The organism is Pseudomonas sp. 05N432 (assembly GCF_056396945.1).
In genome coordinates this window covers 113,984-221,338 of the sequence record NZ_JBFTMM010000022.1, presented here as the reverse complement: position 1 = coordinate 221,338, position 107,355 = coordinate 113,984, and the positions used below count along the sequence as shown (strand labels likewise).

Annotated in this window: 89 protein-coding genes and 1 pseudogene (1 of these 90 running past the window's edge); 48 read left to right on the top strand and 42 right to left on the bottom strand. The window is 59.1% G+C overall.

Annotation, left to right across the window (positions count from 1 at the left end):
* The 4 genes from AC1DHT_RS25575 to AC1DHT_RS25560 form a co-directional block, all read left to right on the top strand.
* A partial coding sequence (locus AC1DHT_RS25575) for a bacteriophage T4 gp5 trimerisation domain-containing protein (RefSeq protein WP_477761518.1) occupies nucleotides 1–626 on the top strand: 626 nt, incomplete at its 5' end.
* Nucleotides 616–1,353, top strand: coding sequence for a DUF4123 domain-containing protein (locus AC1DHT_RS25570; RefSeq protein WP_477761517.1), 738 nt, complete (start codon nucleotides 616–618; stop codon nucleotides 1,351–1,353). The genes AC1DHT_RS25575 and AC1DHT_RS25570, both read left to right, overlap by 11 nt.
* Complete coding sequence (locus AC1DHT_RS25565; protein ID WP_477761516.1) at nucleotides 1,353–6,041, top strand: RHS repeat-associated core domain-containing protein; 4,689 nt, start codon at nucleotides 1,353–1,355, stop codon at nucleotides 6,039–6,041. The genes AC1DHT_RS25570 and AC1DHT_RS25565 overlap by 1 nt, the downstream gene beginning before the upstream one ends.
* Nucleotides 6,038–6,376 (top strand): DUF7668 domain-containing protein, encoded by a 339-nt coding sequence (locus tag AC1DHT_RS25560; RefSeq protein WP_477761515.1) that lies wholly within the window; start codon nucleotides 6,038–6,040, stop codon nucleotides 6,374–6,376. The genes AC1DHT_RS25565 and AC1DHT_RS25560 overlap by 4 nt, the downstream gene beginning before the upstream one ends.
* A gap of 1,642 nt (nucleotides 6,377–8,018) precedes the next feature.
* On the opposite strand, the gene AC1DHT_RS25555 is transcribed toward AC1DHT_RS25560, so the two are convergent.
* Entirely contained in the window at nucleotides 8,019–8,648 is a 630-nt protein-coding gene (locus AC1DHT_RS25555; RefSeq protein WP_477761514.1) for a recombinase family protein, read from the bottom strand.
* A 79-nt stretch (nucleotides 8,649–8,727) separates the two neighbouring features.
* Nucleotides 8,728–9,357, bottom strand: coding sequence for a recombinase family protein (locus AC1DHT_RS25550; RefSeq protein ID WP_477761513.1), 630 nt, complete (start codon nucleotides 9,355–9,357; stop codon nucleotides 8,728–8,730).
* Between the two features lie 943 nt (nucleotides 9,358–10,300).
* Here AC1DHT_RS25550 and AC1DHT_RS25545 point away from each other — a divergent pair.
* The 4 genes from AC1DHT_RS25545 to AC1DHT_RS25530 all read left to right on the top strand — a co-directional run bounded on the left by AC1DHT_RS25545 (nucleotide 10,301) and on the right by AC1DHT_RS25530 (nucleotide 14,696).
* Nucleotides 10,301–10,831 (top strand): hypothetical protein, encoded by a 531-nt coding sequence (locus tag AC1DHT_RS25545; protein WP_477761512.1) that lies wholly within the window; start codon nucleotides 10,301–10,303, stop codon nucleotides 10,829–10,831.
* 414 nt (nucleotides 10,832–11,245) lie between these two features.
* A complete protein-coding gene (locus AC1DHT_RS25540; RefSeq protein WP_477761511.1) occupies nucleotides 11,246–14,047 on the top strand; it encodes a hypothetical protein in 2,802 nt (933 codons plus the stop codon).
* A 2-nt stretch (nucleotides 14,048–14,049) separates the two neighbouring features.
* Nucleotides 14,050–14,418, top strand: a complete 369-nt coding sequence (locus AC1DHT_RS25535; protein WP_477761510.1) for a hypothetical protein — start codon at nucleotides 14,050–14,052, stop codon at nucleotides 14,416–14,418.
* Nucleotides 14,415–14,696, top strand: a complete 282-nt coding sequence (locus AC1DHT_RS25530; protein WP_477761509.1) for a pyocin activator PrtN family protein — start codon at nucleotides 14,415–14,417, stop codon at nucleotides 14,694–14,696. The genes AC1DHT_RS25535 and AC1DHT_RS25530 overlap by 4 nt, the downstream gene beginning before the upstream one ends.
* On the opposite strand, the gene AC1DHT_RS25525 is transcribed toward AC1DHT_RS25530, so the two are convergent.
* A complete protein-coding gene (locus tag AC1DHT_RS25525) occupies nucleotides 14,693–15,805 on the bottom strand; it encodes a tyrosine-type recombinase/integrase (protein ID WP_477761508.1) in 1,113 nt (370 codons plus the stop codon). The two genes, AC1DHT_RS25530 and AC1DHT_RS25525, sit on opposite strands and share 4 nt — an antisense overlap.
* 101 nt (nucleotides 15,806–15,906) lie before the next feature.
* On the opposite strand from AC1DHT_RS25525, the gene dusA reads away from it, so the two are divergent.
* From dusA to tal, 3 genes are all read left to right on the top strand, one after another.
* Nucleotides 15,907–16,917, top strand: a complete 1,011-nt coding sequence (gene dusA / locus AC1DHT_RS25520; RefSeq protein ID WP_477761507.1) for a tRNA dihydrouridine(20/20a) synthase DusA — start codon at nucleotides 15,907–15,909, stop codon at nucleotides 16,915–16,917.
* Nucleotides 16,918–17,096: 179 nt separating this feature from the next.
* Nucleotides 17,097–17,471 (top strand): DUF2388 domain-containing protein, encoded by a 375-nt coding sequence (locus AC1DHT_RS25515; RefSeq protein ID WP_427544195.1) that lies wholly within the window; start codon nucleotides 17,097–17,099, stop codon nucleotides 17,469–17,471.
* A gap of 199 nt (nucleotides 17,472–17,670) precedes the next feature.
* Nucleotides 17,671–18,597 carry a transaldolase gene (tal, locus tag AC1DHT_RS25510; RefSeq protein ID WP_427530925.1) on the top strand — a complete coding sequence of 309 codons (927 nt, stop codon included), beginning with the start codon at nucleotides 17,671–17,673 and terminating at the stop codon, nucleotides 18,595–18,597.
* Between the two features lie 223 nt (nucleotides 18,598–18,820).
* Here tal and rssC read toward each other — a convergent pair whose 3' ends face one another.
* On the bottom strand, nucleotides 18,821–19,303 hold the full coding sequence (gene rssC / locus AC1DHT_RS25505; protein WP_427530924.1) for an anti-sigma factor antagonist RssC: 483 nt from the start codon (nucleotides 19,301–19,303) through the stop codon (nucleotides 18,821–18,823).
* Nucleotides 19,303–20,484, bottom strand: coding sequence for a two-component system response regulator RssB (gene rssB / locus AC1DHT_RS25500; protein WP_427544220.1), 1,182 nt, complete (start codon nucleotides 20,482–20,484; stop codon nucleotides 19,303–19,305). Before rssB ends, rssC begins: the two co-directional genes overlap by 1 nt.
* A 276-nt stretch (nucleotides 20,485–20,760) precedes the next feature.
* Between rssB and AC1DHT_RS25495 the strand changes: the two genes are divergently transcribed.
* Nucleotides 20,761–21,060 (top strand): PilZ domain-containing protein, encoded by a 300-nt coding sequence (locus AC1DHT_RS25495; RefSeq protein ID WP_427544198.1) that lies wholly within the window; start codon nucleotides 20,761–20,763, stop codon nucleotides 21,058–21,060.
* Between the two features lie 63 nt (nucleotides 21,061–21,123).
* Here AC1DHT_RS25495 and AC1DHT_RS25490 read toward each other — a convergent pair whose 3' ends face one another.
* A complete protein-coding gene (locus AC1DHT_RS25490; RefSeq protein WP_054593161.1) occupies nucleotides 21,124–21,813 on the bottom strand; it encodes an MlaA family lipoprotein in 690 nt (229 codons plus the stop codon).
* A 203-nt stretch (nucleotides 21,814–22,016) separates the two neighbouring features.
* Between AC1DHT_RS25490 and AC1DHT_RS25485 the strand changes: the two genes are divergently transcribed.
* The gene (locus tag AC1DHT_RS25485; RefSeq protein ID WP_427544201.1) at nucleotides 22,017–22,637 is read left to right on the top strand and encodes an HAD superfamily inactivated hydrolase PcrP; all 621 of its coding nucleotides are present in this window, start codon (nucleotides 22,017–22,019) and stop codon (nucleotides 22,635–22,637) included.
* A 123-nt stretch (nucleotides 22,638–22,760) separates the two neighbouring features.
* The gene (locus AC1DHT_RS25480) at nucleotides 22,761–23,024 is read left to right on the top strand and encodes a DUF4404 family protein (RefSeq protein ID WP_054593163.1); all 264 of its coding nucleotides are present in this window, start codon (nucleotides 22,761–22,763) and stop codon (nucleotides 23,022–23,024) included.
* 170 nt (nucleotides 23,025–23,194) lie between these two features.
* On the opposite strand, the gene queF is transcribed toward AC1DHT_RS25480, so the two are convergent.
* Complete coding sequence (gene queF, locus AC1DHT_RS25475; RefSeq protein WP_427530914.1) at nucleotides 23,195–24,025, bottom strand: NADPH-dependent 7-cyano-7-deazaguanine reductase QueF; 831 nt, start codon at nucleotides 24,023–24,025, stop codon at nucleotides 23,195–23,197.
* Nucleotides 24,026–24,086: 61 nt separating this feature from the next.
* Nucleotides 24,087–24,644 carry a copper-resistant cuproprotein CopI gene (gene copI / locus AC1DHT_RS25470; protein ID WP_442114658.1) on the bottom strand — a complete coding sequence of 186 codons (558 nt, stop codon included), beginning with the start codon at nucleotides 24,642–24,644 and terminating at the stop codon, nucleotides 24,087–24,089.
* A 155-nt stretch (nucleotides 24,645–24,799) separates the two neighbouring features.
* Here copI and AC1DHT_RS25465 point away from each other — a divergent pair, with 155 nt between their 5' ends.
* Nucleotides 24,800–25,480, top strand: a complete 681-nt coding sequence (locus AC1DHT_RS25465; protein ID WP_427544207.1) for a heavy metal response regulator transcription factor — start codon at nucleotides 24,800–24,802, stop codon at nucleotides 25,478–25,480.
* A complete protein-coding gene (locus AC1DHT_RS25460; protein ID WP_427544210.1) occupies nucleotides 25,480–26,841 on the top strand; it encodes a heavy metal sensor histidine kinase in 1,362 nt (453 codons plus the stop codon). The genes AC1DHT_RS25465 and AC1DHT_RS25460 overlap by 1 nt, the downstream gene beginning before the upstream one ends.
* A gap of 139 nt (nucleotides 26,842–26,980) precedes the next feature.
* Here the strand turns inward: AC1DHT_RS25460 and AC1DHT_RS25455 are convergent, their stop codons facing one another.
* The 3 genes from AC1DHT_RS25455 to AC1DHT_RS25445 all read right to left on the bottom strand — a co-directional run bounded on the left by AC1DHT_RS25455 (nucleotide 26,981) and on the right by AC1DHT_RS25445 (nucleotide 30,233).
* Nucleotides 26,981–28,225 (bottom strand): lipoprotein-releasing ABC transporter permease subunit, encoded by a 1,245-nt coding sequence (locus AC1DHT_RS25455; RefSeq protein ID WP_427544213.1) that lies wholly within the window; start codon nucleotides 28,223–28,225, stop codon nucleotides 26,981–26,983.
* Between the two features lie 66 nt (nucleotides 28,226–28,291).
* Nucleotides 28,292–28,975 (bottom strand): lipoprotein-releasing ABC transporter ATP-binding protein LolD, encoded by a 684-nt coding sequence (lolD, locus tag AC1DHT_RS25450; RefSeq protein WP_173859959.1) that lies wholly within the window; start codon nucleotides 28,973–28,975, stop codon nucleotides 28,292–28,294.
* 7 nt (nucleotides 28,976–28,982) lie between these two features.
* Nucleotides 28,983–30,233, bottom strand: a complete 1,251-nt coding sequence (locus tag AC1DHT_RS25445) for a lipoprotein-releasing ABC transporter permease subunit (protein ID WP_054593170.1) — start codon at nucleotides 30,231–30,233, stop codon at nucleotides 28,983–28,985.
* 94 nt (nucleotides 30,234–30,327) lie between these two features.
* Here AC1DHT_RS25445 and AC1DHT_RS25440 point away from each other — a divergent pair, with 94 nt between their 5' ends.
* Together AC1DHT_RS25440 and AC1DHT_RS25435 are read left to right on the top strand one after the other, a co-directional pair.
* Nucleotides 30,328–30,912 (top strand): PilZ domain-containing protein, encoded by a 585-nt coding sequence (locus AC1DHT_RS25440; RefSeq protein WP_427544789.1) that lies wholly within the window; start codon nucleotides 30,328–30,330, stop codon nucleotides 30,910–30,912.
* 13 nt (nucleotides 30,913–30,925) lie between these two features.
* A complete protein-coding gene (locus AC1DHT_RS25435; protein WP_427544787.1) occupies nucleotides 30,926–31,648 on the top strand; it encodes a glycerophosphodiester phosphodiesterase in 723 nt (240 codons plus the stop codon).
* A 42-nt stretch (nucleotides 31,649–31,690) separates the two neighbouring features.
* Here AC1DHT_RS25435 and sthA read toward each other — a convergent pair whose 3' ends face one another.
* Together sthA and AC1DHT_RS25425 are read right to left on the bottom strand one after the other, a co-directional pair.
* Nucleotides 31,691–33,085, bottom strand: coding sequence for a Si-specific NAD(P)(+) transhydrogenase (gene sthA, locus AC1DHT_RS25430; RefSeq protein ID WP_103315322.1), 1,395 nt, complete (start codon nucleotides 33,083–33,085; stop codon nucleotides 31,691–31,693).
* 210 nt (nucleotides 33,086–33,295) lie between these two features.
* Entirely contained in the window at nucleotides 33,296–34,285 is a 990-nt protein-coding gene (locus tag AC1DHT_RS25425; protein ID WP_427544793.1) for an FAD:protein FMN transferase, read from the bottom strand.
* 274 nt (nucleotides 34,286–34,559) lie between these two features.
* Between AC1DHT_RS25425 and tcuC the strand changes: the two genes are divergently transcribed.
* A complete protein-coding gene (gene tcuC / locus AC1DHT_RS25420) occupies nucleotides 34,560–35,861 on the top strand; it encodes an MFS transporter (protein ID WP_427544785.1) in 1,302 nt (433 codons plus the stop codon).
* Nucleotides 35,862–35,982: 121 nt separating this feature from the next.
* Here tcuC and AC1DHT_RS25415 read toward each other — a convergent pair whose 3' ends face one another.
* The 6 genes from AC1DHT_RS25415 to AC1DHT_RS25390 all read right to left on the bottom strand — a co-directional run bounded on the left by AC1DHT_RS25415 (nucleotide 35,983) and on the right by AC1DHT_RS25390 (nucleotide 45,632).
* Nucleotides 35,983–37,422, bottom strand: a complete 1,440-nt coding sequence (locus AC1DHT_RS25415; protein ID WP_427544783.1) for an efflux transporter outer membrane subunit — start codon at nucleotides 37,420–37,422, stop codon at nucleotides 35,983–35,985.
* A gap of 9 nt (nucleotides 37,423–37,431) precedes the next feature.
* Nucleotides 37,432–39,582 (bottom strand): glycosyltransferase family 2 protein, encoded by a 2,151-nt coding sequence (locus tag AC1DHT_RS25410; protein WP_477761506.1) that lies wholly within the window; start codon nucleotides 39,580–39,582, stop codon nucleotides 37,432–37,434.
* 1 nt (nucleotide 39,583) lies between these two features.
* Nucleotides 39,584–40,849, bottom strand: coding sequence for a hypothetical protein (locus tag AC1DHT_RS25405; RefSeq protein ID WP_427544779.1), 1,266 nt, complete (start codon nucleotides 40,847–40,849; stop codon nucleotides 39,584–39,586).
* Entirely contained in the window at nucleotides 40,849–42,057 is a 1,209-nt protein-coding gene (locus AC1DHT_RS25400) for an HlyD family secretion protein (RefSeq protein ID WP_347929455.1), read from the bottom strand. The genes AC1DHT_RS25405 and AC1DHT_RS25400 overlap by 1 nt, the downstream gene beginning before the upstream one ends.
* Before the next feature lie 782 nt (nucleotides 42,058–42,839).
* Complete coding sequence (gene ampC, locus AC1DHT_RS25395; RefSeq protein ID WP_427544776.1) at nucleotides 42,840–44,000, bottom strand: class C beta-lactamase; 1,161 nt, start codon at nucleotides 43,998–44,000, stop codon at nucleotides 42,840–42,842.
* 168 nt (nucleotides 44,001–44,168) lie between these two features.
* The gene (locus tag AC1DHT_RS25390) at nucleotides 44,169–45,632 is read right to left on the bottom strand and encodes a glyceraldehyde-3-phosphate dehydrogenase (RefSeq protein WP_054593180.1); all 1,464 of its coding nucleotides are present in this window, start codon (nucleotides 45,630–45,632) and stop codon (nucleotides 44,169–44,171) included.
* A gap of 168 nt (nucleotides 45,633–45,800) precedes the next feature.
* Here AC1DHT_RS25390 and mfd point away from each other — a divergent pair, with 168 nt between their 5' ends.
* Genes mfd through AC1DHT_RS25375 form a run of 3 tightly spaced genes read left to right on the top strand, consistent with a single transcriptional unit; the run spans nucleotide 45,801 to nucleotide 52,529 of the window.
* The gene (gene mfd / locus AC1DHT_RS25385) at nucleotides 45,801–49,250 is read left to right on the top strand and encodes a transcription-repair coupling factor (protein WP_442114659.1); all 3,450 of its coding nucleotides are present in this window, start codon (nucleotides 45,801–45,803) and stop codon (nucleotides 49,248–49,250) included.
* A 10-nt stretch (nucleotides 49,251–49,260) separates the two neighbouring features.
* Entirely contained in the window at nucleotides 49,261–49,827 is a 567-nt protein-coding gene (locus tag AC1DHT_RS25380) for a CsiV family protein (protein WP_427544772.1), read from the top strand.
* An 11-nt stretch (nucleotides 49,828–49,838) separates the two neighbouring features.
* Nucleotides 49,839–52,529, top strand: a complete 2,691-nt coding sequence (locus tag AC1DHT_RS25375) for a DEAD/DEAH box helicase (protein ID WP_427544770.1) — start codon at nucleotides 49,839–49,841, stop codon at nucleotides 52,527–52,529.
* A 137-nt stretch (nucleotides 52,530–52,666) separates the two neighbouring features.
* On the opposite strand, the gene AC1DHT_RS25370 is transcribed toward AC1DHT_RS25375, so the two are convergent.
* Genes AC1DHT_RS25370 through AC1DHT_RS25355 form a run of 4 tightly spaced genes read right to left on the bottom strand, consistent with a single transcriptional unit; the run spans nucleotide 52,667 to nucleotide 55,332 of the window.
* Entirely contained in the window at nucleotides 52,667–53,404 is a 738-nt protein-coding gene (locus tag AC1DHT_RS25370) for an S-methyl-5'-thioinosine phosphorylase (RefSeq protein ID WP_427544768.1), read from the bottom strand.
* Nucleotides 53,405–53,416: 12 nt separating this feature from the next.
* Nucleotides 53,417–54,415 carry a beta-N-acetylhexosaminidase gene (nagZ, locus tag AC1DHT_RS25365; RefSeq protein ID WP_427544791.1) on the bottom strand — a complete coding sequence of 333 codons (999 nt, stop codon included), beginning with the start codon at nucleotides 54,413–54,415 and terminating at the stop codon, nucleotides 53,417–53,419.
* A gap of 8 nt (nucleotides 54,416–54,423) precedes the next feature.
* Nucleotides 54,424–54,576: a hypothetical protein gene (locus tag AC1DHT_RS25360; RefSeq protein WP_427544766.1), complete on the bottom strand. Its 153-nt coding sequence runs from the start codon at nucleotides 54,574–54,576 to the stop codon at nucleotides 54,424–54,426.
* Between the two features lie 48 nt (nucleotides 54,577–54,624).
* On the bottom strand, nucleotides 54,625–55,332 hold the full coding sequence (locus tag AC1DHT_RS25355) for a TetR/AcrR family transcriptional regulator (RefSeq protein ID WP_427544764.1): 708 nt from the start codon (nucleotides 55,330–55,332) through the stop codon (nucleotides 54,625–54,627).
* A 252-nt stretch (nucleotides 55,333–55,584) separates the two neighbouring features.
* On the opposite strand from AC1DHT_RS25355, the gene lexA reads away from it, so the two are divergent.
* A complete protein-coding gene (gene lexA, locus AC1DHT_RS25350) occupies nucleotides 55,585–56,193 on the top strand; it encodes a transcriptional repressor LexA (RefSeq protein WP_427544762.1) in 609 nt (202 codons plus the stop codon).
* A 10-nt stretch (nucleotides 56,194–56,203) separates the two neighbouring features.
* Nucleotides 56,204–56,677 carry an SOS-induced cell division inhibitor SulA gene (sulA, locus tag AC1DHT_RS25345; protein WP_427544760.1) on the top strand — a complete coding sequence of 158 codons (474 nt, stop codon included), beginning with the start codon at nucleotides 56,204–56,206 and terminating at the stop codon, nucleotides 56,675–56,677.
* A 106-nt stretch (nucleotides 56,678–56,783) separates the two neighbouring features.
* On the opposite strand, the gene AC1DHT_RS25340 is transcribed toward sulA, so the two are convergent.
* The 7 genes from AC1DHT_RS25340 to AC1DHT_RS25310 form a co-directional block, all read right to left on the bottom strand.
* Entirely contained in the window at nucleotides 56,784–57,017 is a 234-nt protein-coding gene (locus AC1DHT_RS25340) for a hypothetical protein (protein WP_019692745.1), read from the bottom strand.
* A gap of 151 nt (nucleotides 57,018–57,168) precedes the next feature.
* The gene (locus AC1DHT_RS25335) at nucleotides 57,169–57,693 is read right to left on the bottom strand and encodes a DUF6586 family protein (RefSeq protein WP_427533742.1); all 525 of its coding nucleotides are present in this window, start codon (nucleotides 57,691–57,693) and stop codon (nucleotides 57,169–57,171) included.
* A 143-nt stretch (nucleotides 57,694–57,836) separates the two neighbouring features.
* Nucleotides 57,837–60,458, bottom strand: coding sequence for a type I DNA topoisomerase (topA, locus tag AC1DHT_RS25330; RefSeq protein ID WP_427544758.1), 2,622 nt, complete (start codon nucleotides 60,456–60,458; stop codon nucleotides 57,837–57,839).
* A gap of 114 nt (nucleotides 60,459–60,572) precedes the next feature.
* Nucleotides 60,573–60,809 (bottom strand): DUF1653 domain-containing protein, encoded by a 237-nt coding sequence (locus AC1DHT_RS25325; RefSeq protein ID WP_019692748.1) that lies wholly within the window; start codon nucleotides 60,807–60,809, stop codon nucleotides 60,573–60,575.
* Nucleotides 60,810–60,908: 99 nt separating this feature from the next.
* Nucleotides 60,909–62,084 (bottom strand): acetyl-CoA C-acyltransferase FadA, encoded by a 1,176-nt coding sequence (gene fadA / locus AC1DHT_RS25320; RefSeq protein WP_019692749.1) that lies wholly within the window; start codon nucleotides 62,082–62,084, stop codon nucleotides 60,909–60,911.
* Nucleotides 62,085–62,114: 30 nt separating this feature from the next.
* On the bottom strand, nucleotides 62,115–64,262 hold the full coding sequence (gene fadB, locus AC1DHT_RS25315; RefSeq protein WP_427544756.1) for a fatty acid oxidation complex subunit alpha FadB: 2,148 nt from the start codon (nucleotides 64,260–64,262) through the stop codon (nucleotides 62,115–62,117).
* Between the two features lie 524 nt (nucleotides 64,263–64,786).
* Nucleotides 64,787–65,224 (bottom strand): hypothetical protein, encoded by a 438-nt coding sequence (locus tag AC1DHT_RS25310; protein ID WP_427544754.1) that lies wholly within the window; start codon nucleotides 65,222–65,224, stop codon nucleotides 64,787–64,789.
* 104 nt (nucleotides 65,225–65,328) lie between these two features.
* Between AC1DHT_RS25310 and AC1DHT_RS25305 the strand changes: the two genes are divergently transcribed.
* The gene (locus tag AC1DHT_RS25305) at nucleotides 65,329–65,766 is read left to right on the top strand and encodes a universal stress protein (RefSeq protein ID WP_427544752.1); all 438 of its coding nucleotides are present in this window, start codon (nucleotides 65,329–65,331) and stop codon (nucleotides 65,764–65,766) included.
* 195 nt (nucleotides 65,767–65,961) lie between these two features.
* Here AC1DHT_RS25305 and AC1DHT_RS25300 read toward each other — a convergent pair whose 3' ends face one another.
* The gene (locus tag AC1DHT_RS25300) at nucleotides 65,962–67,878 is read right to left on the bottom strand and encodes an ATP-binding cassette domain-containing protein (RefSeq protein WP_427544750.1); all 1,917 of its coding nucleotides are present in this window, start codon (nucleotides 67,876–67,878) and stop codon (nucleotides 65,962–65,964) included.
* 213 nt (nucleotides 67,879–68,091) lie between these two features.
* Between AC1DHT_RS25300 and AC1DHT_RS25295 the strand changes: the two genes are divergently transcribed.
* Nucleotides 68,092–70,020 (top strand): transglycosylase SLT domain-containing protein, encoded by a 1,929-nt coding sequence (locus AC1DHT_RS25295; RefSeq protein ID WP_427544748.1) that lies wholly within the window; start codon nucleotides 68,092–68,094, stop codon nucleotides 70,018–70,020.
* 13 nt (nucleotides 70,021–70,033) lie between these two features.
* Here AC1DHT_RS25295 and AC1DHT_RS25290 read toward each other — a convergent pair whose 3' ends face one another.
* Nucleotides 70,034–71,830 carry an ABC transporter transmembrane domain-containing protein gene (locus AC1DHT_RS25290; protein ID WP_427544746.1) on the bottom strand — a complete coding sequence of 599 codons (1,797 nt, stop codon included), beginning with the start codon at nucleotides 71,828–71,830 and terminating at the stop codon, nucleotides 70,034–70,036.
* 258 nt (nucleotides 71,831–72,088) lie between these two features.
* Here AC1DHT_RS25290 and AC1DHT_RS25285 point away from each other — a divergent pair, with 258 nt between their 5' ends.
* Nucleotides 72,089–72,268 (top strand): PA1571 family protein, encoded by a 180-nt coding sequence (locus tag AC1DHT_RS25285; protein WP_427544744.1) that lies wholly within the window; start codon nucleotides 72,089–72,091, stop codon nucleotides 72,266–72,268.
* Between the two features lie 174 nt (nucleotides 72,269–72,442).
* Here the strand turns inward: AC1DHT_RS25285 and pdxB are convergent.
* A pseudogene (gene pdxB, locus AC1DHT_RS25280) lies at nucleotides 72,443–73,450 on the bottom strand (4-phosphoerythronate dehydrogenase PdxB); the annotation flags it as partial.
* Between the two features lie 191 nt (nucleotides 73,451–73,641).
* Between pdxB and AC1DHT_RS25275 the strand changes: the two are divergent.
* Complete coding sequence (locus AC1DHT_RS25275) at nucleotides 73,642–75,057, top strand: MATE family efflux transporter (RefSeq protein WP_427544740.1); 1,416 nt, start codon at nucleotides 73,642–73,644, stop codon at nucleotides 75,055–75,057.
* Between the two features lie 40 nt (nucleotides 75,058–75,097).
* Here AC1DHT_RS25275 and tusA read toward each other — a convergent pair whose 3' ends face one another.
* Together tusA and rlmM are read right to left on the bottom strand one after the other, a co-directional pair.
* The gene (tusA, locus tag AC1DHT_RS25270; protein WP_054593199.1) at nucleotides 75,098–75,349 is read right to left on the bottom strand and encodes a sulfurtransferase TusA; all 252 of its coding nucleotides are present in this window, start codon (nucleotides 75,347–75,349) and stop codon (nucleotides 75,098–75,100) included.
* 168 nt (nucleotides 75,350–75,517) lie between these two features.
* On the bottom strand, nucleotides 75,518–76,591 hold the full coding sequence (rlmM, locus tag AC1DHT_RS25265) for a 23S rRNA (cytidine(2498)-2'-O)-methyltransferase RlmM (protein ID WP_427544738.1): 1,074 nt from the start codon (nucleotides 76,589–76,591) through the stop codon (nucleotides 75,518–75,520).
* Nucleotides 76,592–76,813: 222 nt separating this feature from the next.
* Here rlmM and acnA point away from each other — a divergent pair, with 222 nt between their 5' ends.
* From acnA to AC1DHT_RS25250, 3 genes are all read left to right on the top strand, one after another.
* Nucleotides 76,814–79,564, top strand: a complete 2,751-nt coding sequence (acnA, locus tag AC1DHT_RS25260; protein WP_477761505.1) for an aconitate hydratase AcnA — start codon at nucleotides 76,814–76,816, stop codon at nucleotides 79,562–79,564.
* A 253-nt stretch (nucleotides 79,565–79,817) separates the two neighbouring features.
* A complete protein-coding gene (locus tag AC1DHT_RS25255) occupies nucleotides 79,818–80,609 on the top strand; it encodes a CPBP family intramembrane glutamic endopeptidase (protein WP_427544734.1) in 792 nt (263 codons plus the stop codon).
* A 100-nt stretch (nucleotides 80,610–80,709) separates the two neighbouring features.
* Nucleotides 80,710–82,275 (top strand): methyl-accepting chemotaxis protein, encoded by a 1,566-nt coding sequence (locus tag AC1DHT_RS25250; RefSeq protein WP_427544732.1) that lies wholly within the window; start codon nucleotides 80,710–80,712, stop codon nucleotides 82,273–82,275.
* A gap of 186 nt (nucleotides 82,276–82,461) precedes the next feature.
* Here the strand turns inward: AC1DHT_RS25250 and AC1DHT_RS25245 are convergent, their stop codons facing one another.
* Nucleotides 82,462–83,139, bottom strand: coding sequence for an alpha/beta family hydrolase (locus AC1DHT_RS25245; RefSeq protein ID WP_427544730.1), 678 nt, complete (start codon nucleotides 83,137–83,139; stop codon nucleotides 82,462–82,464).
* A 98-nt stretch (nucleotides 83,140–83,237) separates the two neighbouring features.
* On the opposite strand from AC1DHT_RS25245, the gene ccoN (AC1DHT_RS25240) reads away from it, so the two are divergent.
* From ccoN (AC1DHT_RS25240) to ccoP (AC1DHT_RS25205), 8 genes are all read left to right on the top strand, one after another.
* Nucleotides 83,238–84,662 (top strand): cytochrome-c oxidase, cbb3-type subunit I, encoded by a 1,425-nt coding sequence (gene ccoN, locus AC1DHT_RS25240; RefSeq protein ID WP_429538364.1) that lies wholly within the window; start codon nucleotides 83,238–83,240, stop codon nucleotides 84,660–84,662.
* Nucleotides 84,663–84,672: 10 nt separating this feature from the next.
* A complete protein-coding gene (gene ccoO, locus AC1DHT_RS25235; protein WP_427534677.1) occupies nucleotides 84,673–85,281 on the top strand; it encodes a cytochrome-c oxidase, cbb3-type subunit II in 609 nt (202 codons plus the stop codon).
* 9 nt (nucleotides 85,282–85,290) lie between these two features.
* Nucleotides 85,291–85,497 (top strand): cbb3-type cytochrome oxidase subunit 3, encoded by a 207-nt coding sequence (locus tag AC1DHT_RS25230; RefSeq protein ID WP_427545984.1) that lies wholly within the window; start codon nucleotides 85,291–85,293, stop codon nucleotides 85,495–85,497.
* Nucleotides 85,494–86,447 carry a cytochrome-c oxidase, cbb3-type subunit III gene (ccoP, locus tag AC1DHT_RS25225; RefSeq protein ID WP_427545982.1) on the top strand — a complete coding sequence of 318 codons (954 nt, stop codon included), beginning with the start codon at nucleotides 85,494–85,496 and terminating at the stop codon, nucleotides 86,445–86,447. Before AC1DHT_RS25230 ends, ccoP (AC1DHT_RS25225) begins: the two co-directional genes overlap by 4 nt.
* Nucleotides 86,448–86,930: 483 nt before the next feature.
* A complete protein-coding gene (gene ccoN / locus AC1DHT_RS25220; protein ID WP_054593208.1) occupies nucleotides 86,931–88,373 on the top strand; it encodes a cytochrome-c oxidase, cbb3-type subunit I in 1,443 nt (480 codons plus the stop codon).
* Complete coding sequence (gene ccoO / locus AC1DHT_RS25215; protein WP_054593209.1) at nucleotides 88,373–88,981, top strand: cytochrome-c oxidase, cbb3-type subunit II; 609 nt, start codon at nucleotides 88,373–88,375, stop codon at nucleotides 88,979–88,981. Before ccoN (AC1DHT_RS25220) ends, ccoO (AC1DHT_RS25215) begins: the two co-directional genes overlap by 1 nt.
* A gap of 5 nt (nucleotides 88,982–88,986) precedes the next feature.
* Nucleotides 88,987–89,172: a CcoQ/FixQ family Cbb3-type cytochrome c oxidase assembly chaperone gene (locus AC1DHT_RS25210; protein ID WP_003175465.1), complete on the top strand. Its 186-nt coding sequence runs from the start codon at nucleotides 88,987–88,989 to the stop codon at nucleotides 89,170–89,172.
* Nucleotides 89,169–90,146, top strand: a complete 978-nt coding sequence (gene ccoP / locus AC1DHT_RS25205) for a cytochrome-c oxidase, cbb3-type subunit III (protein ID WP_427545980.1) — start codon at nucleotides 89,169–89,171, stop codon at nucleotides 90,144–90,146. The genes AC1DHT_RS25210 and ccoP (AC1DHT_RS25205) overlap by 4 nt, the downstream gene beginning before the upstream one ends.
* A gap of 78 nt (nucleotides 90,147–90,224) precedes the next feature.
* On the opposite strand, the gene AC1DHT_RS25200 is transcribed toward ccoP (AC1DHT_RS25205), so the two are convergent.
* Entirely contained in the window at nucleotides 90,225–91,235 is a 1,011-nt protein-coding gene (locus AC1DHT_RS25200; protein WP_442114661.1) for a metallophosphoesterase family protein, read from the bottom strand.
* Between the two features lie 472 nt (nucleotides 91,236–91,707).
* Between AC1DHT_RS25200 and ccoG the strand changes: the two genes are divergently transcribed.
* The 8 genes from ccoG (at nucleotide 91,708) to AC1DHT_RS25160 (ending at nucleotide 100,278) form a co-directional block, all read left to right on the top strand.
* Nucleotides 91,708–93,123, top strand: coding sequence for a cytochrome c oxidase accessory protein CcoG (gene ccoG / locus AC1DHT_RS25195; RefSeq protein WP_427545976.1), 1,416 nt, complete (start codon nucleotides 91,708–91,710; stop codon nucleotides 93,121–93,123).
* Nucleotides 93,124–93,134: 11 nt separating this feature from the next.
* Nucleotides 93,135–93,668: a FixH family protein gene (locus AC1DHT_RS25190; RefSeq protein WP_427545974.1), complete on the top strand. Its 534-nt coding sequence runs from the start codon at nucleotides 93,135–93,137 to the stop codon at nucleotides 93,666–93,668.
* 148 nt (nucleotides 93,669–93,816) lie between these two features.
* The gene (locus AC1DHT_RS25185) at nucleotides 93,817–96,267 is read left to right on the top strand and encodes a heavy metal translocating P-type ATPase (RefSeq protein WP_427545972.1); all 2,451 of its coding nucleotides are present in this window, start codon (nucleotides 93,817–93,819) and stop codon (nucleotides 96,265–96,267) included.
* 22 nt (nucleotides 96,268–96,289) lie between these two features.
* Nucleotides 96,290–96,520: a cbb3-type cytochrome oxidase assembly protein CcoS gene (gene ccoS / locus AC1DHT_RS25180; protein WP_427545970.1), complete on the top strand. Its 231-nt coding sequence runs from the start codon at nucleotides 96,290–96,292 to the stop codon at nucleotides 96,518–96,520.
* Nucleotides 96,513–97,196 (top strand): sulfite exporter TauE/SafE family protein, encoded by a 684-nt coding sequence (locus AC1DHT_RS25175; protein ID WP_019689546.1) that lies wholly within the window; start codon nucleotides 96,513–96,515, stop codon nucleotides 97,194–97,196. Before ccoS ends, AC1DHT_RS25175 begins: the two co-directional genes overlap by 8 nt.
* Nucleotides 97,197–97,454: 258 nt before the next feature.
* Complete coding sequence (hemN, locus tag AC1DHT_RS25170; protein WP_427545968.1) at nucleotides 97,455–98,837, top strand: oxygen-independent coproporphyrinogen III oxidase; 1,383 nt, start codon at nucleotides 97,455–97,457, stop codon at nucleotides 98,835–98,837.
* Nucleotides 98,838–98,916: 79 nt separating this feature from the next.
* Complete coding sequence (fnr, locus tag AC1DHT_RS25165) at nucleotides 98,917–99,651, top strand: fumarate/nitrate reduction transcriptional regulator Fnr (protein ID WP_427532922.1); 735 nt, start codon at nucleotides 98,917–98,919, stop codon at nucleotides 99,649–99,651.
* Between the two features lie 78 nt (nucleotides 99,652–99,729).
* Nucleotides 99,730–100,278, top strand: coding sequence for an adenine phosphoribosyltransferase (locus AC1DHT_RS25160; protein ID WP_427532921.1), 549 nt, complete (start codon nucleotides 99,730–99,732; stop codon nucleotides 100,276–100,278).
* A gap of 120 nt (nucleotides 100,279–100,398) precedes the next feature.
* Here the strand turns inward: AC1DHT_RS25160 and AC1DHT_RS25155 are convergent, their stop codons facing one another.
* From AC1DHT_RS25155 to dnaX, 4 genes are all read right to left on the bottom strand, one after another.
* Nucleotides 100,399–101,547 carry an acyl-CoA dehydrogenase family protein gene (locus AC1DHT_RS25155; protein WP_427545966.1) on the bottom strand — a complete coding sequence of 383 codons (1,149 nt, stop codon included), beginning with the start codon at nucleotides 101,545–101,547 and terminating at the stop codon, nucleotides 100,399–100,401.
* A gap of 188 nt (nucleotides 101,548–101,735) precedes the next feature.
* Nucleotides 101,736–102,338, bottom strand: coding sequence for a recombination mediator RecR (gene recR / locus AC1DHT_RS25150; RefSeq protein WP_054593221.1), 603 nt, complete (start codon nucleotides 102,336–102,338; stop codon nucleotides 101,736–101,738).
* Nucleotides 102,339–102,644: 306 nt separating this feature from the next.
* Entirely contained in the window at nucleotides 102,645–102,983 is a 339-nt protein-coding gene (locus AC1DHT_RS25145; protein WP_008028561.1) for a YbaB/EbfC family nucleoid-associated protein, read from the bottom strand.
* A gap of 67 nt (nucleotides 102,984–103,050) precedes the next feature.
* Nucleotides 103,051–105,162, bottom strand: coding sequence for a DNA polymerase III subunit gamma/tau (dnaX, locus tag AC1DHT_RS25140; protein WP_427545964.1), 2,112 nt, complete (start codon nucleotides 105,160–105,162; stop codon nucleotides 103,051–103,053).
* A gap of 146 nt (nucleotides 105,163–105,308) precedes the next feature.
* Between dnaX and AC1DHT_RS25135 the strand changes: the two genes are divergently transcribed.
* Nucleotides 105,309–106,067 carry a substrate-binding periplasmic protein gene (locus AC1DHT_RS25135; RefSeq protein ID WP_427545962.1) on the top strand — a complete coding sequence of 253 codons (759 nt, stop codon included), beginning with the start codon at nucleotides 105,309–105,311 and terminating at the stop codon, nucleotides 106,065–106,067.
* Between the two features lie 3 nt (nucleotides 106,068–106,070).
* On the opposite strand, the gene AC1DHT_RS25130 is transcribed toward AC1DHT_RS25135, so the two are convergent.
* Nucleotides 106,071–107,355, bottom strand: the 3' portion of a protein-coding gene (locus AC1DHT_RS25130; protein ID WP_477761504.1) for a putative bifunctional diguanylate cyclase/phosphodiesterase. The gene runs 416 nt beyond the window's last position; 1,285 of the gene's 1,701 nt are visible here — the last part of the coding sequence; its start codon lies off the right edge, out of view; the stop codon is at nucleotides 106,071–106,073.

The window sequence follows — 107,355 nt, the reverse complement described above, 5'->3', positions numbered from 1 at the left end:
CCTTCAAGAGCCTCAGCTCGCCCGGTGGCGGTGGCTACAACGAACTGCGCATCGAAGACAAGAAAGGCCAGGAACAGATCTTCCTGCACGCCCAACGCGACTGGGACGAAAACATCGAGCACGACCAGAAGATCCGCGTCGGCAACGAACGCCACGACACCGTCGAGGCCAACAGCTACAGCGAGTTCAAGGCCGAAGAACACCACACCGTCTACGCCGACCGAAAAGTCGAAACCCGCGCCAACGACCACCTGACTGTCGGCGTGAACCAGCACATCAAAATCGGCACCAGCCAGTTCATCGAAGCCGGCCAGGAAATCCACCTGAGCAGCGGCCTGAAAGTGGTGCTCGAAGCCGGCAGCGAACTGACCCTCAAGGGCGGCGGCAGCTTCATCAAGATCGACGCCGGCGGCGTGACCCTCAGCGGTCCGGCGATCAACATGAACTCCGGCGGCAGTCCGGGCAGCGGAACCGCAGYGGCGCCGTTGATGCCCGGCATCCTCAAGCAGGCCGACGCCGACAAGGCCGGTGCCGTGCTGACCCCGGCGCAGATCAACACCCTCAAACGCAACGCGCCGTTCTGTGAAGAGTGCGAAAAGTGCAAGGCAGGTGCCTGTGCCATCTGATCGCCTGACACCCCAAAACTGGCTCGCCAACCGCCCGCTGCAAACCGGCGAGCGCCTGTACCTGATCATCAGCAACGCCAGCGATGCGGCGCCGCTCAACGCGTTTTACCAGCAAGAAGCGACCACCGAACTGATCCCGATCTGGGGCGGCACACCTTATGCCGACTGGCAGCCGGTGATGCCCTACCTCGCCGAGCTGAAACCCCGCTCGGCGTTCCTTGAGTGGATTGCCGAAACCGACGCCGAAGACTGGGGCTGGCTGGCGGTGTCCAGCAGCTCGCCGGACGTCGTGTTCGAACACCTGCGCAGCCTGACCCAAGTGCACATGCCGGACGGGACTGAAGTGTTTTTTCGGTTTTGGGATGGGCGGCATATCTACCCGATTCTTGAAGGCCTCGGCGCTGGGGCTGGTGAAATTCTGCCGGTGTTCGAGCGCTACTTGATCAATGGCCAAAGCCTGGAAGTCGGCGCACGCGGCGTACCGCCGGCCAAGGCGTGGCCGTGGTGGGAGGTGCCGCAGACGTTGCTGGATCGCCTCGCGACCGAAGACCCGTCGACTCTGATCGACAACCTGATGCAATGGCTGAGCGAGGAACGCCCAGACATCTACGCCGCTTATCCCGAGAGCAACCTGAGGCTCAAAGTCGCCCATTTCGTGCGCCGCCCCGATGCTCCGAAACCCCTTAATGAAGCACTGCTAAACCACCTGATTCTGGAGCAAGGCTGATGGATCGCGTTGCCTTTGTTGATGACCAACTGACCACCTTCAAGGACAGTTTGAGCCTTTACCGTGAACTGACCGAAAGCAGTTTTGCCCAGTGGCTGGACAAAGGTCCTCAGTTCTTCGATAAACCAGCCTTTTTCGGCATGAACCGGACCGTCAAGCTCGGCAGTGCAAGCACGACCGTCAGCACCAACGATAGCGACTTCTCATCCACGGTTGCCGTGTGCCCAAAAGACGGCCGGCTGCTGATTGAGAGCAAATTCGTATCGCTGTACGACATCCCGGTGGGCAACATCACCGTCGATATCACACCGCAGGCCGGTGGTGCTTCCAGTCCTGTCACGCTGGATGAGCAAGGCAAAGGTGTCTACAAGGGAATACCCGGAAAAAAATACTACGTCCGCGTCCAGAGCCAGGTCACCAAGGCCCAGATCAGCGACCTATTTGACTCCTATGACGGCCTGACCCAGCAGCTGCAAACCTGGCTGGATGGCGAATGGAAAACCTATAAGCCATTGTGGCCGACCCAGACCCTGTCCACCACTTACCTCGCTTACCTTAATGGCATTGCCTTGGGTAGCTGGGACGCCGTCAAAGGCGCGTTTGATGGCATAAAACGCGTATTCGAGATATTGAAGGACCCTGCAAAATTCGCAGGTGAGCTGGGTCAGAGTGCTACCGATCTGATCAAACTGGCCAAAGAAACACCGGCTGCCATGGAAAAAGTTATGCTCCTGGCCAGTGACCAGGCTGCCCTTTTTCTGCTGCTGAAAACGGCGGCCATCTGGCTCCTGGAGCTGCCACCGAGCCTGATTGCTGGCAAATTCTCCGAGCAGATGTCCAACATTGTGGTATCGATCCTCATCGATATCGTGTTGGCCGTGGTGCTGACATTTGCCGCCGAAGGGTCCGGTATTGCCTACCTGGGCGTTCGCCTGGCGAACTACGGCGCTAAAATTCTCGAAGCCGTCACCGGGTTCATCAAGGCCGTCTTCAAAATCCTGAAAGCCTTCATGGAATCCATTGATAAATACAAGAAGGTCGCTACCCGCGCAGCCGCTGGCGCCTTTGAAAAAGGCAAAGTGAAAATTGGCTGGGGCCGACAAGATCACGCAAAAATGCGCGAGCATGAACACGTCGACGACCATTCCAAACAGTCAAAAAACCCCGACGAACAAAGCGCTACCTGCGCGAAGAAAACCTGCACCAACGGCTGCCCGGTCTCGATGGTCACCGGTGAAGAACTGCTGACCCTGACCGATGGCCAGCTCAACGGCCTGATGCCCTTCGAGTGGACTCGCCTCTACCGCACCAGCGCCGCAGAAATCGATTGCGGCCTCGGTTATGGCTGGAGCCACGCGCTGGCACAGCGGGTCGATATCGCGGACGACGAGGTGGTCTGGACCGACCATGAAAACCGCGTCACGACGTTCCCACTCCCGAGCGTGCAACGTCCGGCCATTACCAACAGCCTGTCGGAAGCGGCGATTTTCCTCGGTGACGATCCATCGGAACTGATCCTCACCCAGGCCGGTGAACGCGTTCAGTTCTTCCACTTCCGCTACAACAGCAAGGGCGCAACGCTGATCGCCATCAGCGACAATTACGGTAACCGCCTGCACATCACCCGCGATATTCACGGACGCATCAAACGCGTCGACAACGGAGCCGGTCGCGCCCTGCTCGTGCGTTACGACCGCAAGCACATTATCGCCGTCGACTATCAGCAGTTCCGCCCGGCGGACAACCTGGAAGAGGCCTGGAGCACGGTCCAGACGCTGGTCACTTATGGCTACGACGCGCAGTGGCGGCTGATCGAGGCGAAGAACGCTGCCGGCGAAGCCGAGCGCTATGCCTACAACGATCAGAACGTGATTCTTGAGCGGCAACTGGCCGGTGGCGCGAGCTTCTTCTGGGAATGGGAAAAGGAAGGCAAGTCGGCGCGCTGCATCCATCACTGGGCGAGCTTCTCGCAGATGGACGCGCACTACGTCTGGGATGACAAGGGCAGCGTCACCGTTACCAACGCGGACGGCAGCGAAGAGGTCTACACCCACGACGATCAGGCACGGTTGGTCAGCAAGGTCGACCCGGATGGTGCCGAACACCTCAAGGCCTATGACGACAAGGGGCGTTTGATCGCGGAAAAAGACCCGTTGGGGGCGGTGACTGAGTACCACTACAACGAAGCCGGCCGCATGACCGCCGTCGTTCCGCCAGAAGACGAACCGACCTCCTACGAGTACAGCAACGGTTTCGTCAGTGAAGTCCAGCGCGGCGATTCGGTCTGGCAGTACCAACGCAACAACCAGGGCGACATTACCCAGCAGATCGATCCAGATAGCAACGCAACGTCCTACAGCTACGACCGCCAAGGCCGTCTACTGGAAATCCGTCACCCGGACGGCAGCCGCCATCAACTGGGCTGGAACAACCTCGGTCAACTGCTCGAAGAACGCCTGCCGGACGGTGGCCAGCGCAAATACCGCTACGACGCCCTCGGCCGGCAGACTGTGCGTCAGGACGAAAGCGGCGCCATCACCCAATACCAATGGGACAACGCCAACCGCCTCGCGCAAATCACCCTGCCCGGCGGCGCCACCCGCGCTTTCAGCTACAACCCTTATGGCCGGGTCACCGCCGAACGCGATGAACTGGGCCGCGTCACCCGCTACGAATACGCCGATGGTTTGCATTTGGTCAGCCGCCGCATCAACCCGGACGGCAGCCAACTGCGTTATCGCTACGACAACTCGCGGCTGTTGCTCAGCGAGATCGAAAACGAACGCGGCGAGCACTACCACCTTGATTACTACCCGAATGGCCTGATCCAGCAGGAAACTGGCTTCGACGGGCGTCGTACGGCCTACGAGTACGACCTCAACGGCCAGTTGCTGAAGAAAACCGAATTCGGCGATGACGGCAGCGAACTGGTCACCGAATACCAACGCGACGCCGCTGGCCGACTGCTGGTGAAAACTCTCGCCGACGGTGAAGAAATTCACTACAGCTACGACGCCTTGGGTCGCCTGGTGAACGTTGACGACGGTCACTGGCCGCTCGCCTACGAATACGACCTGCAAGACCGCCTGATCACCGAACACCAGGGCTGGGGCACCCTGCGATACGAGTACGATACGCTCGGCCAGTTGAGCCATTGCCGCCTCCCCGACGGCAGCAAGCTCGACTACCGCCACCAAACCGGCGGCCGCCTGAGCAGCATCGACCTCAACGGTTCGCGCCTGACCACGCACCAGTTCAGCGCTGGCCGCGAACAGCAGCGCCAGCAAGGCCTGCTGCTCAGCCAATACCAATACGACGAACAAGGCCGGTTGCAGGCGCACAGCGTCAGCCAACAAGATCGCAATCTGTTCCAGCGCCGCTACGCCTACGACGCCAACGGCAACCTCGCCGGCATCGATGACAGCCGCAAAGGCAATCGCAGCTACCACTACGACCCGCTCGACCGCCTGATCAACGTGCGCGGCAGCACCCCGGAAAGCTTCGCCCACGACCCGGCCGGCAACCTGCTGGGCCAGGGCGACCGGCCCGCCGCCAACCTGGCCAACGTCAAAGGCAACCGCCTGCTGATGCAGGGCGACCGCCATTACGACTACGACGCCTACGGCAACCTGACCCGCGAACGTCGCGGCACCGGGCAAAAACTCGTCACCGAATACCGCTACGACTGCCAACACCGCCTGATCGGCGTCAGCCTGCCCGGCGGCAGTACCGCCACCTACAAGTACGACGCCTTCGGCCGCCGTATTGCCAAAACTGTCGACGGCCACACCACCGAGTTCCTCTGGCAAGGCGAACGGCTGATCGCCGAAAGCGCCAACAACCGCTACCGCAGCTACATTTACGAACCCGGCACCTTCCGCCCGCTGGCCATGCTCAACGGCGAAGGCCCGCTCAAGGCCGAACCGTTCTACTACCAACTCGACCACCTCGGCACCCCGCAGGAACTCACCGACTACAGCGGCGAAATCATGTGGTCCGCCAAGTACCGCGCCTACGGCAACCTGGCCACACTGGACGTCGCCGAAATCGACAACCCGCTGCGTTTCCAGGGTCAGTATTTTGATGCTGAGACGGGCTTACACTACAACCGTCATCGCTACTACAATCCGAGCACTGGACGGTTTTTGACGCCGGATCCGATCAAGCTTGCGGGTGGGTTGAACAACTACAAATACGTACACAACCCAACAGGATGGGTGGATCCGCTGGGTTTGGATGAGTGTCCTGGTGGGCCGAATTGCACTCCGGGAACAGTCGAGAACCCTGCGCCTAATGCGACAGTAAATGAGGGTGAACCGGGCCTTCCTGTAGTAAGCGGAAGCTACAAAGAGCTAACCGACGCGAAGGCAAAAGATGCACACCACATCATCCAAGATGCGGCCGTACGTGACTTACCTGGGTATGACCGAAAAGCAGCTCCTGCGGTGCAACTTCCGGGACCTTCTACACAGAAAGGCACTCCCCATTACGAGGCAACCCAAGCTCAGCGCCGTGCTGGCGGAGGTAACTATAGACTTGAACGTAAGATTGGTTACAGAGCCTTGCGCAAAGCCGGAATTAAGAAAGATGATGCAAAAACCTTGATCAGAAATGCTGACGAGCACTTCAAGGCTATTGATGTTCAGTCGGAGACTCCGACTCGCATACCAGGGAACAGACGAAAATGACGATTGACAAGAATCTCGAGCTAGAAATAATTGATCTGATTGAGGCACTAGTTAATGGCGACTTCGATAAAATCTCTGCCAAAAACTGGTATGGCAGACTCAACAAACCGGATATTGAGGCAAGAATTTCCGAGTACGGTAATACATTGGTATTACCTCCAGCCTCTTTCGTAGAAAAGATAGATACTTATGAATACAAGGACGGCTCTGGCTTAGCGCTCGACGTTCCACTGTGGACAGAGGAAGAGGGAATGAGCGACCTGACTCTTTCCCTTGAGTTGATATATGAAGAAGCCAAAGCAAAGCTTCAAATGACTGACCTTCATGTTCTATGAAAACCTGTAGCACATTTTTTCGAAAGCGGGGAGGCATCCAAAACACGGTGAATATCTTGAGACCCTGTAAAAGAGATCACAGAACGAGCGAGAATACGGTGAATGCACAACCTGAGCAGACACAAGTTCTTTCACACTACTTATTCAGCGACATTGTGCCCAGTCGTAGCCACTTTGAGATTTATGACATAGATGAGTATGTGTCCGGCAAAGTCATCTAGTTCCCTCCGCTAAGACTAGACATGGTACCCACTTAATTTGCACACCATGTCTAGACCTTTAAGCGGATCGTCCATGCAGTTGATGCGCCGTTCCTATTCAAAATCTTTCAGAACCCAAATCATATAAGAGTGCTCCCTGCCTGGCGCCTCGAGTGCCAACATTGCCCTGAGTCACAGCCTTAACGCTAGCCTCGTTCATAAATGGATTTGAGCGCAGTAAAAAGGTGACAGATCTATTTTCAGGTGGCAGTGCCAAACACCTGCTAGGTGGCCTTGCTTGAGACGGGCGTGGCAATAAAGCCCACTATTCGTACGGGCCATGTTCAAGCCCCGCCACAACGGCCGCTAGTGCACGGAAAACGAGACAACAAACATCGGTATCGACTACGTGACCGGATACCTAGTTTTGAGATTTTACGCTTACTTACTGACTACTTATCGGTTACCTGAATGATTATTCGCTTGCTACTTCTTCATTTACTTAAACGAGTAGTTAGAGTAGCGCTAATAGCAATACCTTTTCTCAAAAGCGATAGTCGGCTAAACCCCTCAAACCATTGATTATATTAGAAATTATCAAAACGACCGCAAACATACCCGCGAAGAATTTGCCTTACAAACAAGCCACCAAGTCAACCAAGAGTACTTAGCGCCTTAATTTTTGAAGGTTTTCGATACAAGTTATTCTCACTTAGAAAACTTCCGCCTTTTTCAGCCCTCCTTTCTTATATAAATAAATAACAATAAATAATATATATAAGAATGAGTAGCTAAAAGTAGCGGGAAAGGTTCTGCCCTGCGGGAGCAACTGAGCATTTCCTGTCGGTTCCTTTCAAGCAGCCGTAAACCTTCGGCCAGCTTTTCAGCCGGCCACGGTTTCGTTCGTGCTTCAGTCCTGCTGCTAGAGTTTCGTCACGCTCATCACTTACCTTCAAGGACAAGGAGCATCTACCCCTTCTGCACTGTGGACTTGGGCGCAGCCACACACCGTTGCTATTTTTCTGATCGGCATGCCCAGATTGAGGCACAGTTCGGCGTCAATCGGGTGGCCTTTGAACCTACCTTCGGCCCTCTTGATCCAGCCCGACAGTTGGAACTGACCCCCGCCCTGGACACTCAAACCGAGGAGATGCGTGGTACCTTCACTCTACTGGTCGTAGCAGAAGGAGGCCTGCTCTCAGCATCGTCAGGGAAAGAGACCATACACCCCTGAGGCTGTTAGCTGCGTGGTGGGTGCCTGATGGCCGGGGGCAATGGCACAGGTAAAGATGTCGACCCCGCCAAGGTATTTGCCAAACCGGGGGAAGAGTTCCCAACAATGAAGGGGAGCGCTCGCGCGCAGCCAAGCCGCGCCGACTGATGCCCGCAAGTTGGGGGAGGTTGAGGACGGGCGGCTTTTCCCGTCCTATGATTGACGCGGCCTACTGTTCGCCCTGGACGGCCGCATCCATGGCGCGTTTGGCCCGCGAGACCGTGGCTTTCGAGCAGCCGCAAACGGAAGCCGTCCCGCGCAGGGTCATGCCTTTTTCAAGGCAGGCCGCTACTCGGGCGTGCAGTTCCTTGTCGATCGGGCGACCTTTGTACTTGCCCAAACTGCGTGCCTTTTCCACACCTTCGCGGGTTCGGCGTACTCTGTTGTCATAGTCCTTGCGGGAGACCGCATCAAGTAATTCAAACAACAGCCTGTTGATCATCGCTTGCGGGCGGCCTGGGCAGCGTCCGTTTATGTAGGGCAAAGTCGCGGGCACATCAAGGGCGACGATGTACAGTTCTTTGAACTCAACCGCCACGCGTAATCGACGCCAATCCGTATCGCTCAACTGACCCAGACGGCAAACGCTCTCACAGATCAGCACGTCGCCGGCATTGGCCTCGGTCAGAAGACGGAACAACTCCGGGCGATCAAGCGGGGAACCAGCCTCCTTCTCGATATAACTCGCGGTGATTGATTGGCCGTGCTCTTCGACGAACGCGGTCAGCGCAGACGCGCTACGTTCAACGTCGTTCGCGCCAAGATACGCACGCACAGAGAATAGGATTGGGGTAGACATAAGACCTCCTGAATATAGGGGGCATTTGTATTTATCCGGCGAATACATTGCCCTCATAGCCCAGCGCGAGGCACACGACTTATATGTGTATCGCGCCGGAATGGGTGGTGTGTTCAAGGGAGTTTGCATGCGCCAAGTTGCCAGTATCTGAGCCCGAAGCTCGGGCACTGGCCAGTTCGCGGTAGACCGTTGCTTGCCCGACACCGAGTTGTTTGGCAATCGCCACCTTAGTTGTGCCTGCATCGGCCAGGCGCAAAATTGCAGCGCGCTTTTCATCTGGAATCGGCTTGCGCCCCTTGTACTTGCCTTCTTTCTTAGCCTTTGCAATCCCTTCGCGCTGGCGCTCCAACATCATCTCCCGCTCAAACTGGGCGATCCCCCCCAGCACGGTCAAAATCAATTTGCCAGTGGGTGTGCGAGTATCCAGCCCGAGATTAAGAATTTGGACTTCAACGTGCTTTTTCTCTAGCCGAGCGAAAATTTGCAGCAGGTCGGAAATTGATCGCGCCAGTCGGTCAAGCTTAGTGACCACAAAGGAATCCCCTTCGCGTACAAACTCAATTGCGGCATTTAGCTGATTGCGCTGTGCGACTGACGAAACTTGCTCTTGAAATACCTTTTCGCATCCGCACCGTGCTAATTCACGCAACTGGGCCTCAAATCCGGCTTCTTGCTCCACAGTCGATGTTCGGGCATAGCCAATAATCATGGTTTTCTCCCATATACATTCAAGACCCTGCGATAGCAGGTCTATCACAATCAAAACACCACTTCAGTGATGGGCCTTCATCGGGGTTCCAACTTTCCCGCAAGGGCCGGCTCTATTTGGAGATTGCATAGCGCTTATTGTCACACTGGTGGACTCTCGCCAATGCTTAGACAATCAACTCGCCCAGGCTGGCGCATTCCTTTGCGGCCGTTTTCGCCAGCAACCGCGCCTCGATGGACGCAACACACGAACGGGTCGTATTTGCCACTATTCGAACGCGGCGTTGTTTATTTTTTCGTGGACGGACCAATTAAAGCAGTCTTTTCTTGGACAATCCGGACTGCTGTCTCAGGCACTAATAAGAACGATTCACCATTGTGGTGTCGAGCTCTTTTCTAAGGATGCACCTTCACCTCGACATAACTGGCACATAACACAAAACCCAATCACATAGATATGTAAGCACAGCCAATAACAGCAAGAAATACATATTGCGCTACAAACTATATCATTTAGCAATACATTAAAATACCAACCTCAAAATATGATATATAACCAATTTAACGTTCCACCAGACACCCCACCCACGACTTTTTTCTATTATTTTTTTTAGCCTGATAGTACAGACCCACTCACCACCCTTAACTAATCCAAGTTCCCTATGGTACTCAGTACAAGTTTCAAAAAAATTTTCACTCAAAACGAAAAAAATATACCCATCACCATCAGTACCAAAAAGCACATAGCTTTCTCGATAAAAATCAATAGATTATAAAAACAAAACACCACCATACCACTCTGCAGCACACTAAAAACCAGCACACCGATGATGTGACACCCCATCCAAGAAGTGGCTACCTTTACGCAGCTACGTGAAATTATCGACTATTCTAAAAGAGTGTTAACTAACACACCAAACAGTAATAAATTGGGGGACACCAATATGACTACTCATAAGAAAATCACTACCAAACCCAGCTGGGATGCTAATGGCATGGTGATTAAAGCAATAAAACCCGGCTGCCTAGCCTTCGAGAATTTGACACAAGATCCTGCAACGCGGGGCACCCAATGTCAGGAATCTACCCTGATCTACGACTCCTTGGCATTGCGTTACAACAAGGCCGAACCGGGCGATCTGCTAATGGTAGAGCTGCCGAACAAGCCGAGTACCAGCAACTTACGCAAAACCTTCGAAAATCGCGATATGAAGGAAGGCGACTACCGCTTGTTCCGTCCGATGCGCGACGAACGCGGCAAACCCTTCCCAAAAAACATGCGTCCTTTGGTTTTGCAGCGCATCACCGACAAAATGATGCGGACGATACAGCCTTACCAGGCCATGGCTGCGAGGATGGCCGAAGAAGCCGAAGAACGAGGGGCCTCCTACAACTTCGCGCAAGATGAAAAACCAGCAAAACCGGGGTCTGCAGAGGAGATTTCGGCAGAAAATCAAGACCTGGTTAATACTTGAGAACGTAAGGATTGATTGCGGGTGACCGTCCCAACTGAGAGGACGGCACTCAAGTTTGATGCTCGGTTTGTCCGGCAATTTTGCCTCTCACTACGGTACTAGAGACGGAGCCCCTTGGTTTTCAAGGGTGCGACCAGGAAACCAAAATGACAAAAAATCCTCCCAGAACTACCGGGGAAAGGATGACTGCTGACGAACGCTTGGCGTTCATCCGCCGCATCGCCAAAACCCACTGCTTGTCCCACCAAGACCTCACAAAATACACCGGATATCTGCTTGACACCGTGTCTGGCTGGTTTACCTCATGCGACTCTCTCCGCCACCGACATGTCTCTGCCCGGGCAGTCGACCGTCTGCTGCTGGAACTGACCTTGGACCATGTCAAAAGCGGCAAGTCGGCGGGGGGACATTAGCATGTACTATTACTACCAACGCTCAGAACATGACGCCTGGTTTCTGCTTTCCTGCCAGGGTGAAGAAGATCCAGTGGCGCTGGCCAAGGCGCAAGGCGCGAAGAAGCTGACCATCCTTGCGCTGAACCAGATGATCAGCGACGGCACCGACGCGGAGATCCCGCGCAACCGCGACAAGGTCGGATACCGGGGGCCCCTGTACTTCGACATCGACTGCAAGGACGACCTTGACCAGGCCATCAGCAGCGGCCAGGAACTGGTCGGCAAGCTGGCCCGTATGGGCGTGCCCAAGGACTGTATTGCGATTTACCTGTCGGGCAGCAAAGGCCTGCACATTCTGGTCAATGAGACGTTGTTCACGGGCAAACGCTTCGTCCTGCGCCTGCCGGAAATCTACAAGGAACTGGCCCGCGACTTGTACGTGCGGGGCCTCGACTACTCGGTCTACAGCAGCGGTCGGGGCAACAGTTTCCGCATCGTCAACCTGCAGCGCCATGACGGCAACTACCGGGTGCCGGTGACGCCGGATGAACTGGCTGAACTGACCGTTGACCGCTACCGCGAGTGGGTAAAGGCACCGCGCACCGTCGAGGTCGAAGACCCGCAAGGACGGGTGGTGCATGAGCTGAAGGCCATGTTTGAAGAGGCCAAGAAACGCGTTAACGCCAAGCCCAAGCACGTGATCATCGCGTCATCAGCGGACATGGAAGCGATCCGCGAGCCGGTGCCGGCGTGTATTCAGATGCTCTGCGACAGCGACTCGCTGAAGCCGGATGCGTCGTATAACCATGCCGCGACCCAGCTAGCCACCTACATCGTGCGCGCCGGAGTGTCGCAGAGCGTAGCCGAAAGCCTCGCCGCGCGGTTGGCCGACAGCGCCAAGAGCAGCACATACAACACACCGAAGTTGCGCCGTGATCACATCGAAGCGCAGATCCACTACGTTGAGCACACGCCGACGTTCAGCTTTGGCTGCAACCCAATCCGCACCTTGCTCAGCAAGCGCCCCTGTGAGGGCTGCCCGATCGAGGCCGGGATCAATCGGGACGGAGACCCCGACGCTGGCTTGAGCGCGGTGGCCGAGTCGGACGGGTACTACATCCGACAGGGGGACGGGAAGCGGCGGATCAGCAACTTCATCCTGCAGCCGCTCGACGTGTTCATCAACGTGCCGCAGGACGGCACCAGTCCACGCCGCGTTGGCACCCGCATGAACGTGATGAAGGGCGGAGAAGTGGTAGGCAAGATCAATTTTAAAGAGCCGGCCTTTTCCGGTCGCTCAGCCTTTCTGAAAGAGTTCGAGGGCATCACTGACCTGACGTTTCAGGGCAGTGACCTCGACATTCAGAAGATCAAACTTGCTGTTTTTAAGGAGGGTCAAGACGTGGGCGAAATCTTCCAGGTCTACACCGCCGGGGTCCATCTGGACTTTGTCGACAACAGCCCCGTCTTCACCTACGTCGAACCGGATATGTCGGTCAACTCGGTGAAGGTGCGCGGCACCCACCAGTTCCTCGGCAACCTGCTGGCCCGCCCGTACTTTGCGCACTGCACCATGGCCGAACGCGGCGACGAATCGGTGGACAATGCGCTGAGCCGGCTGCTCAAGATCAATCAGAAACCTGAGGTTGGGCAGATGATCGGCTGGAGCGTGGCCGCACACTTCAAGACCCACTTCATGCACCTGCACAGCCAGTTCCCGATTCTCTGCCTGTGGGGCGCCGCCGGCTCCGGCAAGTCCAAAAGTGCCGGCCTCATTACCTGGCTGAACGGTACCGACTACATGCAGAAGGACGCTGGGGTCAGCGCTCCGTCGACCTCGCGCTACGCCATGCTCGAATACCTGTCCAGCACCACGACAATTCCGCGCATCGTCGAAGAGTTCAACAAGTCCAAGATGACTAACCAGGCCTACAAGGACGTGGGCGAGCGGATCAAACAGGCGTGGAACGGCGAGGCAACTCTTAAAGGCCGGCTGTGCCAGGGCAACCTTGGCCGCACCAACGCCGAGGCGATCGCCATTCCGATGTCGTCACCGCTGATCGTAATTTCGGAACAAGAGATTGAGGTGCCGGCAATTCAAGAGCGCAGCATTCGGGTTCACCTGACCAAGAAAAAGCTCGGCCAGTGCCGTGAGCAATTTTTCTATGCCAGCAACCACCGCGAAGACATCCGCCGCTTGGGCAAGGCGCTCTTGGCCAAGGCGTTGATTACCCCGCCCGAAGCCATCGACGCCCTGATGGAAAAGGCCTCCGCGCTACTGCCAGCAGACATGGATGACCGCCCGCGCTTTTCGAAGCAGGTGGTCCTGGTCGGCCTATGGCTGCTGCAGGAAGTCTGCGAAGAGCTGCACCTGTTCAAAGCCCTGAAGACGTTAGACCCAGTTATCAAGGCGGTAATTGAGCGGTTTACCGGCAACAGCGACGGCTATGTGCAGAGTGAGATTGATCTGGTGATGCAAAAAATCGCGGTCATCGTGGCGATCTCCCGCAGTACAGAAGATGCCGGCGCCCGCAATGCGTACCTGGTTGAGGGCATACACTACACAGTGACCCCCGAGTACCTGGTACTCGACCCGGTCCTCTCTCATGCCAGTTACACACGGTATTGCAACGTGGACGAACGCAGCACCCCGGTGATCAGCAGCGGCGCACAGTTCGTCAAGCTGATCAACGAAGAACCCTATTTTGTGAAGTACGCGCCACATGCCGGGATAGGCAGTGGTCGAAACATGCTGTTCCTGTCGCTGCAAGAGTTGCAGAACAAGGACATCGACATCAGCCTGCTCGGCTGGGGGAGGTAACCATGCAGGGTCCAACTTTAGCTGGTTACCTACAGCGAGCCGGCATCGAGCGTTACCCGACGCTCGTACAGTTTGTGCAACTGGACAAGAATCTGTTTAAGTCCAAAGTACAAAAACTCAGCCTCTGCCTGCATAACCAGTGGTACAGACTGCCCCATGAACCGGGCAGTTGGAAATCAATACCTGCGGTGGGGGCCACCCTGCATTACATCTGCATGGGCAACCTTAATTTGCTTTGCGTCACCAGCAAAGAGTGGAATGAAGCTAGCAGTGAGGGCGGCGAGCACACCCAGCACAACTTGATGCAGAAAGTCTTTGCTCTTGACGACGAACTGGCCATAGCCGGAAAGTCGATGACAGGTGCGATATGAATACGGCCTTCCTACTAATGGCCCAGTACAACGGCCAGGCAATCATCCCGCTTGAGCGCGTCTGCGCTGACTACTTCAGCCATCTGACGCCGGAGAAAATGAAGTTCAAGGTCGCCGCAGGCCAGATAGACTTAACACTGGTGCCAATGGAGAGCAGCCAGAAGTCAGCGCGAGGCGTCCACCTGTCTGACCTAGCCGATTACCTCGACGCTCAGCACACCAAGGCCAAGGCTGAGCACGAAAAACTGATGGGCAGAGGTATGCACCGAGCGTCCTAACGCGACATGGCCCCAATCACGGGGCCAGTTACAACTCTCTCCAACCACGGCCAATCCTTGTACGGGTCGTCATTCCCCCGCAAGTGCGTATAGCGTCGCATCGAGTTCCAATCTCGGTGGCCCGACACGCTGGCCACTTTCGGAATATCCCACCCCATTTCAAACAGCCGACTTACACCATCGTGGCGCAGATCATGAAAATGCAAGTCCTCGATTTCGAGGAAATGACAAGCCCGGGTAAATGAAGCCGATATAGATCTGGCATTGTATGGAAACACCTCGTCGGCGACCTTCGGCATGGACTTCAATATCTTCCAGGCCTCGTCCGGAACATGGCACCAAACGTCATTGCCATATTTCTGCCCGGGGTTTTTCATGTCGGTGATCAACACCGACTGACGAGCCTCGTCCATGGCGTCCCAGCGAATGCGGGTGATCTCTTCCTGTCGGCGCGTGGAGAACAGTGCGAAAGCAGTCACCCTAACCATGTCGATCTCTTGCTTACGACGTGCGCGCATATCGACAAAATAGGTCAGGATATTGTCGAGTTCTTCCAGTGTAGGCCTGCGGCCTCGCTCCTTGCTCTTGGATACGGCGCCCATCTTGCGCAACACGCGGCGTGCGTCCGGCATGGCCATAGGATCGATATCATATCCCCAAGCGGGTCGGGCAATAGATAGCACCGCGCCAAAGTGCGCCAGGTCGTTACCCACAGTCTGCGGTTGAATGCCGTCGCTCTGCATCCGGTCATTGGCGTACTCGACCAGCTTCTGGCTGGTGATGTCCTTGTCTTCAAGCTTGCCCAGCCAGGTTTCGCCGATAGCCTTGAGGGTGGCGCGCTTAGTCTTGCCCAATGGCCGGAGCTTTTCGTATTCCTCGAGGTAGCGCTCGATCATTTCCTTGACCGTCACGCCCTTGCGGTTGGCCTTGGCAATCGCACCAGGTTCGGCCATCGCAGTTTCGCGCCGCTTGATCCAGGCCTGAGCCGTGGCCTTACGGTCGAACGTCTGGCTTTCCTGATAAACTGTCACACCCTTTTGCATGATGCGGATCTGCGCGGTGTACGCTGCAGAGCCATCCTTGCGCTTGCGAACGGTGATTGATCCCATGGATTTTGCTACACGACTGGTTTGAGTTGCTACATTGTAGCAACGACCATCCTAAAATAAGCAAAAACCGTTGCAAACAGTGGCAAATGAGAAGTAGAGAAATGCTGACTAAACCCGCAGAAAACCTAGAAATTCCAGTGCATTCGGTATCCAGGAGGTTTTCTGTTGCACCCATGATGGATTGGACCGATCGCCATTGCCGTTTCTTCCTGCGCCTGCTCTCCAAGCACGCTCTGCTCTACACAGAAATGGTCACCACCGGCGCGCTGCTCAACGGCGATCACGAGCGCTTCCTCCGCCACAACGAAGCCGAGCACCCGCTGGCCTTGCAGTTAGGCGGCAGCGTCCCAGCCGACCTGGCCGCGTGCGCGCGCATGGCGCAGGAGCACGGTTACGACGAGGTGAACCTCAATGTCGGCTGTCCGAGTGATCGGGTGCAGAACAATATGATTGGTGCGTGCCTGATGGCACATCCGGTGTTGGTGGCGGAGTGTGTGAAGGCGATGCGCGATGCGGTGTCGATTCCGGTGACGGTGAAGCATCGGATCGGGATCAATGGGCGGGATAGTTACGCTGAGCTGTGTGATTTCGTCGGGACGGTTCGGGATGCTGGGTGCACGAGTTTTACGGTGCATGCGCGGATCGCGATTCTGGAGGGGTTGTCGCCGAAGGAAAATCGGGACATTCCACCGTTGCGCTATGACGTGGCGGCGCAGCTGAAGACGGATTTTCCGGAGCTGGAGATTATTCTCAACGGCGGGATCAAGACGCTGGAGGCCTGTCACGAGCATTTGCAGACCTTTGACGGGGTGATGCTGGGCCGTGAGGCGTATCACAATCCTTATGTGATGGCTGAGGTGGACCAGCAATTGTTCGGCAGCACGGCGCCGGTGATTTCGCGGGCAGAGGCGCTGGCACAGTTGCGGCCTTATATCGCTGCGCACCTGGATGCGGGCGGTTCGATGCACCATATCACTCGGCACGTGCTGGGCTTGGGCACCGGTTTTCCGGGGGCGCGCAAGTTTCGGCAGTTGTTGTCGGTGGATATTCACAAGGCTAAAGAGCCTTTGGCGTTGCTGGATCAGGCGGCGGAGTTGCTGGAGGGGCGCTGACAGGCAGGTTTTTCTATCTCGCCGGTTGAAGCAGCTCTTCCTTGTTGTGCAGGCGCAAAGCGTGGATCATTGCGCCGCATCGGAGTCTCGCTAGCACCAGCGGGCTGGCAGGTAACCAAGAAGTGTTGCCTGCTTGTGAAATTACGCCGATGTACTGTCGACAGGACGTCCTTCTCGTTATGCCCGTGTTCAATCCTGCTGTTTTCAAGCGCTGCACCCTCCTGGCCCTCCTCTCTGCAACCTCTGCCACTGCTTACGCCCACTGCGATGGCCTGTGTGTCGGTAACACAGATAGCCCGTTGCAAGTCACCGTACTCAGCGGTTTTACCCTCGCCAGCATACTGCTCTCGCCTTTCACTGCCAGCCAGGAGTCGACCGAGAATCGCAAGCTCGTCTACTCCGCACAAGAGCAAGAAGCGGCGCAGCTCTACCTCGCCAGCGACGGCACGCTCGAAGTGGTCTATTTCACCTCAGCCTTGAGTCGCTTCAGACAGGAAATACCTGACGCAGAACTGAACGATCTCGCCGTGGCTGCGCTGATCAGTAGTCAGTAGTCATTACTTCAATAACCACTGTCCGTCACTTCCTTTGAACCTGTAAGCCATTTCAGCATCGTATTTAACGGATAGCGCCAGGCCTTTCAAACGCCTGTTCTCAGGTTGTTGCCGCCCAGGCCGTTGTTACGCATTTGCGCCCTTGAGTGGCTGTCAGCGCTCGGGTAATGTCAACAGACCCACAGGATAGAGCACACTCATGACTTCCAAGCTGGAACAACTCAAACAATTCACCACCGTAGTGGCCGATACTGGCGACTTCGAGGCAATCGCTCGCGTTAAACCGGTGGATGCCACCACCAACCCTTCTCTGCTGCTTAAAGCGGCGGCCATTCCTGCTTACGCCAATTTGCTGAACGCTTGCGTCAGCGACTGCAAAGGCGACGTAGGCTTGGCCAGCGACCGTTTTGGGGTCGCGGTCGGGCAAGAGATTCTGAAAGTGATTCCGGGGCGTATTTCCACTGAAGTGGATGCGCGCCTGTCGTTCGACACTGACGCCGTATTGAAGCGTGCGCACCGTCTGATCGAGCTGTACGAAAAGGCCGGCATTGGCCGCGACCGTGTGCTGATCAAGATCGCCTCCACCTGGGAAGGCATCCGCGCCGCCGAGAAGCTGGAACGCGAAGGCATTCAGACCAACCTGACGCTGCTGTTCTCTTTCGCCCAGGCGGTTGCCTGTGCCGAGGCCGGGGTGTTCCTGATTTCGCCGTTCGTGGGCCGTATCTACGACTGGTACAAGAAGGCCAACGGCAACGACTACACCGGCGCCGATGATCCGGGTGTGCAGTCGGTGACGCGCATCTACAACTACTACAAGGCCAATGACTACAAGACTGTGGTCATGGGTGCGAGCTTCCGTAACCTCAACCAGATCGAGCAACTGGCCGGCTGTGATCGCCTGACCATCAGCCCGGACCTGATCGAGAAACTGGCGGCCGACACCGGTAAGCTGGAACGCAAGCTGGCGCCAGGCCATGCCGGCGAAGCACGTCAGAGCCTGACTGAAGCGCAGTTCCGCTGGGCGTCGAACGAGGACGCCATGGCCACCGAGAAACTGGCTGAAGGCATTCGTCAGTTCGCTCGTGACCAGGAAAAGCTTGAGGCGTTGCTGCAAGCCAAGCTGTGATTTGATTCCGGCAAGCGCAAAAAGGGCGAACCTTCACAGGTTCGCCCTTTTTTGTGCGGCTGGCCGCGGGAATTGTATGAGCTTCGCGCCAGAACAATGGGTTGCAGTCTGGCCCCATCGCGAGCAGGCTCGCTCCCACAGGGGTAGCGTGATCTACACAAAACTAGTGTGGGAGCGAGCCTGCTCGCGATGAGGCCAGTGAAGAAGGCACAGATTCAGCGGATCAGTGACGCTCCAGGGCGTTCACCAAGTCATGGAATGCTTCGCGGTTGGAGTCGTTCAGGCCCATGAGGATCTTGTGCGCTTCCAGCACCTTGATCCGCACCACTTCTTCGGACTGATCCTGGTCAGGCAGGTCGGTCAGGCATTCCGGGCATGGAATCGGGCGGTCAACGATGTTGAACACCTGCTCGAAGCCCATGGACTCCAACAGCCGCGTGATGTCTTCGTGGGTGGTGACGACGGTCGGCAGCAGGCCGATCTTTTGCCGCGACATGATCGACAGCTTGGCCAGCAGGCCCAGGGTGGTGCTGTCGATGCTGCGGGTTTCGGTCAGATCGATCACGATCGCGTTGAAATTCAACGCGCTGAAGATCCGCTCAATAGTCGCATCCAACGCCGAACACAGGGTCAGGCGAACTTCACCGACGAACTTCAGGACGAAGGTGCCGTCCTGCTCGGCGAACTGGATTCTACCGGTACTCATTAAAGATTCCTGCTCAACACCAACAGGGCGATATCATCCGGCATCTCCCCTAGCGTGGCCAATCCAAAAACCTGCCGCAAGCCATCCAGGCTGCCGCCCGCCGTTCTTACCCGTTCAGGTAAGGCAGCCTCTTTCTCTTTGAGTGTAGGTTCTGGCAAAAGGTCCAGAATGCCATCAGACATCAGCGTCAGGCTGAACGTCGGTGGCAGCTCGATAACGTGGTCTTCGTAGGTGGCTTCATTGAACAAGCCCACCGGCAGGCCGCGCCCTTCGAGATAACCCACACTGTCTGGCGTGTACAACACTGGCAACGGCAGGTGTCCGCCGATGCTATAGGTCAACAAACCCGTCTCCTCGTCGATGACTCCACCGACCATCGTGACATGTTTGCCCAGCTTACAGCTGATCAGCCCTCGGTTGATATGACCAAGGACTTCTGAAGGAGTGAATTCCGGCAATGTGCCGTTGCGCTTGGATTCGAACAGCAAGCGCGTGGTCATGAATTTCAGCAGCACGGTCACGAATGCCGATGAAGCGCCATGGCCTGAAACGTCTGCCAGGTAGAAGGCTACCCGGCGCTCGTCGACCCGAAAGTAGTCAACAAAGTCGCCCGACAGGTACAGAGACGGGATGATCTGGTGCGCGAACTTGAACTCGTCAATCGCCCAGGGACTGACCGGCAGCATGTTCATTTGCACCTGGCGCCCGGCGTTCTGGTCTTCCTGCAACAGGTTCAGGCTGGCTTCGAGCTCGCGGTTGGCGGTTTCGAGTTTTACCCGATAACGCTGGTTTTCCAGCAGCAGGCGCGCACGATCCAGGGCCCGGCGCACGGAGTGCTCGAGTACGGCCAGATCTTCCAGCGGCTTGATCAGGTAGTCCGCGGCGCCCAGGCGCAAGGCCTCGACGGCGTCGTTCATCACGCCGGCACCCGAGACCACGATCACCGGCGTTTGCGGCGAAAGGTCAGTGATTTGACGAATGAGTTCGAGCCCGCCCATCTGCGGCATGCGCAGATCGCAGATCACCAGGTCGGGTTGGTTTTTCTTGAATACCTGAAGCCCCTGCTGGCCATTACTGGCCTGAAGGACGCTGAACCCACTGTCTTCCAAATAGGCCGCGAGACTCGCGCGTACTACTTCGTCGTCATCGATTATCAGCAGCGTGGCACTGGTTTTTTGCATGTGGGCAAACGGCGCCAGAATTAGGTTGGCGTAGCTGGCAGGGCATTCGGCCCGGCACACACTACTGGATTCGCTTTCTAGCCTCTCTGTCGCACCGCTTTCGAGCATTTGCCCTACAAGCGTGTTCATCAGAGGTGCCCTTCTAAGGCGCAGACGGTACTCCCATCCGCGAGGCGTTTCAAGCTCACGCCGATGGTCACCTGGCGTCTTTACATCGCAAATCACCGGGAGTTATAAGAACAGCCAAAACCGCAACACAAAGGAAGGATCGAGCCCATGAACCAAAGCGATCGTGACTACAGTGAAAAGCGCGACTACATCCGCATGCGGGTCGATGCGGATATCACATTGATTCACGCCGGCGATTTGATTCCAGCCATCTGTATCGACCTTTCCAGCAGCGGTATGCAGGTTCAGGCTGCCCGTTCGTTCCAGGTGGGCGACACGCTGAACGTACGCATCGATTCCGAGCACGCAGCGCTCAAGGGCCTGGAAGCCGAGACCGAAGTGGTCTGGGTGACTCAACAGGACGCTGGTGGCCAGAAACTTGGGCTTACAATCCTGAAAATGAATTGAGCACGAACATAAACAAAGAAGGCGGCCAAATGGCCGCCTTCTTGTTGTTGCGCGGGTGACGATTTAAAAATCGTCTTCCACCTTGCCGTCTTTGACCTTGAACTCGCGGTTCTGCAGGTATGCGTTGCGAATGAAGATGTATTTGTCGCCGGTGATCAGCTTCTCGCTCGACAACAGGCTGGCACGGGTGTCGATCACACTCATACCAAGCGCCATGTTGCGCGCCGGAATGTCATTCATGTAGCGGTAGGGTTTGGCGTAGGTATCGACGTATATGGACGGTGCATCACGCACCGTGCTCGGGCCGAAAAACGGCAGCATTACGTAAGGACCGCTAGGCACGCCCCAATGGCCAAGGGTCTGGCCAAAGTCTTCGTCGTTGCGTTGCAGGCCCATTTTAGTGCCCACATCGAAGAACCCGGCCAGGCCGATGGTGGTGTTCATCAGCACGCGAGCCGTATCGACGCCAGCGGCGCGCGGCTTGGCCTGCAGGATGTCGTTGGCCAGGTTGCCGACGTCACCGATGTTGCGGAACATGTTGTGAATGCCGTCCGAGAGAAACGTCGGCGTAATGAACTGATAGCCCTGAGCAATCGGCTTCAAGGCGTAGGTGTCCAGTACATCGTTGAACTTGTAGATCGGACGGTTGATGCTTTCCCAAGGGTCATCTTCCGACGCCGCCTGGGCAGCGAACGGAACCAGCAACACACTGGCACACATACATAGTCGAGCTAGACGATTGCTCCAGCGCATAGCAAAAAACTCCTTGGACCGTACTGGCGCGGGCCTCAATACCCGGGCGATAAGCGCGCTAGTATAAGGTGGATAAGTATTTTTAGGCAGTCACCCGTGAAACACCCTACGGCGAACCGGCCCTGGTGCGGCTGATTCATCCCGATGTCACTCAACTGTCATGGGGCATCCCTAATCTCCGGAATTATTTCAGGGACGTTGAAATGCCTCATGCTCAAGCCCTTCCCCACACCACTCCCAACCCGACCGCTGTGCTTTTCGGTCTCAGCGGCTGTCTGGTGGATTTCGGCGCCCGCAGCCGTCAGAGCGATCACGACAGCGCTGAACGAGCGCACCCGACACCGGGCGCCCTGGAAGCGCTGAACCGCCTGCAACTTCAAGGTATTCCGTGTGCCTGGCTCGACGAGTTGCCGCACGCGCAAAGCCTCGCGCTGGCCACCTCTCTGCCGGACTGGATCACCGCCAGCCCGCACACGCTGAACAGGGGGCAATGGCCGTCCCCCGATGCGTGCTGGCAAGCCTTGATGGCGCTGAACATCGATCGCCTGGACGGTTGCGTGCTGGTCAGCGGCGAACCGCGCTTGCTGCAATCAGGCCTCAATGCCGGGCTCTGGACCATCGGCCTGGCGTCCTGTGGCTCGCTCTGCGGGATGACGCCCAGCGAGTGGCAAGCCTTGAATCAGCAGGAGCGCGAGCTCAAGCGCGGCAAGGCGACCGTGCAGCTGTTCGGCCTTGGCGTGCACTCGGTGATCGATCATCTGGGTGAACTCGACACCTGCCTGTCAGACATCGGCCTGCGCCGACGCAAGGGTGAAAAGCCCTGATTGGCCCTTCTTGATCAAGATCATGCACTTCGCTCGCCAGTGGATTAATCTAAAGGCCAGATGCAGACCTTTGGCCCATCGCTGCGGTCTATGCCAGTGCCTATCGATAAAAGGAAGAACGCCATGCCTGCCCGCGAACTGCAAGAACAGCTCAACGCCCTGCGCGAGCAACTGGAGCAGAACCCCCCACTCACGCTGGAAGAGCGTGAACACCTGCAAGAACTGATGCAGAAGATTGAGGCGCAGATCAAACTCGAAACCGCGACGCAGGACAGCAGCCTGGCGGACGGCGTCAACCTTGCCGTGGAGCGTTTTGAAGTGGACCACCCGGCGCTGGCCACCGTGTTGCGCAACATCGTGCAGACCCTGGGCAACATCGGAATCTGACCCTGCGAATGCAAAAAAGCCCCGCTAGCGATAGCGGGGCTTTTTCATTTGTGCGATCTGCAATGCAATCCCTGTGGGAGCGGGCTTGCTCGCGAAGGGGCCATCACATTCAGCATCAATGTTGAATGTAACTCCGCCTTCGCGAGCAAGCCCGCTCCCACATTAGATCTTCATTGACGGACCAGGCGGTGGTTCGGCAGTTGCACTTCTTCAGTGCTGCGATACGGGTTGATATCCAGCCCGCCGCGACGCACGTAACGCGCATACACGGTCAGTTTTTCCGGTTTCAGCAAGCGCTGCAGGTCGAGGAAGATCCGTTCTACGCACTGCTCATGGAAGTCCGAGTGCTGGCGGAAGCTCACCAGATAGGCCAGCAGGCTGGCGTGATCCAGCGCCGCGCCACGGTACTCGACCGCGACACTGCCCCAGTCCGGCTGGCTGGTGACCGGGCAATTGGATTTGAGCAGGTGGCTGTGCACGCTTTCTTCAACGATGCGCGAATCATCGCAACGCAGCAGTTCCGGGCGCGGATGCTCGTAGTTGCTGACGCTGATGTCCAGATCATCGATGCACACGCCCGGCAGCGCTACAACGCCTTCGGCCTCGACCTCGCTCAAACTGCGAATACGCACACCCACCGGTTTGCCCGCGGCCGCCGACAAATCGCTCACCAGCGTGGCTTCAAGGCTTTGGGTATCGGCGAACGGCGTCTGGTTCAGCGAGTTAAGGTACAACTTGAACGATTTGGACTCGATGATGTTCGGCGAGTCCGCCGGGATACTGAATTCGCCAATGGCCACCACCGGCTTGCCCGATGGCAGCAGCCAGGACAGTTCGAAGCAGTTCCAGAAATCCACGCCCTTGTACGGCAGGGTTTGCGCCGTCAGGCCCAGCTCGGCCCATTTCGCGGTGCGCGGGATCGGGAACAGCAAGGACGGCGTGTACGTGGCGATGTATTCGCTGGATTTGCCCAGCGGCGAATGTTCGGCTGCGGGATGCATGACGGAAACCTGACTAAAGAATCAGCGGATTCTACCAGCCTTTGCTCCCGCCTTTGAGTGCTTACTGACTGACAGTCAATTTGCCGACCATGCCCGCCTGATAGTGGCCGGGAATATTGCAGGCGAACTCCAGGTTGCTGGCTTTCTTGAAGGTCCAGGTCAATTCGGCGGTTTTGCCCGGTTCAATCAGCACGCTGTTCGGATCGTCGTGCTTCATGCTTGCGCCGTGATCCATGCCTGGCATCGAGTTGTGACCCATGCCCGCCATCGAACCGTGGTCCATGGGAGCGCTTTTCATCATGGTCGGGGTGAGCATGCCGCCCTGTTGCATTTTCAGCATTTCCTGTTGATGCGCAGCATGCATCGCCGCGTCACCCAGGTTGAACTCGTGCAGTAACTGGCCTTTATTGATCAGTACAAAGCGCACCGTCTCACCGGCTTTGATGTCCAGCGTCTTGGGTGTGAACGACATGTCGCTCATCACGATTTCGACGCTGCGCGTAGCCTTCGCCGCCGGGGCCGGTGTGCCGAAGTCGTAGGTCTGTGCTGGCGACGCCCACACGGGAAAGCTCAACGCCAACAAGCAGCCGGCAAGTACCAATCGATGACGCAAAAACATGATCTCACTCCAACAAGAGAAGGTTCAGCCTATGGGAAACTCTACTGTTGCGCCGCTGCCAGCCAGCTGACAGCCAGATTACAACTTTGTAAGGTTGCACTGCATGACAGCCTGCCACGGTATAACGCACCTGTTCCATTGACCTCGAGCTGCCCATGAAATTGCTGATCGTCGAAGACCAACCGAAAACCGGCCACTACTTGCGCCAAGGCCTGACCGAGGCCGGTTTCAACGTCGAGCTGGTAGCCGACGGCAACACCGGCCAGCATCTGGCGCTGACCGGCGATTACGCGCTGCTGATTCTCGACGTGATGCTCCCCGGCCGTGACGGCTGGCAGATATTGCAAGCGGTGCGTAGCGCCGGCCTGGATATCCCGGTGCTGTTTCTCACCGCCCGCGATGCCGTCGAAGACCGGGTTCATGGCCTGGAACTGGGCGCCGACGATTACCTGGTCAAGCCGTTCGCCTTTTCCGAATTGCTGGCCCGCGTGCGCAGCCTGTTACGTCGCGGCAGCGCGACGTCGCAGGAAACCAGTCTGCAACTGGCCGATTTGCGGCTGGACCTGTTTCGCCGTCGGGTCGAGCGCGGCGGCCAGCGCATCGACCTGACCGCCAAGGAATTCGCCCTGCTGGAACTGCTCTTGCGCCGCCAGGGCGAAGTACTGCCCAAATCGCTGATCGCTTCGCAGGTCTGGGACATGAATTTCGACAGTGACACCAATGTCATTGAAGTGGCGATCCGCCGCCTGCGCCTGAAGATCGACGACGACTTCCCGAACAAGTTGATTCATACCGTACGCGGCATGGGCTACGTGCTTGAAGAGCGTCCCGCCTGATGCGCCGCCTGTCCCTGAGCGGCCGTCTGGCCTTGCTGTTTGCCGCCTGTACGGCGGTGGTTTCATTGTTCGCTGGTGTGCTGTTCAGCCGCGCCAGCGAGACGCACTTCATTGAACTCGACCAGCAATTGCTCGACGGCAAGCTGATCGCCCTGCGCAGCGTCTTGGCCGGCGCCGACGACCCGCGGTTGTTCGCCGAACGAAAAGCCGGACTGCAGGATGAAATGAGCCATCAGCCGGACCTGGCATTGCGGGTGCGCGGCGCCGATGGTCGCGTGTGGTTCGACAGCGCAGCGAACCTCCCCGACGACTTGCCAACCCAGTCCGGTCTTCACAGTTTGCACAGCACCGGCACGGAGTATCGGGTCTACAGCGCCGCGTTGGAGCCGGATAAAGCCGACTCCGCGCAACTGATTCTGATGCTCGACATCACCCACCATCAGCACTTTTTGCAGCGCATGCAGCATTTGATCTGGCTGACCGTCGGCCTGTCGGCGCTGGCCACCGCGCTGCTCGGCGCGTGGGCGGCGCGCAGTGGTTTGCGGCCATTGCGACGCATGAGTGAAGTGGCCGCCGGGGTGTCCGCCAGCTCGCTGACCCAACGCCTGCCCGAAGATCAAATGCCCGCCGAGCTCGCCAATCTGGCTCACACGTTTAACGCCATGCTCTGCCGTCTCGACGACTCGTTCCAGCGGCTTTCAGCCTTCTCGGCCGACATTGCCCACGAACTGCGCACGCCGTTGTCGAACCTGCTGACCCACACTCAGGTCACCCTCACCCGCCCGCGCGACCTGGAAGATTACCGTGAGGCGCTGCACAGCAACCTCGAAGAGCTGCAATGGATGGCGCAACTGGTCAACGACATGCTGTATCTGGCCAAGGCCGATCACGGCTTGCTGACGCCAAAACGCGAACCGCTGCGACTGGCCGAGGAAGTGGATCTGTTGCTGGAGTTTTACGCACCATTGGCCGAAGACGCACGGGTCAAGCTGACCCGTCTCGGCGACGCCAGCCTCAATGGCGACCGCAACATGTTGCGCCGTGCCCTCTCCAATCTGCTGGACAACGCGCTGCGCTTCACCCCGCCAAACGGTGCGATTGAGGTGCGGATTGTCGATGAGCCGAAGGGCTTGAGCCTGACCGTTGAAAACAGTGGCGAGGGGGTTTCCGAAGCGCTGTTGCCACGCTTGTTTGACCGGTTCTACCGCGCAGACCCGGCGCGCCATGAAGGCAGTAGCGAGCATGCAGGATTGGGGTTGGCGATCACCCAGTCAATCATCCGCGCCCATGGCGGGACGATTCGTTGCGAGTCAGGCCAGGGGTGGACACGGTTTTTAATGGCGTTGCCGAAGGGGGTTTGAGGCCAGACTGGCTGGCCCCATCGCGAGCAGGCTCGCTCCCACATTGGACCTGTGTTAGCCGCAAATTAGCGGTTCAACTCGGTCACCTGTGGGAGCGAGCTTGCTCCGGGCGGCGATCCAACGATAGCGGTGTAACGACTTACGAATAGCGCAACGCGGTCGCCGGTTCGATCTTCGCAGCGCGCCAGGCCGGGTATACCGTGGCCAGGAAGCTCATGATGAAGCCCGCCGAGCAGATCAGCAGCACGTCACCGCCCTGCAATTCCGACGGCAAGTTGCTGACGAAGTACACGTCGGAACTGAAGATATGCTGACCCGTCACGCGCTCCAGCCAACCGACCATCTCACTCACGTTCAACGCTGCGATCACCCCGAGGACGCCGCCAATCAGCGTGCCGACGACACCGATCACCGTGCCCTGAACCATGAAGATCGCCATGATCTGCCGAGGCGTGGCGCCGATGGTCCGCAGGATCGCGATGTCCGCGCCCTTGTCGTTCACCACCATGATCAAGGTGGCGATGATGTTGAACGCAGCGACCGCCACGATCATCAGCAGCAACAGGCCGATCATGGTTTTTTCCATTTTCATGGCGCTGAACAGACTGCCTTGAGTGTGGGTCCAGTCATCGGCCTTGAAATCAACGCCCAGGCCGCCAGCGATGTCTGACGAGACCTTCGGTGCGGCGTACAAGTCTTTCACCGCCAGGCGCACGCTTTGCACCTGATTCGGTTCCCAATGCTGCATTTGCGCCGCATCGGCAACGTGGATCAGCGCCATCGAGCCGTCGAGTTCGGCACCGACCTTGAACACGCCAACCACGTTCAGCCGCTGCATGCGCGGGGTGATACCACCCGGTGCGGTGCTGACTTCCGGCACGATCAGGGTGATTTTGTCGCCGACGTTCAAGCGGAAGCGGCGTGCGGTGATTTCACCGACCACCACCCCGAACTCGCCTGGCTTCAAGTCGTCCAGACGTCCCTGCACGATGTGCTGGGCGACGATGGAGACTTTGCCTTCCTGTGCCGGATCAACGCCGCTGATCTGGATCGGCTGCATCGAGCCCTTGTAGGACAGCATGCCTTCCATCTCGGTGAATGGTACGGCGGCGGTCACTTCAGGGTTCTTCATCGCGGCGGCCGCGACAGGCTGCCAATCGTCGATCGGCTTGACGCCAACGATGGTTGCGTGGGGCACCATGCCGAGGATGCGCGAGCTCATTTCGCGCTGGAAGCCGTTCATCACCGACAACACCACGATCATCGCCAGCACGCCCAGGGCGAGGCCGATCATCGAGGTCATCGAGATAAACGAAACAAAGCGATTGCGGCGCTTGGCGCGGGTATAGCGCGTGCCGATAAAGATCGATAACGGTCTGAACATTCGCTGGGGCACCGTATAAAAATAAAAGACCCGACACGCTTTTCAGTCGTGCCGGGTTTAGGCCAATCAGATGGGAGTGAGGCGACCTTCCTGCAGGTGCAGGACGCGATCCATCTGGCGGGCCAGGTTCATGTCGTGGGTCACCACCAGGAACGCGGTGCGCATCGACGTGCTGAGTTCCAGCATCAGGTCCTGAATGCCCTGGGCGGTATGGGAGTCGAGGTTACCGGTCGGCTCATCGAGCATCACCAGCCCTGGCTTGTTCACCAACGCGCGGGCGATGGCCACGCGCTGGCGTTCACCACCGGACAGTTCGGCCGGTTTGTGCTCCAGACGATGGCCCAGCCCTACCCGTTCCAGCAAGGCCGTGGCGCGCTGACGGGCTTCCGGGATCGCGGTGCGGCCGATCAACAGCGGCATGCAGACGTTTTCCAGCGCGGTGAACTCGGGCAGCAAGTGGTGGAACTGGTAAACGAAGCCCAGCGAGCGGTTACGCAACAGGCCACGGGCCTTTTCGTTGAGCGCCGACAGCTCTTCACCGGCCAGCCATACACTGCCTTTGGTTGGCGTATCGAGGCCGCCGAGCAGGTTGAGCAAGGTACTTTTACCGGAACCGGAGGTACCGACAATCGCCACGCGCTCACCCGGGTGCAGCTCAAGCTGCAAACCGGACAACACCACTACCGATTCCGGGCCTTCCTCGTAGGCTTTACCCAGGTCGCGGCAACTCAAGACTGCTTTAGTACTCATACCCAAATCACTCATAACGTAGCGCCTCCGCAGGCTGGGTGCGCGCAGCACGCCAGGCTGGATAAAGGGTGGCGAGGAAACTCAGGACCAACGCCGCGCCGCAGACCATCAACACGTCTTCGGCCATCAGTTGCGACGGCAGGTAGTCGATGAAGTACACGTCGGCGTTAAGGAATTTGTGCCCGATCAGGCCTTCGAGGGCGGAAATCGCGGCGCTGACATTCAGTGCGGCGAACATCCCGACCACGGCACCGATCGCCGTGCCGACTACACCGATCACCGTGCCCTGGACCATGAAGATCGCCATGATCTGGCCCGGTGTGGAACCGAGGGTTCGCAGGATTGCGATGTCACCCTTCTTGTCGTTCACCACCATCACCAGCGTGGAAATGATGTTGAACGCGGCCACCGCAACGATCAGCAGCAACAGCAGGCCGATCATGGCTTTTTCCATGCGGATCGCCTGATACAGGTTGCCGTGGGTGCGGGTCCAGTCACGGGCGTAGTAATGGTCTCCGTCCAGGTTCTGCGCAATGTTCCAGGCAGTGCGAGGTGCCTGGAACAAATCGTCGAACTTCAGCCGCAAGCCCTGGACCTGATCCGGCTTCCAGCGATGCAGGCGCGCCAGGTCATCCAGATTGGTCAGCCCCAGGTAGCCGTCCAGCTCACCGGCGCCGACATGGAAAATGCCGACCACGGTAAAGCGCTTCATCCGCGGAAACATCCCGGCCGGGGTCACGGTGACCTCCGGGGCGACGAAGGTCAGCTTGTCGCCGAGACCCACGCCGAGCTTGGTCGCGGCCTTGTCACCGATCACGATGCCGAAGCTGCCCGGCGACAGGTCGTCGAGTTTGCCCTGCGTCATGAAGTTGTCGATGATCGAGACTTTGCGCTCCTGGTCCGGGTCGACTGCATTGAGCAGGACTTTCTGCACCTGGCCGTTGTTGGTCAGCAAACCCTGCATCTGGGTGAACGGCGCAACCGCCACCACCTGCGGGTTCTGCTGGACCTTGGCCGCCAGGCTTTGCCAGTCGCTGATGGGCTCGCCGGACTCGATGGTCGCGTGGGGCACCATGCCCAGCACACGGGTGCGCATCTCATGATCGAAACCGTTCATGACCGATAACACCACAATCATCACGACGACGCCGAGGGCGAGTCCGATCATCGAGGTCAACGAAATGAACGACACAAAATGATTGCGACGCTTTGCACGGGTATAACGCGTGCCGATAAATACGAAGAGAGGTCTGAACATGTCGGGGCTTGTTCGGAGGGAAAAGGAACGTCCTTGTGGCGGGGGTCGATAACCAGCTTTACACTCAGACCACCGCCGCTACCATGGGTTCGCCATGTCGACATTAGATGAAGAAGATCGCCGCGAATACTACCGTATCGAGGACACGATCGCACTGGAAATTCGGCCCCTGTCTGCCCTCGAAGCGGCAGGTCAGGAAGTGTTGCAGGATGCTTCCCCGCTGTTCAACCTGCTCAGCGAACTGCACCTGAGCGAATTCGAGTCGCAGCATTTGCTGCGCCAGATCAGTGAGCGGGACCGAAACACCGCCAACTATCTGAAGGTCATGAACAAGCGCATCGACCTGCTGAGTCAGGTCGTGGCACAAACCGTGCTCGGCAAGTTCGGTGAGCCGCAGCCCGTGGTGCTGTCGGAAGGCGGCATCGAGTTCGAGCACCACCTCGCCTACCCGGCCGGCAGCCATGTGGCAATCAAGCTGTTGTTGATGCCGCAAGCGCTGGGCCTGCTGTTGCGGGCCAAGGTCACTCACTGTGAACCGGAAAGCTTCGGCACCTTCGAGATTGGCACCGAGTTCGAAGCCCTGACCGATGCGCAACGACAGCTGCTGGCCCGCTATATCTTGCAGAGACAGGCGCATGAGCGACGCCTGGCACGCGAGCAAAACGAATCAGGCAATTAATTAAGGAAGACCCGTGACCCTAATCTACGGCCACCGCGGCGCCAAAGGCGAAGCACCGGAAAACACCCTGATCAGTTTCCAGGAATGCCTCAAGCACGGCGTACGCCGTTGCGAACTGGACCTGCACCTGTCCATGGACGGCGAGTTGATGGTCATTCACGACCCGACGCTCAAGCGCACCACCGAGCGTCGCGGCAAGGTGGTCGAGCATACGGCGGCAGAACTGGTGACCTACGATGCGCGCAAGGGTGGTCCGGGCTGGATCAAGCCCTGCCCGATTCCACGGCTGGAAGAGCTGTTCGAAAAATGCGACTTCGAGCATTGGCAGCTGGAGGTCAAGAGCGCTTCGCGCATGCGCGCGGCGACGACGGTGCTGGCGATTCGCGAAATGGCGCAGCGGTTTGGCTTGCTGGACAAGGTCACCATCACCTCGAGCTCGCGCGAAGTGCTGAAGGCCGCAGTGGATCTGGTTCCGGATGTGTCGCGTGGACTGGTCGCCGAATATGCCTGGCTCGACCCGTTGAAGGTCGCGCAAAGCTATGGCTGTGAGATTCTTGCGCTGAACTGGACCCTGTGTACGCCGGAACGCCTGCAGAAGGCGCAGCGACAAGGCCTGCATGTGTCGGTATGGACAGTCAACGAACCTGCGCTGATGCGCAGGCTCGCTGATTTCGGCGTTGACAGCCTGATTACAGACTTTCCCGGTTTGGCCAGCGCCACGCTCGAGAATTGCTGAAATCGGTCTCCCCGGCCGGCTCAGGCCACCGGCCGGAGCCGCTCAAAAAAGCCGGTTGAGGCCGTCGTAGGCCGCTACCCGATAGGCTTCGGCCATGGTCGGGTAGTTGAACGTGGTGTTGACGAAGTACTTCAACGTGTTCTGTTCACCCGGCTGGTTCATGATCGCCTGACCGATGTGGACGATCTCCGATGCCTGGTAACCGAAGCAGTGCACGCCGAGCACTTCCAGCGTCTCGCGGTGGAACAGGATCTTCAGCATGCCTTGCGGCTCACCGGCGATCTGCGCACGCGCCATGCTCTTGAAGAACGCCTTGCCGACTTCGTACGGCACTTTGGCCTGGGTCAGCTCTTGCTCGTTCTTGCCGATCGAGCTGATCTCCGGAATGGTGTAGATCCCGGTCGGTACGTCGTTGACGAAACGCCAGCTGTTGTTATCGACGATGCTGCCAGCGGCCGAACGACCCTGGTCGTGGGCGGCACTGGCCAGGCTCGGCCAGCCAATCACGTCGCCTGCGCCGTAGATGTTCTGGATGCAGGTGCGATAGTTCTGGTCAACTTCGATCTGGCCACGGCTGTTGACCTTCACGCCGATGTTTTCCAGACCCAACGCGTCGGTATTACCGGTACGGCCGTTGCACCAGAGCAAGGCGTCGGCCTTGATCTTCTTGCCGGACTTGAGGTGCAGGATCACACCGTTGTCCACGCCTTCAACGCGATCGTAATCTTCGTTGTGACGCACGGTGATGTTGTTGTTGCTGAAGTGGTAGCTCAGCGCCTGGGAGATTTCCGAGTCGAGGAAGCTCAGCAGCTGACCGCGGTTATCCACCAGTTCGACCAGCACGCCCAGACCACTGAAGATCGAGGCGTATTCGCAACCAATCACGCCGGCGCCGTAAACGATGAGTTTGCGCGGGGTGTGGCCGAGGCTGAGGATGGTGTCGCTATCGTAGATACGCGGGTGGTGGAAATCGATGTCGGCCGGGCGATACGGACGCGAGCCGGTGGCGATGATAATGTGCTTGGCCACCAGTTTTTCGACCACGCCGTTGGCGCAGACCACTTCGATGGTTTGCTCGTCAGCGAAGCTGCCGGTGCCGAAGAACACGTCGACCCGATTGCGCGCGTAGTAACCGGTGCGCGAGGCGACTTGTTTGGCAATGACTTTTTCGGCGCTTTTCAGTACGTCCGGAAACGAGAACCAGCGCGGCTCACCAATGGCCCGGAACATCGGGTTGGTGTTGAACTGCATGATCTGCCGGACCGAGTGACGCAAGGCCTTGGACGGGATAGTGCCAAGGTGGGTGCAGTTGCCGCCGACCTGGCGACGACTATCGACCATCGCCACTTTGCGCCCTGCTTTGGCGGCGTTCATTGCCGCGCCTTCTCCCGCCGGGCCGGAACCCAACACCACCACGTCGTAGTTGTAGACAGCCATGCGTACTCCTCAGAACAGGCCGCGGCACCCCGTTGGCACCTGCGGCTAAATCATGCCGGTCTTGCGGCATGAAGGAACAATTTGGGGTCAGTCGAGAACCCGGACACAGTCTATAGAAGCGTCAACGCCGCGCACATTAACCCTTGGTCGCGTCGTAGGCTAGTTTTGCCTGCACTACAACACCAACAATGAGTGTCCATCACACCGTATTTACTTGGCTTTTTCGGCACTCAGGCGATCAAAAGCCTGACTGGTTCGCGTGACAAAGCCTGTATCGGCTCGAATCACAAAAAATGCACCGACATCATGCTTTTCGGCGTAGTCCCAGCCGCGCTCGGGGCCAAGAATCAGCAACAGCGTCGATAAGCCATCGGCCATCAGCGTCGAAGGATGAATCACCGTGACAGACGCCAGGGTATGGGTGATCGGCGCGCCGGTTCGGGCATCGAACGTGTGTGAATAGCGCCGGCCATCCTGCATGAAGTAATTGCGGTAGTCGCCTGAGGTCGAAACACCGTTGCCGTCCAGCGTGATCACCCGCTCGACAACCTGCTGGTCATCGCGTGGCTCCTCCAGCGCAATCTTCCAGGGCGACCCGTCGAGTTTCTTGCCAATGGCCTTGAGTTCGCCCGTAGCATCGGCGATGAAGCTGTCGATACCCATTTCCTGCAACTTCGCAGCGATCCTGTCGACGGCATACCCGGCGCCAATACTGCCGAAGTCAACCTCGACCGGCGCGTCCTTGCATAGCTGATCGCCTTCAATCCGCAGATGCGCATAACCAACGCGTTGTCGGGCCAGAGCCAAGGCTTCGGCGCTTGGGACTTTTTCATCGCGCGATTGTGGGCCGAATCCCCAAAGGTTCAGCAGCGGCTCCACCGTCAGGTCGTAGGAGCCGTCGCTCGTCTCTGACAGTTGCTCGCCCACCTTGACCAACTGCAAGACCGGCGCCGGCATTGGCTGACAACTATTGGCCGGCAAACCATTGAATCGCTCGATGTCGGAATCACTGCGGTAGGTCGACAGCTGCCGGTCGATCTCGGCCAGAATCAACTCGACCTGCTTCTGCACCTCGACCGGCCCGGGAGTCCCCGGATGGCGGATGTATTTGACCGAATACGTGCTGCCCATGGTCGGGCCGCCAAAGCTTTCCAGAGTGTCGCCATTACCGCAGCCTGACAAGGCGCCGACAAGCGCCACGAAAACACCCGATCGCCAGTTCAACAACGCGCACTCCTCCCCAAAGAGTTCCCCCGACAGAACGCCAAGGCCCGCCATTATGCGATAGAACTGTGAGAGAGGGCTGGCTCATGGCTATAACGTTTAAGCAGCACACTAACTATTGGTTGCCTACCGTTCGTCTTACACATATCGTTACAAAACTGTTCGAGGTACCGGCACAGACCAGCCCCGTCAGTAAGGATGTTTCAAGACCAGGGATTTCTAATAAGACAGCCAAAGTGAGTAAGATCAAATGGCCTCGACTACGGGCAAAGGCAAAGCGATATTTCGCGTTGTCAGCGGCAACTTCCTAGAGATGTTCGACTTCATGGTCTACGGCTTCTATGCCACGGCCATCGCCAAAACCTTCTTCCCTGCCGACAGCGCTTTCGCTTCCCTGATGTTGTCACTGGCCACCTTCGGTGCCGGCTTCCTCATGCGTCCACTCGGTGCAATCTTTCTCGGCGCCTACATCGACCGTCACGGCCGTCGCCAAGGCCTGATCATTACCCTCGCGCTGATGGCGGCCGGGACCGTGTTGATTGCCTGTGTGCCGGGTTACGCGACCCTCGGCGTCGCTGCGCCGCTGATCGTACTGTTTGGCCGCTTGCTGCAAGGCTTCTCCGCGGGCGTGGAATTGGGCGGTGTGTCGGTTTACCTGGCCGAGATTGCTACCCCTGGCCGCAAGGGCTTTTTTGTCAGCTGGCAGTCCGCCAGCCAACAAGCCGCCGTAGTGTTTGCCGGTTTGCTGGGTGTGGGCCTCAACCACTGGCTGAGCCCTGAGCAAATGGGTGATTGGGGCTGGCGCGTACCGTTCCTGATCGGCTGCATGATCGTGCCGGCGATTTTCATCATTCGCCGCTCGCTGGAAGAAACCCCGGAATTCCAGGCGCGTAAACATCGCCCAAGCTTGAGAGATATCGTCCGTTCGATCAGTCAGAACTTCGGCATCGTGCTGGCCGGCATGGCGCTGGTAATCATGACCACCGTGTCGTTCTACCTGATCACCGCCTACACCCCGACGTTCGGTAAAGCCGAGCTGCACCTGTCGGACTTCGACGCGTTGCTGGTCACCGTGTGTATCGGTCTGTCGAACTTCTTCTGGCTGCCGGTGATGGGTGCCCTGTCGGACAAGATCGGGCGCAAGCCGCTGCTGCTGGCGGCGACCACGCTGGCAATCCTGACGGCTTACCCGGCGCTATCCTGGCTGGTCGCCAACCCGAGCTTCAGCCATCTGCTGATCGTCGAGTTGTGGTTGTCGTTCCTCTATGGCTCGTACAACGGCGCCATGGTGGTGGCCCTGACCGAAATCATGCCGATTGAAGTCCGCACCACCGGTTTCTCCCTGGCTTACAGCCTGGCGACCGCGACCTTTGGCGGCTTCACCCCGGCGGCCTGTACCTACCTGATCCACGTGCTGGACAACAAGGCCGCACCGGGTATCTGGTTGAGCGGCGCGGCAGTGCTTGGCCTGATCGCAACGCTGGTGCTGTTCCGTGGCAACCGGCATGAGTTGCGGACTGCGCAGGCTGCTGTAGTCGGCGGCACCCGCTAGATCGAATTCGCGAGCAGGCTCGCTCCCACAGGTTCAGCGGCGTTCACACAATCGTGATCACACCGCCATTCCAATGTGGGAGCGAGCCTGCTCGCGAAGAGGTCCGCCGGAACAACACAGTTTATCGATTCGCCATTTTCACCGACTGACTCCACCCCCCGCCCAGCGCCTTGTACAAGTCCACCTGATTGATCTCCCGCGCCAATTCCATTTGCGTCAGCTTCTGCTGCGCGTCGAATAACGAACGCTGCGCGTCCATCGTCGAAAAGTAGCTGTCCATCCCCGCCTCGAAACGCAATCGGGATTGTCGGTAGGCTGCTTGATAATCCGCTACCAGACGCTTCTGATAGTCGACCTGGGTGAGCATCTCCTGGCGGGCGTTGAGGGCATTGGCTGCTTCGCGGAAAGCGTTCTGCACCGTGGCTTCATACGCCGCCGTCTGCCCGTTGAACCGCGCATGGCTGGCGTCCACCTGCGCCTTTCGCGCACCGCCGTCGATCAGGGTCAACGACCCCGCCAAAGCCACCGACCAGAACTCGGCCGGCGCGCTCAACAATCGCGAAAAGTCACCGGTCAGGCCGCCCACCGCCGACGTCAGCGAAAAGGTCGGGAAATAAGCGCTGCGGGCTGCACCGATGTCCGCGTTGGCAGCTCGCAACGAGGCTTCGGCCGACATGATGTCGGGCCGCCGCGCAATCAGTGACGACGGTAACCCGGCGGGCACATCGGCGGTTGCCAACTGCTCCCCCAGCACGCCAGTGGGCAACAACCCAACAGGCACCGGCTGCCCGACCAACACGCGCATCGCATTCATGTCCTGCGCCACCTGCATGCGGTACGTGTTGATCTGAACCGCCGCCGTGTTGGTTTGCGCATCCGCCTGGTGAACATCGATTTGAGCACTGGAGCCCAGGTTATAGCTCTTGCGCAACAACTCACCGTAGTGGTCCTGGGACTTGTAGGTGTTCTGTGCGAGGTCGAGCAGATTCTGATTGGCCTTGAGGCTAAGCCAGGTGCTGGCCACCTCACCGATCAACGCCAGGCGAGCCGTCTGATAGTCCGCCTCGGTCGCCTCGAAGCGTGCGCCTGCGGCGTTTCGCTGACTGCGGATGCGCCCGAACAGGTCCAACTCGTAAGACGTGAAGCCACCGCTGGCCTGAAAGGTGTTGGACGTGCTGCCTGAACTGACGCCGCCTCCCTGCGTCCTGACCTGTGACGGAAACTTGCTGCGGCCGGCGTAGGTGTTGAGTCCGATGGAGGGAAACAGCCCGGATTCGGCACCGGCGTACCCTGCCCTCGCCTCCTCGACGCCCGCCTCGAACTGACGCAGGCTGCGATTGTTCTTCAAGGCCAGGTCGATCAACTGGCGCAGTCGGTCATCGAGCACGAAGCCGTGCCAATCCTTGTCGAACGCCTGCTTGGCGCTGCAACAGTCACTGGCCGAACTGGCTGGCCATTGCTGGTCGATCGGCGCCTCTGGTTTCTCGTATTTGGGTTCCAGAGAACAACCGCCGAGCAATAACAGCGACATGAAACATGAGGTGGATAAGCGTCTGTTCATGAGGCGCACCTACAAACGTTGGCCGAGCAAGGCTCGTAACGGAGTGAGAAGGAAAGCCCAAAGACCTGAGCGGGTGGTGCTGATTTGCGGCAGTGGTTGCTGACGCGAACGGAAGCTGATCGGGCGTAATCCAGGCAGTGAGCTATAGGACGGCGCCTTGACCGGTCGCCGCGAACGCGGTGCCGTGCGCTTTTCGCCGAGCAACGAACGCCGCAACAAGGTGCCGAAAGCCAGGCCTGGCTCAGCCTTGCCGACCACGTTGATCGGCGCCTCACTGAACAGCCGCGCGATCAGCCGGCGCCGAAGCGTTTCGTCAAGGTCGATGAACTTCAAGCCCAAACGGTCCTCGCCGTGATGACGCATGACCTCGATATCCAGCCAGCCGAGTTTATTGACCCACACCTGCCCCCGCAGCCCGGGCTTGATCAATGACGCAACGGAACAGGAAATGGAGGCGCCACTCAGCGATATATCCACCAGTTGGCCCGCCAGGGTTTTGCCGGCGAAGCGTAACCCACTGGGTTTATCGAAAGGAAAGCGCTCTTCGCCGTGCAAGCGTGGCCGGTCAACACACGCCACCAGGGTGGCCAGGTTGTAGATCAGCGCGACCACCGTCCAGAACAGGTTGAACAGCATATTGCCGTCGAACGCAGCCGCGTTGCTGATGGTGATGTAAGCACCTATTTGCGAGAACAGTGTCAGTGCAAAAAAGAACCCGAACAACTTCCAGTGGACCGTTGTGCGTGAACGATCCAGGCCCTTTGCCGTGACCTTGAAGGGTCGCCCGAACGGCCGGACCATGGCGCTGAGGATCGTCGCCGTCACCGCCAGTGAGGCGACGATTTGGGTGACCTCGGTAAAAATCGGCAAGGTACGCCGGTCAGTGACCCACGTCCCGTAGCCCCAGAATGCAATCAACGCCGGCATACCGAAGGCCATGAAATCCGCCGGATGGGCGTAGAACCCGGCAATACCGAAATACCAATACAACACCGGCGACACCAGCATCATCAGGATGAATGGCTTGGAGAACCAGTGCATCAAGCCATGCACGAAGTGCAACCGTTCATTAAGTGAGTAGCCACGACCGCGCAAGGGGCCCTCTTTGAGCAGCGCGACCTGGATCGTCCCCAGGCACCAGCGACCACGCTGATTGATGTACTCGGTCAACCCCTCGGCGGACAAACCAATCGACAGTCGCTCATTCAGCCAGCGGGTGACGTAGCCTTTTTGCTGCAGACGGCAGCTGGTGTAGATGTCTTCGCAGACCGAACCCGTCGGAAAGCCACCCATTTCAGTGATCAGATCACGCCGCACGACAAACGAAGTGCCCACGCAAAACGCGGTATCCCAACCATCCTTGGCCRGCTGGTAGACGTCGAAGAACACTCGCTGCTCGTCGACCCAGCAGTTGGATGAACCGAGGTTGTGCTGAATCGGATCGGGGTTGTAGTAGAACTGCGGCGTCTGCACCAGGCCGACCTTGGGATCGTCGAACAATCCCAGGGTGCGCATCAGGATCGGCTGCTGCGGGGCGAAGTCGGCGTCGAGCACCAGTATGTACGGCGCATTGCTGCTGGCCGCCGACAGACGCAGGCCGTTGTTCAGGTTACCGGCCTTGGCGTGGGAATTGTCGGGACGTCGGGCGTATTGCACACCGACCTCGGCGCAATAGTCGCGCAACCAGTCGCGGCGGGTATCGTCGAGCACCCAGATGGTCACGTTGGGGTAGTCGATCGCCTGGGCGGCGATGATGGTTTTTTCCAGGATCTCGAGGCCTTCGTTGTAGGTGGCGATGAACACATCCACCGCCGGCACCGAGCGGCCCTGGGCACGCAAACGTTGCTCCCCGGCATCGGCACTGGCGTGGTGATCCGAGCGACAGAGCAGGACGATGATCGAAAACAGCGTGTAGCCGATCGCCAGCATTTCGAAAAACAGGAACGCGTAAGCCCAGACCGAGGCAAACCCTGCGTGTCCATCGGGCAAGGTGTCGCGAATCCGCCAGGCCACGTAATTGATCAACAACAGCGCGGTCAAGGCTCCGAAACCGGCACGTGCCGCCCATTGATCACGGTGCGTCAGGCAGGTGAACAGAATCACCGCGACCACGGTCCAGAAATTGATTTGCACAAGTTGCAGCGTGTCCAGTGCCTGCATGTCAGTCAGCCTCTTGTAAACCGGTAAAGGGGTTGATGCCGGTAGCAGCGATCGCAGCCCAAGCTGTAGCGCCCAAGTGAGGCAGGTGGTAATAGAAAAAGTCGTTGGTTGTTGAGTCCGGGCCGATGGCCAACCCGGTACTGATACGCGGTGCAGGTGTTGCAAACAGCCAGCCATTGCCGGCCTGTTGGGCAAGCAACACATTCCACAGCGGCTGCGCCTTTTCCTTCATACCGCTCAAGCTCGCCACGGCGGCGGTTTGCGCGGTGCCTTCGGTCCATAAACCGTCCGGGTCGCGGTTGAAGCCATACCCGGCACCCGAGCGGTGCGCCTGATCGATAAACATGAAGACACGCCGCCAGTCCGCAGGAGGATCACTCAAGGCGATCAAGGGCCAGATCTGCGCGTCCAGTCCTGAACGCTGGCGATCCGAGGTTCGACCATCCTTCCCGGTACCAATCAGAAAGCGCCCTTCCCCGGCGTCCCACTGACTCGACACGAATTGCCGGGCAATCTGCGCCTGGTGAGCCGAGCCCGGGTCGGGCGCAGCCGTGTTGAGTGCCGACCAGGCTGCCGCCAGGTCGACGTTATGTTCGGTGGACTTCCAGGTCTGCTGGATCTGCTTGGGGAAATACCCGTAGTAACCGCCGCTGAAACCCGCGGGGGCCTGTCCGTCATACGTGTTTTTCCCGGACCACTGCAATACCCTGCGAGCGGCCTCCAGGTAGGAGGAATCACCGCTCTGGCGCAACGCCTCCAACAACGCCAACGCGGCCCAGGCCTGATTGCCGGTGGCACTGCTGACCTGATAGGCGTCCTGATTCCAGGCATTGCGCTCTACGCTCCAATAACCCGGCAGGTGCATCGACGACGAACCCACCGGGCCTGCCGCGTAGGCGTTGCGCAAGCGTCCATCCTGATATTCCGGGTCGTGGGTCGTGGCGAAGGCCAGCGCATCGGCAATCCGTCGCGCCGACTCGGCTTTACCGCAGGCAAACAAGGCGATGCTGGCCAAGGCGTTGTCGTAGGTGAACGCAACCCCACGCAACGCCTGGATTGGCGCCGGCTGACCGTCCAGCGGCGGGTAACTGGCCAGCAACACCGGCCCCGCCGCTTGCGATTGCACCGCGTGATCCAGCGCTGCACACGTCATCGCCGCCAGTTGCGGCCTGGCTTGCGTTGCCAGCGCAGATCCGCCGCTGCTCATCAGCATCACCCCGATCAGGCCCGGCAGCCACGGCCATTGCACAACGTTGCGCGGACTCATCAGTGAGATACCTCGGCGCTGGCCCACAGCCCCGGATTGCAAGTCATGGCGCGCTGGCTGTCGGTGAGGTCATCGGCAAAAGTACCGACGACGTACACCGAGTTCTGCTCGGCATACGGGAAAGGAACGCTGTAGCTGTTAGGGCGAATATCCTTAGTGCTGGATAACAACTGCACGACATTGGCCTTGAGCGGTTCGTCCAGGCCATGGATTCTTACCGTCAGGACACTGTCGTGATCAATCTTGCTGGCCACGCGTTCCGGAAACACCGCGACGACATAGCTTTCTTTGCAGTTGGTAGCACGCAGCAAAGTCGACCCGGCTTGTACCACTGTCCCTTGAGGCGCCAACAGCTCTTGAACCGTGCCGGACGAATACGCCGTGACCTCATAGCCAGCCGTCAACTTGACCCGGTTCTGTTCGGTTTCGATCAGGTGGTTGAGATTGTCGAGTTCGCGTTGATAGGTTTCGCGGTTGCGGGCCTGATTTTCCAGGCTCAGTTTCAGGGTGGTCATCTGCGCGCTGAGGTCGAACATGCGCAACTGATCAGGGTCAAGGTAGACCTGCTTATTGGCGGCATTGACATCACCGTCATTGATTCGCAGCTGTGAACGGACGGACTCTGCCGCCCCCTCCAACGAGGCCAACTTGGCTTTCGAGGCGGCGACGACCGCGCCACTGACCGCCCCTTGAGTGAACAACTCGAGGTTGCGATCGAGGGTTTCCTGTGCGTCCGTCAAGCGGGCGCTGGCGGCAGTGCTCTCGGCCTTCAGCGCACGTTGTGCATAGAGCTGACGAGTATGAAACGCCGATTGATAGCGCTGGCTGGTTTTCTCCAACTCGTCGTAATACTGCTGGTCGTGCTCGGCCTGGCTGGCCGATGATGATAGCTCCTGCTCCAGGGTCAAACGCCGGGTTTGCAGGGTCAACAACGTCTCCTGGTTAGCCCGCGGGTTTTCAACCACCGCAATCTTCTGGCCCTGGGTAAAGGTCGAGCCGGGTTTGACCTCAAGCGAATTCACCACCCCCTCGATGGGTGTCGTCAGCAGAATGACCGGTGCATTCAAAATTGCCCGTGTCGCCGATGTCGACAGCAGCGGCATCAGCAACGTCGAGAGCAACAGCCAGATGATAAATACCAGGACACCCAAGCCCACCAGACGCGGCAACAGGGACCATGAAAAAAACCTTGAGCGTTCTTCTGCCATGTTTAATTCTCTCAATAAGCCATGAACACACACGGCTATATGTCAGCACTGCGCAGCCGTCATGCTCGATTAGAACGCAACCGCGAAACACATTAAGCAGGATCAACGAAAGCGGATCATCAACTCCCCGGACAGCAATAAAGCCCGCACGGTTTATTTAGATTCAGTGTGATGTGAGCAGGAATAAGTTCCCTGTCTTTTTGGAGTATTAGTTGCCATCATGACGCACATTAAAACGCCATTACTTTTAAAGCAGCACTGCCAAAGTTGTGAAAGTTACCGTGAATATTTTCCCGACAGTACAGGCAATTTGCTGTCACCCAACCCCGGCCGGTGCCGGAGCTGTCAGGGGGAGACACTAAGTTCCGCTCCCGTCGCTGTCAAGCATCGAACCATTCAATAAAATGGCGTCAATTATTCAACGCAACCTGTATTGGATCCATGTAAAGCAAGTAACAACACCTTCCAACTGCAACTGCTTATTTTATTTGAGGATTTTTTTATTATTGAATTTTTATAGCGATAACCTGTCGATCTTTACAGCGTTCTGATTTGGCACACATCAAGAATAAAACGATATAACTACACTGCACTGACCGGACATAGCAAATGATGCATAAACACTTCCAATTTAATAGATGATGTCTAATGGCTCCTTATAATGAACCGCTGCACATGAAAACGCCCCGACAAGTCGGGGCGTTTTCATGTGCAGCCAGGGCTTGGCGCGGCAACGCTGGAGAGTTCACATCGGCCGCCACTCAATCCTCCGCCAGCGAGCATTAATCCAGTTCACTCAGGATCCGATGCGCCAGGCGCACCCGGGGTTCGTTGGGGTAGCTCTTGTTGGCCAGCACCACAATGCCAAACTTCTTCTCTGGGACGAAGGCCACATAAGCAGAGAACCCGCCGGTCGCCCCCGTCTTGTTGACCCAGACCGCCTCCTGTGGTGCCAGTGGCGGATTCAATGCCGTGACGACATGACTGTCGTAAATCATCTTGTCGGCATTGCCTTCAACCAGCGCACTCAGTTGCACCGGGTAATCGTACTGTTCCCAGATCAGGTCTTGAGTCATTGGACCTAGCTGGAAATAGCCCTTGTGCGTCTCCATCAGTGCGCGACCGAGTTTTGCTTCGACCTTCGCAACGCCCAGATTGGCCTCGACAAAGCGAATCAGGTCCGTGGAGCTGGTTTTTACCGAGTAGGCCTCGTCACCCAGCACACCTGGATTCAACCTGACCGGGAGATCCTGCTTGTTGTAACCCTGAGCATAGAGCGACAGCTTGCTCGCCGGGATGTTGATGAAGCTGTTGGGCATTCCGAGTGCCGGGAAGAGTCGCTGTTCCAGCGCCACCGCGAACGGCATCTTCATGCTGATTGCGGTAATCATGCCCAGCGCCCCAATGCTGGGGTTGGCATAGGTTCGTTGAGCACCCGGCGCATACGTCGGCTGCCACGCCTTGAAGTAGTCCATCAGCTGTTGGTTGTTCTGCACCTGATCAGGCACCTGCAAGGGGAAGCCGCCTGCGGTATGGGTCGCCAGGTTGATCAGCGTCGCTTTGTCGAACGGGCTACCCGCGAGCTCAGGCAGGTATTTGCCGGGGTGGTCAGTGAGTGAAAGCTGACCGTTGACCTCAGCGTAGGTCGCCAGGGTGGCCGTGAAGGTTTTACTGATCGAGCCGATTTCAAACAGCGTATCGCTCGTGACCTTCTGTTGTGTTTCCTTTGAGGCCACGCCGAAGTTGTAGAACTGCTGCTTGCCATTCGCGGTCACCGCAATGGCCAGGCCGGGAATGTTGTACTGCTGCATCACCGCTTGGGCGGCATCTTGCACGATGCTGTCGATATCCGACCGCTGGGCATTCGCCATGGCGAGGTTGCCGAAAGAGACGGTGCTGGCCAGCAATAGCAATGCTGCGCAAGGCTTTGCGATAAAACGCATACAAGTGGTCCTCAGGTCTTTTTGATCGCGGGCAAACCTATCACTTTGACGCGACGGCTCCGGAAGCGATTTATCACAAAATATTTCGCCGACTCCGTAGGCCAGCCAGGCAGCCACACAAACAAAAACGCCCCGACAAGTCGGGGCGTTTTCAGGTGCGGCTAAGGCTTAGCGCGGGAATGCTGGCGGGTTTACACCGGCCATGTCTTCCATCACGCGAACCACCTGGCAGCTGTAACCGAATTCGTTGTCGTACCAAACGTACAGAACAACGCGGTTGTCTTGGCTGATGGTCGCTTCAGCGTCCACAACACCTGCGTGGCGCGAGCCAACGAAGTCGGTGGAAACCACTTCCTGCGAGTTGACGAAGTCGATTTGCTTATGCAGATCGGAGTGCAGCGCCATGTAGCGCAGGTACTCGTTCATCTCTTCACGGGTGGCGGCTTTCTCAAGGTTCAGGTTGAGGATTGCCATCGACACGTTCGGCGTTGGAACACGGATCGCGTTACCGGTCAGCTTGCCGGCCAGCTCAGGCAGGGCCTTGGCAGCAGCAGTGGCAGCACCGGTCTCGGTGATTACCATGTTCAGCGCGGCGCTACGACCACGGCGATCGCCTTTGTGGAAGTTGTCGATCAGGTTCTGGTCGTTGGTGTACGAGTGAACCGTTTCAACGTGGCCATTGATGATGCCGAACTTGTCGTTCACAGCCTTGAGCACCGGCACGATGGCGTTGGTGGTGCAGGAGGCGGCGGAAACGATCTTGTCGTCAGCGGTGATTTCACCGTGGTTGATGCCGTGAACAATGTTCTTCAGCTTGCCTTTGCCAGGCGCGGTCAGAACAACGCGGTCGATACCCGGGCAAGCCAGGTGCTGGCCCAGGCCCTCGGCGTCACGCCATACACCGGTGTTGTCCACCAACAGAGCGTCTTTGATGCCGTACTGGGTGTAGTCCACTTCAGTCGGGTTCTTCGCGTAGATAACCTGGATCAGGTTGCCGTTGGCGGTGATGGTGTTGTTGGCTTCGTCGATGGTGATGGTGCCGTTGAACGGACCATGAACCGAATCGCGACGCAGCAGGCTGGCGCGTTTGATCAGGTCGTTTTCAGCGCCTTTGCGCACAACGATGGCACGCAGACGCAGGCCGTCGCCACCGCCGGTTTTTTCAATCAGGATGCGCGCCAGCAGACGGCCGATACGACCGAAGCCGTACAGTACAACGTCAGTGCCTTTGCGTGCGGAAGCGTTCTGCTGGCCTACAACATCGGCCAGTTCTTCACGGACGAACTGCTCGGCCGTGCGGCCTTTGCCTTCGGCCTTGAATTTGACCGCCAGCTTGCCCAGGTCTACCGAAGCAGCGCCGAGCTTGAGCTCGCTCATCGCTTTGAGCAGCGGGAATGTTTCGTGAACGGACAGTTCGGCGTCATCGGACTGACGATGGCGAGCAAAGCGGTGAGCTTTGAGAATCGCGATGACAGACTGGTTGATCAGGCTGCGGCCATAGATCGAGCTCACCACGTTGTTATTGCGGTAAAGCTGACCGATAAGCGGAATCATCGCTTCTGCGAGTGCTTCACGGTCGATCCATTCACCAAGACACTGGTCGGGCTTCTGAGTCACGGGAACCTTCCACATGTAGGGGCTGAAAAAAGGGGCTACATTATGCCGCCGAGTCGTCTGCGGAGCAATGCACGCCTATCGCAACATGCTTTTCCTTTCGTCGACGGTAGTCTGCAACTGACAGCCGGCACCTTCGCCCGCTACAATTACCGACTTTGTCGCAACGCTGGAGCTCAACCTTCCGTGCCCGTTCTGCGTCTACCGCTTCTCCCTGCCGCGGCAGGTAAACAGCATTGGGGCAACCTGCCCGGTGCCGCCCTGAGCCTGGCCATTGCCGAGGCCGCCAGCGCTGCCAAGCGCTTTACCCTGCTACTGACCGCCGACAGCCAAAGTGCCGAACGGCTGGAACAGGAGCTGAGTTTCTTCGCCCCCGATTTGCCGGTGCTGCATTTCCCGGACTGGGAAACCCTGCCTTACGACCTGTTCTCGCCGCACCAGGACATTATATCCCAGCGCATCTCCAGCCTGTATCGCCTGCCCGAGTTGAGCCATGGCGTTTTGGTAGTGCCGATCACCACCGCCCTACATCGCCTGGCCCCCACCAAGTTCCTGCTCGGCAGCAGCCTGGTGCTGGACATCGGCCAGAAGCTCGACGTCGAGCAAATGCGCACGCGACTGGAGGCCAGCGGCTATCGCTGTGTCGACACGGTTTATGAGCACGGCGAATTCGCGGTACGCGGCGCGCTGATCGACCTGTTCCCGATGGGCAGCAAACTGCCCTACCGCATCGACCTGTTCGATGACGAAATCGAGACCCTGCGGACCTTCGACCCGGAAAACCAGCGCTCCATCGACAAGGTCGAATCGGTCCGGCTGCTGCCCGCCAAAGAATTTCCGCTGCAAAAGGAAGCCGTGACCCGCTTCAAGGCACGCTTTCGCGAGCGCTTCGATGTCGATTTCCGGCGCTGCCCGATCTTCCAGGACCTGAGCAGCGGCATTACACCGGCCGGTATCGAGTACTACCTGCCGCTGTTCTTCGACGAAACCTCGACGCTGTTCGACTACCTGCCGCAGGACACCCAGGTGTTCTCCCTGCCGGGCATCGAACAGGCGGCGGAGAATTTCTGGAACGATGTGCGCAACCGCTACGAAGAGCGCCGTGTCGATCCATCCCGGCCATTGTTGCCGCCGGCCGAGCTGTTCCTGCCGGTGGAAGACTGCTTCGCACGCCTCAAGAACTGGCCACGGGTAGTTGCCAGCCAGCAAGACATCGAAACCGGTGTCGGGCGCGAGCGCTTCCCCGCTACACCGCTGCCAAACCTGGCCATCGAAGCCAAGGCCAGCCAGCCGCTGGAAGCACTGTCGAATTTCCTTGATGGGTTTTCCGGTCGCGTGCTGTTTACCGCCGAGTCGGCCGGTCGCCGCGAAGTGCTGCTGGAACTGCTGGAACGCCTGAAGCTGCGACCGAAAACCGTCGACAGCTGGCCGGATTTCGTCGCCAGCAAAGAACGCCTGGCGATCACCATCGCACCGCTGGACGAAGGCCTGGTGCTGGACGATCCGGCCCTGGCACTGATCGCCGAAAGCCCGTTGTTCGGTCAGCGTGTGATGCAGCGCCGTCGCCGCGAGAAACGCGCCGACGCCAATAACGATGCCGTGATCAAAAACCTCACCGAGCTGCGTGAAGGCGCACCGGTGGTGCATATCGATCATGGCGTTGGCCGTTACCTGGGCCTCGCGACCCTGGAAATCGAAAACCAGGCCGCCGAGTTCCTGACCCTCGAATACGCCGAGGGCGCCAAGCTTTATGTGCCGGTGGCCAACCTGCATTTGATCGCCCGCTACACCGGCAGCGACGATGCACTGGCGCCGCTGCACCGCCTCGGCTCCGAAACCTGGCAGAAAGCCAAACGCAAAGCCGCCGAACAGGTGCGTGACGTCGCCGCCGAACTGCTCGACATCTATGCTCGTCGCGCCGCCCGTGAAGGTTATGCCTTCGCCGATCCGAAAGCCGATTACGCGACCTTCAGCGCCGGCTTCCCGTTCGAAGAAACCCCCGACCAGCAAACCACCATCGACGCGGTGCGCGAAGACATGCTCGCACCGAAACCGATGGACCGGCTGGTCTGCGGCGACGTCGGTTTCGGCAAGACCGAAGTGGCGATGCGCGCGGCATTCATTGCCGTGCACGGCGGCCGTCAGGTCGCGATTCTGGTGCCGACCACCCTGCTCGCCCAGCAGCACTACAACAGCTTCCGCGACCGCTTCGCCGACTGGCCAGTGACCGTGGAAGTGATGAGCCGCTTCAAGTCGACCAAGGAAGTGAATGCCGCCGTTGCCGACCTCGCCGAGGGCAAGATCGACATCGTCATCGGCACGCACAAGCTGCTGCAAGACGATGTGAAGATCAAAAACCTCGGGCTGGTGATCATCGACGAAGAACACCGCTTTGGTGTTCGTCAGAAGGAACAGCTCAAGGCCCTGCGCAGTGAAGTCGACATCCTGACCCTGACCGCCACGCCGATTCCGCGCACGCTGAACATGGCAGTGTCGGGCATGCGCGATCTGTCGATCATCGCTACGCCGCCAGCACGACGCTTGTCGGTACGCACCTTCGTCATGGAGCAGAACAAGAGCACGGTCAAAGAGGCCCTGCTCCGTGAGCTGTTGCGTGGCGGTCAGGTCTACTACCTGCACAACGATGTGAAAACCATCGAGAAATGCGCCGCCGATCTCGCCGAGCTGGTGCCGGAAGCACGGATCGGTATCGGCCACGGGCAGATGCGCGAGCGCGAACTCGAACAGGTGATGAGCGACTTCTACCACAAGCGCTTCAACGTGCTGATCGCCTCGACCATCATCGAGACCGGCATTGACGTGCCAAGCGCCAACACCATCATCATCGAGCGTGCCGACAAGTTCGGCCTGGCGCAGTTGCACCAATTGCGTGGCCGCGTCGGTCGCAGTCACCACCAGGCTTACGCCTACCTGCTGACACCGCCGCGCCAACAGATCACGCCAGATGCGGAAAAACGCCTGGAAGCGATCGCCAACACCCAGGACCTCGGCGCAGGCTTTGTGCTGGCCACCAACGATCTGGAAATCCGTGGCGCCGGCGAACTGCTGGGCGATGGTCAGAGCGGGCAGATCCAGGCCGTCGGTTTCACCCTGTACATGGAAATGCTCGAACGCGCGGTGAAATCCATCCGCAAGGGCGAGCAGCCAAACCTCGATCAACCGCTGGGTGGCGGTCCGGAAATCAACCTGCGCTTGCCGGCGCTGATCCCGGAAGACTACCTGCCGGACGTCCACGCACGACTGATCCTCTACAAACGCATCGCCTCGGCGACCGACGAGGAGGGCCTCAAAGACCTGCAAGTGGAGATGATCGACCGCTTCGGCTTGCTGCCGGAACCGACCAAGAACCTGGTGCGCATGACCTTGCTGAAACTGCAGGCCGAGCAACTGGGGATCAAGAAAGTCGACGGCGGCCCGCAAGGCGGTCGTATCGAGTTCGGCGCACAAACGCCGGTCGATCCGCTGGTGCTGATCAAACTGATCCAGGGCCAACCCAAACGCTACAAATTCGAAGGCGCCACGATGTTCAAATTCATGGTGCCGATGGAGCGCCCGGAAGAGCGCTTTAATACAGTAGAGGCGCTGTTTGAGCACCTCACTCCAAAAACTGCTTGAAGGACGCCGCATGCGCCTGTTTCGCTCATTGACCTTGTTGTTGACCCTCGTTGCCCCGACGGCGTTTGCCGACAGCTTGTATCAGGTTGAAATGATCCTGTTCCGCCAGAACGCCGTGCCGGCCATTGTCAGCCGCACCGCGCCGGAAGACTGGGCTGCCGGTGCACGGCCGATCAGTGCCGACAGCCTGCGCACCCCAAGCCTCAATACCGAGGCTGAAAAGCTGCGCGCCAGCGGCGATTACACGGTGTTGCTGCACAAGGCCTGGCAACAGAGTCTTGGCGAGGACGCGAAAAAAATCTCGATCAGCGATGGCAAGGCGCAATTCGGCCAGTTCCCGATCGAAGGCACGCTGAACCTGAAACTCGGGCGTTTCACCGACGTCGACGCGAACTTCTGGGTCAACCAGTTCGATGGCTATGGCCGGGTTACCGCCAGCGAACGCCTGAAGCAGCAAAGCCACACCAAAAACGGTCAGCTCAACTACCTCGACAACGGCCACCTGGCGCTGCTGATCAAGATCACTTCGCTGACTGCACCTGCGCGTCCGCCAGTCCCTGACGTTCTCCCGGACTGATTGAAGTCCCCATGCCCCCGAACCTGAGCAAACCCCTGGCCCCCTCATGGGTCAGCCGATTCAAGGAACAAAGCCTGGAGCGTGGCCGCCGCTACGCACTGGAAAATCGTGTCAGGATCGTCGAGGCCGGCGACAGCACTATCACCGCCAGTTGCGAAGGCTCTGGCGGCAATGTTTACCGCCAGACCATTACGCTGCGCGAATCCACCAAAGGTACTCTGTTACTGGTCGATGCGACGTGCAGTTGCCCGGTACGCGTCAACTGCAAGCATTGCGCTGCGGTGCTGCTCAAAGTTCAGGAAACCCTTGAGTACCCGGCCGCCGCCAAAGACGCCGAGCTGCTGGAGAAACTTCAGGCGGTGCTTGAAAACCGCACGCCCGCACCGTTGCCTCAACTGCTGGTGGACAACGTGCAACCAGTGCCGCGCCTTTGGCTGGCGAGTGTCGAGTTCAGCGCCTTCGAACCGCGCAACGGCAAGATGCAGCGCTACATCCAGCACCGTGCCGCGCTGTCGTTCAACTATCTGGATGAATACGTCAGCGGGCAGAAAAATGCCGACATCCTGATCCGACAGGAACAGCAAACGCTACGAATCAAACGTCAGCCGGACGTCGAAAAAGCCTACCGGGAACAGCTGCGAATCCTCGGATTCAGAGTGGCGACCCGCCAAAGCAAAGCCTTGCCGGAAAGCGCTGGCGAACTGTATGAGATGGTCAACGACAGCGCCTGGTTGACGTTCACCCTCAATGAGCTGCCCAAGTTGCGCACCCAAGGCTGGGAGCTGCAGATCGACGAAGACTTCGGCTTTGACCTGACGGCGGTCGATGACTGGTACGCCACGGTCGAAGAAGCGCCGGAGCGCGACTGGTTTGATCTGGAGCTGGGGATTATCGTCAATGGCGAGCGCCTGAGCCTGCTGCCGATCCTGCTGAACCTGATGCGCTCGCACACCGAGATTCTCAACCCGGAACGCCTGGCCCGACGCCGCGACGATGAGTTGATCCTGGTGAACATCCCGCACCGCCCGAACTCCGAATCCGGCCCGTTGCAAGTCGCGCTGCCGCTCGGCCGTTTAAAGCCGGTATTGGCGACCCTTGGCGAGTTTTACCTGCAAGAGCCCGGCGAAACCAAACTGCGCCTGAGCAGCGCCGATGCCACCCGCCTGAATCCGCTGGAAGACATGCCCCTGCTTTGGGAGGGTGGCGAGCATATCCGCACCTTCGCCCAGCGCCTGCGTGACATCAAGGACTACACGACCGAGGCACCCGAAGGGCTGAACGCCACATTACGGCCTTATCAGCTTGAAGGCTTGAGCTGGATGCAGTCGCTGCGGCAACTGGAAGTCGGCGGCATCCTTGCGGACGACATGGGCCTGGGCAAGACCCTACAGACCCTGGCCCATGTGCTGACCGAGAAAAACGCCGGTCGCCTGGATCGGCCGTGCATGGTGGTGATGCCCACCAGCCTGATTCCCAACTGGCTCGACGAAGCGGCGCACTTTGCTCCGCAACTCAACGTGCTGGCGCTGTATGGCACCGGACGTAAAAAACATTTTGAGCATTTGGCCGAATACGACCTGATCCTCACCACGTACGCGCTGCTGCCCAAGGATGTCGAACGTCTGGCAGCGCAGCCATTGCACGTGCTGGTGCTCGACGAAGCGCAATACATCAAGAATCCCAACAGCAAGGCCGCTCATGCGGCGCGAGAGCTCAATGCCCGCCAGCGTCTGTGCCTCAGCGGCACGCCACTGGAAAATCACCTGGGCGAGCTGTGGTCGCTGTTTCACTTCTTGCTGCCCGGCTGGCTCGGCGACGTCAAGAGCTTCAATCGCGATTACCGCGTACCGATCGAAAAGCGTGCCAGCGACGTACGACTGCAACACCTGAACGGTCGGATCAAACCGTTCCTGTTGCGTCGAACCAAGGAACAGGTCGCCACCGAGCTGCCGCCGAAAACCGAGATCGTCCATTGGGTCGAGCTCAATGAGGCGCAGCGCGACGTTTACGAAACCATGCGCCTGGCCATGGACAAGAAAGTCCGCGACGAGATCACCCGCAAAGGCGTGGCGCGCAGTCAGATCATCATTCTTGAAGCGTTGCTCAAGCTACGGCAGGTGTGCTGCGACCTGCGGCTGGTCAATGAGGCCGCCCTGCCCACGCGCGGCAGCACCTCGGGCAAGCTCGACAGCCTGATGGAGATGCTTGAGGAACTGTTCGAAGAAGGCCGCAAGATCCTGCTGTTTTCACAGTTCACCTCGATGCTCTCGCTGATCGAAGACGAGCTGAATAAACGCGGCATCGCTTACGCCCTGCTGACCGGGCAAACCCGCGATCGACGCACACCGGTGAAAGATTTCCAGAGCGGCAAGCGTCAGATTTTCCTGATCAGCCTGAAGGCAGGCGGCGTTGGCCTGAACCTGACGGAAGCCGACACGGTGATTCACTATGATCCGTGGTGGAACCCGGCGACGGAAAACCAGGCCACCGACCGCGCTTACCGGATCGGCCAGGAGAAGCCGGTGTTCGTCTACAAGATGATCGCCCGCGGCACCGTCGAAGAGAAAATCCAGCACCTGCAAAAGGAAAAGTCCGACCTGGCGGCTGGCGTACTGGATGGGCGCTCGACCGGGGACTGGAAGCTGCAGAGCGACGATATTGAAGCGTTGTTTGCGCCGCTGCCGGACAAGTCGAAGATTTAGCGGCGGCAGGCAGACCGCCTTCGCGAGCAGGCTCGCTCCCACACTGGACCAAGCTCTGACATAAAATTCTCGGCACACATTGATCTAATGTGGGAGCGAGCCTGCTCGCGATGGGGTCGACTCGGTGTAACGGATACTCAGCCCTTCAACACCCGCGCCAATGTCGACTTCACCTTGCCCATCCCGTCATGCAGCGCCTGCTCGATTTCAGCCATGGTAATCACTGCCGTCGACTTGCCCGCCGCCGGGTTCACCACCAGCGCCAGACACGCGTAATCCAGCTCCAGTTCACGAGCCAACGCCGCTTCCGGCATACCGGTCATGCCGACGATATCGCAGCCATCACGCTCCAGACGGGCGATCTCGGCAACGGTTTCCAGCCGCGGGCCCTGGGTGCAGGCATACACACCGTGACTGCTGTAAGCACAGCCTTCAGCCGCCAACGCCGCAATCAACTGCGTGCGTAATGGTTCGCTGTAGGGATAGCTGAAATCGATGTGGGTGACCTGCTCCAGGTCATCGGCAAAATAGGTGTGCTGGCGACCGCTGGTGTAATCGATCAATTGATGAGGCACGCAGAAATGCCCGGTGCCCATGGCGGCATGAATCCCACCGACCGCATTGACCGCCAGAATCGCCTGCGCGCCCGCCTGCTTCAATGCCCACAGGTTGGCCCGATAATTCACCTGATGCGGTGGAAAACGGTGCGGATGGCCGTGACGGGCGAGAAACAGCACTTCACGCCCGGCGTATTCACCGACCTGGATCTCGGCCGACGGCGCGCCATACGGCGTGTCCAGAGCCAATGACTGGCGAATGTTCAAGCCTTCGAGCTGGGTCAGGCCGGTGCCACCGATAATCGCGTAAACCGTCATTGCAAAAAGTCCTTAATCAATCAGTTGGGCATCTTTGAGCGCGCCAAGGGCAACAAGCCAACGCGGGTCCTGCCGGTAATCGGTGCTGGCGAACGACTGGCTGCGCATCCGCTCGATGCGTGCAGACGGCGTGACCTTCAGGCGTTGAGCTGCGCTCAGGGCCAGCTCGGCGGCCGCACGGTCATTGCACACCAGACCCATGTCGCAACCTGCAGACAGCGCCGCCTCGATCCGGCTGGCGGCGTCGCCGACCACATGGGCACCGGCCATCGACAGATCGTCACTGAAGATCACCCCGTCAAACTGCAATTCACCGCGCAAGATGTCCTGCAACCAGCGGCGCGAGAAGCCGGCCGGCTGCGAGTCAACCTGCGGGTAGATCACGTGAGCAGGCATCACCGCCGCCAGCTGCTTGCTCAACCGTGCGAACGGCACGAGGTCCTTGGCGCGGATTTCCTCAAGACTGCGCTCGTCATTCGGAATCGCGACATGCGAATCGGCCTCCGCCCAGCCGTGGCCGGGGAAGTGCTTGCCGGTAGCCGCCATGCCGGCGCTGTTCATGCCGCGAATGAACGCCCCCGCCAGCAAGGCCGCACGTTCCGGATTACCTTCGAACGAACGGGTGCCGACCACGGCACTGCGCTGGTAGTCGAGGTCCAGCACCGGGGCAAAGCTCAAGTCGAGGCCGACAGCCAGCACTTCAGTTGCCATGATCCAGCCGCACTGCTCGGCCAGGTATTCGGCGTTCGGGTTGTCAGCAATCGCCCGCATGGCTGGCAGACGCACGAAGCCCTGACGCAGGCGCTGCACCCGACCACCCTCCTGGTCCACCGCCAACAGCAGGTCGGGACGCACCGCGCGAATCGACGCACTCAACTCGCGAACCTGGCGCGGATGCTCGATATTGCGCGCAAAAATGATCAGGCCGCCCACTTCGGGCTGACGCAACAGTTGGCGATCTTCGGCCGTCAGCCAGGTACCGGCGACGTCCACCATCAACGAGCCTTGCAGGCCAGCAGTCATAGAAATTCCTTGATAACGAAAAGCGCGCGCGGCGCATCTTTGAAGAGCCCGGCCCGATGCAGACACACGACTTCGCCGCCAAGGGCGATGCCCGGCGGAATGCGGTCGGCAAAAGAGAAATCGAGCGGGTCTGAAACGAGAGTCGGCATGGGCGGCTAGCTTAGCGGATGTAAGCTGCCGCGCCCACCCGTGAGCCGTTAAACCTTGGCGGCGACGGGTGCCGATTTGCTGCGAGGACGCAACTGGGCCGAGGCCATGGCCTCGTCGGTGACGCCGGTTTCTGCGCGCATGCCAGCGGCCAAGAACGGCACCATCAAACGCATCACCTGCTCGATCGAGGTGTTCACCCCGAAATCGGTCTCGGCAATAGCGCGCAAGGCCTTGATCCCCGACATGCTGAATGCCGCTGCGCCGAGCATGAAGTGCACGCGCCAGAACAGCTCGATAGGCGGAATACGCGGTGCGGCTTCATTGACCAGCAGCATGTAACGACGGAATACCTTGCCGTACATGTCTTCCAGGTAACGCCGCAAGTGCCCCTGGCTCTGGCTGAATGCCAGCCCCAACAGACGCATGAAGATAGACAAGTCATTGCCGCTGCGTGGCTGCACCACGAGGGCTTGTTCGACGAGGATTTCCAGCAGTTCCTCTAGGGTTGGCTTGCTGTCCGGCTTGGCCTGACGGCGCTCCAGCTCACGATCGAGGCTGATGCAGAAAGGCCCGAGAAAACGCGAGAAGACTGCTTGAATCAAGGCCTTCTTTGAGCCGAAATGATAATTCACTGCCGCCAGGTTGACCCCAGCCTTGCTGGTGATCAGCCGCAATGAAGTTTCGGCAAAACCTTTTTCCGCGAACAGCTGCTCGGCAGCATCAAGAATGCGTTCAACGGTTTCCGACTGGGCCATGGCTACTCCGCCTGACAAACACTTGTTTGAAACATACGTTTCAGCCTGGGCGTTGTCAAGCCTGCCTGTTCGTTTTGCGAACGGTCGGTCAGCTATTTAACCATACAAGTCGGAAGCTGTAGCCAGTCCTGCAAACACCAAGCTGACGATCCGTAAACCGACCGTCCAGCGGTCGGATAAAAAAGGAGGATTGCCAAGACCACTCCACTGTATATAATCCCAGTCACTGTATAAAAAGACAGAGCGATCGACATGCTAAAACTGACGCCACGCCAAGCTGAGATTCTGGCTTTTATCAAACGTTGCCTCGAAGACAACGGCTATCCGCCGACCCGCGCAGAAATCGCCCTGGAGCTTGGCTTCAAGTCGCCCAATGCTGCTGAAGAACACCTCAAGGCACTGGCGCGCAAGGGGGCAATCGAAATGACGCCCGGCGCCTCACGCGGCATTCGCATCCCGGGCTTCGAAGCCAAGGCTGACGAGTCCACCCTGCCCATCATTGGCCGGGTTGCTGCAGGCGCCCCGATTCTCGCTCAACAGCACATCGAAGAATCCTGCAACATCAATCCTTCCTTCTTCCATCCACGCGCCGACTATTTGTTGCGTGTTCACGGCACGAGCATGAAGGACGTGGGGATTTTCGACGGCGACCTGCTCGCCGTGCACACCACGCGCGAAGCCCGTAACGGCCAGATCGTGGTTGCTCGGATCGGCGATGAAGTGACCGTCAAGCGCTTCAAGCGCGACGGCAGCAAGGTCTGGCTGATTGCCGAAAACCCCGAGTTTGCCCCGATCGAAGTGAACCTGAAAGATCAGGACCTGGTGATCGAAGGCTTGAGTGTCGGCGTCATTCGCCGCTAAAGGAGGCGTTATGCAGTTCCCTCACACACCGCAGCACACACAACTTCCGCTGTTCGAAGCGTTCATGGCGCAGCCGTTGGCGCCGATTCTCAAAGACGTGGTTGAGTCGCCCTGGAGCGCCGAACCCGAAGTGTTCAGTGAGCTGTCATTGCGTGGTGCGGCAGGGAGCTGCCTGAACCTTCTGGCCCCCATCCTCAGAGAGTTGAGCCAGGACAAGAACGCTCGCTGGCTAACGCTGATCGCTCCGCCTGCCAGCCTGACTCAAGCCTGGCTGCGAGATGCAGGCCTGAACCGCGAACGCATTCTGTTGCTGCAACCACGGGGAACACAAAGCGCCCAGCAACTGGCTTGCGAAGCCTTGCGCCTGGGCCGCAGTCACACCGTTGTAAGCTGGCTGAACCCGCTGAGCTCCAGCGCGCGCCAACAACTGATCAGCGCCGCCCGTACCGGGGATGCTCAAAGTCTGAATATTCGGCTGGGCTAAGTGACACTCACTGCACACTTGAAAGGCGCAGGGCTTCTCCAGGACAGAGAAGCAAATCTGTAACGTCGACGTGAAATGATGCCCTACGAAAAGCCGACGAACGGAATCAATGAAGAATCCGCGGCCCTTCTTCTTTGTCGAATTCGCCTTCAACCAAGCGTCCAGCCATCTGCACACCCACGCTCAACATCGCCTTGGCGACTTCAACGTGCTGGCCCTGCAGGAACGCTTTGGCGTCTTCAGAGAAGTTCAAAGTCACCAGAGAACCCTCGTCCTCAGCTCTGCGCAGCTCAATACGGCCGTCTGGCAGTTCGACAATTTCTAGAAAGGACGTTGGCATAAAGGTCTGTTCTCCACGAAAGGCGGGGATTATATAGTCATCAGCGCAGCTTCGCTCGAGATCTTGACCGACTGCACGTCACCGAAACCAATGCTAAAGATCATCCCTGATCCATGGCCATCACCGAACACTCAGCGTTCAGTGCGCAGATTCAGCACTCATTCAACCCTTCGCGAAACCGAATCGCCAGGTCTTTTAGGTTCTGGCGCCAGCTCTCAAGCTCGTCTCGACTCAACTCTTGAGGTGTCTCTTCTTCATCGAGGTTAACCGCCATGATCAGCGGCTGCGTCACATCGCCTTTGGGCTTGTGCGGTGCACGTGGCGGTTGAAACAGCGCAGCATAGGCTGCCAGAAGCTTCGCCAGCCAGGTTTCAGGGTTGTTCGCCAACTCGACCATTTCTGCCATCTCCGGAATAGCGATGGTTTCGAGCACTTCACGAGTCAGCAACAATTCTGCTCGCGGCGCATTGGCCTGAGGCAAGCGGTAGAAACCGGCAATTTCATGACACAGGCCCAGCAGAGCGCCGTACAAATGAAACAACGCTGACTCACGCCCCGCCTGGATCAGCGCCAGGGAGTTCATCGCCCGCCCCTCTTCCGCTCGGGCCAACGCCTCGAGCGACAGACCGGCAAAGTAAATTTTCTGATTGGTACGGGTATAGAGCTCAAAGGCCATGACGGCAGTCTCCACAACGAAATAAGACGCATGATGCAGGTCTGACAGTGTCATGGATCAGACAAGCTGACCGCAAGCACAAAACAAAAGGCCGCATGAAAACCCGAGGGTTCGCATGCGGCCTTTGGCATCGCATTGCCTGATTATTTGGCTACGCGCTTGTCTTCAACCACCCACTTGCCACCGTCGTAGAACGCCTTCCAACCGGTAGGCTTGCCTTCGACCTCGGTCTGCACGTACTGCTCCTTGGTCTTGCGGCTGTAACGGATCACTGCCGGAAGACCATCCGGATCCTTCTTCGGCGCTTCGCAGAGGAAGTGGTACTTCGGATCGATCTCATCCTTGTGCGGTACGATCTCGATCACCAGCGGAGCACGGGTCTCGCGGTTTTTCGGGAACTGGCTCGCCGCCAGGAACAGGCCGGAAGCACCGTCACGCAGAATGTAGGTGTCGTTGACCTTCTCGCACTTGAGCTCGGGCATCTTCACCGGATCCATCTTCGGCGGTGCCGCGTCACCGCTCTTCAGCAGTTTGCGGGTGTTCTTGCAGGTCGCGTTGGTGCAACCGAAGAACTTGCCGAAACGGCCAGTCTTCAACTGCATTTCACTGCCGCACTTATCGCACTCCAGGCTCGGACCTTCGTAGCCCTTGATGCGATAGCTGCCTTCTTCGATCTCGTAGCCCGCGCAATCCGGGTTGTTACCGCAGATGTGCAGCTTGCGCTTCTCATCCAGCAGGTAAGCGTCCATCGCGGTGCTGCAAATCGGGCAGCGATGCTTGCCACGCAGCACCAAAGACTCCGACTCACCCTCGTCGTCCGCAGCGATTTCATCGCCCGGCACCAGGTTGACGGTGGCTTTGCAGCGCTCTTTTGGTGGCAGGCTGTAGCCCGAGCAACCAAGGAACACACCGGTCGATGCGGTACGAATCTGCATCGGACGACCGCAGGTGAGGCACGGGATGTCGGTCATGACCGGCTGATTGGCACGCATGCCGTTTTCCGCGCTCTCGGCTACTTCTAGTTTCTTCTTGAAGTCGCCGTAGAACTCGTCCAGCACGTTTTTCCAGTCACGCCCGCCCTGGGCGACGTCATCGAGGTTCTCTTCCATGCCGGCGGTGAAGCCGTAGTCCATCAGGTTCGAGAAGCTTTCAGACAGACGCTCGGTGACGATGTCACCCATCTTTTCCGAGTAGAAACGACGGTTGTGCAGTGCGACGTAACCGCGGTCCTGGATGGTCGAAATGATCGCCGCATAGGTCGAAGGACGACCGATTCCGCGCTTTTCCATTTCCTTGACCAGGCTCGCTTCCGAGTAACGCGCCGGCGGCTTGGTGAAATGCTGGCTTGGATCAAGCTTGATCAGCTTCAGCACATCGCCCTGCGCCATGTCCGGCAACACATCGTCGTCACCAGGCTTGGCCATTTGCGGCATGACGCGGGTGTAACCGTCGAACTTCAGGATGCGGCCCTTGGCGCGCAGCTCGAAGCCGCTAGCCGCGACGCTGACGGTGGTCGACAGGTATTTCGCCGGCAGCATCTGGCACGCGACGAATTGGCGCCAGATCAGCTCGTAGAGACGCTCAGCGTCACGTTCCATACCCGACAGCTTGCTAGGATCGGTGTTCACGTCAGAGGGACGAATCGCTTCGTGAGCCTCTTGCGCGCCTTCCTTGCTGCTGTAGATGTTCGGTGTTTCCGGCAGGTACTTGCTACCGAACTCACCTTCAATATAAGTACGCGCCATCGCCACGGCATCGACCGAGAGGTTGGTCGAGTCGGTACGCATGTAAGTGATGTAGCCCGCTTCGTACAGACGCTGGGCCATCATCATGGTTTTCTTCACGCCGAAGCCCAGGCGGTTACTGGCAGCCTGTTGCAGGGTGGAGGTGATGAACGGTGCCGATGGCTTGCTGCTGGTCGGCTTGTCTTCGCGCTTGGCGATGGTGTAGCTGGAAGCCTTGAGCTTCTCCAGCGCAGCCATGGCCTGGGCTTCGTTGAGCGGCTTGAAGGCTTCGCCGTTTTCACGGGCCACTTCAAAACGCACATTGGCGCCCTTGGCAGTGCCGAGGTCGGCGTGAACTTCCCAGTACTCCTCCGGGTTGAACGCACGAATTTCGCGCTCACGTTCCACCACCAGCTTCACGGCTACCGATTGCACACGGCCGGCAGACAGACCGCGAGCGATCTTGGCCCACAGCAGCGGCGAAACCATGTAACCCACCACGCGATCGAGGAAGCGACGCGCCTGCTGAGCATTGACCCGATCGATGTCCAGCTCGCCCGGCTGGGAGAAGGCTTCCTGAATCGCCTTCTTGGTGATTTCGTTGAACACCACGCGCTTGTAGCGGCTGTCATCACCACCGATGGCTTCGCGCAGGTGCCAGGCAATGGCTTCCCCCTCGCGATCCAAGTCGGTTGCGAGATAGATGGTGTCAGCATCTTTGGCGAGCCGGCGCAGCTCTTCGATGACCTTTTCCTTGCCCGGGAGGATCTCGTACTTGGCTTTCCAGCCATGATCGGGATCGACACCCATGCGCGAGACCAGCTGCTTGCGCGCCTTTTCTTTAGGCGACAGCGCCGGCGCTTCACCAGCAGCAGCCTTGCCGCGCTTGGCGGCAGGCTCTTTGCTGGCGCTAGCCGAACCGCTGGTGGGCAGGTCTCGGATATGGCCGATACTCGACTTCACCACGTATTGGTTACCCAGATACTTGTTGATGGTCTTGGCCTTAGCCGGGGATTCCACAATGACCAGCGATTTGCCCATGGATCAGAAAATTCCTGAATTCTAGAAGTGAAAGGCGGTTGGTGCCTGACGCGGCACCGCTATATATAGTGGCTACAAGGTGAGGTCAAGCGCAGGGTTCTGCGCGCTCTCAGCTTATGGCCTTGAAAAAAGGCTTGGTTCGGCCTGCACCAAAGCAAAGCGCGGGACCTGTTCGCCGTCAACTTCGACCGACTCCAGGAACATGCTCAAGGGACGCACCCAAAAGCCGTAATCGCCATACAGGGCTTGGTAGAAGACCACTTCTTCTTCGGTCTCGGAATGCCGCGCAACACTGAATACGCGGTACTGCGGCCCTTTATAATGCTGGTAGAGCCCTGGTTGTATCGGCATGGTCTGGCCCTCACTCAAATCACTTGAAATAAAAAACAAAAAAATCTTCAGAAAAACAAAAACCGGGGCACATGGCCCCGGCTTCCGTCGACGAATTGCTTAAACGCGTTCGAAGACGGTGGCAATGCCCTGGCCGAGGCCAATGCACATGGTCGATACACCGAAGGTGCCGCCATTCTGCTTCATTACATTGAGCAGAGTGCCGGAGATACGTGCACCGGAGCAACCGAACGGGTGGCCCAGGGCGATCGCGCCGCCGTGCAGGTTAACCTTCTCGTTCATCTTGTCGAGCACTTTCAAATCTTTCAGCACCGGCAGGGCCTGTGCAGCGAAAGCTTCGTTGAGTTCGAAGAAGTCGATATCGGCAATACCCAGACCTGCACGCTTCAGTGCTTTCTGTGTCGCCGGCACTGGACCATAACCCATGATCGCCGGATCCACACCTGCCACTGCCATCGAGCGGATCACCGCCATCGGCTGGATGCCCAGGTCCTGTGCACGCTGCGCCGACATCACGATCATGCACGAAGCACCATCGGTGATCTGCGACGAAGTACCGGCTGTCACGGTGCCACCCTTTGGATTGAATGCCGGCTTCAACGCCGCCAGGCTTTCCAGGGTAGTTTCCGGACGGATGGTTTCATCGTAGTCGAACAGTTTCAGGAAACCGTTCTCGTCGTAACCCTGCATCGGGATGATTTCGTCTTTGAACTTGCCTTCCACCGTCGCTTTATGGGCGAGTTGGTGGGAGCGCACGCCGAAGGCATCCTGCTGCTCACGGGTAATGCCGTGCATTTTGCCGAGCATTTCTGCGGTCAGGCCCATCATGCCCGAGGCTTTCGCCGCATACAGCGACATGTGCGGGTTCGGATCGACACCGTGCATCATGCTCACGTGACCCATATGCTCGACGCCGCCAACCACGAACACGTCACCATTACCGGTCATGATCGCTTGCGCTGCGGTGTGCAATGCACTCATCGACGAGCCACACAGGCGGCTGACGGTCTGGCCGGCAGCCGTGTGCGGGATCTGAGTCATCAAGGACGCCATGCGGGCGATGTTCCAGCCCTGCTCCAGGGTCTGGTTCACGCAGCCCCAGATCACGTCTTCGACTTCGCTCGGGTCGACCTTGACGTTGCGTTCCAGCAATTTGCTGATCAGGTGCGCCGACATGTCTTCGGCGCGGGTGTTGCGGTGCATGCCGCCCTTGGAGCGGCCCATCGGAGTACGACCGAAGTCGACAATCACGACGTCTCTAGGATTCAAGCTCATATAATTTCACTCTCGCTCTAGTGTGGGCGCTTAACCGAAGAAGCTCTGGCCGTTTTTGGCCATCTCGCGCAGCTTCTCGGTCGGGTGGTACAGCGCGCCCAAATCAGCGTACTGGTCAGCCAGGGCAACGAACTCTGCAACACCGATTGCGTCGATGTAGCGCAGTGCACCGCCACGGAATGGAGGGAAACCGATACCGTAGACCAGACCCATGTCGGCTTCGGCAGCGGTTTCGACGATGCCGTCTTCCAGGCAACGCACGGTTTCCAGGCACAGCGGGATCATCATCCAGTTGATGATGTCTTCGTCGGTCACTTCACGCTGTTCGAAAACGATTGGCTTGAGCACTTCGAGTACCGACGGATCGGCTACTTTCTTCTGCTTGCCGCGCTTGTCGGTCTCGTAGGCGTAGAAGCCCTTGCCGTTCTTCTGGCCCAGGCGCTTGGCTTCATAGAGCACGTCCACCGCCGAACGACGCTCGTCTTTCATGCGATCCGGGAAGCCTTCGGCCATCACGTCACGACCGTGGTGACCGGTGTCGATACCGACCACGTCCATCAGGTACGCCGGGCCCATTGGCCAGCCGAATTTTTCCATGATCTTGTCGATACGGACGAAGTCCACACCGGCGCTGACCAACTTGGCGAAACCGCCGAAGTACGGGAACAGGACGCGGTTGACCAGGAAGCCCGGGCAGTCGTTGACGACGATCGGGTTCTTGCCCATTTTCTTGGCGTAGGCAACGGTGGTAGCAACGGCCAGCTCGCTGGACTTCTCGCCACGAATGACTTCAACCAGCGGCATCATGTGCACCGGGTTGAAGAAGTGCATGCCGACGAAGTTTTCCGGACGCTTGAGGGCCTTGGCCAACAGGCTGATGGAAATGGTCGAGGTGTTCGACGCGAGGATGGTGTCCTCTTTGACCTGGTCTTCGACTTCGGCCAACACCGCTTGCTTGACCTTGGGGTTCTCGACAACGGCTTCGACCACCAGGTCGACATGGCCGAAATCACCGTAGGACAGGGTCGGACGAATGCCGTTGAGCACTTCGGCCATTTTGGCTGCGGTCATGCGGCCTTTATCAACGCGGCCAACCAGCAGTTTCGCGGCTTCGGCCAGCCCCTGCTCGATACCGTGCTCGTTGATGTCCTTCATCAGGATTGGCGTGCCTTTGGACGCCGACTGATAAGCGATACCGCCACCCATGATACCGGCGCCAAGTACGGCAGCCTGTTTCACGTCCTTGGCGATTTCGTCGTAGGCCTTGGCTTTTTTCTTCAGTTCCTGATCATTCAGGAACAGACCGATCAAGCTCTGCGCAGCAGATGTCTTGGCCAGTTTGACGAAGCCGGCGGCTTCAACTTCCAGAGCTTTGTCGCGACCGAAGTTCGCGGCTTTCTGGATAGTCTTGATCGCTTCAACCGGTGCCGGGTAGTTCGGGCCAGCCTGACCGGCCACGAAACCCTTGGCGGTTTCGAAAGCCATCATTTGCTCGATGGCGTTCAGCTTGAGCTTTTCCAGCTTCGGCTGACGCTTGGCCTTGTAATCGAACTCGCCGGAGATGGCGCGCTTGATCAGTTCCAGGGCTGCTTCCTGCAGCTTCTCCGGAGCGACCACCGCATCGACTGCGCCGACTTTCAGCGCGTCTTCCGGACGGTTTTCCTTACCCGCGGCAATCCACTCGATGGCGTTGTCGGCACCGATGATGCGCGGCAGGCGAACGGTGCCGCCGAAGCCTGGGTAGATGCCCAGTTTGACTTCCGGCAGACCGATCTTGGCCGTGGTGGACATGACGCGGTAGTCCGCCGCCAGACACATTTCCAGACCGCCACCCAAAGCGATGCCGTTGATCGCGGCCACGGTTGGAACATTGAGGTCTTCGAAATCGCTGAAAATCTTGTTGGCTTCGAGGTTGCCAGCAACCAGCTCTGCATCCGGCAGCTTGAAGTTGTCGACGAATTCGGTGATGTCGGCACCGACGATGAACACGTCCTTGCCACTGCTGACGATCACACCCTTGACCGACGCATCTGCCTTGATGGCGTCTACGGCCGAACGTAGTTCGTTCAGGGTTAGACGGTTGAACTTGTTGACGGACTCACCCTTGAGGTCGAATTTCAATTCGACGATGCCACTTTCAAGAGCCTTAACCGTGATGGCTTTACCTTCGTAAATCATCAACTGATCTCCACGATATGGAAGCTGAACAGTACACGTCGGACGCTGACGTTCTGGCTCGGCATGGACGTTACCGTCGATGCTAACGCCATCCCGCCAGGCACACCCGCCAACGCGATAGTCGGGATTCTGTAGGAGCCGTCTGTAATACAAACGCTCAATTCATACGCCCGTTTGATTTGGGTACGCCACCTTCACGGAATTTCCGACAATTGTCAATCGCCCAAAATGCGGGTTATCACTCGACTTTACGGTCATATCCGTACCACGAAGACCTGCAACACACGGATGCATGTTCAACTATTCATAGAATCAATATTTAGAAACGTCGCCCTAATTAGCTGCGCAACTCGAAATACAAGCTACGCTGGCCGGGGACGATAAATGAAAAACAGAAGCGCTTATGGCGAACGCCAAGCGCAAGATCGGCGCCGCGCTTGAGATAGCGCGACGATTCAGCGAATTACCGGCCTGCCTGGCCACTCCAGCCCGATGACGATGTCGGGCTTTTTATTGCCTGCCGTTCAAGCCAGCGCCTTGAGGACGGCATCAATCTGTTGCAACACCTCGGCCTCGCCCCGCTCCCCCCAATACAAGGTGATCATTTGCTTGTCGGCCTCAACCTTGTAGACGTTGGCCGGCAACTTCCGGAAATGAGTCAGCAATGACTCATCCTGACAAACCTCCCGCCATTGATTGACCCACATGCCCGGCGCACTTTGCCAATAAATCCAGCACGCCGGTTTATTCCCCCGCCGCGGACGATGATATTGCGCACACGGGCTGGGCGGCGCAGGCTCCAGCCAATGCGGCCACTCCTGTGGCGCCAGTTGCATGGCCAGGCCAATACGTCGCGCCTCCATGCGCAAGGCCATCTGCCCCCCCTGTTTACGCGAAGGCCGCAGCCATGCCAGCGGGCTCAGCACCACCGCAAGGATTGACACCACTATCCAGACCGTCATATCTGTACTCCCGATTCTTGATGGGCGGATTGACCCCAGTCAGAACCAATCCGCTTGAAACCAGCCATACTTACCGTTATCGCAATCCTCAGGAGGAGCACCTCATGCCCTACCACCATATTCTGGTCGCCGTAGATCTAACCGAAGAGTGCGATCCTGTGATTCACCGTGCTCGCGAGTTATCGGTCAGCAACGGTGCCAAATTGTCCCTGGTTCATATTGTCGAACCGATGGCCATGGCCTTTGGTGGTGACGTGCCGATGGACCTGTCGCAATTGCAGCAACAGCAATTCGACCAGGCCAAGGAGCGCCTCGATCGTCTGATCAACAAGTATCCTGAACTTTCCAAAGAATACAGCCACCTGACCTATGGTCAGCCGCGCCAGGAAATCCATCATATGGCCAAAGAACAGGAGTGCGACCTGATCGTCGTGGGCAGTCATGGCCGCCACGGCCTTGCACTGCTGCTGGGTTCCACCGCCAATGACGTGCTGCACGGTGCACCTTGCGATGTGCTGGCAGTGCGCCTGATCAAAAGCTAAAACCCGTAACCCTGTGGGAGCGAGCCTGCTCGCGATGGCGGCTTGTCAGTCAACATTGATTTCGATCGACAGGGCCTCATCGCGAGCAGGCTCGCTCCCACATTGAATCTATTTCGGTCTGCAGATCGTATTGCATATGAAAAGCCCGACGTTCAGCGATGAACGTCGGGCTTTTTTACATCAGCAACGGATCAATCAGGCATCCAGCTCGGCCCAGCGCTCGACCAACACGTCAAGTTCCGCTTGCAGTTGCTCAAGCTGCGCGATGACCTTGGCGGTTTCAGCAGCAGGACGTTGATAGAAACCCGCATCGGCCATTTCGGTTTGCACCGCGGCGATCTGCTGTTCCTTGGCATCGATATCGCCCGGCAGCGCTTCCAGCTCACGTTGCAGCTTGTAGCTGAGCTTTTTCTTGGCCACTGGTGCTTCTTGAGCTACCACCGGCGCAGGCGCCGCAGTGACGACTGCAGAGTTCAGGTCGGCCTTGCCGGACTTGCTCTCGGTCACACCCAACAGGCGCGGCGAGCCGCCCTGACGCAGCCAGTCCTGATAACCACCGACGTATTCGCGAACCTTGCCTTCACCTTCGAAGACCAGGGTACTGGTCACCACGTTGTCGAGGAATGCCCGGTCGTGACTGACCATCAGCACGGTGCCGTTGAAGGTCAGCAAGACCTCTTCGAGCAGCTCGAGGGTTTCCACGTCGAGGTCGTTGGTCGGTTCGTCGAGTACCAGCAGGTTGGCCGGTTTGCTGAACAACTTGGCCAGCAACAGACGCGCACGCTCACCACCGGACAACGCCTTGACCGGCGTACGGGCACGCTGCGGGCTGAACAGGAAGTCGCCGAGGTAGCTCAGTACGTGACGGCTCTGACCATCGATATCGATAAAGTCGCGACCTTCGGCGACGTTGTCGATCACGGTCTTTTCCAGATCCAGCTGATGGCGCAACTGGTCGAAATAGGCCACATCGATGCGAGTACCCTCTTCAACCGTACCGCTGGTCGGCTGCAAACCACTGAGCATCAACTTCAGCAAGGTGGTTTTGCCGGTACCGTTGGCGCCCAGCAGACCGATACGGTCGCCGCGCTGCAGGACCATGGAGAAGTCCTTGATCAGGAACGGGCCATCCGGGTGGGCGAAGCTGACGTTCTCAAGGACCATCACCTGCTTGCCGGACTTGTCAGCGGTATCCAGCTGAATATTGGCTTTGCCAGTGCGCTCACGACGCTCGCTACGCTCGACACGCAGCGCCTTGAGGGCACGAACGCGACCTTCGTTACGGGTGCGACGAGCCTTGATGCCCTGACGGATCCAGACTTCTTCCTGGGCCAGCTTCTTGTCGAACAACGCGTTGGCGGTTTCTTCAGCGGCCAGCGTGGCTTCCTTGTGAACGAGGAAGCTGGCGTAGTCGCCGTTCCAGTCGATCAGGCCGCCGCGATCCAGTTCCAGGATGCGGGTTGCCAGGTTTTGCAGGAAAGAACGGTCGTGCGTGATGAACAGCACGGCGCCCTGGAAATCCTTCAACGCCTCTTCAAGCCAGGCGATGGCACCGATGTCCAGGTGGTTGGTCGGTTCGTCGAGCAGCAGCAGATCCGGTTCGGAAACCAGGGCCTGCGCCAGCAGGACGCGACGACGCCAGCCGCCGGACAATTCGGCGAGGGTTTTGTCAGCCGGCAATTGCAGGCGGCTCAGGGTACTGTCGACCAATTGCTGCAAACGCCAGCCATCGCGAGCTTCGAGGTCATGCTGGACGTGCATCAGTTTGTCCAGATCAGCATCGGTCACGATGTTCTGGCTCAGGTGGTGATACTGCGCGAGCAGCTCGCCCACACCGTCCAGGCCTTCGGCAACCACGTCGAACACTGTCCGCTCGTCGGCCACCGGTAATTCTTGCGGCAATTCGCCGATCTTGAGGCCTGGTGCGCGCCAGACGGAGCCGTCATCAGGCTTCTGATCGCCTTTGACCAGCTTCATCATGCTGGATTTGCCAGTGCCGTTGCGGCCGATGATGCACACCCGCTCACCACGGGCGATCTGCCAGGACACCTTGTCCAACAACGGCATAGCGCCGAAAGCAAGGGACACATCGCTGAATTTGAGCAGGGTCATGAGCTTCTCCAAAAACCGGGCGCGCATTCTACCTGACTTGCGACGTCAGAAGGCCGGCATTTTCAACGTCGAAGCACTCTGCACAACAATTGTTGCGATCTTGTACCGACGAGCCGGCAAAGCTTTCGCCGGTTGCTGGCAAAAGGCTAAGCTATAAATAATCAGTGCTCGCATTTGCAGGTACTTGTCGTGTTTTTTCTGCCCGGATGTCTCATGCGCAGTCGCCTTGTCAGTTTTTTATCCTGTTTGCTTCTTTCTGCCGCTGCCGTTCAATCCGCCCAGGCGGTGGACCTGTCTACCCAACGCCAATATTACGACGAAGCCAAGCGCGCCTTGGCCAAAGGTGATACCGGCCCGTATTTTCGCTACAGCCAGGAGCTGAGCGATTACCCGTTGGAGCCGTATCTGGCCTATGACGAGTTGACGGCGCGCCTGAAAACCGCAAGCAACGATGAGATCGAAAGATTCCTCGCCGAGCACGGCGACCTGCCGCAAGCCAACTGGATGAAATTGCGCTGGTTGCGCTGGCTGGCTGAACGGGGTGACTGGTCGACCTTCGTCAAATACTACGACCCCAAACTCAATTTCACCGAACTGGACTGCCTCAATGCGCAATACCAGATCGGTCACAACCTCAAGTCCGAAGGTTACGCCAACGCTGACAAGCTCTGGCTGACCGGAAAATCCCAGCCTGAAGTCTGCGACTCGTTGTTTGCGCAATGGGCCGCCGAAGGCCAACTGACCGAACAGAAACGCTGGGAACGCCTCAAACTCGCCGCTCACGCACGCAACTATGCGCTGGCCAACAGTTTGATCAACAACATGACCACCCTGGCATCGCGTGGGCGTTTGTTGGTAGACGTCGCGCAAAGACCTGAAATGCTCGACCAGCCTTCGCGCTTCATGCCGGCCGACGAAGCCATGTCCGACATTGTCAGCCTTGGCCTGCGCCGCTTCGCGCGCCAGGATCCGGACCGGGCAATGGCCCTGCTCGACAGCTATGCCGCCAGCATGCATTTCTCTCGCGACGAAAAGGTCGCCATCGCCCGTGAAATCGGCCTGACCCTGGCCCGTCGTTTCGACAGCCGCGCCCTTGATGTCATGACCAAGTACGACCCGGATCTGCGCGACAACACCGTATCCGAATGGCGCTTGCGCTTGCTGTTGCGCCTGGCGCGCTGGGACGAAGCCTATCAGTTGACCAGTCGCCTGCCACAGGATCTGGCCCTGACCAATCGCTGGCGCTACTGGAAGGCCCGTAGCCTGGAGCTGGCCCAACCACAAAACCCGGAAGCGCAAACCCTGTACAAGAGTCTGGCCCGTGAGCGTGACTTCTACGGATTCCTTGCCGCCGACCGCTCGCAATCACCGTATTCGCTGATCAACAAACCGCTGATGCTGAGCCCGACGCTGATCAACAAGGTTCGCAATACCCCAGGCATACGTCGAGCGCTGGAATTCCTTGCCCGCGGGCAAATCGTCGACGGGCGCCGCGAGTGGTACCACGTCAGCCGCCACTTCAGCCGTGACGAAATGGTTGCCCAGGCGAAACTGGCCTACGACCTGAAGTGGTATTTCCCGGCGATCCGCACCATCAGTCAGGCGCAGTATTGGGATGACCTGGACATTCGTTTCCCGATGGCCCACCGCGATACCCTGGTACGTGAAGCCAAGGTCCGTGGCCTGCATTCGAGCTGGGTGTTCGCCATTACCCGCCAGGAAAGTGCCTTCATGGACGACGCCCGCTCCGGCGTCGGCGCCAGCGGCCTGATGCAGTTGATGCCCGGCACCGCCAAGGAAACCGCGCGCAAGTTCAGTATTCCGCTGGCCTCGCCGCAGCAAGTGCTGGACCCGGACAAGAACATCCAGCTCGGCGCAGCCTACCTGAGTCAGGTCCACAGTCAGTTCAACGGCAACCGGGTCCTGGCCACCGCCGCCTACAACGCCGGCCCCGGCCGCGTTCGCCAGTGGCTAAGCGGTGCCAACCACCTGAGCTTCGATGTCTGGGTCGAAAGCATCCCGTTCGATGAAACCCGCCAGTACGTACAGAACGTGCTGTCTTACTCGGTGATCTACGGCCAAAAGCTCAACTCACCGCAGCCGCTGGTGGATTGGCAAGAGCGGTATTTCGACGATCAATAACCGGTAATACCGGTTATGTAGGCGCTGCCGAAGGTTCGCCGTCTTCGGCGGCGCCTACAAACTGCAACGCCGCCAGCCGCGCATACAGCGCATTGCTGGCGATCAGTTCGTGGTGCGTACCCACCGCCACCACTTTGCCTTGGTCCATCACTGCGATCCGGTCGGCGTTCTTCACCGTGGCCAGGCGATGGGCGATGACCAGTGTGGTGCGGTTTTTCATCAAGCGAGGCAGTGCTTGCTGGATCAGGTGTTCACTTTGCGCATCGAGGGCGCTGGTCGCTTCGTCCAGCAACAGAATCGGTGCATCCACCAATAACGCCCGGGCGATGGCCAGGCGCTGACGCTGACCGCCGGAAAGTCCGAGACCGCCGTCCCCCAGATGCGTCTGGTAGCCATCAGGCATTTTTTCGATGAAGTCGTGAGCGTAGGCAATCTTCGCCGCTTCCTGGACCTGAGCCAGGGTTGCCGAGGGTTTGCCATAGCGGATGTTCTCTTCGATGCTGCCGAAGAACAGCGCCGGGTTTTGCGACACCAGCGCGAAACAACGGCGCAAATCCATAGGATCAAGCTGGGTCAGCGGCACACCATCGAGCAGGATGCGGCCCGCTATTGGATCGTAAAAGCGCAACAGCAGGTCATAAACCGTCGACTTGCCGGCCCCCGAAGGTCCGACCAGCGCAAGGGTTTCGCCGGCCTTGATGGCCAGGCTCAAACCATCGATAGCGTAGCTTTCGGGCCGTGACGGGTAGGAAAAACGCAGATCTTCGAGCAGCAAATCGCCACGCACTCGATCAGGCAAAGTCACTTGTCCCGAGACCGGTGGCTGGATGATGTTTTCCGAACGCAGCAACTCGGCAATTCGTTCAGCCGCGCCGGCAGCCCGCTGCAGCTCGCCAATCACTTCGCTCAAGGTGCCAAAAGCACTGCCGACGATCAGGCTGTAGAACACGAACGCCGCCAGCTCACCCGCAGAAATGCGCCCGGCCATCACATCCATGCCGCCGACCCACAGCATCACCGCCACCGCCCCCAGCACCAGCATGATCACCAGGGTAATCAGCCAGGCGCGCTGGATGATACGTTTGCGTGCGGTGTCGAAAGCCTCCTCCACGGTGACGGCGAAGCGTTGTTCGTCCTGCACCTGATGGTTATAGGCCTGCACGGTCTTGATCTGGCCAAGGGACTCCGACACATAGCTGCCGATATCGGCAATACGATCCTGACTCAAGCGCGACAGACGGCGAACCCGGCGACCGAAGATCAGAATCGGTGCGATCACCACCGGCAGTGTCACCACCACAATGCTGGTGAGTTTCGGGTTGGTGATGAACAGCAGCACGACTCCACCGATGACCATCAGCAAATTGCGCAGGAACAGCGACAGCGACGAGCCGATCACCGATTGCAGCAGCGTGGTATCGGCCGTCAGGCGCGACTGGATCTCCGAGCTGCGGTTGTTCTCGTAGAACCCCGGGTGCAGGTAAATCAAATGATTGAACACCTGTTGGCGGATATCGGCCACGCAACGCTCACCGATCCACGACACCAGGTAGAAACGCATGAAAGTGCCGATCGCAAGGCCCAACACCAGCAACATGAACACGCCGATGGACTGGTTGAGCAATTGCGGGGACTGGGTCATGAAGCCCTGGTCCACCAGCAGGCGAATGCCCTGCCCCATGGACAAGGTAATGCCGGCAGTGACGATCAGCGCCAACAAGGCACCGAGCGCCTGCCAACGGTAAGGTGCAACAAAACGACTGGCCAGGCGAATGGCACGGCGGTGACGGGCAGACAGCATCAGGATCATCCGAAAGCGCAAACTGAAAGAATCAACCCGGCCAAGCCTACACCGGTCGATCCGCCATAACGCTGTAAATCACAATGAGTCAGGTTAATTATGACCGCTGACAATAGAGCCTAGATGTTATCGGTCTAAAGTCCGGCTAGAAGTCCGGGGTTATTTCTGATGGACTGGTAATGCCGCCTTGTCCCCTGTAGGGAGTTGTCACAGCTTGGTCATTTGGTGGTTCTACAGTAAACGTACAACCTGATGAGGAGACAGGCCATGTCCTTGCAAAACAGCAGCGATGACAAGATTCAAGTGATCCGCACCCAGCCACACCAGTCTCTGGGCTGCGCCATTATTGACGCCCAAGGGCGCGAAGTACCGATCACTGAAGATATGATCCAGAGTGCGTGCCGCGAACTGGAACAACGGTTGGTCAAGCCTGCCAAGCAAGATTGATACATAGCCTCACGTCTTCCGACCCGGCCCCTTGGCCGGGTTTTTTATTACCCGTTCGAGAGTAATGTCGTTTGTCAGGGCCTCATCGCGAGCAGGCTCGCTCCCACAGTGGATTCTCGGTGTTCACAAAACCCTGTGGGAGCGAGCCTGCTCGCGATGAGGCCGACTCGATCCCTAGACGACCACTGCCCCCAGCGCCGCCACCATTTGTCGCAACGCCGGCGACTCACCTTCAATGCGCACCTTCAGCCCGTCAATCTCACGCCGTTCAGGGTAATGCTTGCGCAACAAGTCAAACGCCGTGCGCTGTTCGGCACCGCTGACCACCAGGCTACGGCGGAAATCCGCGTCATCACGACGCGGGTCGTACACGCCACGACAGACCATCGCCAAGGCCCAGGCCGGATCACAACTGGCGTTCAAGTGGACTTGCGCCAGCCACGGTGCCGGCAACAGCTCATCGAGAGTGACCTTTGCGGGTTGCCCGAGGAACTGGCAAAACGCCTGATAGATCTGCGCAGTCCCGCGCTGCTTGCCGTCGAGGCTGTAACCGGCGATATGCGGGGTAGCGATCACACACAACTCGGCCAAGCCGATATCGACGCTCGGCTCGCCTTCCCACACGTCCAGCACCGCTTGCAGGTCTTCGCGCGCCAGCAGCACTTCACGTAGCGCGCTATTGTCCACCACCGGACCACGGCTGGCGTTGATCAACCAGGCGCCAGGCTTGAGCTGGTTCAAACGGTTTTGGTCAAACAGGTGCCAGGTCGAATGCTCGGCGTTATTGCTCAACGGGGTGTGCACACTGATAACGTCGCATTGCGCGATGATCTGCTCCAGGCTGACGAAGTCGCCGCCTTCAGCCGCCTGACGCGGCGGATCGCAGACCAGCACTTTCCAGCCCAGACCTTGCAGAACCTTGACCAGCCGACCACCGACTTCACCGGCACCGACCACCCCGTAAGTGCGCTCGGTCAGGTCGACGCCTTCGATTTCGGCCAGGGTCAGCAGGCTGCCCAACACGTAGTCGACCACGCCTCGGGCATTGCAACCCGGCGCGCTGGACCAGGTGATGCCGGCCTGCTGAAAGTAATCCAGATCCAGGTGATCCGTACCAATGGTGCAGGTGCCGACAAACCGCACATTGCTGCCTTCGAGCAAGTTGCGGTCGACGTTGGTCACCCCGCTGGACTGCGTAGCAGTCCCATTTTCAGGGCCGCTTCGCGCCCCAGCGGGAGCAAGCTCCCTCGCCACAGGGATGTCGAAACGTCCGGCAACCGATTACAAATCCCTAACACTGCAATTTTCCTGACTGAGGCGTCAACGCGTAGAATGCGCCGCCCGCGCATCAAACCCCTTTGGACGCTTCGCCTGTGAATTCCGTGACTGACAGCCTCGCTGCTACCTCCCTCAACCGCCCGGCCCGGGTTCGCCTGGAGCTTAAAAGCCTGCTTGGCCTGGCGCTGCCGATCATGATCGCGCAACTGGCAACCACCGCCATGGGGTTCGTCGATGCAGTGATGGCGGGCAGAGTCAGCCCACGGGATTTGGCGGCGGTCGCACTGGGTAATTCGATCTGGATTCCGATCTACCTGCTGATGACCGGGGTTCTGCTGGCCACCACCCCCAAGATCGCCCAACGCTTTGGCGCAAAGCAGCACGACGAGATCGCGCCTCTGGCACGCCAGGCCTTGTGGCTGGCGCTCTGTGTCGGACTGACAGGCAGTGGCCTGCTGCTTGGCGCCGAGCCGATCCTGCACTGGATGAAAGTCGACCCGCAGTTGATTGAGCCGAGCATGGGCTACTTGCACGGTATCGCCTTCGGCTTTCCCGGCATTGCCTTCTACTACGTACTGCGTTGCTACAGCGATGCAATGGGTCGCACCCGTCCAAGCATGGTCATTGGCCTGAGTGGTTTATTGCTCAATATTCCAGTGAACTACGCGCTGATCTATGGCCATTTCGGCCTGCCGGCCCTCGGCGGCGTCGGTTGCGGCTGGGCCAGCGGCATCGTCATGTGGTTCATGGCGCTGAGCATGGCCGGCTGGACCCGCTGGGCGCCCTTCTATGCCCCCACGCGCGTGCTGGTGCGTTTCGATCGTCCGCAGTGGGCGGTGATCAAACGCTTGGTCGGCATCGGCCTGCCAATCGGTATCGCGGTATTTGCCGAATCCAGCATCTTTGCGGTCATCGCCCTGCTGATCGGTAGCCTCGGATCGACCGTCGTGGCCGGGCACCAGATCGCCCTGAACATCAGCTCGCTGCTGTTCATGATTCCTTATTCCCTGGGGATGGCGGTCACCGTACGGGTGGGGCAGGCATTGGGGGCCGGGAACCCGTATCAGGCGAGCTTCGCGGCGAAGGTTGGCCTGGGCGCGGCGCTGGTGTTCGCCGTATTCTCGGCGAGCCTGATTCTGCTTCTGCGCGAACCAATCGCCTCGATCTACACCGCCGACAAGACCGTCATCCAGATCGCCTCTATGCTGATCGTCTATGCCGCGCTGTACCAGTGTTCCGATGCTATCCAAGTGATCTGTGCTGGCGCACTGCGCGGTTACCAGGACACCCGGGCGACCATGGTCCTGACGTTGTTCGCCTATTGGGGGATCGGCCTGCCGGTAGGGTACGTGCTGGGATTGACCGACTGGTTCGGCCCGGCCAGCGGCCCGAGCGGGCTGTGGGAAGGTCTGATTGCAGGCCTGAGCTGCGCGGCGCTGATGCTCTCGATCCGCCTGACGCGCAGTGCGCGCAAGCGGATCCGCATCAGTCAGCGGGTTAACCGACGTTAAAAAAAAGGCCTGCAAACGCAGGCCTTTTTTTTCGGGTCCGTTAATCGGACTTCTTGCGAATCCAGTACAGATAGGTCCCGGCGTCTTCCTGCTGCTCGACCAGCTCATGGCCAAGAAACACGCAGAATTTCGGGATATCGCGACGGGTCGACGGGTCGGTGGCGATCACCTTCAGCAGGCCGCCAGCTGGCAGGTCGCGCACGTGCTGGTGCAGCATCATCACCGGCTCCGGGCAATTGAGGCCGGTGGCGTCGAGGGTGCCGTCTACCGGCGTATCAATCATTTCACTCATGATTCACTCCTGAAACTGGCCGGCATTGTCGCGCAAAACCGGGTGTTCAGTCATCTGTGACATCTGTGGGAGCGAGCCTGCTCGCGATAGGGCCATCACATTCAATATCAATGTTGATTGTTACACCGCTATCGCGAGCAGGCTCGCTCCCACATGGGGCCGGGTGAATCAGCGGGTTTTCGGTTTCTTTACGTCATGCCGACGCAAATGGCAGGTCACTTCTTCGCGGTCGTGGTACAGCTGTTTGCAGCCGATATCGACCCGAATGCCACGCGCCTTGAAGCCTTCTGCGATGCGCTCAAGCAAGCGCTTCACTTCGGCATAACGTTGCTTCATCGGCAGCTTCAGGTTGACCACCGCCTCGCGGCAATGCCCCTCGCCAATCCACTCTTCCAGCATCGCCGCGTTACGCGCCGGTTTCTCGACGATGTCGCAGACCATCCAGTCCACCGGTTGCTTGGGCTTGAAGGTAAAACCGTCCGCCATCAAGTGCTGAACCAGCCCGGTGTCCATCAGGCTTTCAGCCATCGGGCCATTATCGATAGCCGTCACCAGCATGCCGCGATTGACCAGTTGCCAGGTCCAGCCGCCCGGCGCGGCGCCAAGGTCGACGCCGGTCATGTCGCTGTGCAGGCGCTCGTCCCACTGATCACGCGGGATGAAGTGGTGCCACGCCTCTTCCAGCTTCAGGGTCGAACGGCTGGGCGCTTCACGCGGGAACTTCAGGCGCGGAATGCCCATCGGCCACATCGCCGAGTTGTTGGCTTCCGCCAGGCCGACGAACACTTCACGGCCGCTTTTGAAGGTCAGCAACAAACGCGGCTTGTTGGCGTCTTCCACCAGTTTGCCGGCGCCGCTCAGCGCCTTGCGCAGCGGGCCTTCGAATTTCTTGCAGAAGTTCGACAGCTCTTTGCCATCGTTGGTGTCGACCACTTCCAGCCACAGACTGCCGCACGTCGGGAAGCTCGCCAGATGCGCGAGGATCACGCTGATGCGGTCGGTTTCCGGCAGATTGATGAAGATCCCGCGAGCCCATTGGCGCGGGAAAATCAGCTCGGCGAAACGCTGGCCGCGCATCAGGCGCTCGGCACCGTCTTCTTCGGTGCAGACAAACTCGGCGCAGGCGCTGGCGGCTTTGGCCTTGGCATAACCGGCCACGTTCAGCCGCGCGGCGTGTTCGGAAATCTCGGAACAGACTTCGCCTTCGAAGCCCGGCCGGCAATGCATAAAGAGGGTGTTCATTCTTACTCCTGGGCAGATGGCGAGACATTCAACCACTGCGCGATGCCCAGACTTGCGTTGAAGCAAAGCCTGTCACGAAAACCGGCGCATGATAGCCGAGTTCGCAACGCCGGACTTGTCCATAGCGTCCGGTTATTAGCCTTAATGTCCAAACAGGGCTAGGTTAAGAACTCTGTCTGTCCCGCCAGTCCGTAGCCGTGCGGACCCAAAGGAGTCAATTCAATGCCGTCCCTCGATAGTCTGAAGACCCTTAAAACGCTGCAAATAGACGACAAGACCTACCATTATTTCAGCTTGCCGGAAGCCGCAAAGTCCTTGGGCGATCTCGACAAGCTGCCGATGTCACTCAAAGTGCTTCTGGAAAACCTGCTGCGCTGGGAGGACGAAAAAACCGTCACCGGCGCCGACCTCAAGGCCCTCGCCGCCTGGCTCAAAGAACGGCGCAGCGACCGGGAAATCCAGTACCGCCCCGCGCGCGTGTTGATGCAGGATTTCACCGGTGTGCCGGCGGTGGTCGATCTCGCGGCCATGCGCGCCGCCATGGCCAAGGCCGGCGGCGATCCGCAGCGAATCAATCCGCTGTCGCCGGTGGACCTGGTGATCGACCACTCGGTGATGGTCGACAAATTCGCCAGCAGCACCGCCTTCACCCAGAACGTCGACATCGAGATGCAGCGTAATGGCGAGCGTTACGCCTTTCTGCGCTGGGGCCAGAGTGCTTTTGACAACTTCAGCGTGGTGCCGCCGGGCACCGGCATCTGTCACCAGGTCAACCTGGAATACCTCGGCCGCACGGTATGGACCAAGGATGAGGACGGCCGCACCTATGCCTTCCCGGATACGCTGGTGGGCACTGACTCCCACACCACCATGATCAACGGCCTCGGCGTGCTCGGCTGGGGCGTGGGCGGCATCGAAGCGGAAGCGGCGATGCTCGGCCAACCGGTATCGATGCTGATCCCGGAAGTGATCGGTTTCAAACTCACCGGCAAGCTCAAGGAAGGCATCACCGCCACTGACTTGGTGCTGACCGTCACCCAGATGCTGCGCAAGAAAGGCGTGGTCGGCAAGTTCGTCGAGTTTTATGGCGACGGCCTCGCCGAGTTGCCGCTGGCGGATCGCGCAACGATCGCCAACATGGCCCCGGAATACGGCGCCACCTGCGGATTTTTCCCGGTGGACGAGGTGACACTGGAGTATCTGCGCCTTTCCGGTCGGCCCACCGCCGTGGTGAAACTGGTCGAGGCCTACTGCAAAACCCAGGGTCTGTGGCGTCTGCCCGGCCAGGAGCCGGTGTTCACTGACAGCCTGGCGCTGGACATGAGCAGCGTCGAAGCCAGCCTCRCCGGCCCCAAACGCCCACAGGACCGGGTGTCGCTGCCAAATGTCGCCCAAGCGTTCACTGACTTCCTCGGCCTGCAAGTCAAGCCCGCCCGCCCCACCAGCAAGGAAGAAGGCCGCCTCGAAAGCGAAGGTGGCGGTGGCGTCGCGGTCGGCAATGCCGATCTCGTGAGCGAAGCGGACTACGAGTACGAGGGCCAGACGTATCGGCTGAAAAACGGTGCCGTGGTGATTGCCGCCATCACCTCGTGCACCAACACCTCCAACCCGAGCGTGATGATGGCTGCCGGGCTGGTGGCCAAAAAAGCCGTGGAGAAAGGCCTCAAACGCAAACCGTGGGTGAAGAGTTCTCTGGCGCCGGGCTCCAAAGTGGTTACCGACTACTACAAGGCCGCCGGCCTGACCCAATACCTCGATGAATTGGGCTTTTCTTTGGTCGGCTACGGCTGCACCACGTGTATCGGTAATTCCGGGCCGTTGCTGGAACCGATTGAAAAAGCCATCCAGAGCTCCGACCTGGCCGTCGCCTCAGTGCTCTCCGGCAACCGCAACTTCGAAGGTCGCGTGCACCCTCTGGTGAAAACCAACTGGCTGGCCTCCCCGCCGCTGGTCGTTGCCTATGCCTTGGCCGGCAGCGTGCGCATGGACATCAGCAGCGAGCCGCTGGGTGAAGGCAAGGATGGCAAACCGGTGTACCTGCGGGACATCTGGCCGAGCAGCAAGGAAATCGCCGACGCCGTGGCGCAGGTCGACACCGCGATGTTCCACAAGGAATACGCCGAGGTGTTTGCCGGAGACGCGCAGTGGCAAGCCATCGAAGTCCCGCAAGCGGCGACCTACGTCTGGCAGAAGGATTCCACCTACATCCAGCATCCGCCGTTCTTCGATGACATTTCCGGCCCCCTGCCGGTGATTCAGGACATCAGCGGTGCACGCATACTGGCGCTGCTCGGCGACTCGGTAACCACCGACCACATCTCCCCCGCCGGTAACATCAAGGCCGACAGCCCGGCCGGACGTTACCTGCGTGAACAAGGTGTGGAACCGCGAGACTTCAACTCTTATGGCTCACGTCGCGGCAACCATGAAGTGATGATGCGCGGCACGTTTGCCAACATCCGCATTCGCAACGAAATGCTTGGCGGCGAAGAAGGCGGCAATACGCTCTACATTCCGACCGGGGAGAAACTGGCGATCTACGATGCCGCCATGCGCTATCAAGCGGCGGGCATCCCGCTGGTGGTGATTGCGGGTCAGGAATACGGCACCGGTTCAAGCCGTGACTGGGCGGCCAAGGGCACCAACCTGCTGGGCGTCAAAGCGGTGATTGCCGAAAGCTTCGAGCGGATTCACCGTTCCAACCTGGTGGGCATGGGCGTACTGCCGCTGCAATTCAAGCTCGACCAGAACCGCAAGAGCCTGAACCTGACCGGCAAGGAGACACTTGATATTCAAGGGCTGACGGGCGTCGAGCTGACGCCGCGAATGAACCTGACGCTGGTGATCACCCGCGAGGACGGTAGCAGCGAGAAGGTGGAGGTGTTGTGCCGGATCGACACGTTGAACGAAGTGGAATACTTCAAGGCGGGAGGAATACTGCATTACGTGTTGCGGCAACTAATTGCTTCATAATGTCGCACTGACAAAAACACCGTCTTCGGACGGTGTTTTTGTTTGTGGGATTCTCGTCTCTATAATTCCGCGCCACTTGATGGGCGCTGCTCACAATGTTGTGCCAGACACAAAACCACTGTGGGAGCGAGCCTGCTCGCGATAGCGTACTGGCAGTCGACATCAATGTTGAATGTAATTGCCTCATCGCGAGCAGGCTCGCTCCCACAGTGGACCGAGTCACACTGCAAAATCCCGGAAACAAGGACTAAACATGATTGCTCTGCCATGGCTCTATCTGGCACTCATCTCCATCGGCTACGCACTGGCCCTGGTCTACAGCCACCTCGGCTGGCTGGCGGCCATTTCCGTCGGGTTGTTAGCGTTTGCCGGCTTTGCCGTTCGCCAACCACAAATCCAGGTCGGCCGCGTCCTGGGTCACGGCCTGTTCGTTTTCCTCGCGGTAGCGCTGGCCATGCACTGGCTTCCGGGTTTCTACAATGGTCGCGGTATCGGCCCGGAACGCTTCAGCGCGGATGCCGTGCCGTTTTCCATGTACCTGAATCTGGACAAACCACTGATTGGTTTCTGGCTGTTGCTGGTGTGCCCGTGGATTGTCGGTCGCCGCTCCCTGCGTCTTTCACTGTATGCCACCGCCGCGGCACTGACCTTGAGCGCGCTGGCCGCTCTTGGTGGTGCGCTGCTGCTGGGTATGATCAGTTGGGCACCGAAGTGGCCCGATCAAGCCTGGCTCTGGGTACTGAACAACCTGTTGCTGGTGACGCTGGTCGAGGAGGCGCTGTTTCGCGGTTACATTCAGGGTGGTTTGAGTCGCTGCCTGCAACACCTGCGCTATGGCGAACACCTCGCCTTGCTTGGCGCCACCTTGCTGTTCGGTCTGGCGCACTTCGGCGCTGGCTGGCAATGGGTGCTGCTGGCAAGCCTTGCCGGGGTCGGTTACGGGCTGGCGTACCGCTTCGGTGGGCTAGGGGCCGCCATCGCCACGCACTTTGGCTTGAACCTGCTGCACTTTGGCCTCTTTACCTACCCGATGCTGGCGGGTTGAGGATCAAGGAATGTGTGCCAGCGCTGAATATTGAAAAATAATTTCAATTTATTCCTGGCACTGCCGACACGCTGTCAAAGCCTTGCGGATTGAAAAAGCCATGCGTAATAACCAGCCCATTACACAACGCGAACGGACCTTTCCGGCTCAGCAACGGTTGATTTCCACGACCGATGCCAAAGGCGTGATCACCTACTGCAACGACGCTTTCGTCGAAATCAGCGGGTTTTCTCGTGAAGAGCTGATCCGTGCACCGCACAACCTGGTCCGTCACCCCGACGTTCCGCCTGCGGTCTTCGCGCACATGTGGGGCACACTGAAACAAGGCTTGCCATGGATGGGCATTGTCAAGAATCGCTGCAAGACCGGTGATCACTACTGGGTTAACGCCTATGTCACACCGGTGTTCGACGGCAATCAGGTGGTCGGTTACGAGTCGGTGCGGGTCAAACCCAGCGCCGAACAGATCCGCCGCGCCGAAGCGCTCTACCAACGCATCAATCAGGGCAAGTCGGCGATTCCTCAAACAGACAAGTGGCTGCCGGTGCTGCAGGACTGGTTACCGTTCATTCTGGTCAGCCAGCTGAGCTTCACGATCGGCGCCACACTCAACTCGCAGTGGGGTTTTGCGCTGGCCGCCGGGCTGTCCGTGCCGCTTGGCCTGCTGGGCTTGAGCTGGCAACAGCGTGGCCTCAAGCGCTTGCTGCGCCTGGCCGAGCAGACCACATCCGACCCGCTGATTGCGCAGATGTACACCGACAGCCGCGGCGCTCAAGCGCGCCTGGAAATGTCGATCCTCAGTCAGGAAGCCCGTCTGAAAACCTGCCTGACTCGCCTGCAAGACACCGCCGAGCACCTGAACGAGCAAGCTCGACAGTCCGACACCCTGGCGCACAAAAGCTCGACCGGCCTGGAACGTCAGCGCGTCGAGACCGAGCAAGTGGCGACCGCCGTCAACCAGATGGCCGCCACCACCCAGGAAGTCGCCAGCCACGTGCAACGCACCGCTGACGCGACCCAGGAAGCCAATCGCCTGACCGGTCGTGGCCGTGACATTGCCGGTGAAACCCGTGACGCAATCCAGCGCCTGTCGGTGGTGGTCGGTGAAACCGGCCTGACCGTGACCCAACTGGCCAAGGACAGCGACGAAATCGGTGGCGTGGTCGACGTGATCAAAGGCATTGCCGACCAGACCAACCTGCTGGCCTTGAACGCGGCCATCGAAGCGGCTCGCGCCGGCGAGATGGGCCGTGGTTTTGCGGTGGTTGCCGACGAAGTAAGGCAACTGGCGCAACGCACCAGCGAGTCGACCGGGCAGATCCACACCCTGATCGCCAAGCTCCAGCAAACCGCCAGCACCGCGGTGCAAACCATGGAAGCGGGTCACCGTCAGGCTGAAGAAGGCGTGGCACGGGTTCTGGAAGCCGACCAGGCACTGGTGGGTATCAGCGAAGCGGTGGCCAACATCACCGACATGACCACCCAAATCGCTGCCGCGACCGAAGAGCAAAGCGCAGTCGCCGAAGAGATCAGCCGCAACATCAGCACCATTGCGCAACTGGCTGACCAGACTTCGGAACAGGCACAGAACTCGGCGTTACTGAGTGAAGAGCTGACCAAAACCGCGAATACCCAGTATTCGTTGGTAGAGCGGTTTAATCGCTGATCGTTGCTGGCGAATACAAAACCCGGGAGGTAATGCTTCCGGGTTTTTTATTGCCAATCTGAAAGTGATGTCGCCTGCCAGGACCCTATCGCGAGCGGGCTCGCTCCCACAGGGTTTTGTGCATCACCACAATCCACTGTGGGAGCGAGCCTGCTCGCGATGAGGCCGCAACTGCCACCCTCATTATCAGAGAAGAAAGTCAGCAACCTTCTGCGCCGCAGCCGCCAAATGCTGCTCATGAGTAAACCCGGACGCCTTCAACGGCTTCAAATCATGATCGCCAGCCACCAGCCAGAACACCTCGATACTCGGCGACAACACGTAACCCTCGACGGCCTCACGATTCCCCAACGCATCCCTCTCCCCTTGCACAATCAGCGTCGGCGTCCGTAAACCGGCCAGATGCTCGACTCGCGGCTTCTCCGGTTTGCCCACCGCATAAAACGGATACCCCAGACACACCAGCGCATCCGCGCCCAACTCATCGGCCAGCAAACTGGCCATGCGTCCGCCCATGGACTTGCCGCCGATGGCCAGGCGCCCAGTGACATGGCGTCGCACCACGGCATACACATCACGCCAGCATTCGAGCAATTTTGGCGCCGGATTCGGCGGGCGTTTGCCACCGTCGATGCGCCGTTGCGCCATGTACGGAAACTCGAAACGCAACACGTTGACGCCAAGCCCGGCAAGGCGTGCGGCGATGTCGTTCATCCAGTCACTGTCCATCGGTGCGCCGGCGCCATGGGCCAGGATCAGGGTCGCCGATGCCGGCGCCGAGGCGGCGTCCCACAACCATCCGCGATCCTGCACGCACTGCGCCCATTGATCCCCGTCAATACTGGCCTTGTGCTGTTTGTCCATGCTTGCCTCGCTTTTAATCTGCCTATAACTCCAGGCGAAGAGAGCGTTATCGCCGTGCGCGAACGCTTTCACTTCGGCTGAACCGTGGATGGGGAACCATGAACACTTCTTTAAGTACCGCCTATAACTACAAGGTGGTCCGCCAATTCGCCATTATGACGGTGGTGTGGGGCATCGTCGGCATGGGGCTCGGGGTTTTTCTCGCGGCTCAATTGGTCTGGCCTGAACTCAACTTCAATTTGCCCTGGACCAGCTTCGGCCGTTTGCGCCCGCTGCACACCAACGCGGTGATCTTCGCGTTCGGCGGCTGCGCCCTGTTCGCCAGCTCCTTCTATTCGGTGCAACGTACCTGCCAGACGCAGCTGTTCGCGCCGAAAATCGCCGCATTCTGCTTCTGGGGCTGGCAGTTGGTCATTGTCCTGGCCGCCATCAGCCTGCCGCTGGGCTACACCACTTCCAAGGAATACGCCGAGCTGGAATGGCCGATCGCCATTTTGATCGCCATCGTCTGGGTCGCCTACGGCGTGGTTTTCTTCGGCACGGTGATGAAGCGCAAGACCAAGCACATCTACGTCGGTAACTGGTTCTTCGGTGCGTTCATCATCACCGTGGCCATCCTGCATATCGTCAACCACGCCTCCCTGCCGGTGAGCTGGACCAAGTCCTACTCGGCCTACGGCGGTGCGACGGATGCCATGGTGCAGTGGTGGTATGGACACAACGCGGTAGGTTTCTTCCTCACCGCCGGCTTCCTCGGGATGATGTACTACTTCGTGCCGAAACAGGCTGAACGTCCGGTGTACTCGTATCGCCTGTCGATCGTGCACTTCTGGGCACTGATCACCCTGTACATCTGGGCCGGCCCGCACCACTTGCACTACACCGCACTGCCGGACTGGGCGCAGTCGCTGGGCATGGTGATGTCGCTGGTCCTGCTGGCACCGAGCTGGGGCGGGATGATCAACGGCATGATGACCCTCTCGGGCGCCTGGCATAAGTTGCGCAGCGACCCGATCCTGCGCTTCCTCGTGGTGTCCCTGGCGTTCTACGGCATGTCGACCTTCGAAGGGCCGATGATGGCGATCAAAACGGTCAACGCCCTCTCCCACTACACCGACTGGACCATCGGCCACGTACACGCCGGCGCACTCGGCTGGGTGGCAATGATCTCGATCGGCGCGCTGTACCACATGATCCCGAAAATCTTCGGCCGCACGCAGATGCACAGCCTCGGCCTGATCAACGCGCACTTCTGGCTCGCGACCATCGGCACCGTGCTCTACATCGCCTCGATGTGGGTCAACGGCATCGCCCAGGGCCTGATGTGGCGCGCGGTCAACGACGACGGCACGCTGACCTACTCCTTCGTCGAAACCCTGGCAGCCAGCCACCCAGGCTACGTCGTGCGGCTGGTGGGCGGCGCGATTTTCTTCAGCGGCATGCTGCTGATGGCTTACAACACCTGGCGCACCGTGCGTGCCGCACAGCCAGCCGAAGTCGCCGCCGCGGCGCAGATGGCCTGAGGAGTCCGCCATGAAACACGAAACGATTGAGAAAAACGTCGGCCTGCTGTTGCTGCTGATGGTCTTCGCGGTGAGCATCGGCGGTCTGACCCAGATCGTCCCGCTGTTCTTCCAGGACGTCACCAACAAGCCGGTCGAAGGCATGAAGCCTTACACCGCATTGCAACTCGAAGGTCGCGACATCTACATCCGCGAAGGTTGCGTCGGTTGCCATTCACAGATGATTCGTCCGTTCCGCGCCGAGACCGAGCGCTACGGCCACTATTCGGTGGCCGGTGAAAGCGTCTGGGATCACCCGTTCCTGTGGGGTTCCAAGCGCACCGGCCCGGACCTGGCCCGGGTCGGCGGTCGCTACTCGGAAGACTGGCACCGCGCGCACTTGTACAACCCGCGCAACGTCGTGCCGGAGTCGAAGATGCCCGCCTACCCATGGCTGGTGGCCAACGCACTGGACAGCAGCCACACCAAAACCAAGTTGCAGGTCATGCGCACCCTCGGCGTTCCGTACACCGACGAAGACATTGCAAGCAGTGTCGAAACGCTCAAGGGCAAGACCGAAATGGACGCACTGGTCGCCTACCTGCAAGTGCTCGGCACTGCGATCAAGAGCAAGAGGTGAGCCATGGCCATGTTCTTTGAAATAAGTAGCGGAATGATCCGCGGCCTGGGCACCGTCGTCGTCTTCGTAGCGTTTGTCGGACTGACGCTGTGGGTGTTCAACGGCAAACGCAGCCCGGATTTCGCCGAAGCGCGCCTGCTGCCTTTTGCCGATGAACCGCAACCCGACGACACCACCAGCCAAGAAACAGCAATGACAAGGAGTACCCGGCCATGACCACCTTCTGGAGTACGTGGATCTGCGTACTGACCATTGGCAGCCTGATCGGCCTGACCTGGCTGCTGATCGGCACCCGCAAGGGCGAAACCAAGGGCAGCGTCGACCAGACCATGGGCCACAGCTTCGACGGCATCGAGGAGTACGACAATCCGCTGCCGCAGTGGTGGTTCATGCTGTTCGCCGGGACCCTGGTATTTGCCGTCGGCTACCTGATCCTTTATCCGGGCCTGGGCAACTGGAAAGGCGTACTGCCCGGCTACCAGGATGGCTGGACCCAGACCAAGGAGTGGGACCGGGAAATGGCCAAGGCCGACGCAAAGTTCGGGCCGATCTTCGCCAAATTCGCGGCCATGCCCGTGGAAGAGGTCGCCAAGGATCCGCAAGCGCTAAAAATGGGCGGACGCCTGTTCGCTTCCAACTGTGCGGTCTGCCACGGCTCGGATGCCAAGGGCGCGTTTGGTTTCCCCAACCTCACCGACAACATCTGGCGTTGGGGCGGCAGTGCCGAAACCATCAAGACCACGATCATGGGCGGACGCATGGCGGCCATGCCGGCCTGGGGTGAAGTGCTGGGCGAAACCGGGGTGAAAAACGTCGCGGCGTATGTGCGTCACGAGCTCGCCGGCCTGCCGCTGCCAACCGACAGCGGCGCTGACCTGCAAGCCGGACAGCAAACGTTCAGCACCACTTGCGTAGCCTGTCACGGTGCAAAGGGCCAGGGTACGGAACTGATGGGTGCGCCAAACCTGACGCAACCGGCAGGTTTCATCTACGGCACCAGCCTGACGCAACTGCAACAGACCATTCGCCATGGTCGCCAGGGTCAGATGCCGGCGCAGCACGAACTGCTCGGCAACGACAAGGTGCAACTGCTGGCCGCGTATGTGTACAGCTTGTCTCACAGCCCGAACGCCGAGCGTTTGCAGGCTGAAAGCAAAACCGAATAAATCTTCACTGCCCAACTGCTGCATTCACCCGAATGCGGCAGTTCCCTGCCCCTTTGCGACGCATTGTCGCACCCCTCAATGGGTCTGCCTTTCGGTTCGGTGGTTTCGCGTCTACGCTTGCTCCGAAGCGGACTGGCAACAGCCGGTCAAAGGTCAACCGTACACGATGCGTTCGACGAATCTGTTCGATGACAGGCCGCAAAGGCTGGTAGATACCGGCTGCCGCGCAAATTGCCGTCTGTCACCTGCCCGCCTCGTTTGAACACACCCAGTTACACCTGACCCGACCCCCTCGCCTTTTTGGTCCGCCGAGACATTTTGTCCATGGGCAATTTTGTCCCTACGCGGAGCATGGAAAGGCCGCAGAATCAGCTTTTGAAAGCATTGACGCGGGTCATGGCGCGTTGCAATGACCCCCCGCTTTCTCCATACTTGCGACCGATTTTTATCCCTAATAAAACACCTAAACCGTGGAACCTTAGAATGAGCACAGCAATCAGTCCGACTGCTTATAACTATAAGGTAGTCCGCCAGTTCGCCATCATGACGGTGGTCTGGGGGATCCTTGGCATGGGGCTCGGTGTCTTCATCGCCTCACAATTGGTCTGGCCGGAGTTGAATTTCGGCCTGCCATGGACGACGTTTGGACGCCTACGCCCGCTGCACACCAACCTGGTGATTTTCGCCTTCGGTGGTTGTGCACTGTTTGCCACTTCCTATTACGTCGTGCAGCGAACCTGCCAAACGCGACTGATTTCCGACAGCCTCGCCGCCTTCCACTTCTGGGGTTGGCAAGCGGTGATCGTCGGCGCGATCGTTACCTTGCCGCTGGGTTACACCACCACCAAGGAATACGCGGAACTGGAATGGCCCCTGGCTATCCTGCTGGCTATCGTCTGGGTCACCTACGGCCTGGTGTTCTTCGGCACCATCGTCAAGCGCAAGACCAAGCACATCTACGTCGGTAACTGGTTCTACGGTGCCTTCATCGTCGTGACGGCGATGCTGCACATCGTCAACCACGCGTCCCTGCCGGTCAGCTTCTTCAAGTCCTACTCGGCGTACGCCGGTGCGACTGACGCCATGATCCAGTGGTGGTACGGCCACAACGCGGTAGGTTTCTTCCTGACCACCGGGTTCCTGGGGATGATGTACTACTTCGTGCCGAAACAGGCCGAGCGTCCGATCTACTCGTATCGCCTGTCGATCGTGCACTTCTGGGCACTGATCACCCTGTACATCTGGGCTGGCCCGCACCACCTGCACTACACCGCACTGCCGGACTGGGCCCAGTCGCTGGGCATGGCGATGTCGATCATCCTGCTGGCACCAAGCTGGGGCGGCATGATCAACGGCATGATGACCCTGTCGGGCGCCTGGCATAAGCTGCGCACCGACCCGATCCTGCGTTTCCTGGTCGTGTCCCTGGCGTTCTACGGCATGTCGACCTTCGAAGGTCCGATGATGGCCATCAAAACCGTCAACTCGCTGTCTCACTACACCGACTGGACCATCGGCCACGTACACGCCGGTGCCTTGGGCTGGGTAGCGATGATTTCGATCGGCGCGCTGTACCACATGATCCCGAAAATCTTCGGTCGTGCGCAGATGCACAGCATCGGCCTGATCAACACGCACTTCTGGCTCGCGACCATCGGTACCGTGCTCTACATCGCTTCGATGTGGGTCAACGGCATCACCCAGGGTCTGATGTGGCGTGCAATCAACGATGACGGCACCCTCACCTACTCCTTCGTCGAAGCCCTGCAAGCCAGCCACCCTGGTTTCATCGTTCGCGCCCTTGGCGGTGCGTTCTTTGCCAGCGGCATGCTGTTCATGGCGTACAACGTGTTCCGCACCGTACGCGCCTCGAATCCGGAAGATGCTGAAGCCGCCGCTCAGATCGCTGTCGTTGGAGCTCACTGATGAAGCATGAAGCAGTCGAGAAGAATATTGGCCTGCTGGCCTTCTTCATGGTCATCGCCGTCAGCATCGGCGGCCTGACCCAGATCGTCCCGTTGTTTTTTCAGGACGTGACCAACAAGCCGGTTGAAGGCATGAAGCCACGCCCGGCGCTGGAACTTGAAGGCCGTGACATTTTCATCGCCAACGGTTGTGTCGGCTGCCACTCGCAGATGATCCGTCCGTTCCGTGCTGAAACCGAACGTTATGGCCACTACTCGGTAGCCGGTGAAAGCGTTTGGGACCACCCGTTCCTGTGGGGCTCCAAGCGTACCGGTCCGGACCTGGCCCGCGTAGGCGGTCGTTACTCCGATGACTGGCAGCGTGCGCACTTGTACAACCCGCGCAACGTGGTGCCTGAGTCGAAAATGCCGGCTTACCCGTTCCTCGTGGAAAACAAGCTCGACGGCAAGGACACCGCGAAGAAAATGGAAGTCTTGCGCACCCTCGGCGTTCCTTACACCGACGAAGACATCGCCGGTGCAAAAGATGCCGTGAAGGGCAAAACCGAAATGGACGCGCTGGTGGCCTATCTGCAAGGCCTGGGCACCATCATCAAAAGCAAACGGTGATCTGGATGGATATCGGGATGATTCGTGGCCTGGGCACCGTTGTCGTGATGGTTGCCTTTATCGGTCTGGCGCTGTGGGTGTTCAGCCCCAAGCGCAAGTCGGAGTTTGAAGACGCGACCTTGCTGCCTTTCGCGGATGATCCCGAAGCCATCAAGCACGTCGAGCAAGCTTCTAGGAGTAACAAAGAATGACTACGTTCTGGAGTCTGTACGTCACAGTCCTCAGTCTGGGTACCATCTTCGCCCTGACCTGGCTGCTGCTGTCGACCCGCAAGGGCCAGCGCGCCGAACAGACGGATGAGACGGTTGGCCACGCCTTCGACGGGATCGAGGAGTATGACAACCCACTGCCGAAATGGTGGTTCATGCTGTTTGTCGGCACCATCATCTTCGCCCTCGGTTACCTCGTGCTGTACCCGGGCCTGGGCAACTGGAAAGGCCTGCTGCCGGGCTACGGCTACCTCGACAACGAGAAGCAGACCGCGTTCGCCAACGGCCAGTCCGGCTGGACCGGCGTTCACGAGTGGGAGAAGGAAATGGCCAAATCGGACGCCAAGTTCGGTCCGATCTTCGCCAAATTCGCAGCCATGCCAATTGAAGAAGTTGCCAAGGACCCACAAGCCCTGAAGATGGGTGGCCGCCTGTTCGCCTCCAACTGCTCGGTTTGCCACGGTTCCGACGCCAAAGGCGCTTACGGCTTCCCGAACCTGACCGACGAAGACTGGCGTTGGGGTGGCGAGCCACAAACCATCAAGACCACCATCATGGGCGGCCGTCACGCGATGATGCCGGCCTGGGGTGAAGTGATCGGCGAGCAAGGCGTCAGCGATGTTGCCGCGTTCGTGCTGACCAACCTCGATGGCCGCAAGCTGCCGGAAGGCGCCAAGGCCGACCCGGTTGCCGGCCAGAAGATTTTCGCCGCCAACTGCGTGGCTTGCCACGGTCCGGAAGGTAAAGGCACCCCAGCCATGGGCGCACCTAACCTGACCCACCCGGCCGCGTTCATCTACGGTTCGAGCTTCGCTCAACTGCAGCAGACCATCCGTTACGGCCGTCAGGGCCAGATGCCTGCGCAAGAACAGCTGCAAGGCAACGACAAGGTTCACCTGCTGGCCGCTTACGTCTATAGCCTGTCTCACGGTGAGAAGGCTGCGAACGCCGAGTAAGGCAAACGCGTGATCGCAACAAAAAACGGCCCCGCCAGTGATCTGGCGGGGCCGTTTTCATTTCCGTCATTCATTTGCCTACTTCAAGACCGGGATGACCTTATCGAGCTTTCGGCTTGGCCAGTTACTGTTGCGGACAACGCTGACCGCCAGCGACTGCCGATCAGCGGTAAAACTGGCAATCAGATACGTTTGCTGGGAGGCAGAGCCGCTTAGAAATACCGGGACATCACCAAAGTACTTTGGCTTGCCCCAATCAAAATAAGCCCCTGCCCAGCCGTGATCATGCCCACCAAAGACTGCCGTCACCCGGTATGTCTCGAGCATTTGTTGAAATCGTGCAATTTGCTCGTCACTGCCCTTCCAATCGAAAACCTTGTGCATATTGAGAATAATGATCTTGCCCTGCTCCCGAGCGCTCTTTAGATCGCCCTCCAGCCAGTCAAGCGCAGGCGTAATTTCAAACGCTGTCGGAGCCAGTGGATTGCCGGAGGTAAAACTGATGCTATAAGTCGGCTCATTATTCAATTGAACCACATGCACATCACCGGCACTTTTCGAGTAAGCGAGACTGCCATAATAGATACTCCCGAAGCCTGAACTTCTTGCCGCCAGATCCATGGATTCGACTTTTCCCCAGTAGCGCTCCTTGAGGTCGTTGACACTGCCCGCCGCACAGAGATTCAAGAAGCAGTCGCCCACGTTATTGGCATAGTCATGATTACCCAGCCCGTAATCATATAGCCCTTCCAGTTTATTCTCGAAAACCGACTTCATGTATGAACGCTCGCCAGCATGACCAAAGGCTGTGATATCACCGTTAATCATCACCGGTATGCGGGATGCCCCGCCATTCAGCTTCCTGAAACTTGCAATATCGGAATACTGCAACTCTATCAGCTCTTTTGAGCGCGCCTCTTTGTTGAGGTCTGGAAGATTATCATCCGAGAGATCAGTCCAGGGGTATTGCGAATCCGATACAAACACCATATGGCGCGGCGTCTCTGCCGACGAGGCGCCATAGACCACAGGAATAACCAACGCCAGTGCAAGACACACCAGCCACACACACTCTTTATATAAAATCATAGAAATCCATTTCCATCGATAGTTAACAGCCACTCCATAGCGGCAACTGCAAAATATATCGCCCGCTGATAATTAACAAACGACCAATCTCTGCAGATCAACAGCAGATATTTCCAACTTCTTCTGATACTCGCGCACTTCAAAACACTCACTAAAAAATATTCTATATAGTCCAGCGCAAATGAATGTCAGGCAGTGGAAGGCGGGAGATGAGGGAGTCGGACCCGGTACGCCCCTTGGGGCGCGCGGGAGTAACCCTGGCCGGACGGACAGCTATACTCAACAAGTCAATTGATCTGCATCACGATTTGTTACATTTGCTACACCATCTACGAATTTTCACCAACGCGACCAAAGGTCGCACCCTTGAACTAGAGCGACAGGCGTATCATTGCGCCACTGCAACAACCCTTTTTGACCGCGGTCGGCACGTACTGACCGAGGCATTTTTCCACTGCCGTGGGATGCAATGATGAGCAACCAGATTCCGGTACACGACGTCACCCCGCCTGCCAAAAACGCGAATAACAGCGTCGACCTCTACGCCTCTCGGGAAAAAATCTACACCCGCGCCTTCACCGGCCTGTTCCGCAATTTGCGGATGGCTGGCGGTGCCGCGTTGTTCCTGCTGTATTTCGGCACGGTCTGGCTCAATTGGGGCGGTCACCAGGCAGTCTGGTGGAACCTGCCGGAGCGCAAATTCTTCATCTTTGGTGCGACCTTCTGGCCGCAGGATTTCATCCTGCTGTCCGGCCTGTTGATCATCAGCGCCTTCGGCCTGTTCTTCATTACCGTGTATGCCGGACGCATCTGGTGCGGCTATACCTGCCCGCAAAGTGTCTGGACCTGGATTTTCATGTGGTGCGAGAAGGTCACCGAAGGTGACCGCAACCAACGCATCAAGCTCGACAAGGCGCCGATGAGCACCAACAAGTTCTTGCGCAAGCTCAGCAAACATACGATGTGGCTGTTGATCGGTTTCGTCACCGGCATGACCTTTGTCGGCTACTTCTCACCGATTCGTGAACTGACGATCGACTTCTTCACCGGCCAGGCTGATGGCTGGTCGTATTTCTGGGTCGGCTTCTTCACCCTCGCCACTTACGGCAACGCCGGCTGGTTGCGCGAACAGGTGTGCATCTACATGTGCCCTTACGCGCGCTTCCAGAGCGTGATGTTCGACAAGGACACGCTGATCGTTTCCTACGACCCGCGCCGCGGCGAAGCCCGTGGCCCGCGCAAAAAAGGCATCGACTACAAGGCTCAGGGCCTGGGCGACTGCATCGACTGCACCATGTGCGTTCAGGTGTGCCCGACCGGCATCGACATTCGTGACGGCTTGCAGATCGAATGCATTGGCTGTGCCGCCTGCATCGATGCCTGCGACAGCATCATGGACAAAATGGACTACCCGCGCGGCCTGATCAGCTACACCACCGAGCACAACCTGTCCGGGCAAAAAACCCATAAACTGCGTCCGCGCCTGATCGGTTACGCGCTGGTGTTGCTGGCCATGATCAGCTTGCTGATCACCGCGTTCTTCATGCGCTCGCTGGTCGGCTTCGATGTCAGCAAGGACCGCGTGCTGTACCGCGAGAACGCCGAAGGCCGGATCGAGAACGTCTATAGCCTCAAAGTCATGAACAAGGATCAGCGCGACCACACCTACGTGCTGGAAGCCTCCGGACTGCCGGATCTCAAGTTGCAAGGCAAGCGCGAGATCAAGGTGGCTGCTGGCGAAATCTTCAGCATGCCGGTCGAGCTGTCGAGTGCACCGGAACAACTGCCGTCGAGCACCAATGAGGTGAAATTCACCCTCAAGGATGCCGACGACAACAGCGTCCACGTTGAAGCCAAGAGCCGATTCATCGGCCCACAAATCCGTTGAGAGAAGTCATCATGCCCGTAGCAACTGCCACCAGCCCTTGGTACAAGCATCTCTGGCCATGGATCATCATCGGGATTCTGACCTGTTCGGTGACCCTGACCTTGTCCATGGTGACCATTGCTGTCAAAAACCCGGATAACCTGGTCAACGACAATTACTACGAGGCAGGCAAAGGCATCAACCGTTCGCTGGACCGCGAGTTGCTGGCCCAGACCCTGCTGTTGCGCGCCAACGTGCATCTGGATGAGGTGACCGGTGAAGTCGACGTGCGCCTGACCGGCAACAGCACGCCCGCGACCCTCGAACTGAACCTGATCTCGCCGACCCAGCCGGATAAAGATCGCAAGATCACCCTGACCCGCAGCGCGACCGAACCCGGTCGTTATATTGGCCAGTTGACCGACAAGATCGAAGGCCGGCGCTTCGTCGAGCTGCTGGGCAGCCAGGACGAGCATGTGTGGCGCCTGTTCGAAGAAGAACAGATCGGCCACGACAAGCATTTGCTGCTCGGTGACGAACCGCTGCAAGGCGCCGAAGATCAGTAGCAGTAAAGAGCCTGCGCTTCGCGCATCGCGAGCAGGCTCGCTCCCACAGTGACCTCTGGCGTACACAACTCTTGTGCATGACATTGATCAAATGTGGGAGCGAGCCTGCTCGCGATGAGGCCCTCCCGGACGATATAGACCTTATCGCATGACCACTCCACTCCCCTGCTACCACTGCGCCCTGCCCGTCCCCTCCGGCAGCCGGTTTACCGCCGTCATCCTCGGCGAAACCCGCGAGCTCTGCTGTCCGGGTTGCCAGGCTGTGGCCGAGGCGATTGTCGCAGGCGGGCTGGAGCACTATTACAGCCATCGCAGCGAGGCTTCGGCCAACCCTGAAGCCTTGCCGGTGCAACTGGTGGACGAACTGGCGCTGTATGACCGCGCCGACGTGCAACAACCGTTTGTCCGCCACGACGGCGAACTCGCCGAAACCACCTTGCTGATGGAAGGTATCAGCTGCGCAGCCTGCGGCTGGCTGATCGAGAAACACCTGCGCAGTCTGCCGGCCGTGGCCGAGGCACGACTGAACCTGTCCAACCATCGCCTGCACGTGCGCTGGGCCGACAGCCAGTTGCCGTTGAGCCAACTGCTCAGCGAACTGCGCCACATCGGTTATGCCGCCCACCCCTACCAGGCCGACCGCGCCAGCGAACAACTGGCCAGCGAAAACCGCCTGGCCCTGCGCCAACTGGGCGTCGCCGGTTTGTTGTGGTTCCAGGCAATGATGGCGACCATGGCCACCTGGCCGGAATTCAACATCGACCTCAGCCCCGAGCTGCACACCATCCTGCGCTGGGTCGCTCTGTTCCTGACTACACCGATTGTGTTCTACAGCTGCGCGCCGTTTTTCAAAGGTGCGATGCGCGATCTGCGCACCCGCCACCTGACCATGGACGTTTCCGTTTCGCTGGCCATCGGCGGCGCCTACCTCGCCGGGATCTGGACCTCGATCACCGGAGTCGGCGAGCTGTATTTCGATGCCGTCGGGATGTTCGCGCTGTTTCTATTGGCGGGCCGCTATCTGGAGCGCCGCGCCCGTGAACGCACCGCCGCCGCCACCGCGCAATTGGTGAACCTGCTGCCCGCGTCGTGCCTGCGTCTGAGCGCGGACGGCCAAAGCGAACGCATCCTGCTCAGTGAGTTGCGTCTCGGTGACCATGTTTTGGTGCACCCCGGAGCCATCCTCCCGGCCGACGGCAAAATCCTCGATGGCCAGTCGAGCATCGATGAGTCACTGCTGACCGGCGAGTACCTGCCGCAACCCCGGACACTCGGCGATGCGGTGACGGCCGGCACCCTGAATGTCGAGGGCGCCCTGACCGTCGAAGTGCTCGCGCTGGGTCAGGACACTCGCCTCTCGGCCATCGTCCGCCTGCTGGATCGCGCCCAGGCCGAAAAACCACGCCTGGCAGAAATTGCCGACCGCGCTGCGCAGTGGTTCCTGCTGTTGTCGCTGATGGCTGCCGCAGCCATCGGTTTGCTCTGGTGGGAGCTGGACGCGTCCCGCGCGTTCTGGATCGTGCTGGCGATGCTGGTCGCGACCTGCCCTTGCGCGCTGTCGCTGGCCACGCCGACCGCACTCACCGCCGCCACCGGCACCTTGCACAAACTCGGCTTGCTGCTGACCCGCGGCCACGTGCTGGAAGGCCTGAATCAAATCGACACGGTGATTTTCGACAAGACCGGCACGCTCACCGAAGGTCGCCTGGCCTTGCGTTCGATTCGAGCACTGGGCGCACTCGACAGCGATCAGTGCCTGGGCCTCGCCGCCGCCCTCGAAAACCGTTCTGAACACCCGATTGCCCGAGCCTTTGGCCGAGCGCCGCTGGCCGCCGAAGAAGTCCTCAGCACCCCGGGATTGGGCCTTGAGGGTCTGGTTGGCGAACAGCGCCTGCGCATCGGTCAACCGGCGTTTGTCTGCGAACTCAGCGGCTGCGCTGTGCCGGCAATCCCGGATGAAGCCGGCCAATGGCTGTTGCTCGGCGACAGCCATGGCGCACTGGCCTGGTTCGTGCTCGACGACCGTCTGCGCAGCGACGCACCGGCGCTGCTCGCGGCATGTAAAGCACGCGGCTGGCGCACGTTGCTGCTGTCCGGCGACAGCTCGCCGATGGTTGCCAGTGTCGCCGCCGATTTGGGTATCGACGAGTTCCGGGGCGGCTTGCGCCCGGATGACAAGCTGCAGGTGCTCAAGCAGTTGCACCAGCAGGGCCGCAAGGTGTTGATGCTCGGCGACGGGGTCAACGACGTGCCGGTGTTGGCCGCCGCCGACATCAGCGTGGCCATGGGTTCGGCCACCGACCTGGCGAAAACCAGCGCCGACGCGGTGCTGCTGTCCAATCGTCTCGACGCCTTGGTGCAAGCCTTCAGCCTGGCCCGGCGTACACGTCGGGTAATCATCGAGAACCTGCTGTGGGCCGGGCTGTACAATGGCTTCATGTTGCCGTTCGCCGCCCTCGGCTGGATCACTCCGGTATGGGCCGCGGTCGGCATGTCGATCAGTTCGCTGACCGTGGTGCTCAATGCACTTCGCCTGACTCGCATGCCGAGCCAGCCAAGCGCCAGCGCCACGCCAGTCACCCGCCCGCTACCGGTTTGATCCGGTCAGGCATGGAGTCCAGATGCCAGCTCTTTATGTGATGATCCCGGCAGCGCTGCTGATCGTCGCCATCGCCATTTACATTTTCTTCTGGGCGGTCGACAGCGGTCAGTACGACGACCTCGACGGTCCGGCCCACAGCATCCTGTTCGACGACCAGGACCCGAGCCATCAGGCAGCAGCCGACGAAGCCCGCGGTCACCCACCGACCGATCCGGCCAAGCCGAACGACAAGGCCCCGCCTCATGCTTGAGTTGGCGCCACTGCTGGTTTCTGCGGTGATCCTTGGCCTGCTCGGCGGCGGGCATTGTCTGGGCATGTGTGGCGGGTTGATGGGCGCGTTGACCCTGGCGATTCCCAAGGAACAACGCAGCCGGCGCTTTCGCCTGTTGCTGGCGTATAACCTCGGGCGGATTCTCAGCTACGCCACTGCCGGCCTGCTGATCGGCCTGGCGGGATGGGCGGTGGCCAACAGCCCGGCGGCGATGTTCATGCGGATCCTCGCCGGCTTGCTACTGATCGCCATGGGCCTGTACCTGGCCGGCTGGTGGAGCGGCCTGACCCGCATCGAAAGCCTGGGGCGTGGCCTGTGGCGCTACATACAGCCAGTTGCCAACCGCTTGCTTCCGGTATCGAGCCTGCCGCGCGCGTTGCTGCTCGGCGCACTCTGGGGCTGGCTGCCGTGCGGTTTGGTCTACAGCACGCTGTTGTGGTCTGCCAGCCAGGGCAATGCCATCGACAGCGCCTTGTTGATGCTCGCATTTGGCCTTGGCACCTGGCCGGTTTTGTTGGCCACTGGCCTTGCGGCCGAACGGGTCACGGCGTTACTGCGCAAACGCAGCGTGCGCATGACCGGCGGCTTGCTGGTGATCCTGTTTGGCCTCTGGACCTTGCCGGGACCGCACCAGCATTGGCTCATGGGGCATTAGATCAGCGGTGCACCGCATACCTGTAGCAGCTGCCGCAGGCGGCGTTCGGCGGCGAAGCTGTCGTAAAACCATCCACCTCGTTGTCTCAGTGAAACCGCATGCATCGCATTTGCGAGGACTACGTCCTCGAACGCCGCCTGCGGCAGCTGCTACAAAGGGCCGCACCACTTCCGGATACCCTTGATGCAAATCAAGATGCCCCAATGCCGCCCCCCCTAGACTCGCCACCACTGCCAGCCTATCCGGGGGAATGCCCGCATGTTCGACGCCATTCGTTGGGACACAGATCTGATCCGCCGTTACGACCTGGCGGGACCACGCTACACCTCGTACCCGACCGCGGTGCAATTCAACAGCCAGGTCGGCACTTTCGATCTGTTTCATGCCCTGCGCGAAAGCCGCAAGGCCCTGCGCCCACTGTCGCTGTATGTGCACGTGCCGTTCTGCGCAAACATCTGCTACTACTGCGCCTGCAACAAAGTCATCACCAAGGACCGCGGCCGCGCCCTGCCCTACCTGCAGCGCCTGGAACAGGAAATCCAGCTGATCGCCTGTCACCTGGACCCGAACCAGAAAGTCGAGCAACTGCATTTCGGTGGCGGCACTCCGACCTTTCTCAGCCATGACGAGCTGCGCCAGTTGATGGCGCAACTGCGCAAGCATTTCAACCTGCTGGACGATGACTCCGGTGATTACGGCATCGAGATCGACCCACGCGAAGCCGACTGGTCAACCATGGGACTGCTGCGCGAACTGGGTTTCAACCGGGTCAGCATCGGCCTGCAAGACCTTGACCCGGCCGTACAGCGTGCGGTCAATCGCCTGCAAAGCCTGGAGGAAACACGGGCGGTGATCGAGGCGGCGCGTACCTTGCAGTTTCGCTCTATCAATATCGACCTGATCTACGGCCTGCCCAAGCAAACCGCCGAGAGCTTCGCCCGCACGGTGGACGAAGTCATCAACCTGCAACCGGATCGGCTCTCGGTGTTCAACTACGCGCACCTGCCCGAACGTTTCATGCCACAGCGGCGAATCAACAGCAGCGACCTGCCGGCCCCCGCCGAAAAGCTGAACATGCTTCAGCGCACCATCGAGCAACTGACCGCCGCCGGTTATCGCTACATCGGCATGGACCATTTCGCCCTGCCGGATGATGAGCTGGCCATCGCTCAGGAAGAGTCGACGCTGCAACGCAACTTCCAGGGCTACACCACCCACGGTCATTGCGACCTGATCGGTCTTGGCGTGTCGGCCATCAGCCAGATCGGTGATTTGTACTGCCAGAACAGCAGTGATCTGAATCAGTACCAAAACACCCTGGCCAGCGCGCAACCGGGCACCAGTCGTGGATTGCTGTGCAACCAGGACGACCGTCTGCGGCGGGCAGTGATTCAGCAGCTGATCTGTACGTTCAGCGTGACATTCGCCGAGATCGAGCAGGCTTTCAACATCGATTTTCGCGGCTACTTCAGCGAGCTCTGGCCGCAGTTGCAGGCCATGGCCGAGGATGGCCTGATCGAACTCGACAGCGAAAAAATCGTGGTCCTGCCGGCCGGAAGGTTACTGGTCCGTTCGGTGTGCATGGTCTTCGATGCCTACCTGGAACAACAGAATCGCCAACGTTTCTCTCGGGTAATTTAAGACACCACAGGCTGGCTTCGACGTCATTGCGTGGGTTACCCTTACGTCTTATGTGTGTTTTCCCACAAGGATCTAAGAAATGTCCGAGCCAGTTAAACTGCGCGCTCACAGCCAGGCACATTGCAAGGATTGCAGCCTGGCCCCCCTCTGCCTGCCACTTTCGCTGAATCTGGAAGACATGGATGCGCTGGACGATATCGTCAAACGTGGTCGCCCGCTGAAAAAAGGCGAGTTTCTGTTTCGTCAGAGCGACCAGTTCGATTCCGTTTTCGCAGTGCGCTCCGGCGCGTTGAAAACCTTCAGCCTGAGCGATGGCGGCGAAGAACAGATCACCGGCTTCCACCTGCCGAGCGAACTGGTTGGCTTGTCGGGCATGGACACCGAGAGCCACCCGGTTTCGGCCCAGGCCCTGGAAACCACCTCGGTGTGCGAAATCCCCTTCGAACGGCTCGATGAACTGGCCCTGCAACTGCCACAGTTGCGCCGCCAATTGATGCGCGTGATGAGCCGAGAAATTCGTGACGATCAGCAGATGATGCTGCTGCTCTCGAAAAAGACCGCCGACGAGCGTATCGCCACGTTCCTGGTCAACCTGTCGGCGCGCTTCCGCGCACGCGGATTCTCTGCCAACCAGTTCCGCCTGAGCATGTCGCGCAACGAAATCGGTAACTACCTGGGCCTCGCGGTGGAAACCGTGTCCCGCGTATTCACACGCTTCCAGCAGAACGAACTGATCGCGGCCGAAGGCAAGGAAGTGCACATCCTCGACCCGATCCAGCTGTGTGCGCTGGCCGGTGGCTCGATCGAAGGCTGACGTTGCGATTGCGGCTGAGCGAACCTGCCCGGCCGCAGTTATACTTCGCCGTTTGCAGCCTGCCAGGACACCTCGACGATGCTCATCGACTCCTTCGACATCAAATCCCTGATCCGCCCCGTTATCGATTTTCCAAAGCCGGGCGTGATCTTTCGCGACATCACCCCGCTGTTCCAGTCCCCGAAGGCCCTGCGCCTGGTGATGGACAGCTTTGCGCACCGCTACGTCGAGGCTGACTTCACGCACATCGGCGCCATGGATGCGCGCGGCTTCCTGATCGGCTCGATCCTCGCCTATCAGTTGAACAAGCCACTGGTGCTGTTTCGCAAGCAAGGCAAACTACCGGCTGACGTTCTGTCCGAGGGGTATCAGACCGAGTACGGCGAAGCTTTTCTTGAAGTTCACGCCGATAGCCTCTGCGAAGGCGACTCGGTGCTGATCTTCGATGACCTGATCGCCACTGGCGGTACGCTGATCGCTGCGGCCAATCTGATTCGGCGCATGGGCGCGCGGGTTTTCGAAGCCGCGGCAATTATCGACCTGCCGGAACTGGGTGGCTCCCAGCGCCTGGAAGATATGAACATCCCGACGTTCTGCCTGACGCAGTTTGCGCTGAGCGAAAGATAAGCTGGCGCCTTCACCGACGCCATCGCGAGCAGGCTCGCTCCCACACTGGATCTTCGGTAGTTACAAAATCCCTGTGGGAGCGAGCCTGCTCGCGATAGCGTCAGCCTGGCACCGCCTGATTCAAAGCCCCATCTGCTTGCTGATGATCTCGTTCATCACTTCCCGCGTACCGCCGCCAATGGACAGGATCCGGCTGTCGCGGTACAGCCGCTCCACCAGGCTTTCACGCATATAACCCAACCCACCGAAAATCTGCACCGCGTCATTGGTGATGCGATCGGCAGTGTCGGTGGCAAAATTCTTGGCCATGGAAATCTCCTGGATCACGCTCTGCCCCGCGGCCATTTTCGCAGCCTGGCGATAGGTGAACTCCCGGGAGACTTCCAGCGCCGTGGCCATCTCCGCCAAGCGATGCTTGAGCACCTGAAACTTGCCAATCGGCTTGCCGAACGCTTCGCGCTGCCGGGCCCATTTCAGGCTTTCTTCCAGCGCCAGTTGCGCAGTCATGTTGGCCATCAATGCCAACGCCAGGCGCTCGTTTTGAAAGTTGCCCATGATGCAGGCAAAGCCCATGCTCTCGACGCCGATCAGGTTGCCCACCGGCACACGGCAATCATCGAAAAACAGTTCGGCGGTATCCGACGCCCACCAGCCCATTTTCTTCAACTGACGACCGACAGTGAATCCTGGCGTGCCCTTCTCGATCAGCAGCAGGCTGATGCCGCCAAATCCCGGCTCACCGGTGCGCACCGCGACGGTATAAAAATCCGCGCGAACACCACTGGTGATAAAGGTTTTGCTGCCACTGACCCGGTAGTAATCCCCGTCACGCACGGCACGGGTTTGCAGGTTGGCCACATCGGAGCCGCCGCTGGGCTCGGTAACCGCCAGCGCGCTGATTTTTTCGCCGCAAAGGACTTGCGGCACCACTCGCTCTCGCACCTCGGGCCTGGCCCATTTGAGGATCGGTGGCAGGCCGATGTCCAGTGAGCCCAGCCCCGCCACCAACCCGCCTGAACCACAGCGCATCAGCTCTTCAGTGGCGGCGATCTTGGCGAACAGATCACCTTCGTGGCTGCCACCCAGCGCTTCGGGGTAGCCAATGCCGAGAATGCCCGCTGCACCGGCCTTAAGGTAGAGCTCGCGGGGGAAGCCCTCGGCCTCCTCCCACTGATCGATGTCCGGCAGAATCTCGCGTTCGACGAAACGTCGTACGCTGTCGCGGACCAACTGATGGCTGGGGTCGAAGTATTCCTGAAAGGCAGGCATCGGCGAGCTCCACTGAAGGTTCAGCGAACTTACCGAGCGCTTGCTTGGTTTTCAATAGAATTGTGTGAGTCAAGGAGACCGAGTCGCCCGCATCGCGAGCAGGCTCGCTCCCACAGTTGACCGAATTGTCCTGGAGTATGCGTTCCAAGGTGGGAGCGAGCCTGCTCGCGATGACGTCAGTTAACGCGCTACAGAACGATCGGCTTACGCCCGGCAAACGAATGCGCCAATGTCCCGCCATCCACCAGCTCCAGCTCGCCACCCAACGGCACACCATGGGCGATGCGCGAAGCAATCAGGCCTTTATTGCTGAGCAACTGGGCGATGTAGTGCGCTGTCGCTTCACCTTCAACCGTCGGGTTGGTGGCCAGAATGACCTCAGTGAACGTACCCGCCTCTTCGATCCGCGCCAGCAATTGCGGAATGCCGATGGCTTCCGGCCCCAGGCCGTCGAGCGGCGACAAATGCCCCTTGAGCACGAAGTAGCGACCGCGAAACCCGGTCTGCTCCACGGCGTAGACATCCATCGGCCCTTCGACCACGCACAGTAAGGTGTCGTCGCGACGAGGGTCCGCGCACTGCGGGCACAGATCGTCTTCGGTCAGAGTGCGGCACAGTCGGCAATGGCCGACCCCTTCCATGGCCTGACTCAGGGCCAGCGCCAGCCGCGAGCCACCGCTGCGATCACGCTCGAGCAGTTGCAACGCCATGCGCTGGGCGGTTTTCTGACCGACACCGGGCAAGGTGCGCAAGGCGTCGATCAGTTGGCGAATCAAAGGGCTGAAGCTCATGGGGGAAACGTCCGACATATCAACGAGACGCGGTTTATACCCGCGCCTCTGGCCAGCGTCAAATGCTCATCGACGGTATCACGTTCGATGTTTCTTCAGCATTACCGAGTCGACTTCATCGCGAGCAGGCTCGCTCCCACAGGGATTTACAGTGTGACATCAATCGCAAACTGTCCCCCGATCCAATGTGGGAGCGAGCCCGCTCGCGAAGGCGGTTCAACAGACACCGAATGTCTCGCCCGCCAAAAACAAAAATGCCAGGCTGAGTGCCTGGCATTTTTGTAGACCATCCGACGCGTCAGCGAATCAGAATGGCAGTTTCATGCCCGGTGGCAGTTGCATGCCTGCGGTCATGCCGGACATTTTGTCCTGGCTGTTGGCTTCGATCTTGCGGACGGCGTCGTTGACGGCGGCAGCGAACACGGCCTCCAGCATCTCCTTGTCGTCTTCGCTCAGGCCTTCGACCAGGCTTGGATCGATGGTCACGCGCTTGACGTCGTGACGACCGGTCATCACCACGGTGACCATATCGCCACCGGCTTTACCGGTGACTTCGGCGTTGGCCAGTTCTTCCTGCATCTTGGCCATCTTTTCCTGCATCTGCTGCGCCTGCTTCATCAGGCCGGCCATGCCACCTTTCATCATGGGAATCACCTCAAAAGTACTTGGATCAAAACAGCGCCCGGCCCAGTGGGCCGAACACCTTCAGTTATTAGCCCTGGCTGACCAGAGCCTCGACAGGTTCAATAGTATCGTTACGGATCACCGCGCCGAACTGTTGCATCATTTGCTGGATGAACGGATCGCCGTGGATCGAATCCTCAGCCTCGCGCTGGCGGTCGGCACGTCGACGCGAGGCCGCCTGGGCCGGGGTTTCCTGCTCCGGCTTGATCAGCTCGATGCTCACCGTCAGGGTGCGCTGGTGATACTGGTTCAGCGCATCGTTCAGCCGGCGTTGTTGAGTCGCGTTGAACAGCGCGCTGTGGGCCGGGTCCAGGTGCAGCAACCAGTGGTCGCCATCGACGGCAATCAGCGTGCAGTTGGCGGCGATGCTGCCGGTCATGCCGGAAATCGGCAATTTCGGGAACAGCTCCAGCCATTGCAATGCCAGCCCTGTGGCCGGCATCGCAGCCGGTTCAGGTTCGGGGGCCGGCGCGGGTTCTGCGGCGTGCTCACTGGCCAGCTCATCAAGGTAACTATAGGCCGAATCCATGTCCGGCTCGATGTAGTCCTCGTCCAGCGGCGGCTCGTCATCCAGGTCCATTCCCGGCGTGGCGACGTCGACTTCAGCCGCCGACGGCTCGGGAATCGGCGCTGCCGCCCACTCAGGTGCATCGGGTACAACGCTGTCCGGCGTCGGTGTCGGCATGGGCGTCAGGCCAGGCTGCTCGGCAATCGTCTCCAGCACCGACTCGACAGCCGGTTGCTGCACGATCTCAGGCTCTACCGGGTCGTTCCAGGGCAAGTCGACGACTTCTTCGACGATGGCCACAGGCTCAGCCACCACCTCGACCACCGGCGCAGGCACGACCTCTGGAGCAACAGGCTCAGGTGTCGGCACTGGTGCAACCACCTCGGCAACCGGCTGGATCGGCGCTGCAACGACAGGTGCAGCGGCAACGGAAGCAGGTGCAACTACCGGCGCAACACGCGGTGCGCCAGCCACTGAGTTTGCGGAATCAACTGTGGCCTGGCTGATCCCCACTGGCTTTAGCGGCTGCCTCGGCGCGTCTGCTGTGTCTGCCGGGCGGAACGCGAGCATTCGCAGCAAGACCATTTCGAACCCACCGCGCGGGTCAGGCGCCAGTGGTAAATCGCGGCGGCCAATCAAGCCCATCTGGTAATAGAACTGCACGTCTTCGGCCGGCAAGGCCTGAGCCAGCGCCAACACCCGGTCGCGGTCGCCATGACCGTTATCGACGCCTTCAGGCAAGGCCTGGGCAATCGCCACGCGGTGCAGCACGTTAAGAATTTCCGACAGCACACCGTTCCAGTCCGGGCCCTGCTCGGCCAGATGCCGCACCGCTTCGAGCAACGCCTTGGCGTCGCCATCGAGCAGCGCATGCAGGACATCGTAGACCTGACCATGATCGAGCGTGCCGAGCATTGCTCGCACGTCGGCCGCCATGACCTTGCCTTCACCGAAGGCGATGGCCTGGTCGGTGAGGCTCATGGCATCGCGCATCGAACCGTCGGCAGCACGGCCCAACAGCCACAGCGCATCGTCTTCGAACGGCACATTCTCGACGCTCAGCACATGGGTCAAATGCTCGACCACGCGCTCCGGCGTCATGTTTTTCAGCGAGAACTGCAGGCACCTCGACAGAATCGTTGCAGGAAGTTTCTGCGGGTCGGTGGTCGCCAGGATGAACTTGACGTAGGGCGGCGGCTCTTCGAGGGTTTTCAACAGCGCATTGAAGGAATGGCTGGAGAGCATGTGCACTTCGTCGATCAGGTAGACCTTGAAGCGCCCACGGCTCGGCGCGTACTGCACGTTATCGAGCAGCTCACGGGTGTCCTCGACCTTGGTCCGGCTCGCGGCGTCGATCTCGATCAGGTCGACAAAGCGCCCTTCATCGATTTCGCGGCACACCGAGCACTCGCCACACGGCGTCGAAGTGATACCTGTCTCACAGTTCAGACATTTGGCAATGATCCGCGCGATGGTGGTCTTGCCCACACCGCGGGTGCCGGTAAAAAGATAGGCGTGGTGCAGCCGCTGGCTGTCCAAGGCATTGATCAGAGCCTTGAGCACATGGGTCTGGCCGACCATTTCGCGGAACGAGCGCGGACGCCATTTACGTGCAAGAACCTGATAACTCATCGAAAACCGTCGCATCTGGGAAGCGGAAGCGGGTAATGCTAGCGGAGCAAGGCCAAAATTGCATCCGGTGTGCTCGGCTAATCTGGCTAAGCTGGTATTTGGATCCGTTTTAATCGGCTCCTGCCGGTCTTTTTGCTGGAGAATTTATGCGTTCAGCCTTGGGGGCTTTGCTGTTGATCAGCGTCAGCGCTACTGGTGCGTCTGCGCCCCTGCGCTTTGCAATCACCGACAGTTGGGCGATGCCCATGGTGCAAATCGAGCACGGCCGACCGACCCAGGGCATTCTGTACGACGTGATGCTCAGCCTGGCCACACAACTGAGACTGCCGGCGGAGTTTCACGTGCTGGCCCGCGCACGCGTGCAGAGCGCCATGGAGCACGGGGAAATCGACATCCGTTGCTACGCGGCCCAATCCTGGCTGCCAAATCAGTCCGGCGACTATCTCTGGAGCGTTCCGTTGTGGTTTCAGCGCGACGTACTGGTCAGCACGCAAGGCGCTCCTGCCTCGGTCATCCCGGCCAGTCTTTCCGTGCAGCCGATCGGCACCGTACTCGGCTACAGCTACCCGACCCTGCAACCACTCTTCGACAACGGCCAACTCAAACGCGACGATGCGCGCAATCAGGAACAGGTGTTGAAAAAACTGGCGGCCGGCCGAAATCACTACGCTGTCAGCAATCAATGGGCCCTGGACTGGTTCAACCTGCAAATGATGCCTGACCGGCCATTGCGGGCAGTCGCGGTGTTGCAGGAGCAAAACGTCGGCTGCTACGTGCGTAACGACCCAAGGCTGCCGGTCCAGTTGATTCTGCAAACGCTGCTCAAGATGAAGATGTCCGGGGAAGTCGACGACATCATCAGGCTCTACACCGGAACCAACGAACCGACCCTGGCCGATCAGTAAGCCTCAGACCGCCTGGTCCAGTGCCTGCCACCGGGTCGGTGCAACGAAGGCCTCGACCCAGCCCGGCACCTCGCTGGCCGGCATCGGCCGCGCAATGAAATAGCCCTGTGCCACCTCGCAACCCAGACGCAACAGCAACTCGCCATGCTCGATGCTTTCCAGGCCCTCGGCGATCACCTCTCGCCCAAACGCCCGGGCAAGACCAATGACTGCAGTGGTCAACGCCAGATCATCGCGATCATGCAGAATGTCGCGCACAAATGACTTATCGATCTTGATGGTTTGCGTATGCAGGCGCTTGAGGTAACTCAGCGACGAATAACCCGTGCCAAAATCCCCCAGAGAAAACCTTACGCCCAGCGCCTGACAGGCCTGCAGGCAAGTGCTGACGTGCTGAATATTCTCGATCGCCACCGACTCGACAATCTCCAGGTCAAGCAGCTGAGGCGCAACCCAGGCGTGCCGTTCTAGCACGGTCTTGAGCCGATCAAAAAAGTCCGCCCGCTGAAAATGCCGAGCAGCGATGTTGACGCTGACCGGCCAGCGTTGACCGTTTTTTTGCCATCGCGACAACTGCGCCAGGACCTGCTCCATCACCCACTCGCCAATATCGACGATCAGGTCCGTCTCCTCGACAAACGGCAGAAACTCCTTGGGCGGCACCAGACCGTTCTGCGGGTGCTCCCAGCGCAGCAACGCCTCGAAACCAACCACCACACCGCAGCGCATGTTGACCTTGGGCTGAAAGTGCAGGCGCAACTCATCGTTGAGCAAGGCCTGACGCACCCGCGCGACCRTCTGGTGAGTGGCCTTGACCTCTTGGTCGCGCACCACATCAAACAGATGAAAACGGTTACGCCCGCTCTGCTTGGCCACGTACATCGCCTGATCGGCGTGGCGCAGCAGGGTTTGCGCATCCTCGCTGTCATCCGGGAACAGCGTGACGCCGATGCTGGCAAACACATTGATGTCCTTGCCCAGAATCGAATACGGCGCAGAGATCGCCCCCAGCACACGATGCAGCGCCGCGCGCAACTCCGGCATATCGCGCACAAACCGCAAGATCAGCACGAACTCGTCCCCGGCCAGCCGCGCCACCACATCTTCGCCTCGAACGATGGTGCGTAGACGCTTGGCCACTTCAACCAGCAACAAGTCACCGCTGGCGTGACCGTAGCCGTCATTGACTGCTTTGAAGCCGTCGAGGTCGAGCATGCACACTGCCAACGGCACGTTCTCGACGCGGGAGTAATCCAGGGCCTGCTCGAGCAAATCGGAGAGATACGCC

Coding starts and splice junctions, on each gene's coding strand:
- AC1DHT_RS25565 (WP_477761516.1), top strand. CDS start 1,353: ATGGATCGCGTTGCCTTTGTTGATGACCAACTGACCACCTTCAAGGAC.
- AC1DHT_RS25560 (WP_477761515.1), top strand. CDS start 6,038: ATGACGATTGACAAGAATCTCGAGCTAGAAATAATTGATCTGATTGAG.
- AC1DHT_RS25555 (WP_477761514.1), bottom strand. CDS start 8,648: ATGTCTACCCCAATCCTATTCTCTGTGCGTGCGTATCTTGGCGCGAAC.
- AC1DHT_RS25550 (WP_477761513.1), bottom strand. CDS start 9,357: ATGATTATTGGCTATGCCCGAACATCGACTGTGGAGCAAGAAGCCGGA.
- AC1DHT_RS25545 (WP_477761512.1), top strand. CDS start 10,301: ATGACTACTCATAAGAAAATCACTACCAAACCCAGCTGGGATGCTAAT.
- AC1DHT_RS25540 (WP_477761511.1), top strand. CDS start 11,246: ATGTACTATTACTACCAACGCTCAGAACATGACGCCTGGTTTCTGCTT.
- AC1DHT_RS25535 (WP_477761510.1), top strand. CDS start 14,050: ATGCAGGGTCCAACTTTAGCTGGTTACCTACAGCGAGCCGGCATCGAG.
- AC1DHT_RS25530 (WP_477761509.1), top strand. CDS start 14,415: ATGAATACGGCCTTCCTACTAATGGCCCAGTACAACGGCCAGGCAATC.
- AC1DHT_RS25525 (WP_477761508.1), bottom strand. CDS start 15,805: ATGGGATCAATCACCGTTCGCAAGCGCAAGGATGGCTCTGCAGCGTAC.
- dusA (WP_477761507.1), top strand. CDS start 15,907: ATGCTGACTAAACCCGCAGAAAACCTAGAAATTCCAGTGCATTCGGTA.
- AC1DHT_RS25515 (WP_427544195.1), top strand. CDS start 17,097: ATGCCCGTGTTCAATCCTGCTGTTTTCAAGCGCTGCACCCTCCTGGCC.
- tal (WP_427530925.1), top strand. CDS start 17,671: ATGACTTCCAAGCTGGAACAACTCAAACAATTCACCACCGTAGTGGCC.
- rssC (WP_427530924.1), bottom strand. CDS start 19,303: ATGAGTACCGGTAGAATCCAGTTCGCCGAGCAGGACGGCACCTTCGTC.
- rssB (WP_427544220.1), bottom strand. CDS start 20,484: ATGCAAAAAACCAGTGCCACGCTGCTGATAATCGATGACGACGAAGTA.
- AC1DHT_RS25495 (WP_427544198.1), top strand. CDS start 20,761: ATGAACCAAAGCGATCGTGACTACAGTGAAAAGCGCGACTACATCCGC.
- AC1DHT_RS25490 (WP_054593161.1), bottom strand. CDS start 21,813: ATGCGCTGGAGCAATCGTCTAGCTCGACTATGTATGTGTGCCAGTGTG.
- AC1DHT_RS25485 (WP_427544201.1), top strand. CDS start 22,017: ATGCCTCATGCTCAAGCCCTTCCCCACACCACTCCCAACCCGACCGCT.
- AC1DHT_RS25480 (WP_054593163.1), top strand. CDS start 22,761: ATGCCTGCCCGCGAACTGCAAGAACAGCTCAACGCCCTGCGCGAGCAA.
- queF (WP_427530914.1), bottom strand. CDS start 24,025: ATGCATCCCGCAGCCGAACATTCGCCGCTGGGCAAATCCAGCGAATAC.
- copI (WP_442114658.1), bottom strand. CDS start 24,644: ATGTTTTTGCGTCATCGATTGGTACTTGCCGGCTGCTTGTTGGCGTTG.
- AC1DHT_RS25465 (WP_427544207.1), top strand. CDS start 24,800: ATGAAATTGCTGATCGTCGAAGACCAACCGAAAACCGGCCACTACTTG.
- AC1DHT_RS25460 (WP_427544210.1), top strand. CDS start 25,480: ATGCGCCGCCTGTCCCTGAGCGGCCGTCTGGCCTTGCTGTTTGCCGCC.
- AC1DHT_RS25455 (WP_427544213.1), bottom strand. CDS start 28,225: ATGTTCAGACCGTTATCGATCTTTATCGGCACGCGCTATACCCGCGCC.
- lolD (WP_173859959.1), bottom strand. CDS start 28,975: ATGAGTACTAAAGCAGTCTTGAGTTGCCGCGACCTGGGTAAAGCCTAC.
- AC1DHT_RS25445 (WP_054593170.1), bottom strand. CDS start 30,233: ATGTTCAGACCTCTCTTCGTATTTATCGGCACGCGTTATACCCGTGCA.
- AC1DHT_RS25440 (WP_427544789.1), top strand. CDS start 30,328: ATGTCGACATTAGATGAAGAAGATCGCCGCGAATACTACCGTATCGAG.
- sthA (WP_103315322.1), bottom strand. CDS start 33,085: ATGGCTGTCTACAACTACGACGTGGTGGTGTTGGGTTCCGGCCCGGCG.
- tcuC (WP_427544785.1), top strand. CDS start 34,560: ATGGCCTCGACTACGGGCAAAGGCAAAGCGATATTTCGCGTTGTCAGC.
- AC1DHT_RS25415 (WP_427544783.1), bottom strand. CDS start 37,422: ATGAACAGACGCTTATCCACCTCATGTTTCATGTCGCTGTTATTGCTC.
- AC1DHT_RS25405 (WP_427544779.1), bottom strand. CDS start 40,849: ATGAGTCCGCGCAACGTTGTGCAATGGCCGTGGCTGCCGGGCCTGATC.
- AC1DHT_RS25400 (WP_347929455.1), bottom strand. CDS start 42,057: ATGGCAGAAGAACGCTCAAGGTTTTTTTCATGGTCCCTGTTGCCGCGT.
- ampC (WP_427544776.1), bottom strand. CDS start 44,000: ATGCGTTTTATCGCAAAGCCTTGCGCAGCATTGCTATTGCTGGCCAGC.
- AC1DHT_RS25390 (WP_054593180.1), bottom strand. CDS start 45,632: ATGTGGAAGGTTCCCGTGACTCAGAAGCCCGACCAGTGTCTTGGTGAA.
- AC1DHT_RS25380 (WP_427544772.1), top strand. CDS start 49,261: ATGCGCCTGTTTCGCTCATTGACCTTGTTGTTGACCCTCGTTGCCCCG.
- AC1DHT_RS25375 (WP_427544770.1), top strand. CDS start 49,839: ATGCCCCCGAACCTGAGCAAACCCCTGGCCCCCTCATGGGTCAGCCGA.
- AC1DHT_RS25370 (WP_427544768.1), bottom strand. CDS start 53,404: ATGACGGTTTACGCGATTATCGGTGGCACCGGCCTGACCCAGCTCGAA.
- AC1DHT_RS25360 (WP_427544766.1), bottom strand. CDS start 54,576: ATGCCGACTCTCGTTTCAGACCCGCTCGATTTCTCTTTTGCCGACCGC.
- AC1DHT_RS25355 (WP_427544764.1), bottom strand. CDS start 55,332: ATGGCCCAGTCGGAAACCGTTGAACGCATTCTTGATGCTGCCGAGCAG.
- lexA (WP_427544762.1), top strand. CDS start 55,585: ATGCTAAAACTGACGCCACGCCAAGCTGAGATTCTGGCTTTTATCAAA.
- sulA (WP_427544760.1), top strand. CDS start 56,204: ATGCAGTTCCCTCACACACCGCAGCACACACAACTTCCGCTGTTCGAA.
- AC1DHT_RS25340 (WP_019692745.1), bottom strand. CDS start 57,017: ATGCCAACGTCCTTTCTAGAAATTGTCGAACTGCCAGACGGCCGTATT.
- AC1DHT_RS25335 (WP_427533742.1), bottom strand. CDS start 57,693: ATGGCCTTTGAGCTCTATACCCGTACCAATCAGAAAATTTACTTTGCC.
- topA (WP_427544758.1), bottom strand. CDS start 60,458: ATGGGCAAATCGCTGGTCATTGTGGAATCCCCGGCTAAGGCCAAGACC.
- AC1DHT_RS25325 (WP_019692748.1), bottom strand. CDS start 60,809: ATGCCGATACAACCAGGGCTCTACCAGCATTATAAAGGGCCGCAGTAC.
- fadA (WP_019692749.1), bottom strand. CDS start 62,084: ATGAGCTTGAATCCTAGAGACGTCGTGATTGTCGACTTCGGTCGTACT.
- fadB (WP_427544756.1), bottom strand. CDS start 64,262: ATGATTTACGAAGGTAAAGCCATCACGGTTAAGGCTCTTGAAAGTGGC.
- AC1DHT_RS25310 (WP_427544754.1), bottom strand. CDS start 65,224: ATGACGGTCTGGATAGTGGTGTCAATCCTTGCGGTGGTGCTGAGCCCG.
- AC1DHT_RS25305 (WP_427544752.1), top strand. CDS start 65,329: ATGCCCTACCACCATATTCTGGTCGCCGTAGATCTAACCGAAGAGTGC.
- AC1DHT_RS25300 (WP_427544750.1), bottom strand. CDS start 67,878: ATGACCCTGCTCAAATTCAGCGATGTGTCCCTTGCTTTCGGCGCTATG.
- AC1DHT_RS25295 (WP_427544748.1), top strand. CDS start 68,092: ATGCGCAGTCGCCTTGTCAGTTTTTTATCCTGTTTGCTTCTTTCTGCC.
- AC1DHT_RS25290 (WP_427544746.1), bottom strand. CDS start 71,830: ATGATCCTGATGCTGTCTGCCCGTCACCGCCGTGCCATTCGCCTGGCC.
- AC1DHT_RS25285 (WP_427544744.1), top strand. CDS start 72,089: ATGTCCTTGCAAAACAGCAGCGATGACAAGATTCAAGTGATCCGCACC.
- tusA (WP_054593199.1), bottom strand. CDS start 75,349: ATGAGTGAAATGATTGATACGCCGGTAGACGGCACCCTCGACGCCACC.
- rlmM (WP_427544738.1), bottom strand. CDS start 76,591: ATGAACACCCTCTTTATGCATTGCCGGCCGGGCTTCGAAGGCGAAGTC.
- AC1DHT_RS25255 (WP_427544734.1), top strand. CDS start 79,818: ATGATTGCTCTGCCATGGCTCTATCTGGCACTCATCTCCATCGGCTAC.
- AC1DHT_RS25250 (WP_427544732.1), top strand. CDS start 80,710: ATGCGTAATAACCAGCCCATTACACAACGCGAACGGACCTTTCCGGCT.
- AC1DHT_RS25245 (WP_427544730.1), bottom strand. CDS start 83,139: ATGGACAAACAGCACAAGGCCAGTATTGACGGGGATCAATGGGCGCAG.
- ccoN (WP_429538364.1), top strand. CDS start 83,238: ATGAACACTTCTTTAAGTACCGCCTATAACTACAAGGTGGTCCGCCAA.
- ccoO (WP_427534677.1), top strand. CDS start 84,673: ATGAAACACGAAACGATTGAGAAAAACGTCGGCCTGCTGTTGCTGCTG.
- AC1DHT_RS25230 (WP_427545984.1), top strand. CDS start 85,291: ATGTTCTTTGAAATAAGTAGCGGAATGATCCGCGGCCTGGGCACCGTC.
- ccoP (WP_427545982.1), top strand. CDS start 85,494: ATGACCACCTTCTGGAGTACGTGGATCTGCGTACTGACCATTGGCAGC.
- ccoN (WP_054593208.1), top strand. CDS start 86,931: ATGAGCACAGCAATCAGTCCGACTGCTTATAACTATAAGGTAGTCCGC.
- ccoO (WP_054593209.1), top strand. CDS start 88,373: ATGAAGCATGAAGCAGTCGAGAAGAATATTGGCCTGCTGGCCTTCTTC.
- AC1DHT_RS25210 (WP_003175465.1), top strand. CDS start 88,987: ATGGATATCGGGATGATTCGTGGCCTGGGCACCGTTGTCGTGATGGTT.
- ccoP (WP_427545980.1), top strand. CDS start 89,169: ATGACTACGTTCTGGAGTCTGTACGTCACAGTCCTCAGTCTGGGTACC.
- AC1DHT_RS25200 (WP_442114661.1), bottom strand. CDS start 91,235: ATGATTTTATATAAAGAGTGTGTGTGGCTGGTGTGTCTTGCACTGGCG.
- ccoG (WP_427545976.1), top strand. CDS start 91,708: ATGAGCAACCAGATTCCGGTACACGACGTCACCCCGCCTGCCAAAAAC.
- AC1DHT_RS25190 (WP_427545974.1), top strand. CDS start 93,135: ATGCCCGTAGCAACTGCCACCAGCCCTTGGTACAAGCATCTCTGGCCA.
- AC1DHT_RS25185 (WP_427545972.1), top strand. CDS start 93,817: ATGACCACTCCACTCCCCTGCTACCACTGCGCCCTGCCCGTCCCCTCC.
- ccoS (WP_427545970.1), top strand. CDS start 96,290: ATGCCAGCTCTTTATGTGATGATCCCGGCAGCGCTGCTGATCGTCGCC.
- AC1DHT_RS25175 (WP_019689546.1), top strand. CDS start 96,513: ATGCTTGAGTTGGCGCCACTGCTGGTTTCTGCGGTGATCCTTGGCCTG.
- hemN (WP_427545968.1), top strand. CDS start 97,455: ATGTTCGACGCCATTCGTTGGGACACAGATCTGATCCGCCGTTACGAC.
- fnr (WP_427532922.1), top strand. CDS start 98,917: ATGTCCGAGCCAGTTAAACTGCGCGCTCACAGCCAGGCACATTGCAAG.
- AC1DHT_RS25160 (WP_427532921.1), top strand. CDS start 99,730: ATGCTCATCGACTCCTTCGACATCAAATCCCTGATCCGCCCCGTTATC.
- AC1DHT_RS25155 (WP_427545966.1), bottom strand. CDS start 101,547: ATGCCTGCCTTTCAGGAATACTTCGACCCCAGCCATCAGTTGGTCCGC.
- recR (WP_054593221.1), bottom strand. CDS start 102,338: ATGAGCTTCAGCCCTTTGATTCGCCAACTGATCGACGCCTTGCGCACC.
- AC1DHT_RS25145 (WP_008028561.1), bottom strand. CDS start 102,983: ATGATGAAAGGTGGCATGGCCGGCCTGATGAAGCAGGCGCAGCAGATG.
- dnaX (WP_427545964.1), bottom strand. CDS start 105,162: ATGAGTTATCAGGTTCTTGCACGTAAATGGCGTCCGCGCTCGTTCCGC.
- AC1DHT_RS25135 (WP_427545962.1), top strand. CDS start 105,309: ATGCGTTCAGCCTTGGGGGCTTTGCTGTTGATCAGCGTCAGCGCTACT.